Here is a 114960-nt window from a genome sequence, read left to right as displayed (position 1 = left end):
TTCCAGCGACTTGCCCAATTCACCATTGGTAAAGAATGAGACCGTTTTGCCCATCAGGTAGCGGTTGTAGTCCCATTTCATGGCTAGCGAGTAGAAGTTGTCTTTCTTGCCGTCAGAGTATTCGTAGTCGGTGCGATTGAGCAGTGAGCCGAGCGAGAACGCGCCCAGTTCGTCATCCCAAAACTGATAGCCAGGGCCAGTACCGACCGTGCGCTGGCGGGAGATGTCTTCGACCCGATCGCGGTTGTAGGTCAGGCGACCTTGCCAGTACCACTTTTCATCGATGAAGTAGTCGAGCGCGTACTCGGCAGTCCAGTTGTCCGTGGTGACCACATCGTTCTGAAACTCGCGGTTGTATTCACCCTCTGCGTGATGACGCCAGGCGCCGTGGCGGGCAGTGGTCTTGAAATCGAGATCGTAGTCGTCGGTATCCTTGTCCGCCCGCTTGTAGTCCATCGCCACGTCAACATTGCCTTTCCAGACCATGTCTTCAACCAGCGGCTTGGGCTTGATGATTTGCTGGATACTGGCCAGTGCTACGGTTTTTGGTGCTTCGCCGTTGGCCAGGGTGACGCTGCCGTCTTCGGCCGCCTGCAACGACTTGGCCTTTTCACCGGTCCAGGCATCCTGCTTGACCAGCAGCTCCTGATCGCTTTCCAGGGTCTTGACCTGTTTCCAGTCAATCGGCACGGCACCGGCATAGTCGGTCTGGATCAGCAGCTTGCCGCCATCAAAGACTTTGATCTTGCCGCTCAGGCGGTCGCCGTTTTTCAACCACACCGTATCGGCAAACACAGGTGTGGCAAGGCACATGGCAACAAGGCATAGCAGGGTTCTGGACAACATAAGCAGGTGCGAGACTCAGAAAAGCGAAAGAATGCCGGCATTATCCCGATGGACACGCCCTTGAGGAAGAAAGACCGGCTCATTGTGCCGGAGTTCATTCTATAGTTCTGTAACCCCCCTCTTACCCAGAAGTGCACCTTGAATACACCGCCAGACATCCTTCAAACCCCTGCCGAGATTCGGCGCACGGCGCTGTACTCAACCTTGATGATGGTGCCCGCAGGTCATGTGGTTACTTACGGTCAACTTGCCGAAGCGGCCGGCCTGGGGCGCGCAGCGCGTTGGGTCGGGCGCACCCTGAGCCAGCTCCCGGAAGGTACGCGCCTGCCCTGGCACCGGGTTCTCGCTGCTGGCGGGCGTATCAGTTTGCCAGCAGGTAGCCCCTCGGGTGATGAACAACGGGCGCGTTTGCGCGCAGAAGGGGTGAGCATCATGAATAATCGCGTGGATATGCACCGTCATGGCTGGCGCCAGATAGAGCACTGCGGTTAGAGTGCGCCCTTTGTTTCCGCAACCAGAGGCAGACTCCAGTCCATGCCCCGTAAAACCTGGCGCGAAGCGCTAGCTGCGTATTCCAGCCCCTCGACCCTCGTGCTGTTGCTGCTCGGTTTTGCCGCCGGTTTGCCGTACATGCTGGTGTTTTCAACGCTCTCCGTATGGTTGCGCGAAGCCGGTGTGGCCCGCGAAACCATTGGTTATGCCAGCCTGATCGGGCTGGCCTATGCCTTCAAGTGGGTGTGGTCGCCGCTGCTGGACCAGTGGCGCCTGCCATTGCTCGGCAAACTGGGCCGGCGTCGCTCATGGCTGGTGCTGTCGCAATCGCTGGTCATTCTGGGCCTGATCGGCATGGGCTTTTGTGACCCGCAAAAACACTTGTCCTGGCTGATTGCCATTGCGGTTGTGGTGTCCTTCGCTTCGGCCACCCAGGACATTGCCGTCGATGCCTATCGCCTGGAAATCGCCGAAGACAACCGTCAGGCCGCGCTCGCCGCCAGTTACATGTCCGGCTATCGCGTGGCCGCCCTGCTGGCCACGGCGGGCGCCCTGTTCTTTGCCGAGGGCTTTGGTTCGACGGGCTTCAACTACAAGCACTCGGCCTGGACCGGCACCTACGTGCTGTTCGGCCTGTTGATGGTGCCCGCGCTGCTCACCACCCTGTTTATGCGCGAACCACCCGTGCCGTTGCGTACCCAGCTGTCAGCCGGGCGCTACAGTTTCGGCCACCAGCTGGCGTCGGTTTTCGTCCTGATCGTATTGCTGGTATCCGTGCCGGCCATGTTCACCCAGCTCTACAACACCGATTTTGCCGGCGTGTTATTCGAAGGCGTCAGCCCGATCACCCTGGTGCTGGAAGACCGGGCCTTTCTGCGTGCCATCCTGTACACCCTGCTGACGGTGTTGTGCCTGTCATCCATTGGCCGACGCGGCCTGGCGCCGGTGCTAACGCCGGTAAACGACTTTATTGTGCGCTATCGCTGGCAAGCCCTGCTGCTGCTGGGGTTGATTGCCACCTACCGGATGTCGGACACGGTCATGGGCGTCATGGCCAACGTGTTTTATATCGACCAGGGCTTTACCAAGGACCAGATTGCCGGGGTCAGCAAGATTTTCGGCCTGATCATGACCCTTGTCGGCGCGGGCATGGGCGGCTTGCTGATTGTGCGCTTCGGCATTCTGCCGATCCTGCTTATCGGCGGCGCAGCATCGGCAGGCACCAACCTGCTGTTCATGTTGCTCGCCGATATGGGGCCGAATCTGCAGATGCTGATTGTCACCATTTCCCTCGACAACTTCAGCTCCGGCCTCGCCACTTCGGCGTTCGTGGCCTACCTGTCCAGCCTGACCAACCTCAAGTTTTCCGCCACCCAGTACGCCCTGCTCAGTTCGATCATGCTACTGCTGCCGCGTTTGATGGGCGGATACTCGGGGGTCATGGTGGAGAAGTTCGGTTATCACAACTTCTTTATCATCACCGCCGTGATGGGCATCCCCACACTGCTGCTGATCAGCCTGCACTGGTATCAGGAGAGCCGCCGGGCCCGCCACAAGCCAGCGGTAGACCTGGAAAAACACCCGTAAACACGGGGGGGAGCCCCTCTCCCCCGCCCACCCTGTACGCAGGCACGTCTCGCCCGTACAATGCTCAGTCATATCTAGTCACCAGCACGGCAACGGCTAACCATGCGCACCAGTCAATATTTGCTCGCCACACAGAAAGAAACGCCTTCCGATGCGGTCGTTATCAGCCATCAGCTGATGCTGCGCGCCGGCATGATTCGCAAACTTGCTTCGGGCCTGTACACCTGGCTGCCCATGGGCCTGCGGATCATGCGCAAGGCCGAAGCCATTGTTCGTGAAGAAATGAACGCTGCAGGCGCTCTGGAAGTGCTGATGCCGAGCATCCAGCCAGCCGAACTGTGGCAGGAATCGGGGCGCTGGGAAGAATACGGCCCGGAGCTGCTGCGCCTTAAAGACCGCCACGGTCGTGAGTTCTGCGTGGGCCCGACCCACGAAGAAGTGATCACCGACCTGTGCCGCAATGAGTTGAACAGCTACAAACAGCTGCCAATCAACCTGTACCAGATCCAGACCAAATTCCGTGACGAGATCCGCCCGCGCTTCGGCTTGATGCGCGGCCGCGAATTCATCATGAAGGACGCCTATTCGTTCCACGCCGACAACGCTTCGCTGCAGGTCACTTATGACCGCATGCACCAGGCCTACTGCAACGTATTCACCCGCCTGGGCCTGAACTTCCGCCCGGTTGAAGCCGACAACGGCTCCATCGGCGGTGCCGGCTCCCACGAGTTCCATGTGCTGGCTGAATCCGGTGAAGACGATATCGTGTTCAGCAATGGTTCCGACTACGCGGCCAACATCGAAAAAGCCGAAGCCGTGCCCGCTGAAACCTCGCGCCCAGCGGCCACCCAGGAACTGCGCCTGATCGATACGCCGGACGCCAAGACCATCGCGCAACTGGTCGACGGCTATGACCTGCCGATCGAAAAGACCGTCAAGACCCTGATCGTTCACGCTGCCGAAGCCGGCAAGCTGATCGCCCTGGTGATCCGTGGCGATCACGAACTCAACGAAATCAAGGCTGCCAACCATCCGTTGGTACACAGCCCGCTGGTCATGGCATCCGACGCAGAACTGCGTGACGCCATCGGCGCCGGTGCTGGCTCCCTGGGCCCGCTGAACCTGCCTCTGCCCTGCATCATCGATCGCTCGGTCGAGCTGATGAGCGACTTCGGCGTGGGCGCCAATATCGACGACAAACACTACTTCGGCGTGAACTGGGAGCGCGATCTGCCAGTACCGACCGTTGCCGACCTGCGTAACGTGGTTGCCGGCGACCCTAGCCCGGACGGCAAGGGCACCCTGGAAATCAAGCGCGGCATCGAAGTGGGTCACATCTTCCAGCTGGGCACCAAGTACAGCGAAGCCATGAAGTGCCAGGTGCTGGGCGAAAACGGCAAGCCGGTCACCCTGGCAATGGGCTGCTACGGTATTGGTGTTTCCCGCGTGGTGGCTGCAGCCATCGAGCAGAACAACGACGAGCGCGGAATTATCTGGAGCGATGCCCTGGCACCGTTCCAGATTGCCCTGGTACCGCTGCGCTACGAAACCGAAGCCGTGCGCGAAGCCACCGACAAACTGTATGCCGAACTGACGGCAGCAGGTTTTGAAGTGCTGCTGGACGATCGCGACAAGAAAACCAGCCCCGGCATCAAGTTCGCTGACATGGAACTGATCGGCATCCCGCACCGGATCGTGGTCAGCGACCGCGGCCTGGCTGAAGGCAATCTGGAATACAAGAGCCGCACCGAAGCAGAGCCGCAAGCCCTGCCCGTTGCTGATGTGCTTGCCTTCCTTCAGGCCCGTATCGCTCGCTGAACCCAGATAGAGACGCCATGTTCACTCGAAACACCTTGACCCTCGGGGGCGCCGCCATGTGCGGCGCCCTGCTGCTGAGCGGCTGTGCCAATCACATGTCGCAACGCAGCGAGCACGAGGAACGCATCGAGCGCAAACTGCTCGCCCACAGCCTGCAGATCGATGTGGGCTCGCCAGCCGTGCTTGAGTTGCCGCAGCGGCGTGTGCGCATCAATGAACAAAAGACCTTCGAGGTCACCGAGTTCGATGTCACCCGCCATTACGACCGCTATACCCCCTACCAGCCCTGGCGCGAAGTCTATGAGATTCCGCTGGGCGCGGTGGCTATCGTCGCGGGGGTGGGCGCCAATGTGCTGAACGTGTTCATGTTCGGGCAACTACCGGACAGCGTGACCAAGGACTGGATCAACTACGGCTTTGCCGGCATTAACCCGGCAATGAACGTGCAGTCCCACGGCCGCGCCGAGCAGAACCTGGCGGGCATTGATGACGTTCAGCGCGACAAGCGCCTGGAATATTCAAGCCTGCCCTGGGCTGAGCGGCCGGTGGTGGTCAAGGCGGGCAAGCAGGCCCACGAGCTGACCACAGACCGTAATGGCGTGTTGCGCCTCAACCTGCTGGACAGCCCGTTTGCCGAGCAGGACCTCAATCACATCGGCAAGCTGACCATCATGGTGGAAGACGCCCAGGACGAAACCCATTCGGACTCGACCCTGTCGATCAGCAGCAACCTGCGCGGCAAGTTGCTTGAAGCACACAACCTGATCTACGACGACCTGGAAGGTGACGACGTGAACCAGTGGGTGCATCGGGTCAAGCGCTTGTCGGAGCTGGGGCTGGAAGAAGAAGCCAGCGAACTGGAACAAAGCCTGATCGAACTCACGCGCAACGACCCGGAGCTACAACGTGAATTCGTGCAGTCCTTGACCAAAAATGCCGGGCGACTGGTGGCGGACCCGGGCGTCAGCTGACGTGTGGGAGCGGGCTTGCCCGCGATGATATCGCTGTGGTTTTCCTGACAGACCGCAGTGCCTGCATCGCGAGCAAGCCCGCTCCCACAACAAGCAAACCGACCTACCCCTTGAACAGCTCCAGCTGCTCGAACCCATTGTTCAAATCATGCAAACGCACGCCAAGCCCGAGCAATCGCACGGGCCTGGCGCCTCGTGCAAACGCCTGGCTCAACAACCCCTGATAACTCTCAAGATCGCGCCCTGCACCGGACTGCTCCAGCGTAGTCTGGGTAAAGTCGTGGAATTTCACTTTAACGAACGGCTTGCCGGGACGATAACTGCTGTCGATACGGTCAATACGCCGGTTCAGGGTCTCGAGCAGCTCCGGGAGCTTCTCCAGGCAACTGGCCAGATCAGGCAAATCCGTATCGTAAGTGTTTTCCACACTGACTGACTGACGCCGACTGTCACTTTGCACCAGCCGCTCATCAATCCCCCGCGCCAACCCCCATAACCGCTCACCAAAACTGCCAAATTCGCGCACCAGCGCCAGTTTGTTCCAGTCCCGCAGCTGCAGGCAGGTCTCGATGCCCAGGCGCCCAAGCTTGTCGGCCGTGACCTTGCCCACGCCATGCAGTTTATTGACCGGCAACGCCGAGACAAAATCATCGACCTGGTCCGGGGTAATCACGAACAAACCGTTGGGCTTGCGCCAGTCACTTGCGATCTTGGCCAGAAACTTGTTGGGTGCCACCCCGGCCGACACGGTGATATGCAACTGATTGGACACGCGCCGGCGGATATCCTGGGCGATGCGCGTGGCACTGCCGGCAAAGTGCGGGCTGTCGGACACGTCCAGGTAAGCCTCATCCAGGGACAGCGGCTCGATCAGCTCGGTGTAATCACGCAGGATGCCGTGGATTTCTCTGGACGCTTCTTTATAGGCATCCATCCTGCCGCTGACGATGACCAGGTCCGGACACAGCTTGAGGGCATGCCGGGATGACATTGCCGAGCGCACACCATAGGCGCGCGCTTCGTAATTGCAGGTGGCGATCACCCCACGTCGATCAGAAGAGCCCCCGACCGCCATCGGCTTGTTTGCCAGGCTCGGGTCATCGCGCATCTCAATAGCGGCGTAGAAACAGTCACAGTCGACGTGGATGATTTTGCGCTGCGTCATGTAGGGCGGTGTTCTTCAATGGAGTAGGCAATACACCGCGCAAGTATGTCACCGCGAACTGTATATAGCACCAGTAGTCTTGATTCTCCCCGACAGACGCGGGAAAAACGCCGCTGAATTGTTTTTTTCAATCGAATCTCTAGCCTCAATAGAGCCACACCCCATACAGAACAGGGCCTGCAGGGCTTTTTATAGCTGTATTCTCTAGCTAAGCAATTGACGCATAACGAATTTTTCTAAATTAACGTTTGACAGCCCAGCGTATCGCTGTAGAATCCACCCCACAGACGCGGGATGGAGCAGTCTGGTAGCTCGTCGGGCTCATAACCCGAAGGTCGTCGGTTCAAATCCGGCTCCCGCAACCAAACATCGAAAAAGGCTACTCGAAAGAGTGGCCTTTTTTGTGCACGCGTGTTTTGTGCTGCCACCCAACCTGTAGCCGCTGCCGAGGAACGAAGGCTGCGATCGGCGACGCAGTCGTCGCCAAGCCCGGGCACTCAACAAACCTGACACTCCATAGCGCCTGACTTACGACGGCTTCGCCGCCGAACGCAGCCTCGTACCTCGGCAGCGGCTACAGACCCAACTGCCATATCCAAAAATCATGCCTGTTTTGATCTTATTTAGCTCATTTACGCATTAAAGGTTGACACCCCCGCTCATCACTGTAGAGTGCGCCCCACAGACGCGGGATGGAGCAGTCTGGTAGCTCGTCGGGCTCATAACCCGAAGGTCGTCGGTTCAAATCCGGCTCCCGCAACCAAACATTAAAAGGCTACTCGAAAGAGTGGCCTTTTTTGTGCCCGAGTGTTTTTGCCCTCCTCCTGGCAATTGCAGGAAATGGATTAAAACCGGGTATTTCAAGCGCTTACGTGATTTAAAGGTTGACACCTGCACGATCCGCTGTAGAATCCACCACACAGACGCGGGATGGAGCAGTCTGGTAGCTCGTCGGGCTCATAACCCGAAGGTCGTCGGTTCAAATCCGGCTCCCGCAACCAAACATCAAAAAAGGCTACTCGAAAGAGTGGCCTTTTTTGTGCGTGCTCGAAAAGTCTCTATCAGGCGTTTATTGACATTAAACGTCATATTTCTGAAAGTCCCCTCGTCTATGCTGTCCCCCAGCAATTACCCTTTTTTCTCAGACCAATCCTGAACCTCAGGCAAACGGCTGAACACATTTAGAAATATTTTGACCAAAAGGATTGGTAACTTGAGCCTATGCCTCCATCCTATCGCGCACGATCCACGAGGTGATTGATGCCCGATAACTCGCCAGAACCCAAAGAAGCCGTTACAGCAGCCCACCCCATTGCCGCGACCCGTTTGCGCTGGCTGGATTTGCTGAGCAAGTACCGCCAACCGATTGGCCTCGCACTGACGCTGCTGCTGTTTGCCATAGCGTTGATTGCCTGTCGCCATCTGTTAAGCGAGCTTGACCTCTACGCCCTGCACGACTCGATCCTGGAAGTCCCCAAGCCCGCCCTCTTCGGTGCAGTGGCAGCTACAGCCGTGGGCTTTGTGATTCTGCTCGGTTACGAGTGGTCTGCCAGCCGCTATGCGGGGGTAAAACTGCCACCCAAAACCCTGGCACTGGGCGGCTTCACCGCCTTTGCCATTGGCAATGCCATCGGCCTGTCGCTGCTGTCTGGCGGCTCCGTGCGCTATCGCTTGTACGCACGATACGGCGCGGGGGCTTCCGAAGTCGCCCATATGACGCTGTTTGCCAGCCTGTCGCTGGGCTGCGCCTTGCCACCCCTGGCGGCACTGGCCACTCTAAGCAACCTGCCAGCAGCTTCCGCCGCCCTGCATATGCCGGCCTGGATATTAGGTGCTATTGCTTTCGCGGTGCTGGCGCTGTTTGCCTTGCTGGCGCTGGGCATCTACCGCCGGCGCCTGCCCGAGCAACCGATCCCCGACAACCTGCTGGTCAAAGCCGGACGCCGAACCCTGCGCCTGCCCAGCCCGCGCCTGACCTTGCTGCAACTGGTCATTACCGCGCTGGACGTCGCAGCCGCCGCCACCGTGCTGTATCTGCTGCTGCCTGAAGCACCGCCCTTTGGCGCATTTATGCTGGTTTACCTGCTGGCCCTGGCGGCCGGCGTGCTCAGCCATGTACCCGGCGGTGTCGGGGTGTTCGAGGCAATATTGCTGGCCGCCTTCGCCGACAAGCTCGGGGCCGCGCCACTGGCCGCCGCCCTGCTGCTGTATCGCATGATCTATGTGATTCTGCCGCTGCTGATTGCCTGCCTGATGCTGCTGATGAACGAAGCCCAGCGCCTGATCCAGACCCGGCAAAGCCTGCGGGTAGCCTCCGGTCTGGCCGCTCCGGTGCTGGCCGTGCTGGTATTCATGTCTGGCGTGGTCCTGCTGTTTTCCGGCGCCACACCCGAGATTGACACGCGCCTTGAACACATCGGCTTCCTGATCCCCCACCGCCTGGTCGACGCCTCGCACTTTGGCGCCAGCCTGATCGGCGTGCTCTGCCTGCTGCTGGCCCAGGGCTTGCGCCGGCGCCTGTCTGCCGCCTGGATGCTGACCACGATCCTGCTGCTGGTCGGCGCCGTGCTGTCCCTGCTTAAAGGCTTCGACTGGGAAGAGGCAACCGTCCTGGTCCTGACCGCCAGCCTGCTGGGCTTGTTCCGCCGTTCTTTCTACCGCCCGAGCCGCTTGACCGAGCTGCCATTTTCGCCGTTGTATCTGGTCGCCAGCATCTGCGTACTGGGTGCCTCGATCTGGCTGCTGCTGCTCGCCTATCAGGATGTTCCTTACAGCCATCAACTGTGGTGGCAGTTCACCCTCGACTCGGACGCGCCACGGGGCCTGCGCTCGCTGCTGGGTGCGGCCGTGCTGCTGGTGGTCGTGTCCCTGACCTGGCTGCTGCGCACCGCCCGCCCGGTGATCCACCTGCCAGATGCCGCTGAACTGGAAAAGGCCAGCAAGATCATCCTCGCCTCCGACCAGCCCGACGGCGGCCTCGCACTCACCGGCGACAAGGCCCTGCTGTTCCACCCCGACGACAATGCCTTCCTGATGTACGCCCGTCGCGGGCGCAGCCTGGTGGCGCTGTACGACCCGATCGGTCCGCCCCAGCAACGTGCCGAATTGATCTGGCAATTTCGCGACCTGTGCGACACCGTCCATGCCCGCCCTGTGTTCTACCAGGTACGCGCCGAGAACCTGCCGTTCTACATGGACATCGGCCTCACCGCGATCAAGCTGGGCGAAGAAGCCCGCGTCGATTTGCACCGCTTTGATCTCGAAGCCAAGGGCAAAGAGATGAAAGACCTGCGCTACACCTGGAACCGTGGCACCCGTGACGGCCTGTCACTGGAAATCCACGAGCCGGGCGAAGCGCCGATGGATGAGCTCAAGGTCATTTCCGACGCCTGGCTCACCGGCAAGAACGTGCGCGAAAAAGGCTTCTCCCTGGGACGTTTCAGCGAGGACTACATCAAGCACTTTCGCGTGGCCATTATTCGCTTTGAAGGCAAACCGGTGGCCTTTGCCAACCTGCTTGAGACCCACAGCCATGAGCTGTCGAGCCTGGACTTGATGCGTGCCCACCCGGACGCGCCGAAACTGACCATGGAATTTATGATGGTCGGCCTGATTCAGCATTATAAAAAGCATGGATACGCCCGTTTCAGCCTGGGGATGGTACCTCTGTCCGGCCTGCAACCGCGTCGCGGCGCACCCTTGACCCAACGTTTGGGCTCGATGTTGTTCCAGCGCGGCGAGCACCTGTACAACTTCCAGGGTTTGCGCCGCTTTAAAGACAAATTCCAGCCCGACTGGGAACCTCGTTACATGGCCGTGCCCGCCGGACTTGATCCGCTGGTGGCACTGGCTGATACCGCCGCCCTGATTGCAGGCGGCTTGACTGGATTGGTGAAACGTTAATGAAACATCGTTCCTGGCGGTTTTTGTTGCTTGCCTTGATAGTTCTGGTCGCGCTTGCTGCAGGCGGCTATTGGTGGTGGAATCGCCCCGCACCGCAGCCAACGGTTGAACACCTGAGCCAAACTGATGGCTCGACCCTGACCAATGTCATTCCCGGCCAGAAAGCCCAGGCCCGGGTGGTTATTGCCACCCCGGCCGAAGAAGCCCTCAACGACAAGCAACTGATGGCCCTGAGCCGTGGCGGCAAGGCGCAGGTCGTCCAGGTGATCCTGCCCAAGGACGACTGCACCCTGCAACAGCAAGCCCTGCAAACTGCGCTGCAACAACTCAAGGGCCCGGCTACCCTGGTCAGCGGTATCGGCCCCGGGGCGACCCTGGCCTGGCGCTGGCTGGCCGAGCAAACCAATGACAAGGCCCAGGCCGTGTCGGTCGGTTTCAAGCTGGAAGAACCCGGCTGCGCCCTGCCCGTTCCGAAAACCGCGACTCACGGTAACTGGCTGGTGGCCTGGAACGACAACCCTGACGACCCGAGCGCCGCTTTCGTTCGCGATCAGCCGAACGCGCAGACCAGCATCAGCGACTACGACATTCACTACCCACAAGTGCTGAGCAACGAGTTGCGCAAGATCCTGGTGGGCGATGAGAACGGCGGGCTGAGCATGCCGGTGGTCGAAGTGCCTGCCGGCCAGCAAAACAGCACCGTGACCCTGTTCCTCTCCGGTGATGGCGGCTGGCGCGACCTGGACCGCGACGTGGCGGGCGAAATGGCCAAGATCGGCTACCCGGTGGTGGGCATCGACATGCTGCGCTACTACTGGCAGCACAAGTCACCCGAGCAAAGCGCCACCGACCTCACTGAGCTGATGCAGCACTACCGGCAGAAATGGGGCACCCAGCGCTTTGTGCTGGTGGGTTATTCGTTTGGCGCCGATGTGTTGCCAGCCACCTATAACCGCCTGCCTGAGGCCGAGCAAAAGCGCGTCGACTCGATCATGTTGCTGGCCTTTGCCCGCAGTGGCAGTTTTGAGATCCATGTTGATGGCTGGCTGGGCAAGGCCGGCGCAGAAGCGGATACCGGCGAAGAAATGTCCAAACTGCCGGCCAGCAAAGTGGTGTGCATCTATGGTGCAGAAGAGGTCGATGAAAGTGGCTGTACTGCCAAGACAGCAGTCGGCGAAAGCCTCAAGCTGCCTGGCGGCCATCACTTCGACGAGAACTACCCGGCCCTGGCCCAGCGCCTGGTGGACCTGATCAAGAAGCATCAGGTGACTGCCCAATAAGCCAGCCTTTGTGGGAGCGGGCTTGCTCGCGATAGCCTCTACTCGGTGTGTCAGATGCACCGAGCCGCCTGCATCGCGAGCAAGCCCGCTCCCACAGTCATACGCCCCGCTATCAGCAAAAAAGCCCCGACTCTCGCGAGCCGGGGCTTTTTCATGGTACCTGGATGGGGCTACATCTCGACCTGCGTCCCCAGTTCAATCACCCGGTTCAGCGGCAGCTTGAAGAAGCGCAGATTGCTGTTGGCATTCTTGAGCATAAAGGCGAACAACCCCTCACGCCAACGGGCCATACCCACAAGCTTGGAGGCAATCACGGTCTCCCGGCTCAGGAAGTAAGTGGTGCGCATCGGGCTGAAATCCAGCTCATCGAGATGGCACAGCTTCAGCGCCTCAGGCACATCCGGCTCGTCCATAAAGCCGAAGTGCAGGATCACCCGGAAAAACCCGTCACCATAGGCATCCACCTCAAAGCGCCGTGAAGCCGGTACCCGTGGCGAATCTTCGTTGACCACCGTCAGCAATACCACCTGCTCGTGCAGCACCTGGTTATGCAGCAGGTTGTGCAACAGCGCATGGGGCACGGCATCCGGGCGTGCGGTCAGAAACACGGCGGTACCCTTGACGCGATGGGGCGGCTGCACCCGGATGCTGCTGATAAACAGTGGCAGTGGCAGCGCGCTTTCATCCAGACGGTCCACCAGCAGTTGCTTGCCGCGCCGCCAGGTGGTCATCAGGGCAAACAGCACAATCCCCGCCAGTACTGGGAATGCCCCGCCCTGGAAGATTTTCGGCACGTTGGCGATAAAGAACAGGCCATCCACCAGCAGAAAGCCGATCAACACTGGCACGGCCAGAACAGGTGGCCACTTCCACAGCAGCAGCATCACTGCCGACACCAGAATACTGGTAATCAGCATGGTCCCGGTCACCGCCACCCCGTAGGCCGAAGCCAGGGCGCCAGAAGACTCAAAGCCCAGCACCAGCAAGATCACCCCGACCATCAGCGACCAGTTCACCGCGCCAATGTAAATCTGTCCCTGCTCGGCGCTGGACGTGTGCTGGATATGCATACGCGGGATATAGCCCAGTTGAATGGCCTGGTGGGTCAGGGAGAAAGCCCCGGAAATCACTGCCTGGGAGGCAATCACCGTCGCCAGCGTGGCCAGCCCCACCAAGGGAATCAGCGCCCAGGCCGGTGCCAGCAGGTAGAACGGGTTGCGCGCCGCCTCCGGGTTTTCCAGCAGCAAGGCACCCTGGCCGAAATAGTTCAGCACCAGCGCCGGCAACACCAAAATGAACCAGGCCCGAGCAATCGGCTTGCGGCCAAAGTGGCCCATGTCGGCATACAGCGCCTCGGCACCGGTCAGCGCCAGCACCACGGCGCCCAAAATGGCCACGCCCATGCCCGGGTGAGACACAAAGAAGCGCACACCCCATATCGGGTTCAGCGCATTGAGCACTTCAGGGTGCTGCACGATGCCGTGGATCCCCAGCCCGCCCAACACCACAAACCACACCACCATCACCGGCCCGAACAGCTTGCCGATACTGGCCGTGCCATGGCGTTGAATCAGAAACAGCAGCACCAGCACAATCAAGGCCAGCGGCACGACCCAATGCTCCAGGCCGTCAAATGCCAGCTCAAGCCCTTCTACGGCGGAAAGCACCGAGATCGCCGGGGTAATCATGCTGTCGCCGTAAAACAGCGCCGCGCCGATCAACCCCAGGATCACCAGCACCGAACGCAACCGCGGATAAGGCGACGCCGCCCGCCTGGCCAGTGCGGTGAGGGCCATGATGCCGCCCTCGCCTTCGTTGTCGGCCCGCAGAATAAACAGCACATACTTGATCGAAACCACCCAGATCAGCGACCACAGGATCAGCGCCAATATCCCGAACACACCGTCGTGATTGACCTGAACACCATACCCGCCGGAAAACACCTCTTTAAGGGTGTACAACGGGCTGGTACCGATATCGCCGTACACCACACCCACTGCTGCAACCAGCATCCCAATGGGCTTTGCCTTGGAGTGACCGTCTTCTGCCGCCTGACTGCTTGCCTGCCCCATCAACCACTCCTACGACCATTGACCGCGTTTCTTAATGGCTTGCGCTACATTTGATCAGCAGCATGCGCTGATTTCCCGAGTGTTAGCTACGGCTCCTGCCTACAAAATCACGTTAGTTAAAAACCCTGCTTTCGCAACGGCGCGCAGCATAGCGCAGCACTCGTCGCAAATCCCCGTATAACGCTGGTCAAGTGCGTTGACCATAGCTAAAATTGCGCACTTTTTTTGATCAGAGGCGCAATAAGCGCCCGTTCGTCGTGCAGCCTTTACGGGCATGTAACGTCACTACATACCGAGGTTCGCCATGTCCACCGTTACCACCAAGCCAGCCAACCCAAAGGTTGGCTTTGTTTCCCTGGGTTGCCCGAAAGCACTGGTCGACTCCGAGCGCATCCTTACCCAACTGCGCATGGAAGGCTATGACGTCGTCTCGACCTATCAGGACGCTGACGTCGTAGTGGTCAACACCTGCGGTTTCATCGACAGCGCCAAGGCAGAATCCCTGGAAGTGATCGGCGAAGCCATCAAGGAAAACGGCAAGGTCATCGTGACCGGCTGCATGGGCGTCGAAGAAGGCAATATCCGCGACGTCCACCCGAGCGTACTGGCCGTGACCGGCCCGCAGCAGTACGAGCAGGTGGTCAACGCCGTGCACCAGGTGGTGCCGCCGCGCCAGGATCACAACCCGCTGATCGACCTGGTACCGCCACAAGGTGTCAAGCTGACACCACGCCACTACGCCTACCTGAAGATTTCCGAAGGCTGCAACCATAGCTGCAGCTTCTGCATCATCCCGTCGATGCGCGGCAAGCTGGTCAGCCGCCCGGTGGGTGACGTGCTCGACGAAGCCCAGCGCCTGGTCAAGGCCGGCGTAAAAGAGCTGCTGGTGATTTCCCAGGACACCAGCGCCTATGGCGTTGACGTCAAATACCGTACCGGTTTCTGGAACGGCGCGCCGGTCAAGACGCGCATGACCGAACTGTGCGAAGCCTTGAGCTCGCTGGGCGTATGGGTGCGCCTGCACTACGTCTACCCGTACCCGCACGTTGACGAGCTGATCCCGCTGATGGCCGCCGGCAAGATCCTGCCGTACCTGGACATCCCGTTCCAGCACGCCAGCCCGAAAGTGCTCAAGGCCATGAAACGCCCTGCGTTTGAAGACAAGACCCTGGCCCGGATCAAGAACTGGCGCGAAATCTGCCCGGAACTGATCATCCGTTCGACCTTTATCGTCGGCTTCCCGGGTGAAACCGAAGAAGACTTCCAGTACCTGCTCGACTGGCTGACCGAAGCCCAACTGGACCGCGTAGGCTGCTTCCAGTACTCGCCGGTAGAAGGCGCACCGGCCAACCTGCTGGATGCGGCCATCGTGCCGGACGACGTCAAGCAGGATCGCTGGGACCGCTTCATGGCCCACCAGCAGGCCATCAGCGCTGCCCGCCTGCAGATGAAAATCGGCAAGGAAATCGAAGTGCTGATCGACGAAGTCGACGAGCAAGGCGCAGTAGGCCGTTGCTTCTTCGACGCCCCGGAAATCGACGGCAATGTATTTATCGCCACCGAGAAAGACATCAAGCCGGGCGACAAGATCATGTGCCGCGTCACCGACGCCGACGAGTATGACCTGTGGGCTGAAGTGATCTAAATCGCGACTGCTGCGCAAAAAGCCCTGCCGCTCTGGCGTCAGGGCTTTTTTTACGGCTATCGTTATGGCATTGCTTCCATCATCAGTGTCAGGAGACACGCACGATGCAACACACATGGGCCATCCATACGCCACGCCTCACGGACTTTGCAGAACTGACCAACGTATGGGAAGCATCGGTGCGTGCCACCCATGACTTTTTGCCGGACAGCTATATCGAGCTGTTGCGCGGCCTGGTCCTGGAGCAGTACCTGGATACCGTGATGCTGATCTGCTGCAAGGACCCGACCAGCAAGCGCATTACCGGTTTTGCCGGGGTCGCGGCCGGCAAGGTCGAGATGCTGTTTATTCACCCCGATTACCGCGGGCTGGGCATCGGCAAGTGCCTGTTGATGTTCGCCATCAATGAGCTGAATGCCGAGCGCCTCGACGTCAATGAGCAAAACCTGCAAGCCGTCGGTTTTTACCTCAAGCAGGGCTTTGTGGCTGTGGGACGCTGCGAAAAGGACGGCATGGGCCAGCCTTACCCGCTGCTGCACCTGCGGTATAAACGCCCAGCACGCGCATAAGGCAAATGTAGCCGGGCTTAACCGGCGCCAGGCGGGTACAATGTTCGCCCAATTCCTTTACGGCCCCTGTCATGTCTGAACCGATACGTCTCTCCAAACGCCTCATCGAACTCGTCGGCTGCTCCCGCCGTGAGGCCGAACTGTTCATTGAAGGTGGCTGGGTCACGGTAGATGGCGAAGTCATCGACGAGCCACAGTTCAAGGTCGACAACCAGAAAGTCGAGCTGGACCCGCAAGCCAAGGCTACTGCACCCGAGCCCGTGACCATTCTGCTCAATGCCCCGGCGGGCCTGGACACCGACAGCGCCCTGGCGTTGATCGGCCCGGACACCCTGAGCGAAGAGCACCGCTTTGGCAAACGCCCGCTCAAGGGCCATTTCCTGCGCCTGAGCGTTGGCAACGAGCTGCAGGCCAACGCCAGCGGCCTGCTGGTGTTTACCCAGGACTGGAAGATCGTGCGCAAGCTGACGGCCGACGCCAGCAAGATCGAACAGGAATACGTGGTTGAAGTCTCTGGCGAGATGGCACCCCACGGTTTGAACCGGCTCAACCACGGCATGACCTACAAGGGTCGCGAGCTGCCTGCGGTCAAGGCCAGCTGGCAGAGTGAAAACCGTCTGCGCTTTGCGATGAAAAACCCGCAACCGGGTGTAATCGCCCTGTTCTGCCAGGCAGTAGGCCTGACCGTGATTTCCATGCGCCGGATTCGTATTGGCGGCGTGTCGATGGGCAAGTTGCCTGTTGGCCAGTGGCGCTACATGAGCGCCAAAGAAAAGTTCTAACTGCAGCCCTGCCCCGAACATTTCGACACCGCAGCAATGCCTGCGGTGCTCACTGCTGAATATCAGGATTACCCATATGATTCATAACGACGTACTGCGCAGCGTGCGCTACATGCTCGACATCAGCGACAACAAGGTTGTCGAAATCATCAAGCTTGGCGGCCTCGACGTCACCAAGGAAGACGTACTGACCTACCTGAAAAAGGACGAGGAAGAAGGATTTGTACGTTGCCCGGACGAAGTGATGGCGCATTTCCTCGATGGCCTGGTGATCTTCAAGCGCGGCAAGGACGAAAGCCGTGCGCCGATGCCTGTCGAGCTGCCGGTGACCAACAACATCATCCTGAAAAAACTGCGCGTAGCCTTCGAACTGAAGGAAGACGACATGCACGCCATCCTCAAGGCGGCCGGCTTCCCGGTGTCCAAGCCTGAGCTGAGCGCCCTGTTCCGCAAGTTTGGCCACACCAACTACCGCACCTGTGGCGACCAGTTGCTGCGCAACTTCCTCAAGGGCCTGACCCTGCGCGTTCGCGACTGAAAAAACACCTCCTGTGGGAGCGGGCTTGCTCGCGATTCAGACGACTCGGTCAATCTGAATCACCGCGGCGCTGCTATCGCGAGCAAGCCCGCTCCCACAAGAGTCTGATCGGCCCCACCAGTACGATACTCCCATGACCTACACCGTCTCGCCCATCGGCTTTGTCCGCTCCTGCTTCAAGGAGAAATTCGCCATCCCCCGCCAGCCGCAACTGGCACCGGCCGCCCGTGGCGTGCTGGAGCTGGTCGCGCCGTTCGATCAGGGCGATGCGGTGCAAGGCCTGGAGCAGGTTAGCCATGTGTGGCTGCTGTTTGTGTTCCATCAGGCACTGGAAGACAAGCCCCGCCTCAAGGTGCGTCCGCCACGCCTGGGCGGCAACAAGTCGATGGGCGTGTTTGCCACCCGCGCCACCCATCGCCCGAACGGCATCGGCCAGTCAGTGGTCAAGCTGGACAAGGTCGAGGGCAATCGCCTGTGGATTTCCGGTATCGACCTGCTCGATGGCACGCCGATTCTCGATATCAAGCCCTATGTGCCCTACGCCGATATCATCAGCGATGCCAGCAATGGCATGGCCAGCGCCGCACCGGTATTGATCCCTGTGCAATGGGCCGACAGTGCCCTGCAACAGGCGCACAGGGAAGCCCTGCGCCTTCAGGAACCGCTGGTGGAGCTGATTGAGCAATGCCTGGCGCAAGATCCACGCCCTGCTTACCAGACGCCCACCGCCGAACGAGAATACGGCGCGCAGTTCTGGGATCTGGACGTACGCTGGCACTACCCCGAGCCTGGTTTGATCCGTGTGCTTGAGGTGATTCCCAAGCAGTGACTTGAAACGCAATGTGGGAGCGGGCTTGCTCGCGATTACAGCGTGTCAGTCACCCATACGGTGGCTGACACTCCTCAATCGCGGGCAAGCCCGCTCCCACATTTTTTGATCGGTGCGGTTTACTTCTCGACGAAGGCACGCTCGATCAGGTAATCACCCGGCTCACGCATACGCGGCGAAACTGTCAGGCCGAAGCTGTTCAGCACTTCGCTGGTCTCGTCGAGCATGCTCGGGCTGCCGCACAACATGGCACGGTCGTCCTGCGGGTTGATCGGTGGCAGGCCGATGTCGCTGAACAGCTTGCCGCTGCGCATCAGGTCGGTCAGGCGGCCTTCGTTCTCGAACGGCTCGCGGGTCACGGTTGGGTAGTAGATCAGCTTTTCACGCAGCGCTTCGCCGAAGAACTCGTTCTGCGGCAGGTGCTCGGTGATGAATTCGCGGTAGGCGACTTCATTGACGTAACGCACGCCGTGGCACAGGATCACTTTTTCGAAACGCTCGTAGGTTTCCGGATCCTGGATGATGCTCATAAAGGGCGCCAGACCGGTACCGGTGCTGAGCAAGTACAGATGCTTGCCCGGCTTCAAGTCGTCCAGCACCAGCGTACCCGTAGGTTTTTTGCTGATGATGATCTCGTCGCCTTCCTTCAAGTGCTGCAACTGGGAGGTCAGCGGGCCGTCTGGCACCTTGATGCTGAAGAACTCCAGATGCTCTTCCCAGTTCGGGCTGGCAATCGAGTAGGCACGCATAAGCGGACGGCCATTGGGCTGTTGCAGGCCGATCATCACGAACTGACCGTTCTCGAAGCGCAGACCCGGGTCACGGGTGCACTTGAAGCTGAACAGGGTGTCATTCCAGTGATGAACACTGAGGACACGTTCGTGGTTCATGTTGCTCATGTACGGGGCTCCTAAATTCGCCTGCGCTGACTATGGGCGCGATTGCACAGCATTCTAATGGCGGCGACAATATCTGTTAACTGAATTATCAAGATAAGGGTTATCGGTTATATCGATATGCGATTTACTCTCAGACAACTCCAGGTTTTCGTCGCCGTCGCCCAACAAGAGAGCGTGTCTCGCGCTGCCGGCTTGTTGGCCCTTTCACAATCTGCGGCCAGTACCTCGATCACCGAGCTGGAGCGCCAGACCAGTTGCCAGCTGTTCGACCGTGCCGGCAAGCGCCTGAGCCTCAACGCCCTGGGCCGGCAACTGTTGCCCCAGGCTGTCGCGCTGCTGGACCAGGCCAAGGAGATCGAAGACCTGCTCAACGGCAAGTCCGGCTTCGGCTCATTGACCGTAGGCGCGACGCTGACCATCGGCAACTACCTGGCGACCCTGCTGATCGGCAGCTTTATGCAGCAGCACCCGGAAAGTCAGGTCAAGCTGGTGGTTCAGAACACGGCTCATATCGTGCAACAAGTCGCCCACTACGAAATTGATCTGGGTCTGATCGAAGGCGATTGCGCTCACCCCGATATCGAGGTGCAGAGCTGGGTCGAGGATGAACTGGTGGTGTTTTGCGCCCCACAACATCCACTGGCAGCCCGTGGTCACGCCACACTGGAAGAGCTCACCCGTGAAGCCTGGATCCTGCGTGAACAGGGCTCGGGAACGCGCCTGACCTTTGATCAGGCCATGCGCCATCATCAAACGTCGCTCAATATCCGCCTGGAGCTGGAACATACCGAGGCGATCAAGCGCGCCGTGGAATCGGGCTTGGGCATTGGCTGCATCTCACGCCTGGCGTTGCGCGACGCCTTTCGGCGCGGCAGCCTGGTAGCGGTAGAGACCCCCGAGCTGGATCTGGCCCGGCAGTTCTTCTTTATCTGGCACAAAAAGAAGTATCAGACATCCGCCATGCGCGAATTTCTGGAGCTGTGCCGCGCCTTCACCGCCGGGGTGCAGCGCAGCGACGAGATCGTACTGCCGACAATCGCTTAAAGCAGGATTACCGCCCACACCACGGCAATCATGGTCAGCACCACAAACTGGGCGGCGCTGCCCATGTCCTTGGCGTTTTTCGATAAGGGGTGCAGGTCGAGGGAAATACGGTCAACCACCGCTTCAATCGCCGAGTTCAGCAACTCGACAATCAAGGCCAGCAGGCACACGGCGATCAGCAAGGCGCGCTCGACCCGGCTCACATTGAGCAGGAAGCTCAGCGGGATCAGGATCACGTTAAGCAGCACCAGCTGCCGAAAAGCCGCCTCGCCCGTAAAGGCTGCGCGCAAACCGTCCAGCGAGTAACCGCCAGCATTCAAAATCCGTTTAAAACCGGTTTTACCCTTGAAAGGCGACATAGATAGGCAACTGCGCAAAAAATGAGAGGGGAACGCTAGTTCACGCTTCGTCAAAAAAGCGTGAAGGTTCGCAGATTAATGACTCGAAATTGATTCAAGTTGCTGCAAGAGTAGCGCGGCCTGGGTGCGCGTGCGAACCCCCAGCTTGCGGAAAATCGCCGTCACATGGGCCTTGATGGTCGCTTCCGAAACACTCAGCTCGTAGGCGATCTGTTTGTTCAGCAAGCCTTCGCAGACCATGGTCAACACCCGGAACTGCTGGGGTGTGAGGCTGGCCAGGCCTTCGCTGGCGGCCTTGGCCTCGGCCGACACCTGAACATCCTCAAACGCCTGGGGCGGCCAGGAGACATCGCCATCCAGTACGGCACGCACGGCCTTCTGAATCTCTTCCAGCGAGCTGGATTTGGGGATAAAGCCGCTGGCACCGAACTCGCGGGAGCGCACCATGATCGAGGCTTCTTCCTGGGCCGATACCATCACCACCGGGATTTGCGGGTATTGACCACGCAGCAACACCAGCCCGGAGAAACCGTAAGCACCCGGCATGTTCAAATCGAGCAGCACCAGATCCCAATCAGCCTTTACTGCCAGCTGTGTTTCAAGCTCGGCAATACTGGCGACCTCTACCAGGCGAACATCAGACCCCAGGCCAAGGCTTACGGCCTGGTGCAGGGCACTGCGAAACAGTGGATGGTCGTCGGCAATCAGGATTTCGTATGTGGCCATTGTTTAAATGATCCCGTTTTTCAGGCGAGCACTGATCAATTCCAGCACTCGCTAAGGCAACTCGAGCAAAAGCTCAAAGACTGTGCGTCAAAGGGCGCGATTTACGCGAAACGTCGGCAAATATAAGTGTTTTGACAGCTGCATAGCCGAATCGGCGCCAAGCATGCCCAGCGAAGCAAGGGTGGTCAAGTCGAAAACCTGACGCCCGGGTCCATGTGCTAGCCATTACAGCGCCATCATCGAAAAAACGGCAATGCTGCGCACTTGCATCTGTTCGAAAATTGTAGCGCTACTTCTTTAGTCTATTGAGCCCGATTCTGGGGAAGGTCTTTTACAAAAACGCCCAGTTCCTGGTGCGCCACACTGGATTCGTTCATGGGCAGCTGATTTTTCGCATCCAGATAATGCTGGCTGAAGACATCGAAATAGGCATCCAGCGCACTGGAGGCCTGGGAGTCACCAGCCAGCTCAAGGCACAGGCTGGCCACTTCAGCGGTACACAGATGCTCACTGCGGGTGGAACGGCGCAAGCGGTAGCGCGAAAGCCTTTCAGGCAGCAGGCTCAAAATGGGCAGGGAATCGAAGTACGGGCTTTTGCGAAAAATCTTGCGCGCCTCGGTCCAGGTGGCGTCCAGCAGGATAAACAGCGGGCGCTTGCTGCTGTCCAGATCCACCGTGTGCGTTACCCGCTCCGGCGCCACGTATTCGCCAGGAAATACCAGATACGGCTGCCACTGCGGGTCGGCCAGCAACGCCAGCAGTGCATCGTCGGTTTCGGTACGCGACCAGATAAAGGCAAAGTTGTCACTCACCACATCAGCGATCAACCAGCCGGTGTTGCTGGGCTTGAACACTTCCTTTTTGGTCATGACCAGGCACACACCCGAACGCGTCGTCACCCTGGGCCGCCAGTTGCACAGGCAGTGACTCTCGATCACGCGGCAAGTATGGCAACGCGGAGCACGGGAACCGCGGGCCAGGTAGGGCTTGGTGCTCTCCTCCTCACGCTCGTCTCGTAAACGGGCTACAGCATTCGGGGAAAAGGTCGTCAGGGTCATGATTTTTTACTTAAAAGGCGCCAAGCGTCCATTCGCCAGAATTGGCGCATAAACGGATTCACAATAGAAAGGCGGCCAGTTTACCAGAGGCGCGAAACCATAGCCTTTGGCATTTCCTGTGCGGTCATGCTGACCTATACTCCCGCGCCACTGAACGCACAGATAGCCGGCTTGTCCAAGGCTGCATCACTGAACGCACACATATGTGGCCGGTCCAGGCCTGGGTCACTGAAATCAGGAGAGATTCATGCTGCGCCATATCATTCCGACCGTCGCTCTAATGCTTGCACTGCCACTGGCGGCACAAGCGGCTTCTCTCAAAGATTTTGAGTTGAACAAAACCCTGCTCAAGGTTGCCGAAAAAAGCAACGAAGGCAAACCGCGCGCAATCAATGCGGACCTTTTGGATAAAGGTTTCACCGTAGACGGCACTGTCCTGATCAACAACCTGGAGGCCAGCCCGACACTGGCGGCCCAAATACGCTCCAACCCGGAACTAACCGTGCCGCAACTGGGGCGCAGCGTGTGCAGCAACGCAGGTTTCCGCACCCTGATGGCTCAAGGCGCGACGTTGCGCTACAGCTTTCGCGAGTACAAAACCAACAGCCCGGTCCTGACCCAGGATTTCCGTGCCGAAAACTGCCAGCGTAAACAGTAACACCCCTGCCGCGCCGTACCCGGTACGGCGCAGATCATGCCTGCAACTTGCGCCACCCTCGCCAAACTTCATGTACGTCAGGCAATTAGCTGTTGCCAGCCACGACATCCCGGGACCATCATCAAGGCATCGTGTTGGACACTCTGTGTCTCGGCGCCAGCCCAGGTTGCGGCGCCTTCAAGGATGTTGTGCAGAAGGAGAAGTACATGCCTGACCAATCCAATGATTCCCTGGCGCTGCATTTGCAGGAGCAGGGGCTGGATCTTGCTCATGAGGTCGACGAACAACTGCAACGGGTAGCCCCCGACAGCCCGAACCGCGCACTCTATCGCGAGATGTTGCTGACCGTGCTGCGCATGGCCCATGACGACCTTGATCGCTGGAATGCCAAGATCACCCTGCAGGCCATTCGCGAACTGGAAAAGACCTTTCGCACGCTGGAGCAGTTCAAGGGCCGACGCAAAGTCACGGTCTTCGGCTCGGCAAGAACCCCGATTGAGCACCCGCTGTATGCCCTAGCCCGGGAAATGGGGGCCGTGCTGGCAAAAGACGACATGATGGTCATCACCGGCGGCGGCGCAGGCATCATGGCCGCGGCCCATGAAGGCGCGGGCCTGGCCCACAGCCTGGGGTTCAATATCACCCTGCCATTTGAGCAACGGGCCAACCCCACCATCAATGGCACGCCCAATGTGCTGGCGTTTCACTTTTTCTTTACCCGCAAACTGTTCTTCACCAAGGAAGCCGATGCATTGGTGATGTGCCCGGGCGGGTTTGGCACGCTGGATGAAGTGCTGGAAGTGCTGACATTGATGCAGACCGGTAAAACCCCGCTGGTACCGGTGGTTTTGCTCGATGTGCCCGGCGGATCGTTTTGGCAAGGCGCACTGGACTTTATCCATAACCAACTGGAAGCCAACCACTACATTCTGCCCAACGACTTGAAGCTGATGCGCCTGGTTCACAGCGCCGAAGAGGCACTGGCTGAAATCAACCAGTTCTACAGCAACTTCCATTCAAGCCGCTGGCTGAACAAAACTTTTGTGATCCGCATGAAGAAACCCGTCAGTGCGCTGGCTCTCAAGCAGATACAACAGGATTTTGCGGACATTTGCCTTAACGATGGCTTCCACCAACAGGCTTATTGCAGCTTTGAGCATGACGACCCGAAGCTCAACCACCTCACCTGCCTGGGCTTTGCATTCAGCGGGCGTAATCAGGGACGGCTGCGCGAACTGGTCGACTTTATCAACCTGCCGCACAACTGGGCGACAGCTGACAGCGTGTCCAATGCGCAGGTGCGCGAGTCTTTGCCGGAATAAAGGCAGCAGCATTTCGTAGCAGTTGCCGAAGGGACGAGGCTACGTTCGATTGCGAAGCGATCGTAAATACGGAGTACGCGGTTTTTCTGTAAAAATGCGCGGCCTGACCTTACGACGGCTCTGCCGTCGGACGCAGCCTCGTCCCTTCGGCAGCTGCTACAAAGGCTGCCAACTCGAAGATTGAACAGTCACCGCCAACCGTTTCAGTCGTCAAACTCTCGGCCGCTTAACAGGCGGCCGATCATTTCAAGCGGATAGCCGCGATAGCTCAAGAAGCGCCCCTGGCGGGCACGCTCCTTGGCATCCACAGGCACCTGCCCGGAAAACTTGCGACGCCAGGTTTCCTCCAACCGTTCTTGCCAGTTGAAGTCACATTCGCGTAACGCCTCTTCAATATCGCCGCGCGCAAGGCCTCGCTGGCTAAGCTCTTCGCGAATACGCAAAGGGCCATAACCGGAACCGGCACGGTAGTTGATATAGCTTTCGAGATAACGGGACTCGGACAACAGCCCCTCTTCCGTGAGACGGTCAAGGGCAGCGTCGATCATGTCGGGGCAAGCGCCGCGCTGACGCAACTTGCGCGTCAGCTCGACCCGACCGTGCTCGCGTCGCGCGAGCAGGTCCATTGCAGTCCGTCGCACCGCGACGGGAGTATCCAGGACGGCAATCATGATGGCTATCAGTTATCGCCGTCGGTAGCGTTTTCCATTTCTTCGGCTTCAGCCAGTGCTGCAGCTTCTTTGGCAGCCTTGCTCATTTTTGGCATGACTTTGAGTTCTGCCAGTTCAGCGTCAGTTTTTGGCCCCAGCAGTTTTTCACGCAGCTGCTTTTCCAGCGCGTCCTTGATGTCCGGGTTATCGTCCAGGAACTTGGCGGAGTTGGCCTTGCCCTGACCGATCTTGCTGCCGTTGTAGCTGTACCAGGCGCCTGCTTTTTCAACAAAGCCATGCAACACACCCAGGTCGATCATCTCGCCATTCAGGTAGATGCCCTTGCCGTACAGGATCTGGAATTCAGCCTGACGGAACGGCGGTGCCACCTTGTTCTTGACCACTTTGACGCGGGTTTCGCTACCTACCACCACATCGCCTTCTTTCACGGCGCCAGTGCGGCGGATATCCAGACGTACCGACGCGTAGAACTTCAGGGCGTTACCACCGGTGGTGGTTTCCGGGCTGCCGAACATCACGCCGATCTTCATGCGGATCTGGTTGATGAAGATAACCAGGCAGTTGGCGTTCTTGATGTTACCGGTGATTTTACGCAGTGCTTGCGACATCAGACGGGCTTGCAGGCCAACGTGGGTATCACCCATGTCGCCTTCGATTTCAGCCTTTGGCGTCAGGGCGGCCACGGAGTCGATGATGATCACGTCAACCGCGTTGGAGCGCACCAGCATGTCGGTGATTTCCAGGGCCTGTTCGCCGGTGTCCGGCTGGGAAACCAGCAGGTCATCGACGTTTACGCCCAGCTTGGCGGCGTATTCAGGGTCAAGGGCGTGCTCGGCATCGACGAAGGCGCAGGTAGCACCGGCCTTTTGTGCCTGGGCAATCACGGACAGGGTCAGGGTGGTTTTACCCGACGACTCAGGACCGTAGATTTCAACAATACGGCCTTTTGGCAGGCCGCCAATGCCCAGCGCGATGTCCAGACCCAGCGAACCGGTGGAGATTGCCGGTACGGCCTGGCGCTCCTGGTCGCCCATCAGCATCACGGCACCCTTGCCGAATTGACGTTCGATCTGACCCAGGGCCGCAGCCAAGGCTTTCTTCTTGTTGTCGTCCATTAAAGTCCTCTCGTAATCAATAAGGCCCGACGGCCGATAACTGTATAAGTAGCCAGTATTATTCCACAGGGTTAGAAGATCGCCTACCCCTGATTTTTTATTTCTCGTACCGTTCGGCGTATTAAGCCTTCCAGGGCCGCAATCACGGTTTGCTGGCGGACTTCATCGCGGTTGCCCGCAAAGTGCCTGCGCTCGCTGGACACCTCATCGCCAGCGCCCCAGGCCAGCCACACGGTACCGACCGGCTTCTCGGGCGAACCACCACCCGGCCCGGCCACACCGCTCACCGCCACGGCAAACTGCGCCCCGCTTTGCGCCTGCGCACCGCGCACCATCGCTTCGACCACCTCGCGACTGACGGCCCCCACTTGTATGAACAAGGCCTCGGGAACCTGCAGTTGGCGGGTCTTTTGCTGGTTGGAGTAGGTCACAAACCCCGCCTCGAACCAGGCGGAGCTGCCGGCAATACGGGTGATGGCTTCGGCAATGCCGCCACCGGTACAGGACTCGGCGGTCGTCACCTGGGCATTAAGAGCCTTTAACAGCAGCCCGAGTTCAGCTGCACGTTGAGAAATCTGATCCACTGTCCTCTCCTGATCGCGGGTCCGGGTCATAACCTACACCAAAAAGCCGGGTTCTACGGCTCGATCCGCGAGTCGCCGGGCGAACCGTCGACCCCCAGCCGCTTCGCAGCCCAGCGCTGGTACAGGCTGATGGCTGCATCCGCACCTGCCAGGGCGGTCAGGCAACCCAGGGCACCGGCCGCCAAAACCGACATCCCGGCCGAGTACAGCAACATAAAGGTCGATACGCCGCACACCATGCAGGCTCCCGACCGCAACGCCAGGCGCCGCATCAGCGGCCAGCCGCTGGCGCCATCCTTGTCTGCCCGCCACATCTCGCCAAAAACGCCGCCCACCAACGCAAGGAGGATGACCAGTAAAACCGGCATTTCCAGCAAGACTTGCGGTTCATTCATCATGTGATCACTCCTGTGTCCTTATTGATAAGCGCCAATTTCCGGCCTGACTGAAACGTCATACCCCTGCCCGAGATCCATCGTTGGCGGCAATGGAACAAAGACTATGCATGTATGGATATACAGTCAATGCACCAGTGCATATATTTATTCGCACAATTTCAACAAGCCGGCCAGGACCTGCAAATACGGTGGGAATTGTCTGCTTGATGGCGTAGCCAATACTGCTGCGGGAGCGAGCCTGCTCACGAAGGATTGTTCGCGAGCAGGCTGGCTCCCGCAGGATTTTCAGAATCTTGTGGCTAGCGGGCGTACATGCCCCACCAGAAGACATGACCGAGAATGACCAGCTGTTCATCCTCCAGATCGTTGTAGGCGTAATCCTCATCCGGGAACTCGTCGCGGTTGAAGCTGCGCAAACGAATGCCGCCCGCCAGGCGATACAACTGTTTGACCCGTAGCTGGCCGTTATGATTGACCGCATACAGGTCGCCATCAATGACTTCGTCCAGCGTGCGCTTGCCCGCATTGACCCCCACCGTTGCGCCATCGCGCAGCACTGGCAGCATACTGTCGCCGCGTACGGTCACGCACTTGGCATGATCGAACTCCACACCGTTATGGCGCAGGCTGCGCTTGCCGAAACGCAACTTGGCGCGTTCGCTCTCTTCAATGGCAAAGCGCCCTGAGCCGGCGGCCAGTTCAACCTGACGCAGAAACGGAATGGACACTTCATCGTCCGCCACTGGGGTGTCGTCATCCCACAGGCAAATATCACGCAGCTCTGGGTGACATAGCTCGATTTCTGACACACGCACATCGTCCCGCCCGCGCAGGCGATCGGTACTGATGTGGAAGTACTCGGCGATTTTGGAGATATGCCTGTCGGAAGGATCGGCAATCTTGCCGCTCAAAATCCGCGACAACGTAGGTTGCGGCACCCCGGTGCTGCGGTGCAGCGTCATCGCACTGATGCCGTGCCGGGCCAGCAGCTCTTTAAGGACGGTTGAAACAGTTCGTTTGGACATGGCGGCAATAGTGCTGGCCGTGTTTATTGATGGCAAATGCTATTTCTTCTATTTATAGCAACGTGTCAGTGCGCCCGGTGCGCACCTGTAGATGCAGGGGGCTGGCATGTTAACCTTGCGCCCATTGCGAAAACCTCAGGCCACGCGCCTGCCTTTCCCCCACTTCTGAACGAATCCGCCCAAGCCCTGATGAGTAAAAATACCTCCGACCTGTCCAGCCACACGCCGATGATGCAGCAGTACTGGCGCCTGAAGAACCAGCACCCTGACCAGCTGATGTTCTATCGCATGGGCGATTTCTACGAGATCTTCTACGAAGACGCGAAGAAAGCCGCCAAGTTGCTGGATATCACCCTCACGGCACGCGGCCAGTCTGCCGGCCAGGCGATTCCGATGTGCGGGATCCCTTATCATGCGGCCGAAGGCTATCTGGCCAAGCTGGTCAAGCTGGGCGAGTCGGTGGTGATCTGCGAGCAGGTCGGCGACCCGGCCACCAGTAAAGGCCCGGTTGAGCGTCAGGTAGTTCGTATCATCACCCCGGGCACCGTGAGTGACGAGGCGCTGATGGATGAGCGTCGCGACAACCTGATTGCCGCCGTACTGGGCGATGAGCGCCTGTTTGGCCTCGCCGTGCTGGATATCACCAGCGGCAATTTCTCGGTGCTGGAGATCAAGGGCTGGGAAAACCTGCTGGCCGAGCTTGAGCGCATCAACCCGGTCGAGCTGATGATCCCGGATGACTGGCCGCAAGGCTTGCCTGCGGAAAAACGTCGTGGCGTTCGTCGCCGTGCGCCGTGGGACTTTGAGCGCGACTCTGCGCTCAAAAGCCTGTGCCAGCAATTCTCGACCCAGGACCTCAAGGGCTTTGGCTGCGAAAACCTGACCCTGGCCATTGGCGCGGCCGGTTGCCTGCTCAGCTACGCCAAGGAAACCCAGCGCACTGCTCTGCCCCATTTGCGCAGCCTGCGCCATGAGCGCCTGGACGACACCGTGGTGCTCGACGGTGCCAGCCGCCGCAATCTGGAACTGGACACCAACCTGGCCGGTGGCCGCGACAACACCCTGCAATCGGTGGTCGACCGCTGCCAGACCTCGATGGGCAGCCGCTTGCTGACCCGCTGGTTGAACCGCCCGCTGCGCGATTTGAGCGTGCTGCTGGCACGCCAGTCGTCGATCACTTGCCTGCTCGATGGCTATCGCTTTGAAAAGCTGCAGCCTCAGCTCAAGGAAATCGGCGATCTGGAGCGGATTCTCGCCCGTATCGGCCTGCGCAATGCCCGCCCGCGCGACCTGGCACGGCTGCGCGATGCCCTGAACGCATTGCCGGAACTGCAAGACGCCATGCTCGGCCTGGAAGCGCCGCATTTGCAGCAACTGGCTATCATCACCAGCACTTATCCCGAGCTGGGCGCCCTGCTGGAAAAAGCCATCAATGACAACCCGCCAGCGGTGATCCGTGATGGCGGTGTACTGAAAACCGGCTATGACGCCGAGCTGGATGAGCTGCAAGCCCTGAGCGAAAACGCCGGCCAGTTCCTGATTGACCTCGAGGCTCGGGAAAAGGCCCGCACCGGGTTGTCCAACCTCAAGGTCGGTTACAACCGCGTCCACGGTTACTTTATCGAGCTGCCAAGCAAACAGGCCGAGCAGGCACCGGCCGATTACATCCGGCGCCAGACGCTCAAGGGCGCCGAGCGCTTTATCACCCCGGAACTCAAAGCCTTCGAAGACAAAGCCCTTTCAGCGAAAAGCCGTGCCCTGGCCCGCGAGAAGATGCTGTATGAGGCCCTGCTCGAAGAAATGATCGGCCACCTTGCCCCGCTGCAAGACACCGCTGCCGCACTGGCCGAGCTGGATGTGTTGAGCAACCTGGCCGAGCGGGCGCTGAACCTGGACCTGAACTGCCCGCGCTTTGTTGAAGAGCCGTGCATGCGTATCAGCCAGGGTCGCCACCCGGTGGTCGAGCAGGTACTGACCACGCCGTTTGTGGCCAACGACCTGGGGCTGGACGACAACACCCGCATGCTGGTGATCACCGGTCCTAACATGGGCGGTAAATCGACCTACATGCGCCAAACCGCATTGATCGTGCTGCTGGCCCATATCGGCAGTTTTGTACCGGCGGCCAGCTGTGAACTGTCGCTGGTGGACCGCATCTTCACCCGGATCGGCTCCAGCGATGACCTGGCTGGTGGCCGTTCGACCTTTATGGTCGAGATGAGCGAAACCGCCAATATCTTGCACAATGCCACCGAACGCAGCCTGGTGCTGATGGACGAAGTGGGCCGCGGCACCAGCACATTCGACGGTTTGTCGCTGGCCTGGGCTGCGGCAGAACGTCTCGCCCAATTGCGCGCCTACACCCTGTTTGCCACGCACTACTTCGAGCTGACGGTACTGCCCGAGAACGAGCCGCTGGTCGCCAACGTGCATTTGAGCGCGACCGAGCACAACGAACGCATCGTGTTCCTGCACCATGTGCTGCCAGGCCCGGCCAGCCAGAGCTATGGCCTGGCCGTGGCGCAACTGGCGGGCGTACCGAGTGAAGTTATCCGCCGCGCCCGCGAGCATTTGAGCCGCCTGGAGACCACCAGCCTGCCCCATGAAATGCCACCTGCCAAGCCCGGCAAAAAGCCTGCGCCGCAGCAAAGCGACCTGTTTGCCAGCCTGCCGCACCCGGTGCTGGACGACCTTTCCAGGCTGGATCTGGACAACATGACGCCACGTAAAGCGCTTGATTTGCTCTACACATTAAAGACACGCCTTTAAAAGCTGCTAGAATCGCGCGCGGTTCGGGATGCTACTGACCTTTTAGCCTGGTCTTTAGATATCACTCCCGAACCCGGCGAACCCGTTCTGGAAGGGCTTCGCTGCCGCCGCCTGAGGAGAGAATTAGAAATGACCTTCGTCGTCACCGACAACTGCATCAAGTGCAAGTACACCGACTGCGTAGAAGTCTGTCCGGTGGACTGCTTTTACGAAGGCCCGAACTTCCTGGTGATTCACCCGGATGAGTGCATTGATTGCGCGCTTTGTGAGCCTGAATGCCCTGCACAGGCGATCTTCTCTGAAGATGAAGTACCTGCCGGCATGGAGAACTTCATTCAGTTGAACGTCGAGCTGGCTGAAATCTGGCCAAACATCACTGAACGCAAAGACCCTCTGCCGGACGCGGCCGAGTGGGATGGCAAACCAGGCAAGATCGTCGACCTGGAACGCTGATTCACGTTTAAGCAAAAAGCCCCGTCTCCTGCGAGCCGGGGCTTTTTGCGTTTTAAAGCGCCACAAAACCTGTGGGAGCTGGCTTGCCTGCGATGCAGGCGCTTCGGTCTGCCAGACCAACCGCGGCGATGCCGTCGCGAGCAAGCCCGCTCCCACCAAAGGCCCAGTTAATATTCAGTCGTTGATTGCGCAGCCTGTAGCCTCTTGAAGCTGCTCGCGGGTTACGCCCGCCGCCAGTTCAACCAGCTTGAGCCCCTGCCCGGTGACATCCAGCACCGCCAGGTCGGTAATGATGCGGTCAACCACGCCCACGCCGGTCAGCGGCAAGTCGCACTGCCTGAGCAGTTTATGAACGCCGCCCTTGGCCGTGTGCTCCATCAGCACCACCACGCGCTTGACCCCGGCCACCAGGTCCATCGCCCCGCCCATGCCCTTGACCATCTTGCCGGGGATCATCCAGTTGGCCAGGTCGCCCTTCTCGGACACCTGCATCGCCCCCAGAATCGACAAGTTGATATGACCGCCGCGAATCATCGCGAACGAGTCGGCACTATTGAAAAAACTACTGCCCGGCAAGGTGGTGATGGTTTGCTTACCGGCGTTGATCAGGTCGGCATCCACCTCATCCTCTGTGGGAAACGGGCCAATACCCAACAGGCCATTTTCACTTTGCAGCCACACATCCATGCCTTCAGGAATGTAGTTGGCCACCAGGGTAGGTAAACCGATACCGAGGTTGACGTAGAAACCGTCCTGCAGTTCTTGAGCGGCGCGCTGCGCCATTTCTTCACGAGTCCAGGCCATGGTCAGGCGCTCCGCACAGTGCGATGTTCGATACGTTTTTGCGGCGTGGCGTTGAGCACCAGCCGTTGCACGTAGATCCCGGGCAAATGCACCTGATCAGGCTCGATCTGGCCGATTTCAACAATCTCTTCCACTTCCACCACACAGACCCTGGCCGCCATCGCCGCCAGCGGGTTGAAGTTGCGCGCGGTCTTGTTGAACAGCAGGTTGCCGGACTTGTCGGCTTTCCAGGCCTTGACCAGGGCCACGTCGGCGCGCAGCGAGCGCTCCATGACATACCACTCGCCATCGAACTCACGGGTTTCCTTGCCTTCGGCCACCAGGGTGCCGTAGCCGGTCTTGGTGAAGAATGCCGGGATACCCGCCCCGCCTGCCCGCAGCTTCTCGGCGAGGGTACCCTGGGGGGTGAACTCCAGTTCAAGTTCGCCGGCCAGGTACTGACGCTCGAACTCTTTGTTCTCGCCTACATAGGAAGAAATCATTTTGCGGATCTGGCGCGTTTCCAGCAGTTGCCCCAGGCCAAAACCGTCGACCCCGGCGTTGTTGCTGATCACCGTCAATTCACGCTTGCCGGTGTCGCGCAAGGCACCGATCAGCGCCTCCGGAATACCGCACAAGCCAAAGCCACCCACAGCCAGGGTCATGCCATCCTCAACCAGCCCCTGCAACGCGGATTCAGCACTCGAGTAAATCTTGTTCACCTGTTATTCCTCGAATTGCCCACGACACACCACACCATCGCGGTCGGTTTGCTTCAGTCGGAAGGAGGCTTACACCTTGGCAGCCACCCTCTACCCGACTCTGGCAGCTCTGGCGAGTGGCCAAAGCACTGCTCAAGTGTAGGGGATGACGACGCAGGAAGGAGGAATTGGGAAGTGAGTTACAGGGAAAGATGTAGAAGCCTTGCGGCCTTTCAACCGCTGTGCCAATAGCTTATTTACCGCGGTCTGCAGGGCCATTCACTAAACGATCACAATTTAGCTACAAAATACTTAGCTCGCTAACTTTAAACCCGCGGGCCAGACGTATATAAATGCCGAGTGCCATTAATTGGCCCAGAAGGCAAAATCTTCACTCGCCTTATTGCTTGAGCCTACTAGACTCCCTCTCGGATATTGCCGCAGATTCGCAAGGACGGGCTTAAACGCAGCATATCCAGGGCAGTATCGACCCAGGACTCAGCCCCCTGGTAGAGATCGAAACTGTCGGGAACCAGGAGCCATTGTCCGAGAATTCCGTCGATATAGGCATGCAGACTGATAGCAGCGCGGCGCACATCCAGCGTTTCAGGGAGTTGTTGACGGTGAATGGCATTGCTCAGGGCCAACTCGATCCTGCTGTTGCAATCGACCATCGCGACCTGGCGCTGAGCCCGAAAATCACACATTTCGTCTGTGAATTCGCACTTATGAAACAGAATTTCATTGATACGCCGGGTTTTTGGATCGATGGCAACCTGGCGAAACAAATGGATCAGCAATTGGCGCGTGCAGCCGAGCGGATCAATCTCGTTCTGATTTTCACTGGCCTTGGCCAGCTCATCCAGGGGTTCATGCAGGCTGTCGAGCATGGCCTGCACCAGTTCGGCCTTGTTGCTGAAGTGCCAGTAAATCGCACCACGGGTGACACCTGCCAACGTGGCGATATCGGCCAGCGTCGTGCGCGCAACCCCTCGCTCGTAAAAGGCCTGCTCGGCCGCGGCGAGGATTTTGCTCCGGGTCTCAAGAGCTTCTTCTTTGGTACGACGCACCATGGCAATAAAAACCTCAATCAGGAGGATTCGGGCGGTTTCAATCACACGTCCGAACCAACATCGGGTGGCGTTTGTTGTGCCTTATCCCGGTCTGCTACACGCTTGAAAAATGGCGCTGAAGTCACTGGCGAGAGTCGCTCCCGCTATTTACAAACAGCCATGAATGTAAGTATATTCCTTAGCAAGCTATTTATCCACCCGGAACAGCTTTCTATACCTTTCCACTATTCTTGTGCGCTTTCGCGTGCCTGACCCGAGGATCTTCATGCAATTCAAGCCAGCTGTTACCGCTCTGGTTGCTGCCATCGCCCTTGCTTCGCTGCTCAGCGGATGCAAAAAGGAAGAGGCAGCACCTGCCCCGCAAATCCCTCAGGTCGGCGTTGTCACGCTGAAAACCCAACCCTTTACCTTGACCACTGATCTGCCAGGTCGTACCGCGTCCTATCGTTCGGCAGAAGTGCGCCCGCAGGTAAACGGCATCATCCTCAAGCGCTTCTTTAAAGAAGGCAGTGACGTCAAGATCGGCCAGCAGCTGTATCAAATCGATCCGGCCATCTATGAAAGCGCCGTACTCAGCGCCCGCGCAACCTTACAATCGGCCAAATCCCTGGCTGAGCGCTACAAGCAATTGGTCGCAGAGCAAGCCGTAAGCCGCCAGGAATACGACAACGCTCAAGCCGCCCGCCTTGAAGCTGAAGCTGCACTGAACACCGCCCAGGTCAACCTGCGCTACACCAAGGTGCTGGCACCGCTGACCGGTCGTATCGGTCGCTCGCTGTACACCGAAGGTGCACTGGTCACCAGTGGCCAGGCCAACGCATTGGCCGTGATCACCCAACTGGACCCGATCTACGTTGACGTGACCCAGTCCTCGGTAGAAATGCTCGAACTGCGCCGCGATCTGGCCAGTGGCCGCTTGAAGAAGGCCGGAGAAAATGCCGCCAAGGTCAAGCTGACCCTGCCGGACGGCAGCGAGTACGGCCAGGAAGGTCGCCTTGAGTTCGCCGAAGTCTCGGTTGACGAGACCACCGGCTCCGTAACCCTGCGTGCCGTGTTCCCGAACCCGGATGAAACCCTGTTGCCGGGCATGTTTGTCCACGCACAGCTGGAAGCGGGCATCGACAGCAATGCGATCCTGGCACCGCAAATCGGCGTGACCCACAACCTCAAGGGCCAACCGACCGCGATGATCGTCGGGCCGGACAACAAGGTTGAACTGCGTGTGCTGCAAGCCTCGCGCACCGTTGGCAGCAACTGGCTGGTTGAGAAAGGCCTGAACCCTGGCGACCGCCTGATTACTGATGGCCTGCAATTCATCAAGCCTGGCATTGAAGTCAAGATCATGGACAAGCCACAAGGCGAAACCCCGGCATCTGCCCCGGCAACAGAAAAAGCTGCAGGCAGTAAAGGGGAGTAAACCATGTCGAAATTTTTTATCGACCGTCCGATTTTCGCCTGGGTTATAGCCCTGGTGATCATGCTGGTCGGGGCTCTATCGATCCTCAAGTTGCCGATCAACCAGTACCCGAGCATCGCACCGCCGGCCATCTCGATCTCCGTGACCTACCCGGGCGCTTCGGCGCAAACCGTGCAGGACACCGTGGTCCAGGTGATCGAGCAACAGCTCAACGGTATCGACCACCTGCGTTATGTGTCATCGGAAAGTAACTCCGACGGCAGCATGAGCATCACCGCCACATTCGAGCAAGGCACTGACCCTGACACCGCACAGGTCCAGGTACAGAACAAGCTCAACCTGGCGACCCCCCTGCTACCGCAAGAGGTACAGCAGCAAGGTATCCGTGTAACCAAGGCAGTGAAAAACTTCCTGATGGTTATTGGCGTGGTGTCTGAAAACGGCAGCATGAACAAGGACGACCTGTCCAACTACATCGTTTCCAACATGCAGGACCCGATCTCCCGTACCGAAGGTGTGGGCGACTTCCAGGTGTTCGGCGCCCAGTACGCCATGCGTATCTGGCTCGATCCGGTCAAGCTGAACAAGTACAACCTGACGCCGGTGGACGTTAAGTCGGCCATCAGCGCACAGAACGTGCAGGTGTCCTCCGGGCAGCTGGGCGGCCTGCCTGCCGTCAAGGGTCAGGAGCTGAACGCGACCATCATCGGCAAAACCCGTCTGCAAACGGCTGAAGAGTTCAAGAAGATCCTGCTCAAGGTCAACACCGACGGCTCCCAGGTACGCCTGAGCGATGTCGCAGATGTTGCCCTGGGTGGTGAAAACTACAGCGTCAGCGCGCAATTCAACGGTAAACCGGCATCGGGTATCGCGATCAAGCTGGCCCCGGGCTCGAACGCCCTGGACACGGCAAAGGCATTGCGTGAAACCATCAACGGCCTGGAGCCCTTCTTCCCGGAAGGCATGAAAGTCGTTTACCCGTACGACACCACGCCTGTGGTTTCGGCCTCGATCGAAGGTGTGGTGCACACCCTGGTCGAAGCTGTTGTCCTGGTGTTCCTGGTGATGTTCCTGTTCCTGCAAAACTTCCGCGCCACCATCATCACCACGATGACAGTTCCGGTTGTACTGCTGGGTACCTTCGGGATCCTGGCCGCTGCAGGCTTCAGCATCAACACCCTGACCATGTTCGGTATGGTACTGGCCATCGGCTTGCTGGTGGACGATGCGATCGTGGTGGTTGAAAACGTTGAGCGGGTCATGTCCGAAGAGGGACTGCCGCCCAAGGAAGCCACCAAGAAATCCATGGAGCAGATCCAGGGTGCCCTGGTGGGTATTGCCCTGGTACTGTCGGCGGTATTGCTGCCGATGGCCTTCTTCAGCGGCTCCACGGGTGTGATCTATCGCCAGTTCTCGATCACTATCGTTTCGGCGATGGGCCTGTCGGTACTGGTTGCCCTGATCTTCACCCCGGCCCTGTGCGCCACCATGCTCAAGCCGATCCAGAAGGGTGATCACGGCGAGAACAAGCGCGGTTTCTTCGGCTGGTTCAACCGCACCTTCGACAATGGCGTAAAGCGCTATGAAAAAGGTGTCGGCAGCATTCTGCGTCACAAGGCTCCGTACCTGCTGGCTTATGTGCTGATTGTGGTTGGCATGGTGTTCCTGTTCACCCGTATCCCTACCTCCTTCCTCCCGGAAGAAGACCAGGGCGTACTGTTTGCACAGGTTCAAACACCTGCGGGCACCACTGCAGAACGCACACAGCAAGTGATCGACCGGATGCGTGAATACCTGCTGGCCGATGAGTCGGGCGCTGTGTCTTCGGTGTTTACCGTGAACGGCTTCAACTTCGCCGGCCGTGGCCAGAGCTCTGGCCTGGCGTTCATCATGCTCAAGCCGTGGGGCGAGCGCGATTCGGACAACAGTGTATTTGCACTGGCTGCACGGGCGCAGAAGGTGTTCTCCAGCTACCGCGATGCAATGGTGTTCGCCTTTGCCCCGCCTGCTGTAATGGAACTGGGTAACGCCACCGGTTTCGACGTATACCTGCAAGACCGCTCCGGCATTGGCCACGAGAAACTGATGGCTGCGCGCAATCAGTTCCTGGGGATGGCGGCTCAGAGCAAGATCCTGGCGGGCGTACGTCCGAACGGTCTGAACGATGAACCGCAATACAAGCTGCTGATCGACGATGAGGCTGCTCGCGCCCTGGGCCTGAGCATTTCGGACATCAACAACACCCTGTCCATTGGTCTGGGTGCCAGTTATGTCAACGACTTCATCGACCACGGCCGGGTCAAAAAGGTTTTCCTGCAAGGCGAAGCTGACTCGCGGATGAACCCCGAAGACCTGAAGAAGTGGTATGTGCGCAACGATCAGGGAACCATGGTGCCGTTCTCGGCCTTCGCCAAGGGCGAGTGGATCTACGGCCCACCCAAGCTGTCGCGCTACAACGGCGTAGAAGCGATGGAAATTCTCGGCGCTCCGGCACCGGGCTATACCAGCGGTCAAGCCATGGCTGAAGTCGAAGCCCTGGCCAAGAAGCTGCCAGCAGGTGTCGGTATTTCCTGGACGGGGTTGTCTTACGAGGAACGTCTGTCAGGTTCGCAAGCGCCTGCCCTGTACGCTATTTCCTTGCTGATGGTGTTCCTGTGCCTTGCAGCACTGTACGAAAGCTGGTCGATCCCGATTGCGGTAATGCTGGTCGTACCACTGGGGATCATCGGTGCGCTTATGGCCACCAGCCTGCGCGGGTTGTCCAACGACGTGTACTTCCAGGTGGGCTTGCTTACGACCATCGGTCTGGCCTCGAAAAACGCCATTCTGATCGTCGAATTTGCCAAGGAACTGCATGAGCAGGGACGAAGCCTGGTGGATGCTGCGATCGAGGCGTGCCGCATGCGTCTGCGTCCGATCATCATGACCTCCCTGGCGTTCGTACTGGGTGTGGTTCCACTGGCCATCTCCACGGGCGCAGGTTCGGGCAGCCAGCACGCTATTGGTACCGGTGTTATCGGTGGCATGATCACCGCCACCGTACTGGCCGTGTTCTGGGTACCGCTGTTCTTTGTGGCCGTATCGTCCATTGGCGGCGGCAAGAATAAAGACACGGAAAAGAAAGTGGATCTGACTAAAACTCCAAACCAAGAGGCTGGCCAATGAGCAAGTCGCTTCTCGCAGTAGCTGTTGCGGCGTTTACGCTCGGCGGCTGCTCGCTGATCCCCGACTACCAGCGCCCTGAAGCGCCGGTAGCGGCGCAGTACCCGCAAGGCCCGGCCTACTCGCCAACCGAGGCGGCCAGCAAGGCCGCCGCGGAACAGGGCTGGCGCCAGTTTTTCCATGATCCGGCACTGCAACAGCTGATCCAGACCGCGCTGGTCAACAACCGCGACCTGCGGGTCGCGGCGCTGAACATTGACGCCTATGCCGCGCAGTACCGTATCCAGCGCGCTGATCTGTTCCCGGCGGTTTCGGCCTCTGGCAGCGGTAGCCGTCAACGTACGCCAGCCAACATGTCGCAAACCGGCGAGTCGAGCATCACCAGCTCTTATTCGGCGACCCTTGGGGTCAGCGCGTATGAACTGGACCTGTTTGGCCGGGTTCGCAGCCTGAGCGATCAGGCGTTGCAGAACTACTTTGCAACCGAAGAAGCCCGACGCAGCACCCAGATCAGTCTGGTGGCCAGTGTCGCCAATGCCTACCTGACCTGGCAGGCTGACAAGGAACTGCTCAAGCTCACCGAAGACACCCTCAAGGCGTTTGACGAGAGCTACAAGCTCACCCTGCGCAGCAATGAAGTGGGTGTGGCTTCGGCCCTGGAAGTCAGCCAGTCGCGTACCTCGGTGGAAAACGCCAAGGTCCAGCTGGCCCGCTACACACGTCAGGTGGCGCAAGACCAGAACAGCCTCGCGCTGCTACTGGGCAGCACCATCCCGGACAACCTGCCGGCGGCTCAACCGCTGGCAGCCGACCTGTTGAGCGAAGTACCGGCGGGCTTGCCATCGGACTTGCTGCAACGTCGCCCGGACATTCTCGAAGCCGAGCACAAGTTGCTGGCCGCCAACGCCAACATTGGCGCGGCGCGGGCAGCGTTCTTCCCGAGCATCAGCCTCACGGCCAATGCCGGGACCTTGAGCCCCGACCTGTCGGGCCTGTTCAAGGGTGGCTCGGGCACCTGGCTGTTCTCGCCGCAAATCAACCTGCCGATTTTCAACGCAGGGGCTTTGCGCGCCAGCCTGGACTACGCGAAGATCCAGAAAGAAATCACCGTTTCTCAGTATGAGAAAACGATCCAGACCGCCTTCCAGGAAGTTTCTGACGGCCTGGCAGCACGTCAAACCTACAACCAGCAGTTGCAGGCCCAGACCGACTTCGTCAACGCCAACCAGGATTACTACCGGTTGGCCGAGCGTCGCTATCGGATTGGCATCGACAGCAACCTGACCTTCCTCGATGCCCAGCGCTCGTTGTTCAGCGCGCAGCAATCGTTGATCACCGACCGTCTCTCGCAGTTGACCAGTGAAGTCACGCTGTACAAGGCGTTGGGTGGTGGCTGGTATGAGCAGACCGGGCAAAACCGCCCGGTTTCGGATCAGCCGCCGAAGGCCTGATGCGTATCGGTTAAACAACAAACCCGCCTTATGGCGGGTTTGTTGTTTCAGGCCAGGGATGCAGATTGATCTGTAGCCGCTGCCGAGGTACGAGGCTGCGATCGATTGCGAAGCGATCGCAGATCCTGTGTCAGGTTGTTAGCTGGCACACCGCACAACCTGACTTTACGACGACTTCGTCGCCGATCGCAGCCTCGTGCCTCGGCAGCGGCTACAGGGTTGCGGCTGTTACTCCCGCGACTCAACCCCCAACTCATCCCACACCGATTCAGCCAGGTGAAAAGTGGCATTGGCCGCCGGAATCCCGCAATAGATAGCACTTTGCATGATCACTTCCTTGATCTCGGCCCGGCTCACGCCATTGTTGGCCGCGGCGCGCAAATGCAGCTTGAGTTCTTCATTGCGGTTCATGCCAATCAGCATCGCGATGGTAATCAGGCTGCGGGTATGGCGCGGCAAACCTGGGCGGGTCCAGATATCACCCCAGGCGTGGCGGGTGATCATTTCCTGGAACTCACTGTTGAACTCGGTCAGGGCATTGAGGCTGCGGTCGACATGGGCATCACCCAGTACCGCACGGCGTACCTGCATGCCTTCGTCATAACGTTGTTTCTCGTCCACAAAAAATCCTCAGGCCGTTAACAGGAATTGCACTACGCGCTGGCTGAAGGCATCGCCTGCCTGCACGTTGGACAGGTGCGCGGCGTAAAACTCGGCGTACTGCGCGCCACGCACATGTTCCTGGATAAAGTGGCTGCCCGCAGGCGGCGTGACGGCATCTTCAGTACCCGCAATCACCAGCGTGGGCACCTCTATGGAACCCAACTGGTCGCGAAAATCCGCATCACGCACGGCAGCACAGTTGGCGGCGTACCCTTGCGGCGAAGTCGCGGCAAGCATGTCGGTAATCCGCTTGGCCTGGTCAGGATTGGCCTGGGCAAAATCAGGGGTAAACCAGCGGGCAATGGAGGCGTCGCGCAACCCGGCCATCGCCGCAGCACCGTCACGCAGGACCATCTCGATGCGCGGGTTCCACACCGCAGGCTCGCCAATTTTGGCGGCGGTGTTGCACACCACCAGCTTGTGCAGCCGCGAACCGGCATGGATACCCAGCCACTGGCCAATCAGCCCACCCATCGACAGCCCGCAAAAATGCGCCCGTTCTATATGCAGTGCATCGAGCAGCGCCAGTACGTCGCCACCTAGCTGTTCAATGCTGTAAGGCCCCTCGGTGACCAGCGACTGGCCATGCCCGCGGGTGTCATAACGCAGCACCTGAAAATGCTCGGCGAACGCCGCCACCTGGGTGTCCCACATTCCCAGATCGGTGCCCAGCGAGTTGGACAGCACCAGTACCGGCGCGCCTTGCGGGCCATCCAGGCGGTAGTTGAGTTCACCTTCAGCAAGTTGTACACGTCCCACGAGCTTCTCCTTTAGAGGACCAACGCAAAATGTTCGGCCCGCGCACGCTCGACCCACGTCGTCGCCTGACCAAGGTAATGGGCCGGATCAAGCAGACGATCCAGCTCGTGCGCACTCAAGTGCGCGGTGATCTGCGGCTCATCGCCCAGCACGGCACGCAAATGGCGCTGTTCGGCTACCGCGCGTTTGCAGCACTGCTCCAGCAAATGGTGCGCAGTCTCACGCCCTACCCGCTGCGCCAGCACAATGCTCACCGCTTCAGCCAGCACCAGGCCGTGGGTCAGGTCGAGGTTGCGCGCCATGCGTGCGGAATCCACTTCCAGGCCGCGGGCAATGCTCAATGCCTGAGCCAGCGCACCGGACACCACACAGCAAATCTCGGGCAGGGTTTCCCATTCGGCATGCCACAAGCCCAGGCTGCGTTCGTGCTCCTGAGGCATGGCACTGAACAGAATGCTCAGCAACCCCGGTACTCGCGTCGCGGCGCTGATCAAGACCGCCGAACCCACCGGATTGCGCTTGTGCGGCATGGTCGAGGAGCCGCCCTTGCCCGGCGCCGACGGCTCGAATACTTCCGCCACCTCGGTCTGCATCAGCAGGCTGATATCCCGGCCAATCTTGCCCAGGCCACCGGCGATCAGGCCCAGAACTGCGGCAAATTCCACCAGACGATCACGCTGGGTATGCCAGGGCTGCTCAGGCAGACTCAGGCCCAGTTCATCAGCCAGTGCCTGTGCCACCGGCATGGCCTGATCGCCAAGGGCGGCCAGGGTGCCGGAAGCACCGCCAAACTGCAGGCACAGTAAACGCGGTTTGAGCTCGTGCAGACGCTGGCGGCTACGGGTCACGGCCCCCAGCCAGCTGGCGATTTTCATGCCCAAGGTCAATGGAGTAGCCTGCTGCAGCCAGGTGCGCCCGGCCAAAGGCGTCGTGGCATAGCGCTGGGCCTGCGCGGCGAGCACATCCGCCAGCTGCGTCATGTCACGCTCGATCAACCCCAGGGCGGCGCGCAATTGCAGGACCAGACCGCTGTCCATCACATCCTGGCTGGTGGCACCCAAATGCACATAGCGCTCAGCTTCGGGGGCGCTGCTGGCAATCTGCTTGCCCAGCGCCTTGACCAACGGGATCGCAGAGTTGCCGGCACTGGCGATCGCCATGCCCAGCGCTTCGAAATCGTAGAGTTCTGCGCGACACGCCGCTGCAATCGGGGCAAGCGCAGAGAGAGGAATCACCCCGACCCGGGCTTGCGCCCGGGCCAGTGCCGCTTCGACGTCGAGCATGGCCTGTACCCGGCCATGATCGCAAAACACTTGCCCCATGGCCTCGGCCGTAAAGTACGCATCGAACAGCTGATCACTCATAAAACTTCCTTGGAAGGCACGCGCCACTGGCGCGCGCGGCAACATCACAAATCGTGGTGCAGGTACTTGGGCTGCTTGGGCAGACGGAAGCTGAACAGGAACGCGATGGCCATCATCACCGTCACATACCAGTAGAAGCTGTTTTCCATGCCCATCGATTTAAGCCCCAGCGCCACGTACTCAGCCGAACCACCAAAGATCGCGTTGGCCACGGCATAGGCCAGGCCCACACCCAGCGCACGCACCTGGGGCGGGAACATCTCGGCTTTGACCAGGCCGCTGATCGAGGTGTAGAAGCTGACAATCGCCAGCGCCAGGGTAATCAGGACAAAGGCCAGGAACGGACTGCTGATGGTTTTCAGGGTCAGCAGGATCGGCACCGTACACAGCGTACCCAGCGCGCCAAACCAGAGCATGTTGTTACGCCGGCCGATCTTGTCCGCCAGCATGCCGAACAACGGCTGCATGCACATATAAAGGAACAGCGCGCCGGTCATGATGTAACTGGCCGTCTTGGCGTGCATACCGGCGGTGTTCACCAGGTATTTCTGCATATAGGTGGTAAAGGTGTAGAAAATCAGCGAGCCGCCTGCGGTGTAACCCAGCACGGTAATAAACGCCGCTTTATGGTCACGAAACAACGCCCTCACACTGCCGGCGTCCTTGTCCTGACGGGTTTCGGCGCTGGTGGTTTCTTTCAGGGTGCGACGCAGCAACAACGAAATCAGCGCCGCAATGGCACCGATCACAAAGGGGATGCGCCAGCCCCAGGCCCGCAGTTCATCTTCTGACAGGAACTGTTGAAGGATCACCACCACCAGCACCGCCAGCAGTTGCCCGCCGATCAGCGTCACATACTGGAAGGAGGCAAAGAAGCCGCGCTGGCCCTTGAGTGCCACTTCACTCATATAGGTCGCAGTGGTGCCGTATTCGCCACCCACTGACAGGCCCTGAAACAGCCGCGCCATCAACAGCAAGGCCGGAGCCCAGGCGCCGATCGAGGCGTAGGTCGGCAAAAAGGCAATCACCAGTGAGCCGGCGCACATCATCAGCACCGAGATCATCATGGAATTCTTTCGCCCATGCTTGTCGGCCACCCGGCCAAACAGCCAGCCACCGATGGGGCGCATTAAAAAGCCGGCAGCAAAGACCCCGGCAGTGTTCAGCAACTGCACAGTCGGGTCATCGGAAGGGAAAAACGCCGGTGCAAAGTAGATTGCACAGAAGGCGTAAACGTAGAAGTCGAACCATTCGACCAGGTTGCCGGAGGACGCACCGACAATCGCAAAAATCCTTTTTTTGCGTTCCTCTCCCGTGTAGTGAGTTGCTGTTGTCATCTTTATTTACTCATCAGGTTTTAGTTGCAATCAGACACACCTTGCAACATGTAACGCCGCAACCGCAATAAGCCGAACGACTGAGGCAGCAGTCGTTCAGCTTTAACTGTAGCTCTATCAGACCCGTTCGATAGCCAATGCCAGACCTTGCCCAACGCCCACGCACATGGTTGCCAGACCTTTCTTGCCGCCGGTTTTTTCCAGCTGATGCAAAGCCGTCATGACGATACGTGCGCCGCTCATGCCCAGTGGATGGCCCAAGGCTATTGCCCCGCCATTGGGGTTCACCTGCGGCGCGTCATCTGCCAGCCCCAGCTCGCGCATAACCGCCAGACCCTGGCTGGCGAAGGCTTCGTTGAGTTCGATCACATCAAAATCGCTCACGGCCAAACCCAAGCGCTCCACCAGCTTGCGCACCGCCGGCACCGGGCCGATACCCATCACTCGCGGTGCCACACCGGCGCTGGCCATGCCCAGTACACGGCCGCGGGCAGTCAGGCCATGACGTTTGACCGCCTCGGCCGAGGCCAGGATCATCGCCGCGGCGCCGTCATTCACCCCTGACGCATTGCCGGCAGTGACGGTCTTGTCCGGGCCGTTGACCGGCTTGAGCTTGCCCAGGGTTTCCAGGCTGGTGTCGGCACGCGGGTGTTCATCCTGTTCAACCACGGTCTCGCCTTTCTTATGGGCGATACGCACCGGCACGATTTCTTCGGCAAAGTAGCCTGCGGCCTGGGCAGCAGCAGTCCGTTGCTGGCTGCGCAAGGCGAAAGCGTCCTGATCGGCGCGGGAAATGTTGTAATCGTCCGCCACGTTGTCTGCCGTTTGCGGCATCGGGTCGACACCGTATTGGGCTTTCATCAGCGGGTTGATAAAGCGCCAGCCAATGGTGGTGTCTTCCAGCTTCATATTGCGCGAGAACGCCGCATCGGCCTTGCCCATCACAAACGGCGCACGGGACATAGACTCGACGCCACCGGCAATCGCCAGTTCCATTTCACCGCTGGCAATGGCGCGGAACGCCGTGCCGATGGCGTCCATGCCCGAGGCACACAGGCGGTTTAGGGTCACGCCGGGAATGGTGTCCGGCAGCCCCGCCAGCAGCGCGGCCATGCGTGCCACGTTGCGGTTGTCTTCACCGGCCTGGTTGGCGCAGCCGAAAAACACTTCGTCGACTTCGTTCCAGTTCACTCCCGGGTTGCGTTCGATCAGCGCCTTGATTGGCGCGGCAGCCAGATCGTCAGCACGAACGGCGGCCAGGCCACCGCCAAAACGGCCGATGGGGGTACGAATCGCGTCGCAGATATAGACGTCACGCATCATGCTTCTCCCGGAGCCTGACCGTGGGCCAGCGCAGTGCGCGCTTCGAGGTCACGCAAGGCGCCGAGTTCGACGTCAGTCGGGGCAGCGTTTTCCAGCACGTTATCGGCGAAGCGAATGGCCCAGCCGGTGGCAGCAATGACCTGCTCACGGGTCACGCCCGGGTGCAGTGCGGTGACTACAAATTCGTTGGTCTGTTCTTCAGGTTCCATCGTACACAGGTCGGTAATGATGCCCACCGGCCCCGCACCCGGCAGCCCCAGACGTTTGCGTGAGTCGCCGCCCTCGCCGTGGCCCACCGAGGTAATGAAGTCCAGCTTGTCGACAAATGAACGGGCCGACTGCTTGAGGATAATCAGCACGCTTTTTGCGGAACCGGCGATCTCCGGCGCCCCACCCGCCCCTGGCAGACGCACTTTGGGCTGGTGATAATCACCCACGACCGTGGTGTTGATATTGCCGAAGCGGTCGACCTGGGCGGCGCCCAGAAAGCCGACATCGACCCGGCCGCCCTGCAGCCAGTAACGGAAGATTTCACTGGTGGAGACCACGGTGTCAGCCGTTTCGGCCAGTTCACCGTCGCCAATCGACAGCGGCAATACATCAGGCTTGGCCCCAATCGGGCCGGACTCGTAGATCAGCACCACATCCGGAGACGAGGTCAGACGCGCCAGGTTGGCCGCCTTGGAAGGCAAGCCAATGCCGACAAAACACACCGAACCGTTTTTCAAACGGCGGGCCGCCGCAACGGTCATCATTTCATTGGTGGTGTAGGTCATTATTTAGCCTCCGAAGCGCGGGCCAGCTTGGCCTGGAACTCACTGAAATTCGCAGTGCCGTGGATGTATTCATTGATCCAGGCAGTAAAGGTCTCACGGTCGCGGGCAATCGGGTCCCACGCTTGATAGAAGCGGTTATCGCGCTCGGTATAACCATGAGCGTAGGAAGGATGCGCCCCACCCGGCACATGACACACTGCGCTCAAGGCCCAGGTTGGCAGCACGCAGGCATTCATGGGCGCTTGCAGGTCGTCGACGATTTCTTCAACGGTGACGATGCAGCGCTTGGCCGCCAGGGCCGCTTCTTTCTGCACCCCCAGGATGCCCCACAGCAGCACGTTGCCCTTGCGGTCGGCCTTTTGCGCGTGAATCACCGTGACATCCGGGCGCACCGCCGGTACTGCGGCCAGTACTTCGCCAGTAAACGGGCAAGTGACGGTCTTGATCAGCGGGTTGACCTTGGGCAAATCAGACCCTGCGTAGGCACGCAGTACGGCAAACGGCAGGCCCGAAGCTCCCGCAACGTAGGCATTAGCCAGGTCGGCGTGGCTGTGTTCTTCAATTTCCAGCGCTTGCGGCCACTGTTTTTCCACGGCATCGCGAAGACGGTGCAGGGAACCCACGCCCGGATTGCCGCCCCAGGAGAAAATCAATTTGCGCGCACAACCGGCACCGATCAACTGGTCATAAACCAGGTCAGGCGTCATCCGCACCAGGGTCAGGTCTTTCTTGCCCTGGCGGATGATTTCATGACCCGCTGCAGTCGGAATCAGGTGAGTGAAACCTTCAAGAGCAACGGTGTCACCATCGCTCACAAATTGTTTCACCGCGTCGTGTAACGAAATGATGTCTGCCATCTGGGGTAGCTCCCGTTTCTTGTAGGCCACTGCGGTTGAAGAAGGTGTGCCAGAGCGGCACCGGATGTTCAGCAGATTAAGCCGCAGCCTTGGCCCAAACAATCCGATAATCGACTATGTGTTCGCTAATCGAACACATAGTTAGCCTGCTGCCTATCAGGTTGCATCGGCATGGCTGACCATGCCTTTGATCAACACAGCAGCAGTCGCCAGGGCGGCCGGAATCACCAGCGCGGTCAGCACTTGCTCGAAGTTCCAGCCTAGGCCGAGCAGGGTTGCGCCCATCCAGGCCCCCAGAATGGCGCCGAAGCGGCCGATGCCGAGCATCCACGACACACCGGTGGCACGCCCCTGAGTGGGGTAAAAGCGTGCCGCCAGTGACGGCATGGCCGATTGCGCCCCGTTGACACACATACCCGCCACCAGCACCAGGGTGGCTAGCACGGTGATATTGCCCAGGCTCTGGCCCACTGCGTAGGCAAACACCCCGGCCAGCAGGTAGAAAATGCCGATCACCTTGTGCGGGTTGAACCGGTCCATTGCCCAGCCCACCCCTACCGCACTCAATACCCCGCCGAACTGGAACAAGGCACCGATAAACGCCGCCTGCTCCATGCTCGCGCCGCTGTCACGCATCAGCGTCGGCAGCCAGCTGGTCAACAGGTAAACAATCACCAGCCCCATAAAATAGGTAAGCCAGAGCAACAGGGTGCCGGTGCTGTAGGTACCGGAAAAAATCACCGCAAACACGTTGCGCGCCTTCACGGTTTTCTGCTCCGGCACGCTGAAGCTCGACGCCCGGGCCACCTGTGCAGGGTCGATCGGGGCCAGGGTCTTGCGGATACGTTCGACGCTGCGGTTGCGCACTACCAGGTAGCGCGCCGACTCCGGCAACCAGAACAGCAACACCACGGCAAGTATCAGCGGCAGTACCCCGCCAATCAGCAGCAGGCTGTGCCAGCCGAACATCGGGATCAACTTGGCCGAGACAAACCCGCCGCCCGCCATGCCAAGGTTGAAGCCGCAAAACATGCTGGTCACCAGCAACGACTTGTGGCGCTCGGGGGTGTATTCCGAGAGCAAGGTGGTGGCATTGGGCATGCCGGCGCCCAGCCCCAACCCGGTCAAAAAGCGCAGTACCAGCAACTGATCGACGTTGCTGGCGTAGGCCGAGGCCAGGCTGAAGCCGCCAAACACCACCACAGCCGACACCAGCACCACTTTGCGACCAAAGCGATCCGCCAATGGCCCGGAGCCCAGGGCGCCAAACACCATGCCGATCAGCGCGGCGCTCATCACCGGGCCCAGGCTGGCGCGGTCAATCCCCCAGTCCTGGGACAGGGCAGGCGCGATAAAGCCCATTGCCGCTGTGTCCAGACCATCGAGGAAGACAATCAGAAAACACAGGATCACCACCCGCCATTGGTAACGCGACAGGGGTTGGGCATTGATAAAGGCCTGCACATCGAGGCAGTTGCCGACAGAAGACTGGGGTGAATTCATTATTTTTATACCGGGTAAAAAACCAGGGCGAACGAAAACCGGCCGGGGGCCAGCGGCTCACATTAATAGCTATCGGGGGATCAGAAAGTCGGTGGGCGACTGCGCAATGGCAGCGTCAGGGGAACAGTCATGGCATGTTGCCTCTTCTCATTATTATTTGGCCTGCCCGGCAAGGACGCTTGAGCGGACTTGCAAGGCGGCGCTGAGGCGACATTAATCAGCCCACTGCCGCCATGCAATTCGATAAACGCTTAACTGTGCGTTTATCGAACGCTTAGTTTTCCCTCATCAACTAAACAGCTGGGTGCTCAGCTCGCGGCTGGCGTTAAGCATGATCGGCAAAAAACGCTGCTCCAGCTCCGTGCGCGTAACCCGCCCGGCGTGGGTGCTGACGTTAAGGGCGGCCAGCACTTGCCCCGAAGCGTCGTAGACCGGCACGGCAATAGAGCGCAGGCCTTGTTCCAGCTCCTGATCGACCACACACCAGCCTTGCTCGCGAACCTGCTGCAAACACTCAAGCAACGCTTCGGGAGCGTGCAAGGTGCGGCTGGTCTTGGCCTGGAATTCGCCGTGGGCCAGATACTCGTGCAGGGTCACATCGTCCAGCGCCGCCAGCAGGATGCGGCCCATTGACGTGCAATACGCCGGCAAGCGGCCGCCGACCGACAGATCAACCGAAATCAGGCGCTGGGTGGTGGCCGAGCGGGCGATATAAAGAATGTCATCGCCTTCGAGGGTGGCCATGTTGCACGCCTCGTGCAATTGCTCGCTCATGCGGTCCAGATAGGGCTGGGCCGAGACCGCCAGCGGCGTGGATGAGAGGTAGGCATGGCCCAGGGTCAGTACTTTGGGCAGCAGCGAATAGGTACGCCCGTCAGTGGTCGCATAACCCAATTTGATCAGGGTGTACAAACAGCGTCGAACGGCTGCCCGGGGGATTTCGGTGCGATGGCTGATCTGTGCGATGGTCAGATGCCGCTTGCGCTCCTGAAACGCCTGCACCACCGCCAGGCCACGGGCCAGTGATGACATGAAGTCAGGATCACCGGTAAACGCCTGAATGCGCTTGGCCGGCGACGCCACAATCGGTGGCGCGATACTGGCAACGGCATTGTGCAATCGATCATTCATTCCCAACCCCCAGCTTCAGCTATTTATAGTTATGCCTTGTCGGCCGATTATCGAACTGCTGGCCGATAATCGCAATGCGTCGCGCACCGGGCGATGTGCACATGCTTTTGTACGATCTTGAATCATTCTAGTTGGGTGACAATTCTTTCACTTGGGGTTTATTACAATCAGACGCCTGCGATAAATGATAGAAAACGTCTGTTTTATATGTATTCAGGCCAAGTTCAGCTTCAGCCTTAAATAACTTGAGGATCAATAACCGAAGGGGCAGCACTAATAGACTCAGTGGGTGCAATTGCCCGGGGCAAGGCGCAGGCTAATTCACCATTATTCATAACAGATCACACATCAGGAAGTTGACGCGTGTGAAGTTATTCGGCGATAGTAGCTGCACTTCTCGACTATTGAGAATGCCCAAGTTATTGAGAGCACAAGGTCAAGCCTGTGCAGCAGATTGGATCCAACCATGGTGTTGCGTTCAATGAGCACTCGCAGCTTGCCCGGCAAGTGCATCGCGTGTTGTTTACCCCGGGGGTGGACACTTGAAACGGCGACGTCCATGTTTGTATCCATGACGTGGCCGAGTGCATTGTGTGGTGTATGTAAGCATGACGTTAGTTGTAGGCCTTTGTCTTATTGCCTGTCATTCGTCAAATGAATCAACCTCCACGCACGGTGATTCACCCGGTTCAAACTCAACTCAATTAGGTAAGACAGTGACAAAAGACGAACTGCGCGCAGAACTTGAGCGACAGGAACAACGATTCAAGGATGTTTACGGTGGTGAAGTGACCACCTACGCTGCCAAACCCGAACCCGGGCGCAAACCCTGGCGCAAACGGGCCAGTTTGCTCGACCAGGCGTTCACTCAAGAAATCCAGAAGATCGAAAAAGAGCTCAAGGCCGAAGAGCCCTGACCTGCACCTGAAAATCTGCCAGCACTGCCCCTGCGGCCCCTTGCGTGCTCGCCATTTGCATGAGCCGATATGGCTGTTTGCTATGCCTGAACCTGAAGCTGCACCGTTGCGCCCTCTGATTTAAGAAATTTCATCTATCTAAATCAGACCTGCGCCACGGCCTGCGTGCGCCTCTGAAAAAGCCCTATAGCCTTTGCTATCAGTGGCTTGAAGGGGATTCCCTACGCTAGCTAGCGGAGGATTCTTACAGGTTTTTTCATTTATAGATGTTACCAACGGGCAGCTAGTGCATTGATTAGCGGGGTTTTCTGGCATAATCCGCCCCCCTTTATGACCGTGTCAGAAAACCTTCATGATCGATCTATTAAGCGGATTGGACGCCTGGGTTCTTATCAGCCTCTTCTTCGCCCTAGCCTTTGTTCTCGCGTTTGAGTTCATCAACGGCTTTCATGACACCGCAAACGCGGTAGCGACTGTCATCTACACCAAAGCCATGCCGCCTCACCTGGCGGTGTTCTTTTCCGGTGTGTTCAACTTCCTCGGCGTTCTGCTGGGCGGGGTCGGCGTGGCTTATGCCATCGTTCACCTGCTGCCGGTAGAGCTGCTGGTCAATGTCAACACCGGACATGGCCTGGCCATGGTGTTCTCGTTGCTTGCAGCCGCCATCACCTGGAACCTCGGCACCTGGTACTTCGGCATTCCGGCGTCAAGCTCGCACACCCTGATCGGTTCGATCCTGGGCGTGGGCCTGGCCAATGCCCTGATCAGCGGCATCCCGGTCAGTGACGGGGTGAACTGGCAGAAGGCTATCGATATCGGTGCCTCGCTGGTGTTCTCGCCAATCGCCGGTTTCGTGGTTGCGGGCCTGGTGCTGGTCGGCCTGAAGTGGTGGCGCCCGGGGTCCAAGATGCACAAGACCCCCGAGCAGCGCCGCAAGCTGGATGACAAGAAGCACCCGCCGTTCTGGAACCGTCTGGTTCTGGTGATCTCGGCCATGGCGGTCAGCTTTGTGCACGGTTCCAACGATGGCCAGAAAGGCATTGGCCTGATCATGCTGGTCTTGATCGGCATCGTGCCAAGCGCGTTCGTTCTGGATCTGAACAGCACCACTTATCAGATCGAGCGTACCCGTGACGCTACCCTGCACCTGAGCCAGTTCTACGAGCGCAACAACGCCTCGCTGACCGAGTTCCTGGCCCTGGGCAAAAGTGTCAAAGGCGACCTGCCGGATCAGTTCAGCTGCAACCCGCAGCAGACCGAACCGACCATCGCCGCCCTGCTGAGCTCGCTCAAGGGCGTGGCGGACTACCACTCGATCCCGGCTGAAAAGCGTATCGAGATCCGTCGCTACCTGCTGTGCCTGGACGACACTGCAAAGAAAGTCAGCAAATTGCCAGTGCTTGATTCCCGCGAAAAAGCGGACCTCGAAAAACTGCGCAAAGACCTGACTGCCACCACCGAATACGCCCCGTTCTGGGTAATTCTGGCGGTTGCCCTGGCCCTGGGCCTGGGCACCATGGTGGGCTGGAAGCGGGTGGTTAAAACCATCGGCGAGAAGATCGGCAAGCAGGGCATGACTTATGCCCAGGGCATGGCCGCACAGATCACCACAGCCTTTGCCATCGGCATGGCCAACGTGTTCTCCCTGCCGGTATCGACGACGCACATTCTGTCGTCGGGCGTGGCGGGCACCATGGTCGCCAACAAGAGCGGCCTGCAGGGCGGTACGATCAAGACCATCCTGATGGCGTGGGTGCTGACCTTGCCGGCCACCATCGCACTGTCTGCGACGCTGTTCTGGCTGGCTTCCAAAGTGCTTGCCTGATAGCTGCGCTGCACAAAAAAGGTACGACCCTCACGGGTCGTACCTTTTTTTATGCCCGCAGCTTATATGCAAAAAATTGTGGGAGCGGGCTTGCCCGCGATGGCATCGACTCAAAGTACCTGACAGATCGCGCCGCCTGCATCGCGAGCAAGCCCGCTCCCACAGCATTTGCGTAACACTCGTTTTTCACAGGCAAAAAAATAGGCGACCGAAGTCGCCCAAAATGCCTTGCGTGCTCATGCCATAAAAAGACCTAGCGCTATTTGCGCTTCTGCGAGTCTTTCCAGATAAAAATGCCCAGACCAGCGAAGAACAACACCATAAGGCCGACCGTTAGTACTCCGGCGATAACCACATTATCGAGAAACATGACGGCCTCCTGCGCTCTGTTTGTTTGTCTGTTGAAGCTAGATTAACCACTGGCGCAGGCGCACAACTTGACCGGGATCAATAGTGATCCACGGCCAGTTCGCAGTTGAGGGAATTAGTTGACGCAGATCATCGAAAACGCGGCAGTTCAGCGCTTTTTCGGTTTTTTCTTCGGCTTTTTCGCCGCTTTTGCCAACGGCATTGCCTGTTCGAATGCCTTGCGCACTTCGTTCAGGCGTTTTTCATTGAGATCATGTACCCGTTTGGCGCGCTCGGCACCCAGGTCAACCAGCTTGGTGTCTTGGCTCATAAGCAAATCAGACCACTGTCAGTATGTTTCAGTACGCCAATAATGCGACGCACATCCGGCCCTGACCAGAAAAAACCACCTAGACCTTGATATCGACCCACACACCCTGGCGCTGCGTGCCATCAACCTGGGGCTTGTCTGGCGCAATGTCATCACTGCCCGACGCTGCCTCATCGCCCTGCTCCAGAGCCTCACGACGGCGCTTATCGTGCTGGCGCTGCTGCTCTTCGCGCAATAACAACGTGGCCTGATCGGCATCGCTGTGTTTGAGGTCAATCGCACTCTCGCTGGAAGTGGCCTGTGTAGACGCAACAGGAGGGATGTCCGGTCGCGGGCGAACCGGGTCCTGCCCTGAGGTCACAGGGACAACGCCAAGCGGCAAAATGGACGGCAGCATCGTTATTGTTCTCCTGTCGGCAGACTGTCGGTGCCAGCCAGTGGTCACTGGCCACTGGTCGATAACTGCGCTGGCATCCTGGCAAACCGCACAGCTTTTTGTGAGAGTCCTTTGGACTGGGGCCTTTGATCCGTTAATATACTCGGCTTTTTCAAAGCGGGAGTCAGGCAGCATGGCGCAGCAGTATCAACCGGGGCAACGCTGGATTAGTGACAGCGAAGCAGAGCTAGGTTTGGGCACCGTTCTGGCACAGGACGGTCGCTTGCTGACCGTGCTCTATCCGGCCACTGGCGAAACCCGCCAATATTCGCTGCGCAACGCACCGCTCACGCGTGTACGGTTCTCGCCGGGTGACACCATCATCCACTTCGAAGGCTGGAAGATGACCGTGCGCGAAGTCGAGGACGTCGACGGTCTGATGGTCTACCACGGCCTCAACGAGCGAAACGAAGCCGTTACCCTGCCAGAAACCCAACTGTCGAACTTTATCCAGTTCCGTCTGGCCAGTGACCGCCTGTTTGCCGGGCAAATCGACCCGCTGTCCTGGTTCTCGCTGCGCTACCACACCCTCGAACACACCAGCCGTCAGCTGCAATCGCCGCTGTGGGGCCTGGGTGGCGTGCGTGCGCAGCCTATCGCGCACCAACTGCATATCGCCCGTGAAGTCGCCGACCGTATCGCCCCGCGCGTTCTGCTGGCCGACGAAGTGGGCCTGGGCAAAACCATCGAAGCCGGCCTGGTGATCCATCGCCAGTTGCTCAGTGGCCGTGCCAACCGTGTACTGATCGTAGTCCCGGAAAACCTGCAGCACCAATGGCTGGTCGAGATGCGTCGCCGCTTCAACCTGGAAGTGGCGCTGTTCGACGAAGAGCGCTTTATCGAAAGCGACGCCAGCAACCCGTTCGAAGACTGCCAGCTGGCCCTGGTTGCCCTGGAATGGCTGGTGGACGATCCCAAGGCCCAGGCCGCGCTGTTTGATGCCGACTGGGACCTGCTGGTGGTCGACGAAGCGCACCACCTGGTGTGGCACGAAGACAACGTCAGCCCCGAGTACGGCTTGGTAGAACAACTGGCTGGCGTAATCCCCGGCGTGTTGCTGCTCACTGCCACCCCGGAACAACTGGGCCAGGACAGCCACTTTGCGCGCCTGCGCCTGCTGGACCCGAACCGTTTCCACGACCTGGCCGCCTTCCGCGCCGAAAGCGAAAACTATCGCCCGGTGGCCCAGGCCGTACAGGAGCTGCTGGATAAAGGCAGCCTGTCCCCTGAAGCCCACAAAACCATCCACGGTTTCCTCGGTGCCGAAGGCGATGCCCTGCTGGCCGCCGTCAATGATGGCGATGCCGAGGCCAGCGCCCGCCTGGTGCGTGAGCTGCTGGACCGCCACGGCACCGGCCGCGTGCTGTTCCGTAACACCCGCGCCGCGATCCAGGGCTTCCCGGAACGCAAGCTGCACGCCTACCCACTGCCGTGCCCGGCCGAATATCTTGAGCTGCCGCTGGGCGAACACGCCGAGCTGTACCCTGAAGTCAGCTTCCAGGCCCAGCCGGACGCCAGCGATGAAGAACGCTGGTGGAACTTCGACCCGCGCGTCGAATGGCTGATCGACACCCTGAAAATGCTCAAGCGCACCAAAGTGCTGGTGATCTGCGCCCACGCTGAAACCGCGATGGACCTGGAAGACGCCCTGCGCGTGCGTTCCGGTATTCCTGCGACGGTGTTCCACGAAGGCATGAACATTCTTGAGCGCGACCGTGCTGCGGCCTACTTCGCAGACGAAGAATTCGGCGCCCAGGTACTGATCTGTTCTGAAATCGGCAGTGAAGGTCGCAACTTCCAGTTTGCCCATCACCTGGTGCTGTTCGACCTGCCGGCCCACCCGGACTTGCTGGAACAGCGTATCGGCCGTCTGGACCGGATCGGCCAGAAGCACGTGATCGAACTGCATGTGCCGTACCTTGAGACCAGCCCGCAACAGCGCCTGTTCCAGTGGTACCACGAAGCGCTGAACGCGTTCCTCAACACCTGCCCGACCGGCAACGCCCTGCAACATCAGTTCGGCCCACGCCTGCTGCCGTTGCTTGAAGCGGCGGACGATCAAGAGTGGCAAGCACTGATCGACGAAGCCCGGGTTGAGCGCGAGCGTCTGGAGCAAGAGCTGCACACTGGCCGCGACCGTCTGCTGGAGCTTAACTCCGGTGGTTCGGGTGAAGGTGAAGCGCTGGTTGAGGCGATTCTTGAGCAAGACGATCAGTTCACCCTGCCGATCTATATGGAAACCCTGTTCAACGCCTTTGGCATCGACAGCGAAGACCATTCGGAGAACGCGCTGATCCTCAAACCGAGCGAAAAAATGCTCGACGCCAGCTTCCCCCTGGGCGACGACGAAGGTGTAACCATCACCTACGATCGCGACCAGGCGCTGTCGCGCGAAGACATGCAGTTCATCACCTGGGAACACCCGATGGTGCAAGGCGGCATGGACCTCGTGCTGTCGGGTTCGATGGGCAATACTGCCGTCGCCCTGATCAAGAACAAGGCCCTCAAGCCGGGTACCGTCCTGCTTGAGCTGATTTACGTCAGTGAAGTGGTTGCCCCGCGCTCCCTGCAACTGGGCCGCTACCTGCCGCCTGCCGCCCTGCGCTGCCTGCTCGATGCCAATGGCAACGACTTGTCGTCGCGCGTGGCCTTCGACACCTTGAACGAACAGCTGGAAAGCGTACCCCGCGCCAGCGCCAACAAGTTCGTCCAGGCCCAGCGCGACCAGCTGACGCCGAAGATCAACGCCGGTGAAGCCAAGATTGCGCCACGTCACGCCGAGCGTGTGGCCGAAGCCCAGCGCCGTCTGGCAGCCGACACCGAAGAAGAACTGGCACGTCTGACCGCCCTGCAGGCCGTCAACCCGAGCGTGCGTGACAGCGAACTGATTGCCTTGCGCAAGCAGCGCGAACAGAGCCTGGCCATGCTTGAAAAAGCTGCCCTGCGCCTGGAAGCCATTCGGGTGCTGGTAGCGGGTTAACGCAATCGCAGTTGCTATGGAGCGACCAAAAGCTCCGTAGCAGCTGACGAGCGGAGCGAGGCTGCGTCCGGCGACGCAGTCGTCGTAAATTCAGGCCTGCGGTATGTCAGGTAAAACTGTGCTTTCAGGCTTTACGACGGCTTTGCCGTCGGACGCAGCCTCGCTCCGCTCGTCAGCTGCTACGGATTGTTTTTAGACTATAAACCCCCGCCCTAATAACAAAATGATAACCATCATTTTGCCATCACCCCTGTCACTGCCAATCCAGCTTCTATACTCGACCCCAAGCTAGCACCCTACGACTAGCGCATCTGGATCGCCGAGGCGTGCAATGGACAGTTCGGGGTTGCAACTTTTGGCTGAACCCGCAGACAACCAACTGCTGTTGATCGGCGGCTATAACCCCTATTTGCTGTTTCTGGCCTGGCTGGTTGCCTGCACCGCCTGCGTGGCCACGCTGAATCTGCTCGACCGCGCTGCCAATGCAGAAAAAGCAGCGGCCAAAACCGTTTGGCGATGGATAGGTGTCTGTTGCCTGACCATCGGTATCTGGACCATGCACAGCATCTGCATGCTGGCTTTTTACTCCCCGCTCGATGCGCGCTACAACGCTGTTATCGCGTTGGGCTCATTACTGATTGCCCTGATCATTGTGCAAACGCTCAACAGCACCACCGCCTGGCGCTCCACCGGCGGCCTGCTCCATCAATTTTATAAATATGCCCTGTGCATGCTTGCTGCAGGCGGCCTGCTCGGCACTCACTTCATCATTGGCGACACACTGGCGGGCAGTCCGGATGCAGCCAGCAACAACTGGCAACTGGCCCTTGTGGTAGGCGTCATCGCCCTGCTGCTGATTGGCAGTTGCATCAGCGCCACGATTGTCGACAAGAAGCTGCAACTCAAGGAGCACGATCTGAGGCGCGTCAACGCCTTGCTCAGTCAGCTCGACCAGGCTCGCGCGTCCTTGCAGCAAGTGGCGCATTTCGACCCGCTGACCAACCTGATCAACCGTCGTGGTTTCAATCAGCTGTTTGCTGAAAAACTCATCGACTGCGCCGCCAGGAACACCAGGCTCGCCGTGATGTTCCTCGACATTGACCACTTCAAACGCATCAATGACAGCCTGGGGCATGACGCCGGGGATGAACTGCTCAAGACCATAGCCACGCGCATCAAGCACGCCATCCGCAGCCACGATGACGTGGTTGCACGGTTCGGCGGTGACGAGTTCTGCATTCTGATCAACCTCAGCCAGCGCGATGAAGCGCAAAGCATGGCCCAGCGCATCATGCTCAAACTCAAAGAGCCCATCGAGCTGTCAGGACGCCAGATGGTAATGACCACCAGCATCGGCATCAGCGTATTCCCTGAAGACGGCACAAGCAGTGCAGAACTGCTCAAGCACGCCGATCTGGCGCTGTATCAGTCCAAGGGCAGCGGGCGTAACACCCTGAATTTTTTCAGCTCCAACCTGAAAACCCGGGCTTACCTGGAGCTGCAAATTGAAGAGGAGCTGCGCAATGCGCTGAATGAGGACAAGGGGCTGCTCCTGCATTACCAGCCCATCTTCGACCTCAAGAGTGGCCGGGTCGCCAAGCTGGAGGCCCTGGTGCGCTGGCAGCACCCTGAACACGGTTTGCTGGGCCCGGAGCGTTTTATCAGCATCGCCGAGGCCAACGGGCTGATCGCCAGGCTCGACCATTGGGTGTTGCGCAGAGCCTGCCATGATCTCGCCGCCCTCTCCCGCCTGGGCTGGCAGCACCTGGGCATTGCCGTTAATTGCTCGGCGCTGAGCCTGGCACGCATTGAGTTGGCCGACGAAATCGAAAACGCCCTGCGCACATCCGGCATTAGTGCCCAACGACTGGAGCTGGAAGTCACGGAAAATGCCCTGATGTGCAATTTGAACAGCACCTCGCAGTTGCTGCGCCAGATCCGCGCGCTGGGCGTGTCACTGTCCATCGACGATTTCGGCACCGGCTATTCGTCCCTGGCTTACCTCAAGCGCCTGCCGCTCAATACCCTGAAAATCGACCGTTCTTTTATTCAGGACATCCCGGCATCCAGCCAGGACATGGAAATCGTCCAGGCCATTATCCTCATGGCCCATACCCTGCACCTGCAGGTGGTCACCGAAGGCGTCGAAACCACCCGCCAGTTCGAGTTTCTCAACCAACTGGGCTGCGACTTCATCCAGGGCTACCTGCTCAGCCGCCCCGTACCTTGCGAGGCGCTGCCAGAGATTCTTCTACAGCTCGACAAACGCCCGATACCCGCACCCGACCACGCCACCTTTGTGCTGACCAGCCAATAGCGATACCGCCGGAACACAGGCACAAAAAAACGCCACAGGGGTAACTGTGGCGTTTCTCTACGGCATATTGCCACTACGCGAAGGCGGGTTACTGAGCTACACACTCCGGGCTCTTCACAGCAGTGCAAACAAATGCGCCGGTTTGGTGCGCAGGGTTATTTTTGCGCCCTTTCCTGGACCATCACCCAAGGCGAAACCACCACAGCCCACAGCTGCGGGTCACGTTCAAGAACGTCTAGCGCCTGAGCTTCAGTCATCTTGCCAAGCAAGCCGGACGCCATCCAGGCCGAGACTTTCTCTGCATCATCCTGAGTCACGGCCTGCGCCGCCTCGATCAAGTCCAGCCCGGGTTCGACCCACAGCAAATCACCTTTGGCAAAGAAGGGCTGCAGGGCTTTCCATTCAATAGTTGAGGTCTCGCCAAGCAGCTTGGCATAGAGGGTGCTAGGTTCTTGATTCATGGGTTTCACCGGGTAAAAAAATCGGCGTCATGATAACGCTGCACACCCGGTTGAAAAACCCGGCTTTTCAGGTAAGTCGCGAGGAAAGAGCAGAGGGCCCGAGGCTGCAGTGTTGATGTGGCAACATTCTGATAACTATCAACCGCCAAACGCGCCGCTTTTATGTCTTTTTCTTTCGTTATAGCGACATTTCCTGTTTTTTCCCCCGCCAGCCAGCTATTCAAGCGCTGAATCGGCGCTCTACACTGTACCGGTACAGTTGCAGGGGGGATTGACCGGGAATTTCGCAACAAGAAGACCCGGTCCGGCTGCCTTGGCTTCCAGGACTATAAAAATTACAACAGAAGAGTGGAGCACCAATAAAGATGGCTACGAAGCAGATTACTAAACTGTTTGCCGCTATGGTTTTGGCCGGGTTTGCCAGCCATTCATTTGCCGCAGACACCATCAAGATCGGTATTGCCGGCCCTAAAACCGGGCCTCTGACTCAGTACGGCGACATGCAGTTCGCAGGCGCAAAAATGGCCATCGAACAAATCAACGCCAAGGGCGGCGTTGATGGCAAAAAACTTGAAGCCGTTGACTACGATGACGCCTGCGACCCGAAACAAGCGGTTGCCGTGGCCAACAAAGTGGTCAATGACGGTATCAAGTATGTTGTCGGGCACCTGTGCTCCAGCTCCACTCAGCCTGCTTCGGACATTTACGAAGACGAAGGCATCATCATGATTACCCCGGCCGCCACCGGCCCGGAAATCACCGCTCGTGGCTACAAGATGATCTTCCGCACCATCGGTCTGGACAGCGCCCAGGGCCCTGCCGCTGGCAACTACATCGCGGATCACATCAAGCCTAAAGTCGTTGCGGTATTGCACGACAAACAGCAATACGGTGAAGGCATCGCCAGCGCCGTTAAAAAGACCCTCGAAGACAAAGGCATCAAGGTTGCTGTCTTTGAAGGCGTCAACGCGGGTGAAAAAGACTATTCCTCGGTCATCGCCAAGCTCAAGCAAGCCAACGTCGACTTCGTCTACTACGGCGGCTACCACCCTGAGCTGGGTCTGATCCTGCGTCAAGCCAAAGAGAAAGGCCTGAACGCCAAGTTCATGGGCCCTGAAGGTGTGGGCAACGAGTCCATCTCGCAAATCGCCCAGGGCGCTTCCGAAGGCCTGCTGGTTACCCTGCCAAAAGCCTTCGACGCCGATCCGGAAAACAAGGCACTGGTTGACGCCTTCGCCGCCAAAAAGCAGGACCCTACCGGTCCATTCGTGTTCCCGGCCTACGCCGCAGTTGAAGTGATTGCCGGCGGTATCGAGCAGGCGAAAAGCGAAGACCCGGCCAAAGTCGCTGAAGCCATCCACAAAGGTACGTTCAAGACGCCTACCGGTAACCTGAAGTTTGACGCCAAAGGTGACGTGGAAGACTTCAAGTTCGTGGTCTACGAATGGCACTTCGGCAAGCCGAAAACTGAAGTAAGCCCTCAGTAAGGGTCGGTTCCTGACCTGAAAACAAGCCCACTGCTCAAGCGGTGGGTTTTGTTTTACAGGCCTGCGGTTCATGGAAATGGGGCCGCGCTTTCGTGATCCGAAAGCCTGCCCACCTGAAAATCTTTAAAACCGTCACCAGCGGTTCGCTGGCAGAAGACCTGTGCTCCAAGTGGGTGAAAACCCATACGGCCCGGGCCGGAAAATGACTCCACCAGTGAAATGCGTCTCAGGTTTTTAGGAGCTTTGTAATGCCTGACATCTATCACTTCTTCCAAATGCTGGTTAACGGCCTCAACGTTGGCAGCACCTATGCCCTGATCGCCATCGGCTATACGATGGTTTACGGCATTATTGGAATGATCAACTTCGCCCACGGCGAGGTGTACATGATTGGTTCCTATATTGCGTTTATCGCCATCGCCGGCCTGACCATGATGGGTCTGGACAGCGTGCCACTGCTGCTGACTGCCGCGTTTATCGCCAGCATCGTGGTCACCAGTGCCTACGGCTACAGCATCGAACGGGTTGCCTACCGTCCCCTGCGCGGCAGTAATCGCCTGATCCCGCTGATCTCCGCGATCGGCATGTCGATCTTCCTGCAAAACACCGTGCTACTGGCACAAGACTCCAAAGACAAATCGATCCCCAACCTGATCCCCGGCGGCTTCACCTTTGGTCCTGGAGGCGCCAGCGAAGTTATCGTTTCCTACATGCAAATCGTGGTCTTCGTCGTCACGTTCCTGGCCATGCTCGGCCTCACCCTGTTCATCTCTCGCTCGCGCATGGGTCGCGCCTGCCGCGCCTGCGCTGAAGACATGAAGATGGCCAACCTGCTGGGCATCAACACCAACAACGTGATTGCGCTGACCTTCGTGATCGGTGCGGCCCTGGCAGCTGTTGCCGCGGTACTGATCAGCGTGCAATACGGCGTGATCAACCCCAACGCGGGGTTCCTGGTAGGCCTCAAAGCCTTTACCGCTGCGGTACTGGGCGGCATTGGCAGTATTCCCGGGGCGATGCTCGGTGGCCTGGTACTGGGTGTAGCGGAAGCCTTTGGTGCCGATATTTTCGGCGACCAGTACAAAGACGTTGTGGCTTTTGGCTTGCTGGTGCTGGTGTTGCTGTTCCGTCCGACCGGCATTCTGGGGCGTCCGGAGATTGAAAAAGTATGACTAGGAATCTTAAGTCGGCGCTCTTCAGCGCCCTGTTGGTCTGGGCCGTCGCCTACCCGGTACTCGGTCTGAAACTGACGATTGTCGGGATCAACATCGAAGTTCACAACACCAGCCCGTTGATCCTGAGCGTGATCGCGATCTGCTCCCTGCTGATGTTTGTGCGCGTGTTCTTCAACCAGCAACTGAGCACGGCCTGGAAAAACTCCCCCAGCCTGCCAAAAGTGCCTGCCAAGGCCACCAACTTCCTGACCCTGCCCAGCACCCAGCGCTGGATCATTCTCGGCCTGGTCGTGGTGGCACTGGTCTGGCCGTTCTACGGCTCGCGCGGCGCGGTGGACATCGCCACGCTGATCCTGATCTATGTGATGCTCGGCCTGGGCCTGAACATCGTGGTCGGCCTGGCGGGCCTGCTCGACCTGGGTTATGTGGGCTTCTATGCCGTGGGTGCCTACACCTACGCGCTGCTCTCGCATTACTTCGGCTGGAGCTTCTGGGTCTGCCTGCCGTTGGCCGGGATGATGACCGCCACCTTCGGCCTGCTGCTGGGCTTTCCGGTGCTGCGTCTGCGCGGTGACTACCTGGCCATCGTGACCCTGGGCTTCGGTGAAATCATCCGCCTGTTCCTGCGTAACCTGACCGATATCACCGGCGGGCCAAACGGCATCAGCAACATTCCCAAACCCACCCTGTTCGGCCTGAGCTTCGACAGGACCGCCGCCGAGGGCATGCAAACGTTCCACGAATACTTTGGCATCGCCTACAACTCGATCAACAAGGTCATCTTCCTGTACCTGATCGCGCTGGTGCTGGTGTTGCTGGTGCTGTTCGTGATCAACCGCCTGCTGCGCATGCCTATCGGCCGCGCCTGGGAAGCGCTGCGTGAAGACGAAATTGCCTGCCGTGCCCTGGGCCTGAACCCGACCGTGATCAAACTCTCGGCCTTCACCCTGGGCGCGACCTTCGCAGGTTTCGCCGGTAGCTTCTTTGCTGCACGCCAGGGCCTGGTGACACCGGAATCGTTCACCTTCCTTGAGTCGGCGATCATTCTGGCCATCGTGGTACTGGGCGGCATGGGCTCGCAACTGGGGGTCATCCTGGCCGCCGTGGTGATGATCCTGCTGCCGGAAATGATGCGTGAATTCAGCGAATACCGGATGCTGCTGTTCGGAGCCCTGATGGTGCTGATGATGATCTGGCGTCCACAAGGTTTGCTGCCTATGCAACGTCCTCACCTGGAGCTGCGAAAATGAGCCGCGAGTTACTCAAAGTCAGCGGCCTGAGCATGCGCTTTGGCGGCTTGTTGGCGGTGAACGGCGTAGCCCTGACCGTCAAGGAAAAACAGGTGGTGTCGATGATCGGCCCTAACGGCGCCGGCAAGACCACCGTATTCAACTGCCTGACCGGCTTCTACAAGCCGTCAGCCGGCAGCATAGTGCTCGCTGGCGAGTCCATCGAAGGCTTGCCGGGCCATGAAATTGCGCGCAAGGGCGTGGTGCGTACCTTCCAGAACGTACGCCTGTTCAAGGACATGACGGCGGTGGAAAACCTGCTGATTGCCCAGCATCGCCACCTCAACACCAACTTCCTGTCGGGCCTGTTCAAGACCCCGTCATTTCGCAAAAGCGAACGTGACGCCCTGGACTACGCCGCGTACTGGCTGGACAAGGTCAACCTGACCGAATTCGCCAACCGCCCGGCGGGCACCCTGGCCTACGGCCAGCAACGCCGCCTGGAAATCGCCCGTTGCATGATGACCCGCCCACGGATCCTGATGCTCGATGAACCGGCGGCAGGTCTGAACCCCAAGGAAACCGAAGACCTCAAGGCCCTGATCAGCGTCTTGCGCAACGAACACAACGCCACCGTGCTGCTGATTGAGCACGACATGAAACTGGTCATGAGCATTTCCGACCATATCGTGGTGATCAACCAGGGCACGCCTTTGGCAGACGGGACGCCGGAACAGATCCGCGACAACCCTGAAGTGATCAAAGCCTATTTGGGGGAAGCGTAAATGCTGCAATTTGAAAACGTTTCGACCTTTTACGGCAAGATCCAGGCCCTGCACAGTGTCAATGTGGAAGTACGTCAGGGCGAAATCGTCACCCTGATCGGCGCCAACGGTGCGGGCAAATCGACCCTGATGATGACCCTGTGCGGCTCGCCACAAGCCCATAGCGGCAGCATCCGTTACCTGGGCGAAGAGCTGGTGGGGTTGAGTTCGGCGCAGATCATGCGCAAAAGCATCGCCGTTGTACCCGAAGGGCGTCGGGTGTTTGCTCGTTTGACCGTGGAAGAGAACCTCGCCATGGGCGGGTTCTTTACCGAAAAACGGGAATATGAGGAGCAAATGGACAAGGTCCTGCACTTGTTCCCACGCCTGAAGGAGCGCTTTACCCAGCGCGGCGGCACCATGTCCGGTGGCGAGCAGCAAATGCTCGCCATTGGCCGGGCGCTGATGAGCAAGCCCAAGCTGCTGTTGCTTGATGAGCCATCCCTGGGGTTGGCACCGATCATCATCCAGCAGATCTTCGACATCATCGAGCAACTGCGTAAAGAGGGTGTAACGGTGTTCCTGGTGGAGCAAAACGCCAACCAGGCACTGAAAATTGCCGACCGCGCCTATGTGCTGGAAAACGGCCGGGTGGTGATGCAAGGCACCGGTGAGCAATTGCTCAACGACCCGAAAGTGCGTGACGCTTACCTAGGCGGCTAAAGCTGCCTGTATAACAAAACGGCCCTTAGGGGCCGTTTTTTTGTGCCGGGAGTTCGGGTTAAAGCTGGTCGATGGCCTCACCACTGCGCTGGAACCAGCCTACCAGGTAATCTGCCAAAACCTGCGTGCGCTTGGGCAACCCACCCTGATAGGGATGCACCAGGTACATGGGGTTGCTGCGGGTTTGATAGTCACGCAGTAACCCGCGCAAGCGCCCATCGGCCAATTCACTGCTGAGCATATACGACGGCAAGCGGGCGATACCGGCACCGATCACTGCGGCCTTTTTCAGCAGGCTGTAATGGTTGCTGGCAAACGGCCCCGAGACCCGTACCCGGTGCAGCTCATGCTGACGGTGGTACTGTCATTCTTCGCGGCCGCTGTAGTGGCTGTTGAGCAGGCAACGGTGCTCGGCCAGTTGTTGCGGTGCAGTCGGCTCGCCGTATTGCAGCAGATACTCAGGGCTGGCACAGGTGATTTCGTGCCAGTTGAGCACCTGTTTGGCCACCAGCCGCTCGTGGTTGGCCACCTGCGAACGGATCGCCAGATCAAAACCTTCCCGCGCCATATCACGATAGCTGTTGTTGAGTTCCAGCTCGATCTGCACCTGCGGGTATTCACTGGAGAACTCCATCAGCAGCGAATCAAAGAAGGTTTCGCCCAAGGATACCGGCACCGTCATGCGCACCGGGCCGACCATATCTTCTTTCAACCGGGCCAATGCCTGACGTGCCCTCTCCACTTGCACCACCAGCGCCCGGGCTTGCGGCAATAACGCCGCGCCTGCGGCAGTCAGGCTCAAACGCCGGGTGGTGCGGTGCAACAACACCACTGAAAACTGCGCTTCCAACAGGCTGATGCGCTTGGACAGCTGCCCTTTGCTACACCCCAGTTGCTGGGCGGCCAGGGTAAAGCTGCCGGCGTCAATCAGCACCGCAAACGCCGCCAGGTCATCCATTTCGCTCATGGATTGTTTCCATATGAAAACCAAAGGTTGCCTATTAGTGCGCTTATCGCAGCAAAAAACCACTACTAGACTGAGTGCTTCTCTTATCCAAATAGGCACGCACCATGAAAATCCTGTTGATCGGCGCTCACGGCACCATCGGTTCAGCCATTCACCGCGAATTGTCGCCACGCCATGAGATCGTCGAAATTGGGCGAAAAAGCGGCGATTATCAGGTCGATATCAGCGACAGTGCCTCCATACGCCAGCTCTTTGAACAAACCGGGAGCTTCGATGCGTTGATCTGTGCTGCGGGCAACGTCAAGTTCGCTGCCCTGGCTGAAATGAGCGAGAACGACTTTGCCCTGGGCCTGCAGGACAAGTTGATGGGCCAGGTCAACTTGCTGTTGATCGGCCGCGAATATGCCAACGATGGCGCCTCGTTCACCTTCACCAGTGGCGTGATCAACCGCGAACCGATTCGCACCGGCAGTTCGGCGGCACTGGTCAACGCGGCACTGGACGGTTTTGTCAAAGCGGCGGCCATTGAGTTGCCACGCGGGTTGCGGGTCAACTCGGTGAGCCCGACGGTGCTGGAAGAGGCGATGGACAAATACGCGCCCTACTTCCGTGGGTTCAAACCTGTGGCCGGTGCCGATGTAGCCCTGGCCTACGCCAAAAGTGTCGAAGGCCTGCAAACCGGGCAAACCTATATCGTGGGCTGAGCAAAACCTGTGGGAGCGGGCTTGCTCGCGATAGTCTCGATGCGGTCCGGCTGACAAACTGCGCCGCCTGCATCGCGAGCAAGCCCGCTCCCACATCAATCGGGCCAGCCCCCTTGTGATGCATCGCCAGGCTGAGTAACGTGGCGGCACCCTTCAGGAGTGCCCATGATGCGTGTTGCCCGTCCCTTAGTTTTGTTCGCCTTGCTGCCCGTGTTTGCCGGTTGCCAGATGTTCAGCAGCAAACCCGTCGACACCACCGCCGGCCAAACCCGCCTGCAGGGCGAGCTGGTAACGGCCAATGACCAGTTGGTGTTCCAGCCGTGTGTCGGCCAACAGCGTTATGTGGTGCGTGACAGCGCCAACACCACCCTGGTGCAGGACGCGTCTTACATGCCCAATAAACCGGGCAAATTGTTCGCCGATCTGCGCGGCAACTTTGTGGCCAGCAAAACAACTGGCGCCGAGGGCGAAGTGCTGGTGCAACAGCTCTACCGCCTGGAGCGCAACAGCAGCGGCTGCCAGGACCCCAATTTCAAGCAACTGACCGTACACGCCAACGGCAATGGCCCGGCCTGGGAAGTGCAAGCCGGCGGCAAGGGCATGGTGCTCAAGCGCGAAGGCCAGCCGGACCTGGCCCTGCCCTACGTTGAAGAACAGGTTGGAGATGGCCGCTTCTCCCTGTCCACCGAAGCCAACAACCAGCGAATCGAGCTATGGGTGGCGCCGCAACGTTGTACCGACAGTGCCAATGGCAGCGTGCAGCACCTGGGCGCCGAGCTACGGATCAACGGGCAAGTACAGCGCGGCTGCGGTTATTTTGGTGGCGCGCGTAACGACTGATCGATAACTGTTACCGCAAATTTCCCCAAAGCAGCTTACAATTGCCGGTTCTGCCAGGGTTTACCTGGCCCCCCGATACTGGACACTGTCAATGTTACGAATCACCGAACTCAAGCTGCCGATCGACCATCCCGATGAAGACCTGCGCCCTGCCATCCTGCAGCGCCTGGGCATCGAAAGTGATGACCTGGTCGATTTCACCTTGTTCAAGCGCAGCTACGATGCGCGTAAAAAATCGTCGGAACTGTGCTTTATCTACACCATTGACCTGAGCGTGCGCGATGAAGCGCCGTTGCTGCTCAAGTTCGCCGACGATCGTAACGTCAATCCAGCACCGGACGTCAGCTACAAAGTGGTAGGCCAGGCGCCGCAGGATCTGAGCGAACGCCCGATTGTGGTCGGTTTTGGCCCTTGCGGTATTTTCGCCGGGCTGTTGCTGGCCCAGATGGGCTTCAAACCGATCATTCTTGAGCGCGGCACCGAAGTGCGCCAGCGCACCAAGGACACCTGGGGCCTGTGGCGTAAAAACGTGCTCAACCCCGAGTCCAACGTGCAATTCGGCGAAGGTGGCGCGGGCACGTTCTCCGACGGCAAGCTCTACAGCCAGATCAAGGACCCCAAGCACCACGGTCGCAAGGTGCTGCACGAGTTCGTCAAGGCCGGTGCGCCGGACGAAATCCTCTACGTCAGCAAGCCGCATATTGGCACCTTCCGCCTGACCGGCGTCGTGGAAAACATGCGCCAGCAAATCATCGCCCTGGGCGGCGAAGTGCGCTTCCAGCAACGGGTCACCGATGTGCTGATCGATAACGGTCAACTGACCGGCGTGGTGCTGGCCGACGGTGAGCAACTGAACTCTCGCCACGTCATCATGGCGCTGGGCCATAGCGCTCGCGACACGTTCCGCATGCTCCACGATCGCGGCGTTTATATGGAAGCCAAGCCGTTCTCGGTAGGTTTCCGTATCGAACACCCGCAGTCGTTGATCGACAGCGCACGCCTGGGCAAGTACGCCGGCCACCCGAAACTGGGCGCTGCCGATTACAAGCTGGTGCACCACGCCAAAAACGGCCGCTCGGTCTACAGCTTCTGCATGTGCCCGGGTGGCACCGTGGTTGCGGCCACCAGCGAGCCAGGCCGTGTTGTGACCAACGGCATGAGCCAGTATTCGCGTAACGAGCGCAATGCCAACTCGGGCATCGTGGTCGGCATTACGCCGGAAGACTACCCGGGCGGGCCATTGGCCGGCATCGAGCTGCAAGAGCGCCTCGAATCCCACGCCTATGTGCTGGGTGGCAGCAACTACGAAGCACCGGCGCAACTGGTGGGTGACTTTATTGCGGGCAAGCCGTCCACGGCCCTGGGCAGCGTCGAGCCGTCCTACAAGCCGGGCGTGTCCTTGGGTGATTTGGCCCTGGCTTTGCCGGACTTCGCCATTGAAGCCATCCGTGAAGCCTTGCCGGCCTTCGAGAAGCAGATCAAGGGCTTCTCGATGCACGACGCCATTCTCACCGGCATCGAAACCCGTACCTCGTCGCCGCTGCGCATGACCCGTGATGCGTCGATGCAGAGCCTCAACGTCAAGGGCCTGTTCCCGGCGGGTGAAGGTGCTGGCTACGCTGGCGGGATTCTCTCGGCTGGTGTTGACGGCATCCGCATTGCCGAAGCCGTGGCTCGCGACATTCTGGGTATCGAAGCCTAGGCTTTGACCCGGCAGGGGCTGTACCCCTGAGATGTGGGAGCGGGCTTGCTCGCGATGCATACCTACGGTTTGCCTGACAGACCGCAGCGCTTGTATCGCGAGCAAGCCCGCTCCCACACTGTCACCGACTTGTCCTTCTTCAGACTGGATCCTTGCTCAAAAACCGGCAAAAACCAGCCTATTCCCGATAGCCTTATCAGGCACAAAACAGACTCAATTTGACACACAACTGCTAGGCTCTTGAGCGGTGTGTGAGCACGCCCGTGCTTATAACAAAAAAGAATATAGTTTTTGTTTTAACCACTAACCCCACGGGTTAGGGTGTCGCACCTTTTACCTAATTGATGGAGAGCGACCTTGCCTCTGCGTAGCACTTTCACTCGTTTCTTTCAGTTGGAAGCTGCCAGCGGTCTGCTGTTGATTGCCGCGGCCGCTCTGGCTCTGATCGTCAATAACTCACCGCTTTCCCATTACTACACGGCCTTTCTGGACGTGCCGGTAGCGGTGCAAATCGGTGCCCTGCAAATTGCCAAGCCTTCGCTGCTGTGGATCAACGATGGCCTGATGGCCTTGTTCTTTCTGCTGATCGGCCTGGAGGTCAAGCGCGAACTGCTCGAAGGCCAGCTGTCCAAGCCCTCGCAGGTGGTGCTGCCCGGCGCGGCAGCCATTGGCGGCATGGTGGTACCGGCACTAATCTACTGGTTTATCAACAAGGATTACCCGGACGCACTCGGCGGCTGGGCCATCCCGATGGCCACGGATATTGCTTTCGCTCTCGGCGTGCTGGCTCTGCTGGGCAAGCGTGTGCCGGTGTCGCTCAAGCTGTTTCTGATGACCCTGGCGATTATCGACGACCTGGGGGCGATCATCGTGATTGCGGTGTTCTACTCCAGCGAGCTGTCGGGCGTGTCCCTGCTGCTGGCGGCAGCCTGCCTGATCGTGCTGATTGCCATGAACCGCATGGGGGTGATCAAGGTCGCGCCTTACATGATCGTCGGCCTGATCCTCTGGGTGTGTGTGCTCAAAAGTGGTGTGCATGCCACGCTGGCAGGGGTGACGCTGGCATTCTGCATCCCGCTGCGCACCAAAAACTCCGAAACTTCACCGTTGATGAGCATTGAGCACGCCCTGCATCCCTGGGTGGCTTACGCGATCCTGCCGTTGTTTGCCTTCGCCAATGCCGGCGTATCACTGGCAGGGGTCAGCATGCACAGTTTTGTCAGCCACGTGCCGATGGGCATTGCGGCAGGCTTGCTGATCGGCAAAACCCTTGGCGTGTTCGGCCTGACCTGGATCGCCATCAAGACCGGCATGGCCGCCCTGCCCGCAGGCGCCAATTGGGGCCAGGTATTTGGCGTCGCCATCTTGTGCGGTATCGGCTTCACCATGAGCCTGTTTGTCGGCTCACTGGCGTTCGTCGCAGGGAGCGATTATGTGGGCATGGACCGCATGGGCATCCTCACCGGCTCTATCCTCGCAGCACTGATCGGCTATGGCGTTACGCTGTTCTTCAGCCGTAAACAGCCGCTCGCGTGATCCTGCCTTAGTCACTGGCACCGAGGGCAACGGCGTTGCTCCCGGTGCGTGCAAGGCGCCAGAAGAGATAAACGTGGTCGATAAAATGCAGATTGTGCAATACGCCGGCATCACGGTGATGTTCCCGGCAGCGCTGGTGATTGCGGCCTGGCTGTGGCTGGGTGCCTCACGAAAAATCGCCTTGTTGTGGATGGGCGTGCTGGTAACGGCCTACCTGGTGGTGGGGGCCAGCAAGATCCTGTTCAAGGGCTGGGGCATTGGCCTGCATGAACTGGGTATTGCCGTGTTCAGCGGTCACGCCATGAACGCTAGCCTGGTCTTCACCGTGCTGCTCAACCTGCTGTGCCAGCAGCTGGATCCGCGCTTGCGCTGGCCTGCGCTCGGGGTCGGGTTGCTGGCGACCTGGTGGTTCGCCATCCACTACGTCGCCCACACCATCCACCCGTTGCCGGAAGCCATCGCCGGCGCCCTGATAGGCTCGGTCGCCGCTTGCGTGTTTGTGTTGTGCCTCAAGCCATACAACGTCAGCCAGGTGCCGAGGCCCGCTCTGACACTGGGGCTGGCCGTGGTCATTGCGTTCAGTTGCATGCCCAAGTACACGGCAGAGCGCTTGCTGGACCATATCGCCATCACCCTGTCAGGGGCACCACAGGCCTTCAGGCACTCGTCCTGAGCTGTTTTGCAGGCATAAAAAACCCCGGCCAGTTCGCACTGGCCGGGGTTTTGTTTGTGCGCTGTCCCGGTTTTACTGGGTAACGCGGCTGGTGCCGTCAACGGTCATGATGCGCACGCGCTCACCGGTACGGAACACCTGGTTCGGCTCAACCTGCTGCACATAGGCGCGGGTGCTGCCGTCGTCTTCACGCACGGTGATTTCTACACCCTGGGTCTTGGTCAGGCCCGACTCGGCTGCCGAACCCAGCAGGCCACCCGCCACTGCGCCGATAACGGCGGTAACGATGCTGCCACGGCCGCCACCGATGGCGCTGCCACCCACGCCGCCGATGACCGCACCGGTTGCCGCGCCGATTGGGGTCTTGGTGCCTTCGATCTGTACAGGGCGCAGGGCAACGATGGTGCCCATACGAACGGTCTGCACACGTCGGGCTTCATCACGCGAATAGCTGTCGCCGGTCAAGTTGGAGGTGCAGCCGCCCAACAAGACGGTCATGGTAGAAAAAGCAGCAACCAACAGTACGGACTTACGCATAGGATCAACTCCAAAATATCAGGGATTCATTAAACTCCGCCGCCGCAAACCTGTCACGGTACAGCGCGGATAAAAGGCCTTTATTCAGCATCTGTACAGTAAAAACAACGCTGCAGGCCATTTCAAAACTTAGCAAAGCGTAGCGCGTAATAGCCATTTTGCATGACGCGCCCTGGTGCCGAGAGAGCGCTCAGGGTGCCAGGCGCTCACGCACCCAGTCAGCACCTTGGCGCCGATAATTGAGGCGGTCGTGCAAACGGCTGGGTCGCCCCTGCCAAAACTCGATACGTTCCGGCAACAAACGGTAGCCACCCCAGTGTTCGGGGCAATGGGGCTGGCTGTCACTGAAGCGCGCTTCGGTGGCCTTGAGCAGCTCGACCAGCTCATCACGATCAGCAATCACCTGGCTTTGCGGCGAAGCCCAGGCCCCGATCCGGCTGCCCAGGGGGCGCACCTGATAGTAGGCATCGGACTCTTGCGCCGTGACCTTGACCACCTGCCCTTCAATGCGTACCTGACGCTCCAGGGTAGGCCAGAAAAAGGTCATGGCCGCAAACGGGCGCTCGCTTAATTGCTGGCCCTTGGCGCTGGTGTAATTGGTGAAAAAGGTAAAACCCTGTTCATCCAGCCCCTTGAGCAGCAGCACCCGGCAATGCGGGCGCCCTTGGGCATCCACCGTGGCCAGGGTCATGGCATTGGCCTCGACCGGAGGTTGCTCGGTCTTGACCGCGTCGCCGAACCACTGATGAAACAACGCGAAAGGCTCGGCCGGGGCCTGAGCCTCGGCCAGCCCGTCACGGGTGTAGTCACGCCGCATATCCGCCAGTGCTTGAGTCATGCCCCAATCCTTCCTTGCGTCTGTCAGTTCTTGGCCTGATCGTTGGCGGCAACTTTCTTGTCTGCAGCGGCCTTGGCTTTAGCCACTACCGGCTTTTTGGCAGGCGCAGGCTTGGCGGCTTTTTTGGCTGGTGCAGCTTTTTTGGCCACAACGCCTTTCTTGGCGGGTGCTGCTGCGTTCTTTTTGGCAACGGAAGGGGCAACGGCAGGTTGCACCGCAACCAGTTCGGCCGGGGTCAGGGCTGGCTGGCTGTATTTGCTGACCAGGGCCACCATGGTGGCTTGCGGGGTCATCAGAATTTCAACCCGACGGTTCAAGGCACGACCTTCGTTGCTGTCGTTGGCTGCGCGCGGCATCACCGAGCCCATGCCACGCAGGGTCAGGCGGTTACCTTGCAAACCGCTCATGCGGAAGATCGCCGCCACCGATTTGGCACGGTCCAGACTCAGGCGGGTATTGGCTGCCATTGCGCCCGACGAGTCAGCATGGCCCAGTACCAGCACGGCGGTTTTTGGATCGCCTTCCACCACCTTGGCCACCCGGGTGAACGGGCCCAGCATGGACGGCATCAGCAAGTCCGGGCGGGTTGCCTTGAACGAACTGTCAGCCGCAGCCACGATAATCAGCAGGTTCTCGCGACGCTCCAGTTGCAGGTTGGTGTCTTTGATCGCAACGCGCAGGCGTGGCTCGTATTCGTCCAGCCAAGCCTGGGTGATTTTTGGGTCCGGCATCGGGATCACACCGACCGGCACGGCCTTGGAGTCCTTGGCATCGCCGCCAAATGGCCACCACCAGTTTTTGCCCGAAGAAGCAGCGGCTGGCGCGGCAACAACGGCCACTTTTTCTTTCTCGACCGGGGTGTCTTTTTTCGCAGTATCAGAGCCAAAAGGCCACCAGCTGGAGCCGCTGTCTTTGGCTGCTGCGCCAGCAGGGGCTGGAGCCGCGGCAGTTTTGGCAACCGGCGGCGTGGCCTTGGCATCTGCAGGCTTGGCCGCAGCAGTGACGTTTTTATCCGCCGGAGTCGATGCTTGATCAGACGAGCCCAACTGCCACCATTTGTGGCCACCTTCGGCGTCATTCTGTGGAGTTTGTGCGCAACCGGTAATAGCCAGGCACAGAGCCAGGGCGAGGGTCTTATTAGATGACATTGAATATCCACACAATGAATTAAGAATAAAGAGGCACTAAGCCCATAAAAAAACGTATTGGATACAGAAAAGCTACAGAGTTCCGACCTACGGCCTACAAATCCCCTTTTATAAGCACTCAGCCAGCGCTGCGACCAGCTTTTGCGCCCGCGGATCCATCAGAATATAAGGCCCCAGGGAGTTGGTGACAAAACCAAAGGCCACCTCACGATCCGGGTCGGCAAAGCCAATCGAACCACCTGCCCCCGGATGACCGAAGGCTTTTGGCCCCAGGCCGAATGTCGCGTTGGCCACGGTCGGCTGATCCAGCATGCAGCCCAGTCCAAACCGGGTTTGCGTGAGCAAGGTTTTATCCTCGCCAACGCTGTGCTCGCGGGTCAACTGCTCGAGCATTTCAGCCTCCAGCAGGTGGCCGTCGAGCAAACCGCTGTAGAACCCGGCAAGGCTGCGGGCATTGCCGTGCCCATTGGCTGCAGGCTGCTCCATACGACGCCACTCAGGTTTATTGGTACTGGTCATGATAGACGGCGGATTGGTGAATGCCCGAGTACTCATGGAGGAGGGCTCGTTCATCATGGTTTTCAACAACCGCTGGGCCGACTCATCGCCCATCGTGCCCTTGGTGCGAGCGATATGGGCCACCCGGTAAAACTCTTCATCAGCCAGGCCGACATGAAAGTCCAGCCCCAGCGGCCTGGCGGTGCGCGCCATGATCGACTGGCCCGCACTGCGACCGTCGGCGCGGCGAATCAACTCGCCCACCAGCCAGCCATAGGTGATCGCGGCATAGCCATGACCTTCGCCCGGCGTCCACCAGGGAGCTTCGGCGGCCAGGGCATTGACCATGGTCTGCCATTCATACAAGGCTTCGGCCGGCATCAGCTCACGCAGTGCCGGCAAGCCTGCGCGATGGCTCAGCAACTGGCGCAGGGTCACAGTTTCCTTGCCCGCAGCAGCAAACTCGGGCCAGTAGCGAGCCACGGGGGCATCGAGTTCCAGCTTGCCCTCTTCCACCAGTTGCAGCGCGGTGACGGCGGTAAAGGGTTTGGTGCATGAAAACAGATTGACAATGGTGTCTGTATGCCACGGCTGTTCGCCGTCCTTGTCTGCCGTACCCGCCCACAGGTCGAGTACGGTTTCGCCACCGATCTGGATGCACAGCGCCGCGCCGCGCTCTTGCGGATCATTGAAAAGATCGGCAAATGCCTCGCGCACTGTTTCGAACTTGAGGTCGTGAAAACCCTGAATCTGCACCCGCACCTCCTGGTTAAAGCATGGCTCTACAAGGCGTGCATTGTTCCAGCACCAGTAGGATTTTGAAACAGAGCAACGCGCTCTGGGCGCACAATTTTTGTGCGCTGCGGAGTCGGCGGGCAAAGTATCAGTACGGGAGTGGTTTTTTTGTGAAAAAAGGCAAAAAAGCATCGCAACAATCTCGTAGCAGCTGACTCGCGAAGCGAGGCTGCGTTCGGCGGCGAAGCCGTCGTAAAACCTGACTTGCGGGTATAACTGACATACCACAGGGTCTGATTTCGCGACGGCTTCGCCGCCGAACGCAGCCTCGTTCCTTCGCCAGCGGCTACAAAGATAGTACCTACAGCGCCGCGTAGACCAAAGGCGCCAGTTTCTGCACCCGTGGGTCCATCAGCACATGACTGCCCATGGTGGTGGTGACGAAGCCAAAGCTCACGTCACGCTCAGGGTCGGCAAAGGAAATCGGCCCGCCCAGCCCTACATGGCCAAATGCTTTTGGCCCCATGCGATGGGATGCTCCCGGGTCCGCCGGTTGCTCCATCATGCAGCCCAGGCCATAGCGCATGGGCCGCAGCAGCGTGCGGTCCATATCGTTACTGTGCTCGCGGGTGAATTCCGCGAGCAGCTCAGGCCCCACCAGGCGCCCGCCCATCAGCGCGCTGTAGAACCCGGCCAGACCATGGGCGGTGCCGTGGCCATTTACCCCTGGCTGGCGATATGCCCACCAGCGCGGGACGGCGGTTAGTCGTGAAGAAATAGAAGGGTTGGTAAAGGCAAGGGTCGCCACATGCTCGGGCTCGTCGACCATTACAGTGCGCAAGTCCTGGGCGTACTGGTCGCCTACCCGCCCGTCTGCACGCTCGAAACAGGCAATACGGTGGAAGTGCTCGGCATCAACGCCCATATGCACCTCAAGGTTGTTGGGCTCGGAAATGCGCTGGCGAATAAAGGTGCAGGGGTCGCGGCCGTCGGCCCGGCGAATCAGCTCGCCAATAATCCAGCCATAGGTCGTAGCGCCGTAACCGACGTCGGTACCCGGTTCCCACCACAAGGGCTCGGCCGCTACGACGTCGGCCATTGCATCCCAGTCGTACATGATGGGCGTGCGACTGGGCAATCGCAGCGCCGGGATACCAGAGGTATGGCACAGCACCTGGCGCAAGGTGATGTGCTGCTTGCCGCCCTGGGCAAATTCCGGCCAATAATGGGCAACGGTCTGGTCCAGCTCCAGCTTGCCCTCTTCCACCAGCATCAGCGCCGCGATGGCGGTGAAGGGTTTGATGCAGCAATAGGTGTTAACCAGCGTGTCATGATGCCAGGGCTTGTTGCCCTCAAGATCCGCCACGCCCGCCCATAAATCGACAACCGTTTCGCCGCCGACCTGCACACATACCCCGGCTCCACGCTCCTGAGGATCATCAAAGATCGCCTCAAAGGCTTGCTGAACGGCTTCGAACCCACTTGCACACTTTCCTTTCGCTTCCATCTCGAAGACTCCCTTCAGTAGGAATGGAAGACCTTAGTTTTAAAGTGGGAATTGAACAGGAAGAACGCCCCGATGGGCGACGAAATACACCGCCGCCTATCGGGTCGGAAAATCAGTGCCCCTTACCGGAGTGACCGCCTGCATGCCCTGCGCCAGAGCGCCCGCCGCTGCCGTCGTCGGTTGCATGCACAGGGGCTTTAACCGACTTCTCGGCTTCGGCCTGGGCCTTGGCGGCCTCCTGGCCCAGTTGGTCGAGGGCCTGCAGGTTGGCCTTGCGCACGCTGTCGACAAAACCGGTAAACGGTAAATCGGTGATGCCGATCATGCCGAAATGGCCATTTTCACCATCGAGCAAGCGCCCGGTGACCGGCTGGTCCAGGTACTGGAACCAGTGCACGCCGACAATCGACGGTTCTGCCACTGCCTGCTTGAGGAACTTGCTGTAGGCCGGACCACGCGCCTCTTCATTGGCCACCTCAGTAACACCGCCCCAGAACGGGCCACGGTCACGGGAGCCGAAGTTGAACTCGGTAATCATCACCGGTTTGTCCAGCTCGCGCAGTTTGGCGAAGTCATAACCGTCCTGCGGTTGCAGGGTGTAGAAGTTGAAGCTCAGTACATCGCAGTATTTGGCACAGGAGGCCACGGCCTCCGGGGTACTGACGGCAAAGCGCCCGCCCAGCAACAAGTGGTTGGGCGCATGCCACTTCAGCGAGTCGGCAATGGTCTTGAAGTAGGTATCGGCGAAGACTTTCTGGAAGTACTGGTAATCCGCTTCGATTTCAGGGTGCTCGGCGTTGGGCAAAGGCCCTTCGAAACCAGGGTCTTCCATCAGTTCCCACGCCGGGATTTCAACACCCCAGGCCTTGGACAGGCCCTGCTGGTTGCGATACTTGTCGCGCAGTTGCTTGAGAAAGGCACGCTTGGCAGGTACATCGGTGGTCATGCGCAAAGTGCCCAGGGCCAACGCATAGCGCGATTTTGCATCATTACCGGGGCCGGCCCAGGCCAGTTCGTTGTCGGCAAAGTAACCAATCAGCCAGGGATCATCGCGGTGGTCGCGGGCGGCAATGGCCACGGCACGCTCGGTAGCCATGGCAAAGCGCGGATCAAACGGGTCGGGCATGCCACCCCACCAGTCGGTGCCGGTGCTGATGCTGGTGTAGTCACCGACAATCGACAGCGGCAGGGTGTAAGGCACGCGGTCATTGAGGCCCAGTTCGGGGTCGCTCCAGTTGCCGATGGTATTGAAGCCCCAGGCCTGTAGACGGTCCAGGGTACGGGTTTGCCAACGCTTGGCATCAAAGGCTTGCGCCGCACACGGGCTGGCAGGTTGAGTGGCCGCCCCGGCTGGCGCATCGGCACAGGGTTCGCCGTAAATCCGTTGCAGGTTGGCGCCATAGAAGTCATACCAGCGCCCGGCATCAAAGCCACGCCCCTGGGTCGAGGCATTGCCGCTGTTGTTGTTCGCCTTGCCGTAATAACTGGCCAGCGGGGCGCCGTCATGGGGCAAATCGGTGAACATCCATTCGCGGCCAGCCACATAGGTCTGGCTGTCATTGGCCGTCACGGCATTCAGGCCCAGGGAGTAGAACGGGTGGCCTTCGGGGGTAATCAGGTTCCAGCGGCCATTACGCTTTTCCGTGCGGAAAAACCCGGTCGCCTCGAACCCGGCACCCTTGAGCCAGCCGCCGTACTTGTCCTGGTCCGCACGCCCGGCCAGCCAGCCCTTGAGTTGCTGCTGTTCTTTGGCGGCCGCGGCCTTGAGCTGTTCGTCATTGGCAACACGCTCCGGCCACCTGGCGCGGGTCGATTGGCCATAGCCGTCGACGATCGCACCGTACACAGCCTTGATGACACCTTCACCGTCCTGCACGCCAAAGCGCTCCAGCAGAATGCTCTGCGCAGCATTCGGTTGCGGTATCGACAGGCTCACCGAGACCACCTGGCTCAGGTCGATTTCACCCTGGCTGCTGGCCAGCAGGATGCGCTGGCCATCAAGCGTCATCGGCATCGGTGGCCCGGCGCGCATGCCCTGGCTGTGGGGCGAGTTGGCTTTCAATGGCAACAACAGGGTTTGCGCCGGGCCGGCAGGCAGGTCGACCCGGCTGGTCAGGGTTTTGCCGTTGCTGCTTTGCACGGTCACATCGAGCGTCAGCGCCCAGTTCATGGCGTTCTGAATACGCAGGGTCATCATCCCCGACTGCGACCAGTCCCACACCCCGGTTTGCGGCGTCAGGCGCAGGCTGGGCGCAGCCGCCGGGTTGAAGGTGACGCGACGCAGCACTTCGCCTTCGGCCGTTTGCTCCGCATTGTATTGCGGCAGGCTCGCATCCGTGGTCGCCACTTGCACCACATCGGCGGGGCGAACGAAATTGAACAGGGTTTGTTGGCCAGCCGGCGCCGCCAACAGCGGAGTCGTGACCAGCAACGCAAAAACAGCAGACAGCGAACGGCGAATCATATGGATCTGGTTCTCCCAAACGGCCGAAAAACGGCCTGTGAGGTGGTGAAAGTCAAAGCATAGACAGCAAAGCCGGCGATAACGCCGACTCGCACTTAAGAAATTTCGCGCCGAAACGGCGGCAGTGCATTCAGGATCGCCTTGCCATAGCGCTGGGTGACCAGGCGCCGGTCCAGCAAGGTAATGGTGCCGCGATCCTGTTCGGTACGCAGCAGACGCCCGCATGCCTGTACCAGCTTGAGCGAGGCATCGGGCACCGAGATCTCCATGAAAGGGTTGCCGCCCCGGGCTTCGATCCACTCGGCCAGTGCCGCTTCAACCGGATCATCGGGCACCGAGAACGGGATCTTGGCTATCACCACATGCTCGCAGTAGGCACCGGGCAAATCCACGCCTTCGGCAAAACTGGCCAGGCCAAACAACACACTGGACTCCCCGCCATCGACCCGCGCCTTGTGTTTGTTGAGGGTTTCCTGCTTGGACAGGTTGCCCTGGATAAACACTTGCTTGCGCCAGTCGCGCTCCAGGCCGTCGAACACATCCTGCATTTGCTTGCGCGATGAAAACAGCACCAGCGTGCCCCGCGAGCCTTCGACCAGGGCGGGCAACTCACGAATGATCGCCGCCGTGTGGGCGGTGGCGTCACGGGGGTCGGCCTTGAGGTCCGGCACCCGCAGCACACCTGCATCAGCGTGATGGAACGGGCTTGGCACCACGGCCGTCACGGCGGCCTTGGGCAGGCCCGCGCGCATGCGGAAGCGGTCAAAGGTGCCCAGTGCCGTCAGGGTGGCCGAGGTGACAAGCACGCCGTAGGCTACGTTCCACAAATTGCGACGCAGCATCTCGGCGGCCAGGATAGGGCTGGCGTTGACCTCGATATCGAACAACGAACCGCTTTCAGCCAGGGTCAGCCAGCGCGCCATGGGCGGGTTATCTTCCGGGTCTTCAACGGTAAAGGCGGTCCATAACTCCCAGTTGCCCTGGGCACGGGACAGCAAACTGCCAAACAGCGGATACCACTCCTCAGCCTGGTTGCTGGTGATGCCGATATTCACCTCACCGTCCATGCCGTCCTTGAGAATTTCGGTCAGGCGGGTGAACAGGTCGGTCAGGCGCGAAAAGCCTTTTTTCAGCTCGATGCCCATTTCACGCAAGTGATCGGGAATCAAGCCACCAATAAAGCGGTGGCGCGGACGCTCGCGGCCTTCGGGCTCCTCACCGACTTTGAAGTCGGCAATTTGCTCGCAGGCACTGAACATGAACTGTTGCTGGGCCTTGATCTCCTTGGCCAACTCCGGTACTTGCTCCAGCAAACGCCCCAGGTCGCCCGGCAACGGGTGCTGGGCCAGCAGTTTGGTGAGGTTCTTGGCGGTTTGCTCCAGCCAGTCGGCGGTGGAGCGCAAGCGGGTGTAATGGGCAAAATGGCCAATGGCCTTGTCTGGCAGGTGATGGCCTTCGTCGAACACATAGACCGTGTCACGCGGATCGGGCAATACCGCTCCGCCGCCCAAGGCAAGGTCAGCCAGGACCATGTCGTGGTTGGTGACGATCACATCGACCTTGCTCATGCCTTCGCGGGCCTTGTAGAAGGCGCACTGGCCAAAGTTGGGGCAATGGCGGTTGGTGCACTGGCTGTGATCGGTGGTCAGGCGCGCCCAGTCCTGATCCTCAAGGGCCTGGGGCCAACTGTCGCGGTCGCCGTCCCACTTATTGCCGGCCAGCTTTTCGATCATGCTGGTAAACAGCTTCTGGCTGGCTTCATCGACTTCGATCTTGAAGCCTTCTTCCTCGAACAGCTGCGCCGTCGCGGTTTGCGCGTGGCCCTCTTGCAGCAGCATGTCGAGCTTGGACAGGCACATGTAGCGCCCGCGCCCCTTGGCCAGGGCAAAGCTGAAGTTCAGCCCGCTGTTGCGCATCAGGTCGGGCAGGTCCTTGTAGACGATCTGCTCCTGCAGGGCGACTGTCGCGGTGGCTACCACCAACCGCTTGCCTGCGGCCTTGGCCACCGGAATGGCGGCCAGGCAGTAAGCCACGGTCTTGCCGGTGCCAGTGCCCGCTTCTACAGCGACCACAGCCGGGTCGCCACTGCGGTGGTTTTCTTCGTCGGTGTCGATATCGCCCAGCACCTTGGCCACTTCAGCGATCATCAAACGCTGACCGTAACGGGGCTTGAGGCTCTTGGATTCGAGAAAACGCGAGTATGCGCCCTGGATCTGGGTTTTGAGTTCGGTACTAATCATGGTTCTTCGGGCGCAAGAAACGCTGGATAAATTTTCAGTGGTTCGAATGACCGCTATCATACCCCGCTAATTCATCCCGCGCCGAACGGAGTACCTCAATGACCGCCTTTGCCCTTGCCTACAGTCTGCATGTATTGGCTGCCCTGATTTGGGTAGGCGGCATGTTTTTCGCCTGGATGATCCTGCGCCCGGCGGCTGTCACGGCCCTTGAAGGCCCGGCACGGTTAAAACTGTGGGTAGAAGTGTTTCAGCGTTTTTTTGTGTGGGTGTGGATCGCGGTAGCGGTTTTACCGATCAGCGGTGTGGGTCTTCTGCAAATGCGCTTCAACGGTTTTGAAACGGCGCCACGCTATGTGCAGATCATGATGGGCTTGTACATCGTGATGGTGGCGCTGTTTATCCGCATTCAATCGCTGCAGTTGCCTGAGTTGCGCAAGGCCGTCGATGCCCAGGAATGGGCGGCGGGTGCAGCGGTGATGGGGCGGATTCGCCGGCTGGTGGGGTGCAACCTTATTGTGGGGCTGGCGCTGGTGGCAATTGCGGCGGCACGGCCGAGTTTTTAAATAACGAATAGTCGTAGCAGCTGCCGAAGGAACGAGGCTGCGTTCGAGCGCGAAGCGGTCGTAAGCCCTGAGAACCGGCTTTAACTGAAATACCTTAATACCTGATTTAGCGACTGCTTCGCAGCCGGACGCAGCCTCGTTCCTTCGGCAGCTGCTACGGATGTCGTGTGTTCTGCACAGGTTACAACCGCTGGATAGTCACCGCGCCCGCTGTACCCACGTCACCGGCCTGCCCGGCCAGGCCCGGCTTGCCGGACTTGCCACCATCGGTGCGATACACCACACAGCCCTTGGCCTTGCCGCCTGCACCTGCGCGTCCGGCCTCGCCCGGTTTACCACCGGCACCGCCGTCAACCCGCACACTGACCTGCTCGGCCGGGTAGTCGCGAGGCAGTTCAACCCGCACCTGCCCGCCCGCAGCACCGGGTTGTCCGTTGCCACCATTGTCGCCATTGGCTCCGGAGCCCGCCGCGCCCCAGGTGCAGCCTGGCTCTTCGCCATTGCCGCCATCAAGCCCGGCAAACCCCGGCGCGCCCGTACCGCCACGCGCATCGATGGACAATTGCGGCGCTTGCAGTGACTCGATGCGCAGGTTCAGATCCCGCGCTGGCCGCGCAGGCTTCTCGAAGGTTCCGCTGGCGCCGCGCGCATTGATCTGGCTGCCTTCGCCCAGATCGGCACGCGCCACCCGCAGCTCGATGCCGCGCTCGGCAGGAACAATGGTGATACGGGCTTCACGGCCCAGATGCAACTGGTCGATCTCGACCCGGGTAATGCCGGCCGGAATCAATAACGTGCCGTAGTCGGCCACATCGAGTTTTTCCAGGCGCAATGCACTGGCGTTCGCGGGCAGGCGCATCATCGAGTTGGCTTCAACCGAGACCACCTCGGCGTGAGCAAAAGGGCTGCACAAGGCAGCCAACAAACATAACTTACGCATGGCTGGCATCTCGTTCGTGGGAGGCAGAAAGGCTGTGAGCGTGAAAAAAACCAAACACAAGAATCAACAGACGGTCACGCCAGGGATGGCGACGGCCTTGCAGGCGGGTCGTGTAGAACAGCACCTCAAGCACATGGGTCAGCAGCAACAGGCTGGCAACCAGGTTGACCAACACATCGAACGGGTTGATCAACGGCTGGTACAGATTGCTCAGCACTACAGCCCAAAAAATCAGGGTCAATGCCTTACCCAGCCCCCAGAGCACCTTCATATATCCGCCTTTAGCCTGTTCTTTGAGCGCACATTAACGGCTTGTACAAGCAAGGCGCCATAGACCGTTATAAAAAGATTCGCCGCGATTTCGCCATGCCAGGACAAAACCGCGGCGCGCCAGGCTCAACGAATGATCAGAATCTCGGTACGCCGGTTCTGGGCGCGGCCCTCAGGGGTCTGGTTGCTGGCCACAGGGTTCGACTCACCGCCACCCTCTACGGCAATAAACTGGCTGCGCGGCACACCGCTGTCGATCAGGTACTCGACCACTGAGTGAGCGCGTTCTTTGGACAGCTTCAGGTTGTAGGCTTCGTTGCCCACGCTGTCGGTGTAGCCGGTGACCTTGAGGCGGGCATTGGCAGCGTCCTTTTTCAGGCGGGCGGCCAGGGCATTGAGTTTGTCCTTGTCGGCAGCCGTCAAGCGAGCGGAGTTGAACTCGAAATTCACATCACGCACGACGATGAGTTCTTCCTTGATCACTACCTTTTCAACCACGACCACCGCCACTATCGGACAACCCGTCGCGTCGACTGCCACGCCTTTAGGGGTGTCGGGGCATTTGTCGCGACTGTCCATGACGCCATCGCCATCCGCATCGCCATCACCGTGAACCCAGCAGTACGCCGCCGCCATGCCTGCACCAAACAAGGCCCCGCCCCCGGCCCAGGCCGAGCTGTTTATCGCGCCCAACGCCGCCCCGCCCACGCCGCCGACTGCGGCACAGGTGGGCCAGTCGGTTTTTTGCAACCCGGCACAGCCCGTTAATACACTGGTGAGAACAACCAGAGGTACTGCTGTTCTGATGATGCTCATAAAGGGGTCTCTCCTGAGGGTCGGCGTTTGGCCGATGCAACGCAAAGTAAAGACTGCGCTCAGGGTATGCGCCAGCAAAGTGACCGTAGCGGCAACTGCCCACTAGGCCGCGCGGCTTGCGCAGGCTAGTCTTGGACGCTCCAAGTGAGGACCTTCAATGACCCCCGGTATTTCTACACGCACGCCCCAGCAAGCACTGGCGGCATTGCTTGACCGTTATGCGCCACAGCGCCTGCTCGTGGTCGGCGCCGGCAGCTTTCCGGCCCTGGCCGCCTTTGAGGCAGCACACCCCGAGGCGAAGGTGGCCCGCGCCGCGCCCGGCCCGTTGCCCGCCGATCTTGCAGCACAGCGCTTTGACCTGGCACTGGTGATCGACTGCCTGGAACACTTGCCCAAAAACAGCGGGCTGCAATTGCTGGGCGGCATTCGCAACCTGAATGCCAGCCGCCTTGCCGTGCTGGCGGATCTCACAGCCTGCAATTGGAAAGAAACCGACTTTTTCGCCCTAGCCCTACAAAGTAATGAGCGTTTTCAGCGTGACGACCAAGTACTGACACTCTTTACTTATGACTTGCGCGAGTACAAACAAGTACCCGACTGGCTCAATGCCAGGTTTTGGGCCAACCCGGAAAACTTTGGCAAGTATTGGTGGTAACCCGATGAGCACATCCATTTGCCCCTGCGCCAGCGGTAATCTGCTGGACGCCTGTTGCGGCCACTACCATGCAGGGCACCCGGCCCCCAGCGCAGAAACCCTCATGCGCTCACGCTACAGCGCCTATGTACTGGGGCTTGTCGACTACCTGGTGACCACCACCCTGCCTGTGCAGCAAGCCGGGCTGGATCGCCAGGCTATGGCTGACTGGAGTGCGCAAAGCACCTGGCTGGGCTTGACTGTTGAAAGCAGCGAAGTGTTCGGCGGCCAGCCGGAACACGCCTTTGTGACCTTTACTGCACGCTGGCACGACGCCAATGGCGAGCACAGCCACCGCGAGCGCTCATCCTTTGTGCAAAGCGCCGGGCGCTGGTACTTCATCGACCCCACCGTGCCGCTCAAGGTCGGACGCAACGATGCTTGCCCATGCGCCAGCGGGCTGAAATTCAAAAAATGCTGTGCCGGCTTTTTCGGCCAATAGGCTGGACTCTGAGGGTTAAACAATGGACGTGCGGGCTCGAACAATAAAAACCATCGCCCTGGCCATGCTGCTGACGGTGTCGGGATGCACCTCCTGGTTCGACTCGGCCGACAAGGACCCGGACGTACACCTGGTCAAGGTCGAGCTGGTGCAGGCCAAACTGCTGGAGCAGCGCTTCAAGCTGCACATGCGGGTCGACAACCCCAATGACTCGACACTCACCGTGCGCGGCCTGAGCTATACCCTGTATCTGGGTAGCATCAAGCTGACTGAAGGCGAGAATGAGCACTGGTTCAGCGTGCAACCCAAAAGCAGCGCCGACTATGTGATCCCGGTGCGCACCAACCTCTGGCCGCAGGTGCGCCCGCTGGTCAAATTGCTTGAAACACCCGACCAGCCCATCCCCTACCGGCTCGAAGGCACACTGCAAACCGGCCTGTTCTACGGTTACGACGTGCACCTGACGCGCAAAGGCGAGATAATCCCCGGCGATTTTATTCCAGAGTGATTAAGCAATGACCCAACAACCCCACGTCCATGGCCCCGACTGCAACCACGATCATGATCATGGCCACACCCATGACCACGATCACGGTCATGTACATGGCCCGCATTGCGGCCATGCGCCTCAGGAGCCAGTGCGCAACGAGCTGAAAGACGTTGGCCGCAACGATCCTTGCCCGTGCGGCAGCAGCAAGAAATTCAAGAAGTGCCACGGCGCCTGATCCCTCGGGACGCTGTGCAAACGCCGCACTTGCCTTGAGCCAGTGCGGCGTTTGTGTTTTTGCTTTATGAAAAATCCGCTTCACAGGCCATGAGCGGCTTTCATCCGACGCGCTTTTGGGAGTAAAACTGACAGCCCACAGTCGACAAGCGCCACTGTTGGCCGTCAGTCGCTGGGTGAACATTCCCTTCTGGAGCCCTTCATGATCGATCTTTATTACTGGACCACGCCCAACGGCCACAAAGTCTCATTGTTTCTTGAAGAAGCTGGCCTGCCCTACAAGGTTCATCCGATCAATATCGGCAAGAACGAACAGTTTGCTCCGGACTTTTTGAAAATAGCCCCCAACAACCGCATCCCGGCCATTGTCGACCAGGCCCCTGCCGACGGCGGCGAGCCGCTGTCCTTGTTCGAATCCGGGGCGATCTTGCTCTACCTCGCGGAAAAAACCGGGCAATTCCTGCCCAAGGACCTGCGCGGTCGGCAAATGGCCCTGCAATGGCTGTTCTGGCAGATGGGCGGCCTGGGGCCAATGGCCGGGCAGAACCATCACTTCAACCGCTTCGCGCCGGAAAAAATCCCGTATGCGATCAAGCGCTACACCGAAGAAACAGCCCGTTTGTATCGCGTGTTGAACAAACAGCTGGAAGGCCGCGAGTTTGTTGCAGGCGCCGAATACAGCATCGCCGACATGGCAATATACCCGTGGATCGTGCCCCATGAATGGCAGGGTCAGAACCTGGATGACTTCCCGGCGCTCAAGGCGTGGTTCCAGCGGGTCAAGGCACGCCCGGCTACACAACGTGCCTACGCACTGGTGGATAAAATCAACCCTATGTAGCCGCTGCCGCAGGCTGCGATGGGTCGCGCAGCGGCCCCGGGATTTTAAAGCCCCCGCAGACCTTGTCGCAGCCCGCGACAACGCCTACAGATAGCGCTTGCACGGTGTCATCGGCCTCACTAACGTAGCGGCTTTCGATGACACCACCCCCGCAGGAGCTTTGCCATGGCCTCGCCAGCCCTTATTCACTATCTACCCCGGTTCGGCGTTGCCGCGGCAGTGGTCAGCCTGCTGGGCCTGACCGGTTGCCAGATAAACAACCCTGCTTCTGAAAGCCTGGTGCCAGCCTCCGGCGTGCAACCGCTCAAGGGCCTGGCGCAAAATGTATCGGTACGCCGCAATAGCCAGGGCATGCCGCTGATCGAAAGCAGCAGCTTCCATGACGCCCTGTTCACCCTGGGTTATGTGCATGCCGGTGACCGTATCAGCCAGATGGTGCGCTTGCGCTTGCTGGCCCAGGGCCGCCTGGCCGAACTCAACGGCGTCGACGCCCTGGAAAGCGACCGGTTGATGCGCACCATCAATCTGAAAAAGAGCGCTGATGAGCTTTATAAAAGCGCATCACCGCGCCTGAAAAAGTTTTTCGAAGTCTACGCCCGCGGGGTCAACGCCTACCTGTTCCGCTACCGCGACAAACTGCCGGCCGATCTGGCGCAGGCCAGCTACAAGGTCGAGTACTGGAAACCCGAGGATTCGGCGCTGATTTTCAGCCTGTTGAACTTCGGCATGTCAGCCAACCTGCAAGAAGAGCTCAACGCCCTGGCGCTGGCGCAAAAAGTCGGCACCGACAAACTGCCCTGGCTGATGCCCACCTACCCCAACGAAGCCTTGCCCGCCAGCGAAGCCGACAAGCTCAAGGGCCTGGCCCTGGGCAGCCAGCTGCAAGGCTTGAGCGGCGTGACCCAGGCCCTTGAGCAGGTCAAACAACTGAGCCTGCCAGGCGTTACGGCATCCAGCGACTGGGCCATTGGCCCACAGCGCAGCCGCAGCGGCAAGAGCCTGCTGACCAACGATATCCATCAGCCCATAGGCGTGCCTTCGGCATGGAGCTATGTGCAGATTCGCGCCCCTAAATACCAGGCTGCCGGGGCAACCATTGCGGGCTTGCCGACGCTGTTTGCCGGCTTTAACGGCAAGGTGGCATGGGGCATGAGCCTGGCGATGGGCGATAACCAGGATGTGTTCCTGGAGAAGCTCAAACGCCAGGGCAGCAGCCTGTACTACATGGCGAACGGCAAGTGGCTGCCAGCGACAGTGCGCAACGAAACCTTTTTCGTCAAAGGCCAGCGGCCGATTCGCGAAGTCGTATACGAAACCCGCCACGGGCCATTGCTCAACAGCGCCCTGGGCAGCCCCAATGCCCTGAACAGCAGCCTGGGGCTTGCCCTGCAAACCCCGGACCTGCAAGGCGACAAAACCCTCGACGCGTTTTTTGACCTGTCCCGTGCGCAGAACAGCGAAAAAGCCTCGGATGCCAGCCGCGAAATCCGCGCCGTGGCACTGAACCTGCTGTACGCCGACGCCAACCATATCGGCTGGCAAGTGACCGGACTGTACCCCAACCGCCGCGAAGGCCTTGGTCTGTTCCCGTCACCGGGCTGGGAGGGCCGCTACGATTGGGAAGGTTACGCCGACCCGATGCTGCATCCCTACGACCAGGACCCGGTCCAGGGCTGGCTGGGTGCCGCCAACCAACGTACAGCCGCTTATGGCTACGGTATGCAACTGTCCAACTCGTGGCTGTCCCCTGAGCGCAGCGAACGCCTTGCGCAACTGGCAGGCAGCGGCAAGCAGGACGCCCGCAGCATGATTGCCATGCAGTACGACCAGACCACCCTGTTCGCGGCCAAGCTGAAAACCATGTTCACCGCCCCCGGCATGGCCCAGCCGCTCAAGCAGGCCATCGCTGCCTTGCCCGCAGCAGACCAGGCCAAGGCCCGCGAAGCCCTCGGCCGACTGCTGGGCTTTGATGGCAAGCTCAGCCCCGGCTCAGCGGATGCTGCGCTCTATGAACTGTTTTTGCAGGAAAGCACCCGGCAGATTTTCCTTGATGAACTCGGCCCTGAGAACAGCGCCAGCTGGCAGGCCTTTGTGGCCAACAGCAACCTGTCTTACCCGGCCGTGGCCGATCATTTGCTGGGCCGCGAAGACAGCCCTTTCTGGGACGACACCCGCACCGCCCCCAAAGAAGACAAGCCAGCGATTCTCGCTCGCACCCTCGCCGCTGCCATCAGTACCGGTGACAGCCTGATGGGTAGCGATCACAAGGCCTGGCAGTGGGGCAAGCTGCATCAGTACCTGTGGCGCAACGCCAGTGGCCAACCCGTGCGAGGCCCGGTCATGGCCGGCGGCGATCACACCACCCTCAACACGGCGGCCTACAACCTCGCCGGCACAAACTTCGCCGTCACGCAGATCCCGGCCATGCGCATGATCATCGACTTTGGCCAGGTCGAACCGATGATCGGGCAAAACAGCACCGGCCAATCAAGCAACCCGGCCAGCCCGCACTACACCGACGGCATTGACCCGTGGCTTAAAGGGCAGTACATCAGCTTCCCGATGCAGCCACAAAACTTCGACAAAACCTACGGCAAAACCCGCCTGACCCTGGTTCCAGGCAAGTAACCGCCAACCACTGGCAGCCCTCTCCTGCACAAAATCGGGAGAGGGATTATGCTTGCTGATACGGCGTAATTCTTTAGTTGCATGACACCCATCATGTGCCTGGATTGGGGCGATGGGCTCGCGCACCACTGCCTGGCCAGCCCCCTGGCTCACAAGGACGTTCCCATGCAGCGACATCAAATTCATCCCTTGCTGGCACCGGTTCCAGGCACTGAGCGGCTGATTCACAGCTTTCATTACGGGCCAGCCCGGCCACGCGGCAAGATCTATATCCAGGCCTCACTGCATGCGGACGAGTTGCCCGGAATGCTGGTTGCCTGGCACCTCAAGCAGCGCCTTTCAGAACTGGAGGCGGCCGGGCGCTTGCTCAGTGAGATCGTCGTCGTGCCAGTGGCCAACCCGGCTGGCCTCGAGCAGATAGTGATGGATATCCCGCTGGGTCGCTACGAACTGCAAAGCGGGCAGAACTTCAACCGCAACTTCCTGGACCTGAGCACGCAGATTGGTGACGCCCTTGAAAGCCAGCTCAGCGACGATCCCGCACAAAACCTGCAGTTGATTCGCCGCCAGTTGCGAGAATTGCTCAGCGCACAAGTGCCGGGCACACAGCTGCACTCGCAACGCCTGACCCTGCAAACACTGGCCTGCGATGCCGATATGGTGCTGGACCTGCATTGCGACTACGAAGCCGTCGTCCACCTGTACACCACGCCGCAAGCCTGGTTGCAGGTCGAACCGTTGGCGCGCCACCTGGGCGCCCAGGCCAGCCTGCTGGCCACGGATTCCGGCGGGCTGTCGTTTGATGAGTGTTTCACCCTGCTGTGGTGGCAATTACAGCAACGTTTCGGCCATTGTTACCCTATTCCCCAGGGCAGTTTTTCCGTCACCGTCGAGTTGCGCGGCCTGGCAGACGTCAACCACAGCCATGCGCACCACGATTGTGAGGCGCTGATCGATTACCTGATTGATTTTGGCGCGATTGACGCAGAGTCCAGGCCATTGCCGCCCCTCCTCTACCCTGCGACGCCCCTGGCCGGTGTAGAACCGGTGGCCACGCCTGTGGGCGGACTGCTGGTATTCAATGCCAAGCCCGGGGAATATCTCTGCGCAGGTCAGCTCATAGCCGAAATCATTGACCCGATCAGCGACAAGCTCACGCCGGTTTATTGCTCCAGCGCAGGGTTGCTATACGCCCGTTCTCAAAGGCGAATGGCCACCGCCGGCATGGTGATTGCCCATGTGGCAGGCCGTGAGGCCTACCGTAGCGGCTATCTGCTATCGCCTTGATGCCATGACAGGCTCAGGCCACCGGGGCAGGTGGCGGCTCATCAGGCAGCGTCGGCACGCCCGGTTCGGGTTCGATCGGTTGTGGGGTATCGGGGTCAGGCTGGCCGGGGATGCCACCTGCATGCAACTGGGGAAAGGCCAGCAGAGACCACGCCAGCAGCCCTACCTGATTGGGCTCAAGGTTTGCCAGTTGGGCGCGGATACTCGGATCAATCTTCATGAGGCACTCCTGAGCGATGATCCGGCTCGCTGGATGCGTAACCGGAAATACACTCCATAGAGTGCATTTTCGCTCAAGAATTCCCGCTGTTCGTCAGGTGCGAGGCAAGGTCACGCCGCGCTGGCCCTGATACTTGCCGCCACGGTCCTTGTACGACACTTCACACTCTTCGTCAGATTCGAAGAACAGCATTTGTGCCACACCTTCATTGGCGTAGATCTTGGCCGGCAATGTAGTGGTGTTGGAAAACTCCAGGGTCACATGACCTTCCCACTCAGGCTCAAGCGGCGTCACGTTAACGATGATGCCGCAACGTGCGTAGGTGCTTTTACCCAGGCAGATGGTCAGCACGTTACGAGGAATACGGAAGTATTCAACGGTACGCGCCAGGGCGAAGGAGTTGGGCGGAATGATGCATACGTCGCTGGTGACATCGACAAAGCTGCCCGCATCGAAATTCTTCGGATCAACGGTCGCCGAGTTGATATTGGTGAAGACCTTGAACTCGTTTGCGCAACGAACGTCATAGCCGTAGCTCGATACGCCGTAGGAAATCAGACGGTTCTCGCCTTCTTCACGCACCTGACGCTCGACGAAAGGTTCGATCATGCCGTGCTCTTGCGCCATGCGGCGAATCCACTTGTCTGGTTTGATGCTCATGGCGGGTGTCCTGAATAGCGAGGTAGAAAATTCTGTTGGGCATCTTACCGCCCCCCAAGGCCCGGTTCAAAAATCTGCGGAAAAAATATCGAAAATAGCGTTGGATCCCCTGAATACAGGGTGTGAGGGTAACCGTCAGTCACGTTTTTAGAGAAACCTTCGCAAAGACCCTTTGCACGTTCTGAAAAAAGCGTTAAGGTGGCGCCACTGTGTTGCTTGTGTCACTGAGAATCTCTACACGATATGTTGAATTTCGATCCAACCATCTCCAAGAATTTTTCCTGCTCTTTGCACTCAGTCTCGGCCAGGGCTTTTCCTGCGTCGCAGTTATCTTTGTTCAAGGAGTTACACCATGTCTAATCGCCAAACTGGTACCGTTAAGTGGTTCAACGATGAAAAAGGCTTCGGCTTCATCACTCCACAATCCGGTGACGACCTGTTTGTTCACTTCAAAGCAATCCAATCCGACGGCTTCAAAAGCCTGAAAGAAGGCCAACAGGTTTCTTTCATCGCTACTCGCGGTCAGAAAGGCATGCAAGCTGAGGAAGTTCAAGTTATCTAACTTGTACTGATCCAGTAAAAAACCCCGCCCTCAAAAGCGGGGTTTTTTTATGCCTGCACATTTGTAGCAGTTGACGAGCAGTGCGAGGCTACGTCCGAGTGCGAAGCGCTCGCAAAACCATTCAGCCTCGGTGTTTCAGCCATATCCCATGCATCGGATTAACGACTGCTGCGCAGCCGAACGCAGCCTCGCAGAGCTCGTCAGCTGCTACGAGGCCTTGCGCCCTGTTAAATATCAATCATCGCTGGTCGTAATGGTTGGCATCGCCTGCGAAGCAGCCTCCTGCAGGACAATACGCGCCCCCACCTGACGGGCCAGCTCCTGATAGATCAAGGCAATCGGGCTGTTCGGATCGGCAACCGCCGTCGGCTTGCCATTATCGGCCTGCTCGCGGATTTCCATCGACAGCGGCAACGAGGCCAATACCTCAACGCCATACTGCGTCGCCAGCTTCTCGCCACCGCCCTCGCCAAACAGATGCTCGGCATGACCGCAGTTCGAACAAATATGTACTGCCATGTTCTCCACCACGCCCAGCACCGGAATGTTCACCTTGCGGAACATCTCGACACCCTTGCGCGCATCCAGCAAGGCCAGGTCCTGCGGCGTGGTGACAATCACCGAACCGGTCACCGGGACTTTTTGCGCCAGGGTCAGCTGGATATCGCCTGTGCCCGGCGGCATGTCGATGACCAGGTAATCGAGATCATTCCAGGCCGTCTGCGTAACCAGCTGCAACAATGCACCCGAGACCATCGGGCCGCGCCAGACCATCGGCGTGTTGTCGTCAGTCAAAAAGGCCATCGACATCACTTCAACACCGTGGGCCTCAATCGGCACAAACCACTTCTGATCACGGATCTTCGGCCGCGTACCTTCGGCAATACCGAACATCACCCCCTGGCTTGGCCCGTAGATGTCCGCATCCAGGATCCCCACCCGCGCGCCTTCACGCGCCAGTGCCAGCGCAAGGTTGGCGGCAGTGGTGGATTTACCGACCCCACCCTTGCCAGAGGCAACGGCGACGATGTTTTTCACATTGGCCAGGCCCGGAATTTGCGCCTGCGCCTTGTGCGCGGCAATCACGCAGCTGATCTCGACCTTTGCCGAGGTCACGCCATCCATGTTTTCAATGGCCATTTGCAACACTTGCGCCCAACCGCTCTTGAACAAACCGGCGGCATAACCCAGCTCAAGCTGAACACTGACGCGCTCGCCCTGAACCTCAATGGCGCGCACGCACCCGGCACTGACCGGATCCTGGTTCATGTAAGGGTCGGTGTATTGGCGAAGGACGGCCTCCACCGCTGCGCGATTGACTGCGCTCATGAGCAACTCCCGTAAAGACTGAGTAAAACAGGCCGCTATCGTACCTGTAATAAACCACCCGCAGCAGGCTTTTGAGTCGGTCAAAAACAGCACAAACAATCAGATACACCGCCACGGGGTGAAATATATTGCCCGGCGCTTTATAGTGGCCGACCACCGTCTCATCAAGTAGCCGAGCCCCATGTCCGAGCCACGCAATATCTTAGTCACCAGCGCCCTGCCCTATGCCAATGGTTCCATTCACCTTGGCCATATGCTTGAGTACATCCAGACTGATATGTGGGTGCGCTTCCAGAAACTTCGCGGCAATCAGTGCACCTATGTCTGCGCAGACGACGCCCACGGCTCGGCCATCATGCTGCGCGCCGAGAAAGAAGGCATCACCCCTGAACAGCTGATCGCCAACGTCAAGGCTGAACACAGTGCCGACTTTGCCGATTTCCTGGTCGACTTCGACAACTTCCATTCGACCCACGCCGAAGAAAACCGTGAGCTGTCGAGTGCGATCTACATCAAGTTGCGCGAAGCCGGACACATTGCCACCCGTTCGATCACCCAGTATTTCGACCCGGAAAAGAAAATGTTCCTGGCCGACCGCTTCATCAAGGGCACCTGCCCGAAATGCGGCACTGAGGATCAGTACGGCGACAACTGCGAAAAATGCGGCGCCACCTACGCGCCAACCGACCTGAAGAACCCGAAGTCGGCGATTTCCGGCGCCACCCCGGTGCTCAAGGATTCCGAACACTTCTTCTTCAAGCTGCCCGACTTCGACGCCATGCTCAAAAGCTGGACGCGCAGCGGTGCCCTGCAAGATGCCGTCGCCAACAAGATCGCCGAATGGCTGGATACCGGCCTGCAACAGTGGGACATCTCCCGTGATGCGCCGTACTTCGGCTTCGAGATTCCGGACGCACCCGGCAAATACTTCTACGTATGGCTGGACGCGCCAATCGGCTACATGGCCAGCTTCAAGAACCTTTGCGCACGCCGTCCTGAACTGGACTTTGACGCGTACTGGGCCAAGGACTCCACCGCCGAGCTGTACCACTTTATCGGCAAGGACATCGTCAACTTCCACGCCCTGTTCTGGCCAGCCATGCTCGAAGGCGCGGGCTATCGCAAGCCGACCGCCATCAACGTTCACGGCTACCTGACCGTTAACGGCCAGAAAATGTCCAAGTCCCGCGGCACGTTCATCAAGGCCCGCACCTACCTGGACCATTTGGCCCCGGAATACCTGCGCTACTACTACGCCTCCAAACTGGGTCGTGGCGTCGATGACCTGGACCTGAACCTGGAAGACTTCGTTCAGAAGGTCAACTCGGACCTGGTGGGCAAAGTGGTTAACATTGCCAGCCGTTGCGCAGGCTTTATCCACAAGGGCAACGCCGGGGTCATGGTCGAGGGCAATGCGGCTCCCGAACTGACCGAAGCCTTCCTGGCCGCTGCACCCAGCATTGCCGAAGCGTATGAAGCCCGTGACTTTGCCCGTGCCATGCGCGAAATCATGGCCCTGGCCGACCGCGCCAACGCCTGGATCGCCGACAAGGCGCCGTGGGCAATGGCCAAGGTCGAAGGCAAGCAAGCGGAAGTCCAGGCGGTATGCGCCCTGGGCATCAACCTGTTCCGCCAGTTGATCATCTTCCTCAAGCCGGTCCTGCCCGTACTGGCAACCGATGCAGAAGCGTTCCTGAATGTTGAACCACTGATTTGGGACGACCACAAGACGCTGCTGGCCAATCACTCGCTGAACGCCTTCAAGCCGCTGCTGACCCGTATCGACCCGGTCAAGGTCCAGGCCATGACCGACGCTTCCAAAGAAGACCTGGTCGCCAGCCAAACCGACACCGGCAGCGCTGCGCCACAAGGTAATGGCGAGCTGGTCAAGGAGCCGCTGGCCGCAGAGATCGAGTTTGATACCTTTGCTGCCGTGGATTTGCGCGTAGCGCTGATCCTCAAGGCTGAAGCGGTTGAAGGCGCCGACAAGCTGCTGCGCCTGACCCTGGATATTGGCGACGAGCAACGCAACGTGTTTTCGGGAATCAAGAGTGCCTACCCGAACCCGGCCGAGCTCGAAGGTCGCCTGACCATGATGATCGCCAACCTGAAGCCGCGTAAAATGCGCTTCGGCATGTCTGAAGGCATGGTGATGGCTGCCGGCCCTGGCGGTGAAGAAATTTACCTGCTCAGCCCGGACAGCGGCGCCAAGCCTGGTCAACGCATCAAGTAACACCGCCCCTTTGCACCGTCTGGTGGCCTGCAGGCCACCAGACGCTGTTGATCAGTAGCCGCCCTTCCCGTCATGCCGGATAATCAGCAGCATTTGCCAAGCTGAACGATCCTGCACGCATGCTTGACCGTAACGCCCCCTATTTATCTCTGCGCATGTTGAGCGTCGCCCGGTTGCGACCCGCTGTAACTGGACTGATCACACCATGAGCCTGATTCAACGTATTGATGCATTATTGCCGCAAACTCAATGCGGAAAATGCGGCCACCCTGGCTGCAAACCCTATGCGCAAGGCATTGCCCAAGGCGAAGCCATCAACAAGTGCCCGCCTGGCGGGGCCGAGACCATCGCTGCACTGGCCAGATTGCTCAGGGTTCCCGTGCTGCAACTGGACACTGAGCGCGGCCAGGCCCCGGCGCAAGTGGCCTATATTCGCGAGGCCGAATGCATCGGCTGCACCAAATGCATTCAGGCCTGCCCGGTCGATGCCATTCTTGGCGCCGCCAAGCTGATGCACACCGTGATTGTCGATGAATGCACCGGCTGCGACCTCTGCGTAGCGCCCTGCCCGGTGGACTGCATTGAAATGCGCCCGCTGCCTGCCAATGTCATCCCGATTGTCGGTGGCCTCGCTCAAACTGCAGAGCAGTTCAGCGCCCGCAACCAGAAACGCGAGCATGCCCGCAAGCGCTATGAGCGGCGCGACGAACGCCTGCGCCGCGAAGAGCAACACCGGCAAGCCGAACGCCTTGCCCGTGCCCAGCGCCCACCTGCAGAGGCCATCAGCGGCATGCAAGCCGAAGTCGGCGGGGCAGCCAGTGATCCCCCCCATGACGCCGCGCTAAAAAAGGCCAAGGTCACCCTGGCTATGGCCCGCGCGCAACTGAACAAATCGCTCAAGGCATTCGGGCATCCCCCGACCGCCCAGCAGCAATCCCAACTGGTGATACTGCAACAGCAGTTTGAGTCTGCGCAGCAGGCACTGGCGCAACTGGAGTCAACCCCGCCAGCCTTGGCACCCGCGCCGCTCGTCAATACAGCTGAACTCAAGCGCGCCAAAATCCAGCTGGCCATGCGCCGCGCCGAACTCAAAAAAGCCATTAACCAAGCGCTTTCCAGCACCGAGCTGAGCCTTTTGACTGACGCTGTTACTCAGGCAGAGTCCAGGCTCAATGCGCTGGATCCTGGCAAGGCTTGAAAAATTCATATAAGCGCCCCACCGTTTAACAGACAGCTCTTCAGGAACGTTTTTAACCATGAACGCCGCAAAGCGCCTTGAAATATTTCGCCGGTTTCACGAAGACAATCCTGAACCTAAAACCGAACTGGCCTACACATCGCCTTTTGAACTGCTTATCGCCGTGATCCTGTCGGCACAGGCCACTGACGTCAGCGTCAACAAGGCAATGGCCAAACTGTTTCCGGTCGCCAATACCCCAGAAGCCATCTACGCTCTGGGAGTAGATGGGCTGTCGCAGTACATCAAGACCATCGGCCTGTATAACAGCAAGGCCAGGAACGTCATTGAAACCTGTCGCTTATTGATTGAGCGCCATCACAGCCAGGTCCCACAGACCCGTGAAGAGCTTGAAGCCTTACCCGGAGTAGGGCGTAAAACAGCAAACGTTGTGCTCAATACCGCGTTCCGGCAACTGGCAATGGCCGTAGACACCCATATTTTCAGGGTCAGTAACAGAACCGGTATTGCCCCCGGTAAAAACGTAGTGGAGGTCGAAAAAAACCTCATGAAATTCGTTCCAAAACCTTACCTGCTGGACGCCCATCACTGGCTCATCCTGCACGGGCGTTATGTGTGCCAGGCGCGCAAGCCACGCTGCGGCAGCTGCCGCATAGAGGACTTGTGCGATTTCAAAGAAAAAACCTCTGATGATTGAGCGATAGAGATTTTATGGACTGATCGATTGAGAAAATCTTTTTTACCCGCGTCGCGATTATCGCTATAAGGGGCGCCATTGACTGTCTTAGCCTGGAGTGAACTGAATGAGCACTGGCAAAGAAGAACTGGAAGTAGAGGAAGATTTTGCAGTCGTCGATTCGGACGAAGTCGTAGAACCTGTTGTCGAGGTTGCCAAAACCAATTTGGCCAAACGCCGCACCATTGACGCACTGCTGGAAGAAAAACGGCTCAGAAAAGAGCTGGAAGATTATGGCTACGACCTGTAACCCGCAGACACGACTATAAAAGCCTCCTGTAGCGGAGGCTTTTTATTCTGGGGGCTTTGGGTATCACATCTTCATGCCCCTCTCTTCACACCAGCCCATTGCGCTGTGCCAGCTCAATCAAATCCACAAGTGAACGGGCATTGAGTTTCAGTAAAAGTCGCGTTTTGTAGGTGCTTACCGTTTTATTGCTCAGAAACATGCCATCCGCAATTTCCTTGTTACTCTTGCCTCGCGCCAACTGCTGCAACACCATCATTTCTCGCCCAGAAAGGCGATTGACCATATCGGCTTCACTGGCATTCCCCAAGCTTGAACGCACCGAGTGCAAGGCTTGATTGGGGAAATAACTGTAACCAGACAGCACTGCCTTGATTGCACTCAACAGCTCGGTCAGGTCCTGCTGCTTGCAGACATAACCAGCTGCACCCGCCTGCATGCACCGCATGGAAAAATGACCGGGTGCTTGCGAGGTCAATACCAGCACCTTGATAGGCACTGCCGGCGTAGACAACCGTGCTATAACTTCAAGCCCGTCAAGCTTTGGTATCCCTATATCCAGAATTACAATATCAGGCGCATATTCACGCGCTAGTTGCAAAGCATCCACTCCATTATCCGTCTCGGCAATGACCTCGTAGCCATGTCGTTCCATGAGCATACGTACAGCAAGACGAATTACAGGATGATCATCCACGATCAGCACTTTATTCATGGGCCATTCCAATTTATAGCTATTCGAATTATCTGAACCAGCACCATAGCCTAGTCGTAACAGACTGGGCATAGCACCCCCCCCAAGCATTAATAACCAAAGACAATTCCTACAAATATTGAAGATTCAACCTACAGAAATCACCCATATAAATTAAAGATTCATACTTGCTCCGCAGTTGAGCCGCTGCATTCAAGGCTGCTTCTGGACCACAAAAACAAACCCCGGCATACACTAGCACTGTGTTCACCCGACCTGTAAAAAGCGCGCAAAAACAAAACCAAAGTAAAGATATAACGCGAACCCATAACTCGCCGAAAACAGACTGACCCAACTACACCACTCACCTCCAATTAGCAAAAAATACTACAAAGATCTATCAACCATCATAAAACACATAAAACCACGGAGTCACACACCAATAGTTGCCCAAACTGAAATCTACTATTTTTCGACGGGAAAATATTACAATTTCATACTTACAGAATAGGACTACAAATCATTAGGAAAATCCCCAAACATAAAATCATATCCAAACAAAACCCGGTATTCTCCAGCCAAGTGCAATACACACCAGCCAAAATAATAAGTCGACAGGGGCAGCCACAACCCGCAACTCGCCACACTCGAGCGCTTTATTGACTCACCCGACTAAAAAACTTACATATACCTACAGAAAAAACTTAACCCTTCATAAAACCCTCTGAAATGGCGACATCTTTCCTACACACAAAGCATTATTAACCAAGCAATCGTCAACGCTGTTCATCGGGCAACCTTCAAGCGCCTGCCATTGATTTGCGAGTTCAAAAAAACAGGGCTAATTTGAAAAATATTACCCGACACTCACCACACTACCGGTTCAATCGCCAGGCTTGCGTATTGCCAGCAGTGGATTCCTCGATTGCCCTATACCACCACCCACGTCTTTTTCCTGCCCACGTCACCTTTCACTTGCAGGTACGCCCATGATCAAAAACAGCATAAAAGCCAATAACCCACTCACCGTTATCGCGATTTTCTCAATGTTAACGGAGGCTTCTGCGGCAGTATCGTTGCCCTATATCGACAGTGAACATCAAAAAATATATGTCTGGTTTCTTATAGTTTTTCCAACATTGCTTATCATCTTGTTTTTCCTGACGCTGAACTTCAACAACAAAACGCTTTACACCCCTGCTGACCTGTCCAAGGCCGACCACACTCATGGGGGAGCGACACGCTCTTGCAGTCCCCCTGCGGAACAAACCCGCTTGCCTGGGGGCACAGCAATAGCCGCACAATTTTCTCCCCCCCTCCACTTTTCAGGCATCCCGTATAACGCATATAGCCCGCCAAACTTGTTATTTCTCCCCCAAGGCCACAGAGTTTATGACAGCGACCCACCCACACTCCCTGGCCCCGAGAAACCCGGTGCAACGCTCGCTGCAAAAAGTCATGCGGTCATGGAAGGAACAGAGTTTAAGAAACTTCATCTTATTGACCTGAATCATCCCCACTTGCGCGCCCCTCAGCAAAGCACCCCCGAACAGGTGCTGCACATTTATTACAAAGCCACCCGCAAGGACAAACACAACCACAAGCATGACGTACTGCTACTGCTCACCAACCAGCACTCCCACATCGCACCACAGGCCTTTAAACTGGCCATCGACAACTTCAAATATACGTCAGTCATTGCCCATACAACCATTATCAGCTACAACACCGACGCCCACAGGCTGGCCATACTCAACCCTGCCTGAGACGCTCCTCAGTGCCGCAATTCCAGGCAAAAAAAACCCCGGCCAATTGGCCGGGGTTTTTCTGTACGGGCGCGAATCAGAACAACTTGCGGCCTTTGTTTGCAGCAATGCGCATGCGCAATGCATTCAACTTGATAAAGCCGGCTGCGTCAGCCTGGTTGTAAGCGCCGCCGTCCTCTTCAAAGGTTGCGATGTTGGCATCAAACAACGACTCATCAGACTTGCGACCGGTAACAATCACATTACCTTTGTACAACTTGAGGCGAACAACACCGTTAACGTGAACCTGGGAAGCATCAATCATCTGCTGCAGCATGATGCGCTCAGGGCTCCACCAGTAGCCGGTGTAGATCAGGCTGGCGTACTTGGGCATCAACTCGTCTTTCAAGTGAGCCACTTCACGGTCCAGAGTAATCGACTCAATGGCGCGGTGAGCACGCAGCATGATGGTGCCGCCCGGGGTTTCGTAGCAACCACGGGACTTCATGCCGACATAACGGTTCTCAACGATGTCGAGGCGGCCGATGCCGTGTTCGCCACCAATGCGGTTCAACGTTGCCAAAACAGTCGCAGGTGTCATCTCAACACCGTCCAGCGCAACGATGTCGCCGTTACGGTAGGTCAGTTCCAGGTACTGCGGCTTGTCAGGAGCGTTCTCTGGAGAGACGGTCCACTTCCACATGTCTTCTTCGTGCTCGGTCCAGGTGTCTTCCAGCACACCGCCCTCGTAGGAGATGTGCAGCAAGTTGGCATCCATCGAGTACGGGGATTTTTTCTTGCCGTGACGCTCGATCGGGATTGCATGCTTTTCAGCGTAATCCATCAGCTTTTCACGCGAGAGCAAGTCCCACTCACGCCAAGGAGCAATCACCTTCACCCCTGGTTTCAATGCATAAGCGCCCAGTTCGAAACGAACCTGGTCATTACCTTTACCCGTTGCACCGTGGGAAATGGCATCTGCGCCTGTTTCGTTGGCGATTTCAATCAGGCGCTTGGCAATCAGCGGACGTGCAATGGAAGTACCCAGCAGGTACTCGCCTTCGTAAACGGTGTTGGCGCGGAACATCGGGAAAACGAAGTCACGAACAAACTCTTCGCGCAGGTCATCAATGTAGATTTCCTTGACGCCCATGGCTTGCGCCTTGGCGCGTGCAGGTTCGACCTCTTCACCCTGACCCAGGTCAGCAGTAAAGGTTACGACTTCACAGTTATAAGTATCCTGCAGCCACTTCAGGATCACCGAAGTGTCCAGGCCGCCCGAATAAGCCAGAACGACCTTGTTTACGTCCGCCATGCCATCACTCCACGGGTTGTTCGAAAAGCCGAACAGTCTACCGCCCATATCCATGAATTTACAGAGGCGCGACAGCTTAAGACGACAAAGCGACAGTTTATATCAAAGACGCGACGAGGCCGCTGCCTCAGGAAATGGCCGCAGGGTTACTGACGCCTACAGAAGGCGCAGCTTTTTCAGGCACTGGTAACCGCTCCAGCCGGACGCTAACCCGGCGATTTTTCGCACGGTTTGCCCGGCTGGTATTCGCCGCCAAGGGGTATTGCTCACCGTGGAAGCGCACCGTGATCTGCGATTCCTGCAGGCCGTTCTGCCTGAAATACTCCATAACCGCCAATGCCCGGCGTCGTGACAGTTCACGATTGGTCAGGCGATTGCCCTGGTTATCGGAATACCCGTCGAGAATGACATGGTTGACGCCAGGGTCTGCCTTCAAATAGTCGACCATGACCTGCAAGTTGGCCCGGGCCTGCGCGTCCAGTTCGGTCCCGCCTCCGGGGAAACCGATCTGGCTTTGTCTGACCTGCTCAAAGTTTTTTGGTAACAGTTTGGCGGTACAGGCCTCGTAATCGCCGTAAGCCTGGCGAAACCTGGCAGGCAGCAGGCGTACTTCCGAGACATTACCCTCACGGGAGTAATGCCTGACCAAAGGGCTGCGCCCCTCAATCAAACCGCGAAACAAATTGGCGGCCTGGGCCTGTGAACTGTTGAAAAGCACTTGCCCACGACCAATGCGCACCGAGCCCAGGTCAATATCGCCACGGCCCGGCTGCCACGGCGCGGCGGCGGCCAAGAGCTTGGCAGAGCCCTCGCCCAACATGCCGTTGTAGGTATTAAGACGAAACACAGCCTGCTCGCCTGCACGTCTTACAAAAGCGCCAGAACCAAAATCGGTGATGGGCTGAATCAGACGGCACTCGAACTTGTCACCTTCCACTTTCCATTCGATATTCTCCAACCGCGTCTGAAAAGTCAGGGCCGTGGCCGGCAGGCTGGCAAACATACTGAGCAGGATGAGATAACACTGGCGCACGGGAGGCTCCACAGGCTTGTACTGCAAAAAAACAGGCCACAGATTTACGGCATACTCATCAGCTATCGGTCAGCAATCACAAAACTTGATAGCGAGTGCCTGACAGAGTCTTTTCCGGTAGCATTCACTTCAGTTCGACCCGCCTGGAATCCCCAATGTCTGACCGCCTGACCCTGCTGCGTCCCGACGACTGGCATATACATCTTCGCGATGGTGCCGTGTTGCCTCACACTGTCGCGGATGTAGCGCGCACTTTTGGCCGCGCCATCATCATGCCAAACCTGGTACCTCCGGTGCGTAATGCTGCCGAGGCCGACGCTTATCGCCAGCGCATCCTCGCTGCTCGCCCCGCCGGCAGCAGCTTCGAGCCGCTGATGGTGCTGTACCTCACCGACCGTACCCAGCCAGAAGACATTCGCACGGCCAAGGCCAGCGGATTCGTCCATGCTGCCAAGCTGTATCCGGCAGGGGCAACGACCAACTCCGACTCCGGTGTAACCAGCATCGATGCGATCTTCCCGGTTCTGGAGGTCATGGCTGAAGTCGGCATGCCTTTGCTGATCCACGGTGAAGTCACCCGCGCCGGCGTAGACGTCTTTGACCGCGAAAAGATCTTCATCGACGAGCATATGCGCCGCGTTGTAGAGCGTTTCCCAACACTGAAAGTCGTGTTTGAGCACATCACCACCGCGGACGCGGTGCAGTTCGTCAACGAGGCTTCGGCCAACGTCGGCGCAACCATTACCGCTCATCACCTGCTGTACAACCGCAATCACATGCTGGTTGGCGGCATTCGTCCGCACTTCTACTGCCTGCCGATCCTCAAGCGCAACACCCATCAGGAAGCCCTGCTGGATGCGGCCACCAGCGGCAGCGCGAAGTTCTTCCTGGGCACCGACTCGGCACCTCACGCCCAGCATGCCAAGGAAGCCGCGTGCGGTTGCGCCGGTTGCTATACCGCCTACGCCGCCATCGAGATGTATGCCGAAGCTTTCGAACAGCGCAATGCGCTGGACAAACTGGAAGCCTTTGCCAGCTTGAATGGCCCGCGCTTCTACGGTCTGCCCGTCAGCACCGAACACATCACCCTGGTTCGCCAGGAGTGGACTGCCCCAACCAGCCTGCCTTTCGGCGCGCTGACCGTAATTCCGCTGCGCGCCGGTGAAACACTGCGCTGGCGCCTGCTGGAGGAACAGCTGTGAGTGACGACCATTATGATGACGAACACGAAGGCGGCCACGGCGGCGGACCACGCCACCCGATGGCAGAGCGCTTTCGCGGTTATCTGCCGGTCGTAATCGATGTTGAAACCGGCGGTTTCAACAGCGCTACCGATGCCTTGCTGGAAATTGCTGCCGTCACGATCGGCATGGACGAAAGAGGCTTCGTGTTCCCCGAGCACACCTACTTCCACCGTGTAGAGCCGTTTGAAGGCGCCAATATCGAAGCCGCCGCCCTGGAGTTCACCGGGATCAAGCTCGATCACCCGCTGCGCATGGCCGTCAGTGAAGAGACCGCCCTGACCGATATCTTCCGCGGTGTACGCAAGGCCCTGAAAGCCAATGGCTGCAAACGCGCCATCCTGGTGGGCCATAACAGCAGCTTCGACCTGGGCTTCCTGAATGCCGCTGTCGCGCGCCTGGACATGAAGCGCAACCCGTTCCACCCGTTCTCCAGCTTCGACACCGCGACCCTGGCTGGCCTGGCCTATGGCCAGACCGTCCTGGCAAAAGCCTGCCAGGCCGCCGACATCGATTTTGATGGACGTGAGGCACACTCGGCACGTTACGACACCGAGAAAACCGCCGAGCTGTTCTGTGGCATCGTCAACAGCTGGAAACAAATGGGCGGCTGGAAAGACTTCAACGACTGATCCTGTCGTAAAGGCTTACAGCGCAGCATAAAAAAACCGGACACTGGGTCCGGTTTTTTTATGCCTGAAACTGACGATTACAGCTGGTCAGCATTCTCGGTCAGGTAAGCAGCAACGCCTGCAGTCGAAGCAGTCATGCCCTTGTCACCTTTTTTCCAGTTGGCCGGGCAAACTTCGCCGTGCTCTTCGTGGAATTGCAGGGCATCAACCAGACGCAGCAGTTCGTCCATGTTGCGGCCCAGTGGCAGGTCATTGACGATCTGTGAGCGTACAACGCCCTTGTCGTCGATCAGGAACGCGCCGCGCAGTGCAACGCCGCCTTCGGTTTCAACGTCGTAAGCCTTGCAGATGGCGTGGTTGATGTCGGCAGCCATGGTGTATTTCACCTGGCCGATGCCGCCATTGTTCACCGGGGTGTTGCGCCATGCGTTGTGAGTGAAATGGGAGTCGATCGACACGGCAACCACTTCAACGTTACGCGCCTGGAAATCAGGGATGCGGTGATCCAGAGCGATCAGCTCGGACGGGCAAACGAAAGTGAAGTCCAGCGGGTAGAAGAACACCAGGCCATATTTGCCTTTGATGGCGGTGGACAGCGTGAAGCCGTCAACGATTTCGCCATTGCCAAGTACGGCGGCGACGGTGAAGTCTGGGGCTTGTTTGCCTACGAGTACGCTCATTGGATATCTCCTGGTGTGCTGCATGAAAATGACCGGCCATCATACACCGCTCGTCGGATCGGGCCTTAACCCTTTTTCAGGGTCCAAAAACCCGACACTCCAGACCGTTCGTCAGCACAGTGCGCAAGACCTTCAATTGAGACTCAAGGTACTTTGACAATCATTCTCGTTAACATTAAGATCTGCTCATTGAATCCCAACCAGCGATGGTTCTTATTTATGTACGTTTGCCTTTGCACTGGCGTCACCGATGGAAAAATCCGCGACGCAATCTACGACGGTTGCTGCAGCTACCGGGAAGTGCGCGAAGCGACAGGTGTTGCCAGCCAATGCGGCAAATGTGCCTGCCTGGCCAAGCAAGTGGTTCGTGAAACCCTCTCCTCGCTGCAAGCCAGCCAGGCCGTGATGAGTTTCCCGGCAGAATTTTCAGTCGCCTGATTAACGAATTCCAAAGAACCGGACATAGCGTCCGGTTTTTTTATGCCCAAAATTCAAGTGCTTAGCTTCAAGACGCGGAACACAAACATTCTTATTCCGATTAATTTTCATTTATTATTCAAATACTTAGGTTTGACAGTCTGCCAGGTGCGGATCAAACTCTGCCCTATATACAGTTAATTAAGGCAGGCCCCAGCCATGAAAGGCGACATTTCAGTTATTCAGCACCTCAACAAAATTCTCGGCAACGAACTGGTGGCAATCAACCAATACTTCCTGCATGCCCGCATGTATCAGGATTGGGGCCTGGAGAAGTTGGGCGCGCATGAGTACCACGAGTCCATCGACGAGATGAAACACGCGGACAAGCTGATCAAACGCATCCTGTTCCTGGAAGGCCTGCCAAACGTACAGGACCTGGGCAAGCTGCATATCGGCGAGCACACCAAGGAAATGCTGGAGTGTGACCTGCGCATCGAGAAGACCGGCCATGCCGACCTCAAGGCCGCCATTGCCCATTGTGAAGTTGTCGGTGACTTTGGCAGCCGCGAAATGCTCGAAGATATTCTTGAGTCGGAAGAAGAACATATCGACTGGCTGGAAACCCAGTTGGGCCTGATCGACAAAGTGGGTATTGAGAATTACCTGCAATCGCAAATGGGTGAGTAACTAATCCCCATTAAAAAGCCCCGCCCTGTTTATCACAGAGGCGGGGCTTTTTTATGCGTGTTACATAAAGACTGTAACTACGCGACTGATATCAAGCTTCAGTCTTGTTTGCAGCGGCTTTCTCGACAGCTTCTTTGATCAGAGCCTGCAAAGAACCATCGGCGGCCATTTCAGCCATGATGTCGCTACCGCCAACCAACTCACCACCTACCCACAGTTGCGGGAACGTCGGCCAGTTGGCGTACTTTGGCAGGTTGGCGCGGATTTCCGGGTTCTGCAGGATGTCCACGTAAGCGAACTTCTCGCCACAGCCCATCACTGCCTGAGCAGCCTTGGCCGAAAAGCCGCACTGCGGGGCATTCGGGGAGCCTTTCATGTAGAGCAGAATGGTGTTGTTGGCAATCTGGTCTTTAATAGTTTCGATGATATCCATGGAGCACCTCGGCTGAACTTTCCGACGCAGATGTCGGCACGGTGGCGCATTGTAACGGAAAGCCGAGCGTCACGCTCGGTCTCCCCGACAGACAATAGTCTGCCCCTCATCACTCTACAAATCCCCCCTCGCAATTGCCAAGCAGCGCTGCGGCAGTGTACAAATGGGCAGCTGAGGTAAGGCAAACTGCCTGATGTGGCTGATGCAGCGCAAGACCCGCTCACACCTCTCAACACATGACCCTTGTTGGCAAGACGCGACATTTCCTTATAAGATCGCGCCTTCCCCTATTTCGTCGCCGCGTGCGGCTTTCGCCGCAGATCTCGCCCGTTTTTCCGAAAACTCCGGCTTTGAGCATCTGCGATCGTTGCAATAAAAGGTAGTTAATGATGAGCGCAAGGCACTTTCTCTCCCTGATGGATTGCACTCCCGAAGAGCTAGTCAGCGTGATTCGTCGCGGTATCGAGCTGAAGGACCTGCGCCAGCGCAGCGTGCTGTTCGAACCTCTGAAAGGTCGCGTACTGGGCATGATTTTCGAAAAGTCATCAACCCGTACCCGCCTGTCATTTGAAGCCGGCATGATCCAGCTCGGTGGCCAGGCCATTTTCCTCTCGCCTCGCGATACCCAGCTTGGCCGCGGCGAGCCGATCGGCGATTGCGCCATCGTGATGTCGCGCATGCTCGACGCCGTCATGATCCGCACCTTCGCCCACAGCACCCTGACCGAGTTTGCGGCCAATTCCCGCGTACCGGTTATCAATGGTCTGTCGGATGATCTGCACCCATGCCAGTTACTGGCCGACATGCAAACCTTCCTTGAGCACCGCGGATCGATCAAAGGCAAAACCGTTGCCTGGATCGGCGACGGCAACAACATGTGCAACAGCTATATAGAGGCCGCCATCCAGTTTGACTTCAACCTGCGTGTGGCCTGCCCCGAAGGCTATGAGCCCAACCCCGAATTCGTGGCCCTGGCAGGCGAGCGCGTAACCATTGTGCGCGACCCGCGTGATGCCGTGATTGGCGCTCATCTGGTCAGCACTGACGTGTGGACATCGATGGGCCAGGAAGAAGAAACCGCCAAGCGCCTTGAGTTGTTCGCTCCCTACCAGGTCAACCGCGCCCTGCTCGACCTGGCGGCCGACGATGTGCTGTTCATGCACTGCCTGCCGGCGCACCGTGGCGAAGAGATCAGCCTCGACCTGCTGGACGACCCACGCTCCGTGGCTTGGGACCAGGCCGAAAACCGCCTGCATGCGCAGAAAGCGCTGCTCGAATTCCTTGTCCAACCGGCGTACCAACCCGCATGAGTCAGCCGCTATTGCTTAACCTTCGTGATCTGGCCTGTGGTTATCAGGGCCAGAGCGTGGTGCAGAACCTCAACCTGCACCTCAATGCCGGCGATATTGGCTGTCTGCTGGGCTCGTCGGGCTGTGGCAAAACCACTACCTTGCGCGCTATTGCCGGTTTTGAACCCGTACACCAGGGCGAAATCAGCCTGGCAGGCGAAGTGATCTCCAGCGCCGGCTTCACCTTGGCACCCGAGAAGCGCCGTATCGGTATGGTGTTTCAGGACTACGCCCTGTTCCCGCACCTGAGCGTGGCTGACAACATTGCCTTCGGCATTCGCAAGCATCCGAACAAAGACCGGGTGACCGAAGAGCTGCTTGAGCTGGTCAACCTCAAAAACCTCGGCAAGCGCTTCCCCCACGAGTTATCCGGTGGCCAGCAACAACGCGTTGCCCTCGCCCGCGCCCTGGCGCCCGAGCCGCAACTGTTGTTGCTGGATGAGCCGTTCTCCAACCTGGATGGCGAGCTGCGCCGCAAGCTCAGCCACGAAGTGCGCGATATCCTGAAAGCCCGTGGCACCAGTGCCATTTTGGTGACCCACGATCAGGAAGAAGCCTTCGCTGTCAGCGACCATGTTGGCGTGTTCAAGGAAGGCCGTCTTGAGCAGTGGGATACGCCCTACAACCTCTACCATGAACCTCAGACGCCCTTTGTGGCGAGCTTTATCGGCCAAGGCTACTTTATTCGCGGTCAGTTGCTCACACCCGAGTCGGTACAAACTGAACTGGGGGTCTTGCGTGGCAACCGTGCCTACACCTGGCCAACGGGCGGTGCAGTGGATGTATTGCTGCGCCCGGACGATATCGTCTACGCACCCGACAGCGATTTGAAAGCGCGGATCATCGGCAAGACCTTCCTCGGCGCGTCGACCCTGTATCGCCTGCAACTGCCCACAGGCAGCCAGCTGGAGTCGATTTTCCCGAGCCATGCCGACCACTTGCCGGGAACGGACGTAGGCATTCGCGTGGCCGCCGAGCACCTGGTCATGTTTCAAACCAGCGGCAGCATCGCGGCGCAAATTCCTCAATCCGAATCAGGTGTAAGGCGTTTCAGCGCAGCGCATTAAAAACCAGTGGTAGCGCTTACGCCCTGCCTACTTCTGCGAACGTTGCCTGCGTGTGCTCTGCCAGCACCGCAGGCGCCAGTTCCACCTCAAGCCCGCGTCGTCCGGCGCTGACATAAATAGTCGAAAAGCCCTCGGCACTTTTATCAATAAAAGTACGCAGGCGCTTCTTTTGCCCCAGCGGGCTGATCCCGCCCAGCAGATACCCGGTTGCTCGCTGAGCAGCCGCAGGGTCGGCCATTTCGACTTTCTTCACCCCGGCAGCATGGGCCAGCGCTTTCAGATCAAGACTTCCGACGACCGGTACAACAGCCACCAGCAACTCGCCCTTTTCACTGCTGGCCAACAGCGTCTTGAACACGTGTGCCGGCTCCAGCCCGAGCTTCTCTGCAGCCTCAAGGCCATAGGAAGCCGCCTTGGGGTCATGTTCATAGCTATGTACCCGATGTTCGGCGCGAACTTTTTTCAGCAGATCCAGCGCAGGCGTCATGGCAGCTCCAGTCTTGAATGAGTGTAGGAAAACCGATGGTCAATTTTAGGCTATTAACCGGTAAAAAGGCGCTGGCACGGGGCTTTGCGGCGTATTTTTAGCTGAAACGTTGCAAGCACGCCTACCAATTTGTAGTGTTTTCTTACATAAAAACCAATACCAAATCACGCTTCTGTAGTCAGAATATGAATGCCCGTTCACTTTCGACCTTTGACAGCAGTGTTTCTTGTCTATATTTTTTCGAATCTGAATATACTCACACGACTTTGCCTGACCGCATAAAATGCCAAAACGCAACGTACGGTCCTGGCTCAGACGCACTGCCACCCTGATTGATGACGTCAAAAAACAACAATAACGAGGTTTTACATGTCGACTGCATCGCAGCACCCCACACTTTCAGGCCAGTGCCTGGCCGAGTTTCTCGGCACCGCACTTTTGATCTTCTTCGGTACCGGTTGCGTTGCAGCCCTCAAGGTCGCGGGCGCAAGTTTTGGCTTATGGGAAATCAGCATCATCTGGGGCATTGGCGTCAGCATGGCGATTTACCTGACGGCAGGCGTTTCCGGGGCACACCTGAACCCGGCAGTCAGCATCGCGCTGTGCCTGTTCACCGACTTTGAAAAACGCAAACTGCCTTTCTACATCCTTGCCCAGGTCGCGGGAGCCTTCTGCGCTGCGGCGTTGGTTTACACGCTCTACAGCAACCTGTTCTTCGATTACGAACAAGCCCACCAAATGGTTCGCGGCAGTCAGGAAAGCCTAGAATTGGCGTCGGTATTCTCCACCTACCCTCACCCATCGCTGACAACCCTGCAGGCCTTCCTCGTCGAGGTCGTGATTACCGCTATCCTTATGGGCGTCATCATGGCCCTGACCGATGACAAGAACGGCTTGCCGCGCGGTGCCCTGGCGCCGTTGCTGATCGGCTTGCTGATCGCGGTCATCGGCAGCTCGATGGGGCCACTGACCGGTTTTGCGATGAACCCTGCGCGTGATTTCGGACCAAAGCTGATGACTTTCTTCGCTGGCTGGGGTCAAGTTTCGTTCACCGGCGGGCGCGATATTCCTTATTTCCTGATTCCGATTTTTGCACCGATTGTTGGCGCCTGCCTGGGCGCAGCGATCTATCGCGGGCTGATTGCCCGCCACTTGCCTGATGTAGCCCCTGCGGCTGCAGCCACCGAGACTGCAGCACAGGTGAAAACCCAGGCATCCTGACACCCGATCATGAAACGGGGCGCCCAAGACCTACTGCCCGTTACTTGTCGGGCGCCCGCAACCTCCCTCATTCTGCAAGGCACTTCCAAATGACCGATATTCAGAATAAGAACTACATTATTGCGCTGGACCAAGGCACCACCAGTTCGCGAGCGATCATCTTTGATCGTGACGCCAACGTGGTGTGTACGGCGCAACGCGAATTCCAGCAGCACTACCCGCAACCGGGCTGGGTCGAACACGACCCGATGGAAATCTTCGCCACCCAAAGCGCGGTCATGGTCGAGGCCCTGGCCCAGGCCGGCCTGCATCACGACCAGGTTGCCGCCATCGGCATTACCAACCAGCGTGAGACCACTGTGGTCTGGGACAAGGAAAGCGGTCGCCCGATCTACAACGCCATCGTCTGGCAGTGCCGTCGCAGTACCGAAATTTGCGAACAGCTCAAGCGCGACGGCCACGAGCAATACATCAGCGACACCACTGGCCTGGTAACCGACCCGTACTTCTCCGGCACCAAACTGAAGTGGATCCTCGACAACGTCGAAGGCAGCCGCGAGCGCGCACGCAAGGGCGAATTGCTGTTCGGCACCGTCGACAGCTGGCTGATCTGGAAATTTACCGGCGGCAAAACCCACGTTACCGACTACACCAACGCCTCACGCACCATGCTCTTCAACATCCATACCCTGGAGTGGGATGCCAAGATGCTGGAGGTGCTGGATATCCCGCGCGAAATGCTGCCGGAAGTGAAGTCGTCTTCCGAAATCTACGGCCGCACCAAAAGCGGTATCGCCATTGGCGGTATTGCCGGCGACCAGCAGGCTGCACTGTTTGGCCAGATGTGCGTCGAGCCGGGCCAGGCCAAAAATACCTACGGCACTGGCTGCTTCCTGCTGATGAACACCGGCGCCAATGCTGTCAAATCGACCCACGGCATGCTGACCACCATCGCCTGCGGCCCACGCGGCGAAGTTGCCTACGCCCTGGAAGGCGCCGTGTTCAACGGCGGTTCCACCGTGCAATGGCTGCGTGACGAACTGAAGATCATCAACGACGCCCACGACACCGAGTACTTCGCCAACAAAGTCAAAGACAGTAACGGCGTGTATCTGGTACCTGCCTTCACCGGCCTCGGCGCTCCCTACTGGGACCCGTATGCCCGTGGCGCGCTGTTCGGCCTGACTCGCGGCGTACGCGTTGATCACATTATTCGTGCAGCACTGGAGTCGATTGCCTACCAGACCCGCGACGTTCTGGACGCCATGCAACAGGATTCCGGTGAACGCCTCAAAGCCCTGCGTGTGGACGGTGGCGCCGTGGCCAACAACTTCCTGATGCAATTCCAGGCCGACATCCTCGGCACTCAGGTTGAGCGCCCACAAATGCGTGAAACCACAGCATTGGGTGCTGCGTACCTGGCCGGTCTGGCCTGCGGTTTCTGGGGCAGCCTGGATGAATTGCGCGGCAAGGCGGTTGTTGAGCGCGAATTCGAACCTGCACTCGACGAAGCCAGCAAAGAGAAGCTCTATGCCGGCTGGAAAAAGGCCGTGAGCCGTACCCGCGACTGGGAACCCCACGAAGAAAGCAACTAAGTACGTGCAATGACAACTGCGGGCGCCCTGGGCGCCCGCAGTTGCTTGAGGCACCTGCGAGTAGCAGGCGGCGCATTCCTGCGGCATCATGGGTGAATTTGCTTCGCCGCCCAAAGGAAACTCCATGAATCTGCCTCCACGCCAACAGCAGATCCTCGAACTCGTTCGCGAGCGCGGTTATGTCAGCATCGAGGAAATGGCCCAGTTGTTCGTTGTCACGCCGCAGACCATTCGCCGAGACATCAACCAACTGGCAGAAGCCGACCTGTTGCGCCGTTACCACGGCGGGGCGGCCTATGACTCCAGCGTTGAAAACACTGCCTACGCCATGCGCGCCGACCAGATGCGCGATGAAAAACGTCGCATCGGCGAAGCCATCGCCGCCCAGATTCCTGACCACGCCTCGATCTTCATCAATATCGGCACCACCACCGAGTCGATTGCCCGGGCGCTGCTCAACCACAGCCACCTGAAAATCATCACCAACAACCTGCATGTTGCGTCGATCCTGAGCGCAAAAGACGATTTCGAAGTGCTGATCGCCGGCGGCAATGTACGCCGCGATGGCGGTATCGTGGGTCAGGCCAGCGTCGACTTTATCAACCAGTTCAAGTTCGATTTCGCCCTGGTGGGTATTAGCGGTATCGATTCCGACGGCAGCCTGCTGGACTTTGACTACCAGGAAGTACGGGTTTCCCAGGCGATTATCGCCAATGCCCGACAAACCATCCTGGCAGCGGACTCCAGCAAGTTTGGCCGCAATGCGATGGTTCGCCTTGGCCCGATCACCCTGATCGATTGCCTGGTCACTGACCAGCCGCCCGTGCCGGAACTAGTGCAACTGCTGGCCCAAAACAAGATCCGCCTGGAAGTGGTGTAAGCCTCCCGCGCCTGCCCCTGTGGGAGCGGGCTTGCTCGAGATGGCATCAGCGCAATCTGACAGGTGAATCGCAGCGCCTGCATCGCGAGCAAGCCCGCTCCCACACAATCAATGCTTTCGCACTAAAATGTTCGAAATTCTTCCTTTAACCCCCCTTCGATGAGTTTTTTCAATCGAAGGGTGCTGGCTGTGCGCGCCTTAATCCGCTAATATTTTCGAAAATGAACATTAATGTTCACATTCAAATATGCGTAAAGAACGCGAGGCCACTCCATGCCCCTGACCACCTTGCCTGCCACTCCCCTCGCTGAGGTCTACGACGTTGCCGTTATTGGCGGCGGAATCAATGGCGTCGGGATTGCGGCAGACGCAGCCGGTCGCGGCCTGTCTGTGTTCCTTTGCGAAAAGGACGACCTGGCCAGCCACACTTCCTCGGCCAGCAGCAAGCTGATCCACGGTGGCCTGCGTTACCTTGAGCATTACGAATTTCGCCTGGTGCGCGAAGCCCTGGCCGAACGCGAAGTGCTGCTGGCCAAGGCCCCGCATATCGTCAAGCCGATGCGTTTTGTCCTGCCGCACCGCCCGCACCTGCGCCCGGCGTGGATGATCCGTGCCGGGTTGTTCCTTTATGACCACCTGGGCAAGCGCGAAAAACTCGCAGGTTCCACCAGCCTCAAGTTCGGCGCCGACAGCCCGTTGAAAGCAGAAATCACCAAAGGCTTTGAATACTCCGATTGCTGGGTAGATGACGCACGCCTGGTAGTACTCAACGCAATGGCTGCGCGAGAAAAAGGCGCCCATGTTCACACCCAGACGCGCTGCGTCGGTGCGCGTCGTAACAAAGGGCTGTGGGAATTGAATCTGGAGCGCGCTGATGGCAGCCTGTTTTCCATTCGCAGCAAAGCCCTGGTCAATGCTGCCGGCCCTTGGGTCGCCAAGTTCATCAAGGACGACCTGAAGCTGGATTCACCGTACGGTATCCGCCTGATCCAGGGCAGCCACCTGATCGTGCCCAAACTGTATGACGCACCCAATGCCTTTATCCTGCAGAACGAAGACCAGCGGATTGTGTTCACCATTCCGTATATGGATCAGTTCACCATCATCGGCACGACCGACCGCGAGTACACCGGCGACCCAGCCAAGGTCAGCATCACCGAGGAAGAAACCGACTACCTGCTCAATGTGGTCAATGCCCACTTCAAGCAGCAAGTGAGTCGCAGCGACATTTTGCGCACCTACTCCGGTGTGCGCCCGCTGTGCAATGACGAGTCCGACAACCCTTCGGCCGTGACCCGCGACTACACCCTCGCATTGTCTGGCGCACAGGGCGAAGCCCCGCTGCTGTCGGTGTTTGGTGGCAAGCTGACCACCTACCGCAAGCTGGCCGAGTCGGCCATGGCCCAACTGACGCCGTACTTTACCCAGATCAAGCCAAGCTGGACCGCCAGCGCCACCCTGCCGGGCGGCGAGAACATGACCACGCCAAAAGCCCTGGGCGAGGCCCTTGTCAGCAAGTACAGCTGGCTGGATGCCGCGATTGCCAAACGCTGGGCAATCACCTATGGCAATCGCTCCTGGAGCTTGCTGGAGGGCGCGCAAAGCCTGAGCGATCTGGGTGAGCACATCGGCAGTGGTCTCTACAGCCGTGAAGTCGACTACCTGTGCAACCAGGAATGGGCGCTGGATGCACAGGACATCCTGTGGCGCCGCACCAAGCTGGGCCTGTTCACCACCGCAGAAGAGCAGGCGCATTTGAGCCAGTACATGGCCACCCTTGACCTGAAACACCGCAAGGTACAGGCCGCTTAAGCCGCGTTTACATGGCCTG

The 114960-nt window shown here is 58.8% G+C and carries 105 protein-coding genes, 3 tRNA genes and 1 pseudogene (1 of these 109 running past the window's edge); 60 read left to right on the top strand and 49 right to left on the bottom strand.

The window, feature by feature from the left end:
- Positions 1–846: the 5' portion of a DUF481 domain-containing protein gene (locus AB3G35_RS08485; protein WP_029611280.1), read on the bottom strand. Its footprint begins 168 nt before the window's first position; 846 of the gene's 1014 nt are visible here — the first part of the coding sequence; the start codon lies at positions 844–846; its stop codon lies off the left edge, out of view.
- Positions 847–984: 138 nt separating this feature from the next.
- On the opposite strand from AB3G35_RS08485, the gene AB3G35_RS08480 reads away from it, so the two are divergent.
- From AB3G35_RS08480 to AB3G35_RS08465, 4 genes are all read left to right on the top strand, one after another.
- Positions 985–1338: an MGMT family protein gene (locus tag AB3G35_RS08480; protein ID WP_095040909.1), complete on the top strand. Its 354-nt coding sequence runs from the start codon at positions 985–987 to the stop codon at positions 1336–1338.
- 42 nt (positions 1339–1380) lie between these two features.
- Entirely contained in the window at positions 1381–2925 is a 1545-nt protein-coding gene (locus AB3G35_RS08475) for an AmpG family muropeptide MFS transporter (RefSeq protein ID WP_083369809.1), read from the top strand.
- 102 nt (positions 2926–3027) lie between these two features.
- Positions 3028–4743 carry a proline--tRNA ligase gene (locus AB3G35_RS08470; RefSeq protein WP_083369808.1) on the top strand — a complete coding sequence of 572 codons (1716 nt, stop codon included), beginning with the start codon at positions 3028–3030 and terminating at the stop codon, positions 4741–4743.
- Between the two features lie 17 nt (positions 4744–4760).
- Complete coding sequence (locus AB3G35_RS08465; protein WP_016779786.1) at positions 4761–5714, top strand: hypothetical protein; 954 nt, start codon at positions 4761–4763, stop codon at positions 5712–5714.
- A gap of 103 nt (positions 5715–5817) precedes the next feature.
- Here the strand turns inward: AB3G35_RS08465 and dinB are convergent, their stop codons facing one another.
- On the bottom strand, positions 5818–6879 hold the full coding sequence (gene dinB / locus AB3G35_RS08460; protein ID WP_016779785.1) for a DNA polymerase IV: 1062 nt from the start codon (positions 6877–6879) through the stop codon (positions 5818–5820).
- A 288-nt stretch (positions 6880–7167) separates the two neighbouring features.
- On the opposite strand from dinB, the gene AB3G35_RS08455 reads away from it, so the two are divergent.
- The 5 genes from AB3G35_RS08455 (at position 7168) to AB3G35_RS08435 (ending at position 12062) form a co-directional block, all read left to right on the top strand.
- Positions 7168–7244: transfer RNA gene (locus AB3G35_RS08455), tRNA-Met, on the top strand.
- Positions 7245–7565: 321 nt separating this feature from the next.
- Positions 7566–7642: transfer RNA gene (locus AB3G35_RS08450), tRNA-Met, on the top strand.
- A 161-nt stretch (positions 7643–7803) separates the two neighbouring features.
- A tRNA-Met gene (locus AB3G35_RS08445) sits at positions 7804–7880 on the top strand.
- A 259-nt stretch (positions 7881–8139) separates the two neighbouring features.
- On the top strand, positions 8140–10782 hold the full coding sequence (mprF, locus tag AB3G35_RS08440) for a bifunctional lysylphosphatidylglycerol flippase/synthetase MprF (RefSeq protein ID WP_369782500.1): 2643 nt from the start codon (positions 8140–8142) through the stop codon (positions 10780–10782).
- A complete protein-coding gene (locus AB3G35_RS08435) occupies positions 10782–12062 on the top strand; it encodes a virulence factor family protein (RefSeq protein WP_016779783.1) in 1281 nt (426 codons plus the stop codon). The genes mprF and AB3G35_RS08435 overlap by 1 nt, the downstream gene beginning before the upstream one ends.
- A gap of 170 nt (positions 12063–12232) precedes the next feature.
- On the opposite strand, the gene AB3G35_RS08430 is transcribed toward AB3G35_RS08435, so the two are convergent.
- The gene (locus AB3G35_RS08430; RefSeq protein ID WP_016779782.1) at positions 12233–14134 is read right to left on the bottom strand and encodes a potassium transporter Kup; all 1902 of its coding nucleotides are present in this window, start codon (positions 14132–14134) and stop codon (positions 12233–12235) included.
- Between the two features lie 304 nt (positions 14135–14438).
- Here AB3G35_RS08430 and rimO point away from each other — a divergent pair, with 304 nt between their 5' ends.
- The 5 genes from rimO (at position 14439) to tsaA (ending at position 18497) form a co-directional block, all read left to right on the top strand.
- Entirely contained in the window at positions 14439–15779 is a 1341-nt protein-coding gene (gene rimO, locus AB3G35_RS08425) for a 30S ribosomal protein S12 methylthiotransferase RimO (RefSeq protein ID WP_016779781.1), read from the top strand.
- A 104-nt stretch (positions 15780–15883) separates the two neighbouring features.
- Positions 15884–16348 (top strand): GNAT family N-acetyltransferase, encoded by a 465-nt coding sequence (locus tag AB3G35_RS08420; RefSeq protein ID WP_086795995.1) that lies wholly within the window; start codon positions 15884–15886, stop codon positions 16346–16348.
- A gap of 71 nt (positions 16349–16419) precedes the next feature.
- Positions 16420–17130: an rRNA pseudouridine synthase gene (locus tag AB3G35_RS08415; RefSeq protein ID WP_016779779.1), complete on the top strand. Its 711-nt coding sequence runs from the start codon at positions 16420–16422 to the stop codon at positions 17128–17130.
- A 76-nt stretch (positions 17131–17206) separates the two neighbouring features.
- Positions 17207–17668 (top strand): DUF1456 family protein, encoded by a 462-nt coding sequence (locus AB3G35_RS08410; RefSeq protein WP_016779778.1) that lies wholly within the window; start codon positions 17207–17209, stop codon positions 17666–17668.
- Positions 17669–17801: 133 nt separating this feature from the next.
- Entirely contained in the window at positions 17802–18497 is a 696-nt protein-coding gene (tsaA, locus tag AB3G35_RS08405; protein ID WP_106116194.1) for a tRNA (N6-threonylcarbamoyladenosine(37)-N6)-methyltransferase TrmO, read from the top strand.
- Positions 18498–18616: 119 nt separating this feature from the next.
- On the opposite strand, the gene fpr is transcribed toward tsaA, so the two are convergent.
- Positions 18617–19396, bottom strand: a complete 780-nt coding sequence (gene fpr, locus AB3G35_RS08400) for a ferredoxin-NADP reductase (RefSeq protein WP_106116195.1) — start codon at positions 19394–19396, stop codon at positions 18617–18619.
- 117 nt (positions 19397–19513) lie between these two features.
- Between fpr and AB3G35_RS08395 the strand changes: the two genes are divergently transcribed.
- Complete coding sequence (locus AB3G35_RS08395) at positions 19514–20440, top strand: LysR family transcriptional regulator (RefSeq protein WP_029611279.1); 927 nt, start codon at positions 19514–19516, stop codon at positions 20438–20440.
- On the opposite strand, the gene AB3G35_RS08390 is transcribed toward AB3G35_RS08395, so the two are convergent.
- From AB3G35_RS08390 to AB3G35_RS08380, 3 genes are all read right to left on the bottom strand, one after another.
- Complete coding sequence (locus tag AB3G35_RS08390; RefSeq protein WP_016779774.1) at positions 20437–20799, bottom strand: diacylglycerol kinase; 363 nt, start codon at positions 20797–20799, stop codon at positions 20437–20439. The two genes, AB3G35_RS08395 and AB3G35_RS08390, sit on opposite strands and share 4 nt — an antisense overlap.
- A 75-nt stretch (positions 20800–20874) precedes the next feature.
- On the bottom strand, positions 20875–21525 hold the full coding sequence (gene erdR, locus AB3G35_RS08385; protein ID WP_016779772.1) for a response regulator transcription factor ErdR: 651 nt from the start codon (positions 21523–21525) through the stop codon (positions 20875–20877).
- Between the two features lie 302 nt (positions 21526–21827).
- Positions 21828–22583: a tRNA-uridine aminocarboxypropyltransferase gene (locus AB3G35_RS08380; protein ID WP_095040798.1), complete on the bottom strand. Its 756-nt coding sequence runs from the start codon at positions 22581–22583 to the stop codon at positions 21828–21830.
- 247 nt (positions 22584–22830) lie between these two features.
- Between AB3G35_RS08380 and AB3G35_RS08375 the strand changes: the two genes are divergently transcribed.
- Together AB3G35_RS08375 and AB3G35_RS08370 are read left to right on the top strand one after the other, a co-directional pair.
- On the top strand, positions 22831–23241 hold the full coding sequence (locus tag AB3G35_RS08375; protein ID WP_016779770.1) for a PA3611 family quorum-sensing-regulated virulence factor: 411 nt from the start codon (positions 22831–22833) through the stop codon (positions 23239–23241).
- A gap of 206 nt (positions 23242–23447) precedes the next feature.
- The gene (locus tag AB3G35_RS08370) at positions 23448–24563 is read left to right on the top strand and encodes a TIGR00730 family Rossman fold protein (protein ID WP_369782496.1); all 1116 of its coding nucleotides are present in this window, start codon (positions 23448–23450) and stop codon (positions 24561–24563) included.
- 203 nt (positions 24564–24766) lie between these two features.
- On the opposite strand, the gene recX is transcribed toward AB3G35_RS08370, so the two are convergent.
- The 5 genes from recX to AB3G35_RS08345 form a co-directional block, all read right to left on the bottom strand.
- Positions 24767–25234 (bottom strand): recombination regulator RecX, encoded by a 468-nt coding sequence (recX, locus tag AB3G35_RS08365; RefSeq protein ID WP_029611278.1) that lies wholly within the window; start codon positions 25232–25234, stop codon positions 24767–24769.
- Between the two features lie 8 nt (positions 25235–25242).
- Positions 25243–26349 carry a recombinase RecA gene (recA, locus tag AB3G35_RS08360; RefSeq protein ID WP_016779767.1) on the bottom strand — a complete coding sequence of 369 codons (1107 nt, stop codon included), beginning with the start codon at positions 26347–26349 and terminating at the stop codon, positions 25243–25245.
- 83 nt (positions 26350–26432) lie between these two features.
- A complete protein-coding gene (locus tag AB3G35_RS08355) occupies positions 26433–26963 on the bottom strand; it encodes a CinA family protein (RefSeq protein WP_187699649.1) in 531 nt (176 codons plus the stop codon).
- A 23-nt stretch (positions 26964–26986) separates the two neighbouring features.
- Entirely contained in the window at positions 26987–27331 is a 345-nt protein-coding gene (locus AB3G35_RS08350) for a phage holin family protein (protein WP_016779765.1), read from the bottom strand.
- A gap of 299 nt (positions 27332–27630) precedes the next feature.
- Positions 27631–28356 carry an XRE family transcriptional regulator gene (locus AB3G35_RS08345; RefSeq protein ID WP_081481022.1) on the bottom strand — a complete coding sequence of 242 codons (726 nt, stop codon included), beginning with the start codon at positions 28354–28356 and terminating at the stop codon, positions 27631–27633.
- Between the two features lie 189 nt (positions 28357–28545).
- On the opposite strand from AB3G35_RS08345, the gene mutS reads away from it, so the two are divergent.
- Positions 28546–31125, top strand: coding sequence for a DNA mismatch repair protein MutS (gene mutS, locus AB3G35_RS08340; protein ID WP_169882424.1), 2580 nt, complete (start codon positions 28546–28548; stop codon positions 31123–31125).
- A gap of 129 nt (positions 31126–31254) precedes the next feature.
- Positions 31255–31578 (top strand): ferredoxin FdxA, encoded by a 324-nt coding sequence (gene fdxA, locus AB3G35_RS08335; protein ID WP_016779762.1) that lies wholly within the window; start codon positions 31255–31257, stop codon positions 31576–31578.
- A 174-nt stretch (positions 31579–31752) separates the two neighbouring features.
- On the opposite strand, the gene AB3G35_RS08330 is transcribed toward fdxA, so the two are convergent.
- The 3 genes from AB3G35_RS08330 to AB3G35_RS08320 form a co-directional block, all read right to left on the bottom strand.
- On the bottom strand, positions 31753–32382 hold the full coding sequence (locus tag AB3G35_RS08330; RefSeq protein ID WP_086795991.1) for a CoA transferase subunit B: 630 nt from the start codon (positions 32380–32382) through the stop codon (positions 31753–31755).
- Between the two features lie 2 nt (positions 32383–32384).
- Positions 32385–33083 carry a CoA transferase subunit A gene (locus AB3G35_RS08325; RefSeq protein ID WP_016779760.1) on the bottom strand — a complete coding sequence of 233 codons (699 nt, stop codon included), beginning with the start codon at positions 33081–33083 and terminating at the stop codon, positions 32385–32387.
- A gap of 395 nt (positions 33084–33478) precedes the next feature.
- On the bottom strand, positions 33479–34135 hold the full coding sequence (locus AB3G35_RS08320) for a TetR family transcriptional regulator (RefSeq protein WP_029611277.1): 657 nt from the start codon (positions 34133–34135) through the stop codon (positions 33479–33481).
- A 265-nt stretch (positions 34136–34400) separates the two neighbouring features.
- Between AB3G35_RS08320 and AB3G35_RS08315 the strand changes: the two genes are divergently transcribed.
- Genes AB3G35_RS08315 through AB3G35_RS08305 form a run of 3 tightly spaced genes read left to right on the top strand, consistent with a single transcriptional unit; the run spans position 34401 to position 40165 of the window.
- Positions 34401–35552: an efflux RND transporter periplasmic adaptor subunit gene (locus tag AB3G35_RS08315; protein WP_016779758.1), complete on the top strand. Its 1152-nt coding sequence runs from the start codon at positions 34401–34403 to the stop codon at positions 35550–35552.
- A gap of 3 nt (positions 35553–35555) precedes the next feature.
- Entirely contained in the window at positions 35556–38717 is a 3162-nt protein-coding gene (locus AB3G35_RS08310) for an efflux RND transporter permease subunit (protein ID WP_016779757.1), read from the top strand.
- On the top strand, positions 38714–40165 hold the full coding sequence (locus AB3G35_RS08305) for an AdeC/AdeK/OprM family multidrug efflux complex outer membrane factor (protein WP_016779756.1): 1452 nt from the start codon (positions 38714–38716) through the stop codon (positions 40163–40165). Before AB3G35_RS08310 ends, AB3G35_RS08305 begins: the two co-directional genes overlap by 4 nt.
- Before the next feature lie 228 nt (positions 40166–40393).
- On the opposite strand, the gene pcaC is transcribed toward AB3G35_RS08305, so the two are convergent.
- The 9 genes from pcaC to pcaR all read right to left on the bottom strand — a co-directional run bounded on the left by pcaC (position 40394) and on the right by pcaR (position 49878).
- A complete protein-coding gene (gene pcaC, locus AB3G35_RS08300; RefSeq protein ID WP_016779755.1) occupies positions 40394–40786 on the bottom strand; it encodes a 4-carboxymuconolactone decarboxylase in 393 nt (130 codons plus the stop codon).
- Between the two features lie 9 nt (positions 40787–40795).
- Positions 40796–41587, bottom strand: a complete 792-nt coding sequence (pcaD, locus tag AB3G35_RS08295; RefSeq protein ID WP_095040791.1) for a 3-oxoadipate enol-lactonase — start codon at positions 41585–41587, stop codon at positions 40796–40798.
- An 11-nt stretch (positions 41588–41598) separates the two neighbouring features.
- Positions 41599–42951 carry a 3-carboxy-cis,cis-muconate cycloisomerase gene (locus AB3G35_RS08290; RefSeq protein ID WP_369782492.1) on the bottom strand — a complete coding sequence of 451 codons (1353 nt, stop codon included), beginning with the start codon at positions 42949–42951 and terminating at the stop codon, positions 41599–41601.
- Positions 42952–42995: 44 nt separating this feature from the next.
- Entirely contained in the window at positions 42996–44288 is a 1293-nt protein-coding gene (locus AB3G35_RS08285; protein WP_016779752.1) for an MFS family transporter, read from the bottom strand.
- Between the two features lie 117 nt (positions 44289–44405).
- Positions 44406–45611 carry a 3-oxoadipyl-CoA thiolase gene (gene pcaF / locus AB3G35_RS08280; protein ID WP_203304669.1) on the bottom strand — a complete coding sequence of 402 codons (1206 nt, stop codon included), beginning with the start codon at positions 45609–45611 and terminating at the stop codon, positions 44406–44408.
- Positions 45608–46390 (bottom strand): CoA-transferase subunit beta, encoded by a 783-nt coding sequence (locus tag AB3G35_RS08275; protein ID WP_169844882.1) that lies wholly within the window; start codon positions 46388–46390, stop codon positions 45608–45610. The genes pcaF and AB3G35_RS08275 overlap by 4 nt, the downstream gene beginning before the upstream one ends.
- On the bottom strand, positions 46387–47244 hold the full coding sequence (locus AB3G35_RS08270) for a CoA transferase subunit A (protein ID WP_016779749.1): 858 nt from the start codon (positions 47242–47244) through the stop codon (positions 46387–46389). The genes AB3G35_RS08275 and AB3G35_RS08270 overlap by 4 nt, the downstream gene beginning before the upstream one ends.
- Positions 47245–47400: 156 nt before the next feature.
- Positions 47401–48747 carry an MFS transporter gene (locus tag AB3G35_RS08265; RefSeq protein WP_016779748.1) on the bottom strand — a complete coding sequence of 449 codons (1347 nt, stop codon included), beginning with the start codon at positions 48745–48747 and terminating at the stop codon, positions 47401–47403.
- Between the two features lie 288 nt (positions 48748–49035).
- Positions 49036–49878, bottom strand: a complete 843-nt coding sequence (gene pcaR / locus AB3G35_RS08260; protein ID WP_369782490.1) for a pca regulon transcriptional regulator PcaR — start codon at positions 49876–49878, stop codon at positions 49036–49038.
- A 716-nt stretch (positions 49879–50594) separates the two neighbouring features.
- Between pcaR and AB3G35_RS08255 the strand changes: the two genes are divergently transcribed.
- Together AB3G35_RS08255 and AB3G35_RS08250 are read left to right on the top strand one after the other, a co-directional pair.
- Positions 50595–50795 (top strand): hypothetical protein, encoded by a 201-nt coding sequence (locus tag AB3G35_RS08255; RefSeq protein WP_016779746.1) that lies wholly within the window; start codon positions 50595–50597, stop codon positions 50793–50795.
- A 352-nt stretch (positions 50796–51147) separates the two neighbouring features.
- Complete coding sequence (locus AB3G35_RS08250; protein WP_083369805.1) at positions 51148–52620, top strand: inorganic phosphate transporter; 1473 nt, start codon at positions 51148–51150, stop codon at positions 52618–52620.
- Positions 52621–52879: 259 nt separating this feature from the next.
- Here the strand turns inward: AB3G35_RS08250 and ccoM are convergent, their stop codons facing one another.
- From ccoM to AB3G35_RS08235, 3 genes are all read right to left on the bottom strand, one after another.
- Positions 52880–52990, bottom strand: a complete 111-nt coding sequence (gene ccoM, locus AB3G35_RS08245) for a cytochrome c oxidase subunit CcoM (RefSeq protein WP_016779744.1) — start codon at positions 52988–52990, stop codon at positions 52880–52882.
- Positions 52991–53137: 147 nt separating this feature from the next.
- Complete coding sequence (locus AB3G35_RS08240) at positions 53138–53299, bottom strand: hypothetical protein (protein WP_016779743.1); 162 nt, start codon at positions 53297–53299, stop codon at positions 53138–53140.
- A gap of 79 nt (positions 53300–53378) precedes the next feature.
- Positions 53379–53696 (bottom strand): aspartate-semialdehyde dehydrogenase, encoded by a 318-nt coding sequence (locus AB3G35_RS08235; RefSeq protein ID WP_086795984.1) that lies wholly within the window; start codon positions 53694–53696, stop codon positions 53379–53381.
- Positions 53697–53868: 172 nt separating this feature from the next.
- Between AB3G35_RS08235 and rapA the strand changes: the two genes are divergently transcribed.
- The gene (gene rapA, locus AB3G35_RS08230; protein ID WP_083369804.1) at positions 53869–56715 is read left to right on the top strand and encodes an RNA polymerase-associated protein RapA; all 2847 of its coding nucleotides are present in this window, start codon (positions 53869–53871) and stop codon (positions 56713–56715) included.
- Between the two features lie 331 nt (positions 56716–57046).
- The gene (locus tag AB3G35_RS08225; RefSeq protein ID WP_369782489.1) at positions 57047–59032 is read left to right on the top strand and encodes a putative bifunctional diguanylate cyclase/phosphodiesterase; all 1986 of its coding nucleotides are present in this window, start codon (positions 57047–57049) and stop codon (positions 59030–59032) included.
- Between the two features lie 155 nt (positions 59033–59187).
- Here the strand turns inward: AB3G35_RS08225 and AB3G35_RS08220 are convergent, their stop codons facing one another.
- Together AB3G35_RS08220 and AB3G35_RS08215 are read right to left on the bottom strand one after the other, a co-directional pair.
- Positions 59188–59493: a DUF2288 domain-containing protein gene (locus AB3G35_RS08220; protein ID WP_016779739.1), complete on the bottom strand. Its 306-nt coding sequence runs from the start codon at positions 59491–59493 to the stop codon at positions 59188–59190.
- A 5-nt stretch (positions 59494–59498) separates the two neighbouring features.
- The gene (locus AB3G35_RS08215) at positions 59499–59717 is read right to left on the bottom strand and encodes a hypothetical protein (protein ID WP_369782488.1); all 219 of its coding nucleotides are present in this window, start codon (positions 59715–59717) and stop codon (positions 59499–59501) included.
- A 135-nt stretch (positions 59718–59852) separates the two neighbouring features.
- Here AB3G35_RS08215 and AB3G35_RS08210 point away from each other — a divergent pair, with 135 nt between their 5' ends.
- The 5 genes from AB3G35_RS08210 (at position 59853) to AB3G35_RS08190 (ending at position 64871) form a co-directional block, all read left to right on the top strand.
- Positions 59853–60980, top strand: coding sequence for a branched-chain amino acid ABC transporter substrate-binding protein (locus AB3G35_RS08210; RefSeq protein WP_369782732.1), 1128 nt, complete (start codon positions 59853–59855; stop codon positions 60978–60980).
- Positions 60981–61228: 248 nt separating this feature from the next.
- On the top strand, positions 61229–62152 hold the full coding sequence (livH, locus tag AB3G35_RS08205; protein WP_016779736.1) for a high-affinity branched-chain amino acid ABC transporter permease LivH: 924 nt from the start codon (positions 61229–61231) through the stop codon (positions 62150–62152).
- Entirely contained in the window at positions 62149–63405 is a 1257-nt protein-coding gene (locus tag AB3G35_RS08200) for a high-affinity branched-chain amino acid ABC transporter permease LivM (RefSeq protein WP_016779735.1), read from the top strand. The genes livH and AB3G35_RS08200 overlap by 4 nt, the downstream gene beginning before the upstream one ends.
- Positions 63402–64169: a high-affinity branched-chain amino acid ABC transporter ATP-binding protein LivG gene (livG, locus tag AB3G35_RS08195; protein ID WP_369782487.1), complete on the top strand. Its 768-nt coding sequence runs from the start codon at positions 63402–63404 to the stop codon at positions 64167–64169. Before AB3G35_RS08200 ends, livG begins: the two co-directional genes overlap by 4 nt.
- Positions 64170–64871 carry an ABC transporter ATP-binding protein gene (locus AB3G35_RS08190; RefSeq protein WP_016779733.1) on the top strand — a complete coding sequence of 234 codons (702 nt, stop codon included), beginning with the start codon at positions 64170–64172 and terminating at the stop codon, positions 64869–64871.
- A 58-nt stretch (positions 64872–64929) separates the two neighbouring features.
- Here the strand turns inward: AB3G35_RS08190 and AB3G35_RS08185 are convergent.
- Positions 64930–65838: pseudogene (locus tag AB3G35_RS08185) on the bottom strand (LysR family transcriptional regulator).
- A 104-nt stretch (positions 65839–65942) separates the two neighbouring features.
- On the opposite strand from AB3G35_RS08185, the gene AB3G35_RS08180 reads away from it, so the two are divergent.
- From AB3G35_RS08180 to AB3G35_RS08160, 5 genes are all read left to right on the top strand, one after another.
- On the top strand, positions 65943–66542 hold the full coding sequence (locus AB3G35_RS08180; RefSeq protein WP_095040785.1) for a short chain dehydrogenase: 600 nt from the start codon (positions 65943–65945) through the stop codon (positions 66540–66542).
- Positions 66543–66710: 168 nt separating this feature from the next.
- Positions 66711–67382: a COG3650 family protein gene (locus AB3G35_RS08175; RefSeq protein WP_203304676.1), complete on the top strand. Its 672-nt coding sequence runs from the start codon at positions 66711–66713 to the stop codon at positions 67380–67382.
- A 91-nt stretch (positions 67383–67473) separates the two neighbouring features.
- On the top strand, positions 67474–69084 hold the full coding sequence (locus AB3G35_RS08170) for an NAD(P)/FAD-dependent oxidoreductase (RefSeq protein ID WP_095040783.1): 1611 nt from the start codon (positions 67474–67476) through the stop codon (positions 69082–69084).
- 357 nt (positions 69085–69441) lie between these two features.
- Complete coding sequence (gene nhaA, locus AB3G35_RS08165) at positions 69442–70620, top strand: Na+/H+ antiporter NhaA (protein WP_106116209.1); 1179 nt, start codon at positions 69442–69444, stop codon at positions 70618–70620.
- A 73-nt stretch (positions 70621–70693) separates the two neighbouring features.
- Entirely contained in the window at positions 70694–71293 is a 600-nt protein-coding gene (locus AB3G35_RS08160; protein ID WP_369782486.1) for a hypothetical protein, read from the top strand.
- A 72-nt stretch (positions 71294–71365) separates the two neighbouring features.
- Here AB3G35_RS08160 and AB3G35_RS08155 read toward each other — a convergent pair whose 3' ends face one another.
- The 7 genes from AB3G35_RS08155 to dinG form a co-directional block, all read right to left on the bottom strand.
- Complete coding sequence (locus tag AB3G35_RS08155; protein ID WP_083369803.1) at positions 71366–71830, bottom strand: glycine zipper 2TM domain-containing protein; 465 nt, start codon at positions 71828–71830, stop codon at positions 71366–71368.
- A 190-nt stretch (positions 71831–72020) separates the two neighbouring features.
- Positions 72021–72668 (bottom strand): pyridoxamine 5'-phosphate oxidase, encoded by a 648-nt coding sequence (gene pdxH / locus AB3G35_RS08150; RefSeq protein ID WP_016779725.1) that lies wholly within the window; start codon positions 72666–72668, stop codon positions 72021–72023.
- A 23-nt stretch (positions 72669–72691) separates the two neighbouring features.
- Positions 72692–73816, bottom strand: a complete 1125-nt coding sequence (locus tag AB3G35_RS08145) for an OmpA family protein (protein WP_106116210.1) — start codon at positions 73814–73816, stop codon at positions 72692–72694.
- A gap of 108 nt (positions 73817–73924) precedes the next feature.
- Positions 73925–75070 carry an EstA family serine hydrolase gene (locus tag AB3G35_RS08140; RefSeq protein WP_016779723.1) on the bottom strand — a complete coding sequence of 382 codons (1146 nt, stop codon included), beginning with the start codon at positions 75068–75070 and terminating at the stop codon, positions 73925–73927.
- 340 nt (positions 75071–75410) lie between these two features.
- Positions 75411–76556 (bottom strand): serine hydrolase domain-containing protein, encoded by a 1146-nt coding sequence (locus tag AB3G35_RS08135; protein WP_134049433.1) that lies wholly within the window; start codon positions 76554–76556, stop codon positions 75411–75413.
- A 112-nt stretch (positions 76557–76668) separates the two neighbouring features.
- Positions 76669–79020 carry a beta-galactosidase gene (locus AB3G35_RS08130; protein ID WP_016779721.1) on the bottom strand — a complete coding sequence of 784 codons (2352 nt, stop codon included), beginning with the start codon at positions 79018–79020 and terminating at the stop codon, positions 76669–76671.
- A 95-nt stretch (positions 79021–79115) separates the two neighbouring features.
- Entirely contained in the window at positions 79116–81260 is a 2145-nt protein-coding gene (gene dinG / locus AB3G35_RS08125; RefSeq protein ID WP_016779720.1) for an ATP-dependent DNA helicase DinG, read from the bottom strand.
- 98 nt (positions 81261–81358) lie between these two features.
- On the opposite strand from dinG, the gene AB3G35_RS08120 reads away from it, so the two are divergent.
- The gene (locus tag AB3G35_RS08120; protein WP_134049430.1) at positions 81359–81823 is read left to right on the top strand and encodes a CopD family protein; all 465 of its coding nucleotides are present in this window, start codon (positions 81359–81361) and stop codon (positions 81821–81823) included.
- A 181-nt stretch (positions 81824–82004) separates the two neighbouring features.
- On the opposite strand, the gene AB3G35_RS08115 is transcribed toward AB3G35_RS08120, so the two are convergent.
- The 3 genes from AB3G35_RS08115 to AB3G35_RS08105 all read right to left on the bottom strand — a co-directional run bounded on the left by AB3G35_RS08115 (position 82005) and on the right by AB3G35_RS08105 (position 83849).
- Positions 82005–82763: a collagen pro alpha-chain precursor gene (locus tag AB3G35_RS08115; RefSeq protein WP_086795969.1), complete on the bottom strand. Its 759-nt coding sequence runs from the start codon at positions 82761–82763 to the stop codon at positions 82005–82007.
- Positions 82756–83034, bottom strand: a complete 279-nt coding sequence (locus AB3G35_RS08110) for a DUF1145 domain-containing protein (protein ID WP_016779717.1) — start codon at positions 83032–83034, stop codon at positions 82756–82758. The genes AB3G35_RS08115 and AB3G35_RS08110 overlap by 8 nt, the downstream gene beginning before the upstream one ends.
- Positions 83035–83159: 125 nt before the next feature.
- A complete protein-coding gene (locus tag AB3G35_RS08105) occupies positions 83160–83849 on the bottom strand; it encodes an OmpA family protein (protein ID WP_016779716.1) in 690 nt (229 codons plus the stop codon).
- Positions 83850–84006: 157 nt separating this feature from the next.
- Here AB3G35_RS08105 and AB3G35_RS08100 point away from each other — a divergent pair, with 157 nt between their 5' ends.
- From AB3G35_RS08100 to AB3G35_RS08070, 7 genes are all read left to right on the top strand, one after another.
- Complete coding sequence (locus AB3G35_RS08100; RefSeq protein WP_016779715.1) at positions 84007–84504, top strand: DUF6231 family protein; 498 nt, start codon at positions 84007–84009, stop codon at positions 84502–84504.
- A gap of 4 nt (positions 84505–84508) precedes the next feature.
- Positions 84509–84985, top strand: coding sequence for a YchJ family protein (locus AB3G35_RS08095; protein ID WP_086795967.1), 477 nt, complete (start codon positions 84509–84511; stop codon positions 84983–84985).
- Between the two features lie 22 nt (positions 84986–85007).
- Positions 85008–85493, top strand: a complete 486-nt coding sequence (locus AB3G35_RS08090) for an LEA type 2 family protein (protein ID WP_016779713.1) — start codon at positions 85008–85010, stop codon at positions 85491–85493.
- Positions 85494–85500: 7 nt separating this feature from the next.
- Positions 85501–85710, top strand: a complete 210-nt coding sequence (locus AB3G35_RS08085; protein WP_086795965.1) for an SEC-C metal-binding domain-containing protein — start codon at positions 85501–85503, stop codon at positions 85708–85710.
- A 201-nt stretch (positions 85711–85911) separates the two neighbouring features.
- On the top strand, positions 85912–86550 hold the full coding sequence (locus AB3G35_RS08080) for a glutathione binding-like protein (protein ID WP_016779711.1): 639 nt from the start codon (positions 85912–85914) through the stop codon (positions 86548–86550).
- A 165-nt stretch (positions 86551–86715) separates the two neighbouring features.
- Positions 86716–89178 (top strand): penicillin acylase family protein, encoded by a 2463-nt coding sequence (locus AB3G35_RS08075; RefSeq protein ID WP_369782485.1) that lies wholly within the window; start codon positions 86716–86718, stop codon positions 89176–89178.
- Between the two features lie 165 nt (positions 89179–89343).
- On the top strand, positions 89344–90465 hold the full coding sequence (locus tag AB3G35_RS08070; RefSeq protein ID WP_369782484.1) for a succinylglutamate desuccinylase/aspartoacylase family protein: 1122 nt from the start codon (positions 89344–89346) through the stop codon (positions 90463–90465).
- Positions 90466–90478: 13 nt separating this feature from the next.
- Here the strand turns inward: AB3G35_RS08070 and AB3G35_RS08065 are convergent, their stop codons facing one another.
- Both AB3G35_RS08065 and dcd read right to left on the bottom strand, forming a co-directional pair.
- Positions 90479–90685: a hypothetical protein gene (locus AB3G35_RS08065; RefSeq protein WP_016779708.1), complete on the bottom strand. Its 207-nt coding sequence runs from the start codon at positions 90683–90685 to the stop codon at positions 90479–90481.
- 93 nt (positions 90686–90778) lie between these two features.
- Positions 90779–91345, bottom strand: coding sequence for a dCTP deaminase (dcd, locus tag AB3G35_RS08060; protein WP_016779707.1), 567 nt, complete (start codon positions 91343–91345; stop codon positions 90779–90781).
- Positions 91346–91697: 352 nt separating this feature from the next.
- On the opposite strand from dcd, the gene AB3G35_RS08055 reads away from it, so the two are divergent.
- Positions 91698–91907 carry a cold-shock protein gene (locus AB3G35_RS08055; RefSeq protein WP_002554837.1) on the top strand — a complete coding sequence of 70 codons (210 nt, stop codon included), beginning with the start codon at positions 91698–91700 and terminating at the stop codon, positions 91905–91907.
- 234 nt (positions 91908–92141) lie between these two features.
- Here AB3G35_RS08055 and apbC read toward each other — a convergent pair whose 3' ends face one another.
- The gene (apbC, locus tag AB3G35_RS08050) at positions 92142–93236 is read right to left on the bottom strand and encodes an iron-sulfur cluster carrier protein ApbC (RefSeq protein WP_016779706.1); all 1095 of its coding nucleotides are present in this window, start codon (positions 93234–93236) and stop codon (positions 92142–92144) included.
- Between the two features lie 181 nt (positions 93237–93417).
- On the opposite strand from apbC, the gene metG reads away from it, so the two are divergent.
- The 4 genes from metG to AB3G35_RS08030 all read left to right on the top strand — a co-directional run bounded on the left by metG (position 93418) and on the right by AB3G35_RS08030 (position 97653).
- Positions 93418–95469 (top strand): methionine--tRNA ligase, encoded by a 2052-nt coding sequence (metG, locus tag AB3G35_RS08045; protein ID WP_369782476.1) that lies wholly within the window; start codon positions 93418–93420, stop codon positions 95467–95469.
- Between the two features lie 205 nt (positions 95470–95674).
- Positions 95675–96667: an electron transport complex subunit RsxB gene (rsxB, locus tag AB3G35_RS08040; RefSeq protein ID WP_369782475.1), complete on the top strand. Its 993-nt coding sequence runs from the start codon at positions 95675–95677 to the stop codon at positions 96665–96667.
- Between the two features lie 58 nt (positions 96668–96725).
- A complete protein-coding gene (gene nth / locus AB3G35_RS08035; protein WP_016779703.1) occupies positions 96726–97364 on the top strand; it encodes an endonuclease III in 639 nt (212 codons plus the stop codon).
- Positions 97365–97470: 106 nt separating this feature from the next.
- Positions 97471–97653, top strand: a complete 183-nt coding sequence (locus AB3G35_RS08030) for a PA3496 family putative envelope integrity protein (protein WP_016779702.1) — start codon at positions 97471–97473, stop codon at positions 97651–97653.
- 85 nt (positions 97654–97738) lie between these two features.
- Here AB3G35_RS08030 and AB3G35_RS08025 read toward each other — a convergent pair whose 3' ends face one another.
- A complete protein-coding gene (locus tag AB3G35_RS08025) occupies positions 97739–98365 on the bottom strand; it encodes a response regulator transcription factor (RefSeq protein WP_029611271.1) in 627 nt (208 codons plus the stop codon).
- Between the two features lie 968 nt (positions 98366–99333).
- Between AB3G35_RS08025 and AB3G35_RS08020 the strand changes: the two genes are divergently transcribed.
- The gene (locus tag AB3G35_RS08020) at positions 99334–100110 is read left to right on the top strand and encodes a hypothetical protein (protein WP_369782472.1); all 777 of its coding nucleotides are present in this window, start codon (positions 99334–99336) and stop codon (positions 100108–100110) included.
- 76 nt (positions 100111–100186) lie between these two features.
- Here the strand turns inward: AB3G35_RS08020 and AB3G35_RS08015 are convergent, their stop codons facing one another.
- Both AB3G35_RS08015 and AB3G35_RS08010 read right to left on the bottom strand, forming a co-directional pair.
- Positions 100187–101404 carry an argininosuccinate synthase gene (locus AB3G35_RS08015; RefSeq protein WP_016779698.1) on the bottom strand — a complete coding sequence of 406 codons (1218 nt, stop codon included), beginning with the start codon at positions 101402–101404 and terminating at the stop codon, positions 100187–100189.
- 127 nt (positions 101405–101531) lie between these two features.
- The gene (locus AB3G35_RS08010) at positions 101532–102437 is read right to left on the bottom strand and encodes an OmpA family protein (RefSeq protein WP_369782471.1); all 906 of its coding nucleotides are present in this window, start codon (positions 102435–102437) and stop codon (positions 101532–101534) included.
- Positions 102438–102592: 155 nt separating this feature from the next.
- Between AB3G35_RS08010 and pyrC the strand changes: the two genes are divergently transcribed.
- Positions 102593–103639: a dihydroorotase gene (gene pyrC, locus AB3G35_RS08005; RefSeq protein ID WP_106116219.1), complete on the top strand. Its 1047-nt coding sequence runs from the start codon at positions 102593–102595 to the stop codon at positions 103637–103639.
- Positions 103636–104310, top strand: a complete 675-nt coding sequence (rnt, locus tag AB3G35_RS08000) for a ribonuclease T (RefSeq protein ID WP_016779695.1) — start codon at positions 103636–103638, stop codon at positions 104308–104310. The genes pyrC and rnt overlap by 4 nt, the downstream gene beginning before the upstream one ends.
- A gap of 77 nt (positions 104311–104387) precedes the next feature.
- Here the strand turns inward: rnt and AB3G35_RS07995 are convergent, their stop codons facing one another.
- The gene (locus AB3G35_RS07995; protein WP_016779694.1) at positions 104388–104990 is read right to left on the bottom strand and encodes a peroxiredoxin; all 603 of its coding nucleotides are present in this window, start codon (positions 104988–104990) and stop codon (positions 104388–104390) included.
- A 219-nt stretch (positions 104991–105209) separates the two neighbouring features.
- Between AB3G35_RS07995 and AB3G35_RS07990 the strand changes: the two genes are divergently transcribed.
- Both AB3G35_RS07990 and bfr read left to right on the top strand, forming a co-directional pair.
- Positions 105210–105428 carry a bacterioferritin-associated ferredoxin gene (locus tag AB3G35_RS07990; RefSeq protein ID WP_016779693.1) on the top strand — a complete coding sequence of 73 codons (219 nt, stop codon included), beginning with the start codon at positions 105210–105212 and terminating at the stop codon, positions 105426–105428.
- A 198-nt stretch (positions 105429–105626) separates the two neighbouring features.
- Complete coding sequence (gene bfr, locus AB3G35_RS07985) at positions 105627–106097, top strand: bacterioferritin (protein ID WP_016779692.1); 471 nt, start codon at positions 105627–105629, stop codon at positions 106095–106097.
- A 91-nt stretch (positions 106098–106188) separates the two neighbouring features.
- Here bfr and grxD read toward each other — a convergent pair whose 3' ends face one another.
- Positions 106189–106530 carry a Grx4 family monothiol glutaredoxin gene (gene grxD, locus AB3G35_RS07980; RefSeq protein WP_016779691.1) on the bottom strand — a complete coding sequence of 114 codons (342 nt, stop codon included), beginning with the start codon at positions 106528–106530 and terminating at the stop codon, positions 106189–106191.
- A 389-nt stretch (positions 106531–106919) separates the two neighbouring features.
- On the opposite strand from grxD, the gene argF reads away from it, so the two are divergent.
- Positions 106920–107840, top strand: coding sequence for an ornithine carbamoyltransferase (gene argF, locus AB3G35_RS07975; RefSeq protein ID WP_029611270.1), 921 nt, complete (start codon positions 106920–106922; stop codon positions 107838–107840).
- Entirely contained in the window at positions 107837–108946 is a 1110-nt protein-coding gene (locus AB3G35_RS07970; protein WP_083369802.1) for an ABC transporter ATP-binding protein, read from the top strand. The genes argF and AB3G35_RS07970 overlap by 4 nt, the downstream gene beginning before the upstream one ends.
- Before the next feature lie 16 nt (positions 108947–108962).
- On the opposite strand, the gene ybaK is transcribed toward AB3G35_RS07970, so the two are convergent.
- Positions 108963–109433: a Cys-tRNA(Pro) deacylase gene (gene ybaK / locus AB3G35_RS07965; protein WP_106116221.1), complete on the bottom strand. Its 471-nt coding sequence runs from the start codon at positions 109431–109433 to the stop codon at positions 108963–108965.
- A gap of 369 nt (positions 109434–109802) precedes the next feature.
- Here ybaK and AB3G35_RS07960 point away from each other — a divergent pair, with 369 nt between their 5' ends.
- The 4 genes from AB3G35_RS07960 to glpD all read left to right on the top strand — a co-directional run bounded on the left by AB3G35_RS07960 (position 109803) and on the right by glpD (position 114941).
- On the top strand, positions 109803–110654 hold the full coding sequence (locus AB3G35_RS07960) for an MIP/aquaporin family protein (protein ID WP_016779688.1): 852 nt from the start codon (positions 109803–109805) through the stop codon (positions 110652–110654).
- A gap of 89 nt (positions 110655–110743) precedes the next feature.
- Positions 110744–112249: a glycerol kinase GlpK gene (gene glpK, locus AB3G35_RS07955; RefSeq protein ID WP_016779687.1), complete on the top strand. Its 1506-nt coding sequence runs from the start codon at positions 110744–110746 to the stop codon at positions 112247–112249.
- Between the two features lie 124 nt (positions 112250–112373).
- Positions 112374–113129: a DeoR family transcriptional regulator gene (locus AB3G35_RS07950; RefSeq protein ID WP_016779686.1), complete on the top strand. Its 756-nt coding sequence runs from the start codon at positions 112374–112376 to the stop codon at positions 113127–113129.
- A gap of 273 nt (positions 113130–113402) precedes the next feature.
- On the top strand, positions 113403–114941 hold the full coding sequence (gene glpD / locus AB3G35_RS07945; protein ID WP_106116222.1) for a glycerol-3-phosphate dehydrogenase: 1539 nt from the start codon (positions 113403–113405) through the stop codon (positions 114939–114941).
- Positions 114942–114960: the final 19 nt, after the last annotated feature.

Source organism: Pseudomonas sp. WC2401, assembly GCF_041200115.1.
Lineage (GTDB): Bacteria > Pseudomonadota > Gammaproteobacteria > Pseudomonadales > Pseudomonadaceae > Aquipseudomonas > Aquipseudomonas fragi.
This window is presented reverse-complemented; position numbering and strand designations above follow the sequence as displayed.

Bases quoted from the DNA above. Each gene is read 5' to 3' on its own strand.
- AB3G35_RS08475 (WP_083369809.1), top strand. From the start codon at position 1,381: ATGCCCCGTAAAACCTGGCGCGAAGCGCTAGCTGCGTATTCCAGCCCC.
- AB3G35_RS08470 (WP_083369808.1), top strand. From the start codon at position 3,028: ATGCGCACCAGTCAATATTTGCTCGCCACACAGAAAGAAACGCCTTCC.
- AB3G35_RS08465 (WP_016779786.1), top strand. From the start codon at position 4,761: ATGTTCACTCGAAACACCTTGACCCTCGGGGGCGCCGCCATGTGCGGC.
- dinB (WP_016779785.1), bottom strand. From the start codon at position 6,879: ATGACGCAGCGCAAAATCATCCACGTCGACTGTGACTGTTTCTACGCC.
- mprF (WP_369782500.1), top strand. From the start codon at position 8,140: ATGCCCGATAACTCGCCAGAACCCAAAGAAGCCGTTACAGCAGCCCAC.
- AB3G35_RS08435 (WP_016779783.1), top strand. From the start codon at position 10,782: ATGAAACATCGTTCCTGGCGGTTTTTGTTGCTTGCCTTGATAGTTCTG.
- AB3G35_RS08430 (WP_016779782.1), bottom strand. From the start codon at position 14,134: ATGGGGCAGGCAAGCAGTCAGGCGGCAGAAGACGGTCACTCCAAGGCA.
- rimO (WP_016779781.1), top strand. From the start codon at position 14,439: ATGTCCACCGTTACCACCAAGCCAGCCAACCCAAAGGTTGGCTTTGTT.
- AB3G35_RS08420 (WP_086795995.1), top strand. From the start codon at position 15,884: ATGCAACACACATGGGCCATCCATACGCCACGCCTCACGGACTTTGCA.
- AB3G35_RS08415 (WP_016779779.1), top strand. From the start codon at position 16,420: ATGTCTGAACCGATACGTCTCTCCAAACGCCTCATCGAACTCGTCGGC.
- AB3G35_RS08410 (WP_016779778.1), top strand. From the start codon at position 17,207: ATGATTCATAACGACGTACTGCGCAGCGTGCGCTACATGCTCGACATC.
- tsaA (WP_106116194.1), top strand. From the start codon at position 17,802: ATGACCTACACCGTCTCGCCCATCGGCTTTGTCCGCTCCTGCTTCAAG.
- fpr (WP_106116195.1), bottom strand. From the start codon at position 19,396: ATGAGCAACATGAACCACGAACGTGTCCTCAGTGTTCATCACTGGAAT.
- AB3G35_RS08395 (WP_029611279.1), top strand. From the start codon at position 19,514: ATGCGATTTACTCTCAGACAACTCCAGGTTTTCGTCGCCGTCGCCCAA.
- AB3G35_RS08390 (WP_016779774.1), bottom strand. From the start codon at position 20,799: ATGTCGCCTTTCAAGGGTAAAACCGGTTTTAAACGGATTTTGAATGCT.
- erdR (WP_016779772.1), bottom strand. From the start codon at position 21,525: ATGGCCACATACGAAATCCTGATTGCCGACGACCATCCACTGTTTCGC.
- AB3G35_RS08380 (WP_095040798.1), bottom strand. From the start codon at position 22,583: ATGACCCTGACGACCTTTTCCCCGAATGCTGTAGCCCGTTTACGAGAC.
- AB3G35_RS08375 (WP_016779770.1), top strand. From the start codon at position 22,831: ATGCTGCGCCATATCATTCCGACCGTCGCTCTAATGCTTGCACTGCCA.
- AB3G35_RS08370 (WP_369782496.1), top strand. From the start codon at position 23,448: ATGCCTGACCAATCCAATGATTCCCTGGCGCTGCATTTGCAGGAGCAG.
- recX (WP_029611278.1), bottom strand. From the start codon at position 25,234: ATGATTGCCGTCCTGGATACTCCCGTCGCGGTGCGACGGACTGCAATG.
- recA (WP_016779767.1), bottom strand. From the start codon at position 26,349: ATGGACGACAACAAGAAGAAAGCCTTGGCTGCGGCCCTGGGTCAGATC.
- AB3G35_RS08355 (WP_187699649.1), bottom strand. From the start codon at position 26,963: ATGACCCGGACCCGCGATCAGGAGAGGACAGTGGATCAGATTTCTCAA.
- AB3G35_RS08350 (WP_016779765.1), bottom strand. From the start codon at position 27,331: ATGATGAATGAACCGCAAGTCTTGCTGGAAATGCCGGTTTTACTGGTC.
- AB3G35_RS08345 (WP_081481022.1), bottom strand. From the start codon at position 28,356: ATGTCCAAACGAACTGTTTCAACCGTCCTTAAAGAGCTGCTGGCCCGG.
- mutS (WP_169882424.1), top strand. From the start codon at position 28,546: ATGAGTAAAAATACCTCCGACCTGTCCAGCCACACGCCGATGATGCAG.
- fdxA (WP_016779762.1), top strand. From the start codon at position 31,255: ATGACCTTCGTCGTCACCGACAACTGCATCAAGTGCAAGTACACCGAC.
- AB3G35_RS08330 (WP_086795991.1), bottom strand. From the start codon at position 32,382: ATGGCCTGGACTCGTGAAGAAATGGCGCAGCGCGCCGCTCAAGAACTG.
- AB3G35_RS08320 (WP_029611277.1), bottom strand. From the start codon at position 34,135: ATGGTGCGTCGTACCAAAGAAGAAGCTCTTGAGACCCGGAGCAAAATC.
- AB3G35_RS08315 (WP_016779758.1), top strand. From the start codon at position 34,401: ATGCAATTCAAGCCAGCTGTTACCGCTCTGGTTGCTGCCATCGCCCTT.
- AB3G35_RS08310 (WP_016779757.1), top strand. From the start codon at position 35,556: ATGTCGAAATTTTTTATCGACCGTCCGATTTTCGCCTGGGTTATAGCC.
- AB3G35_RS08305 (WP_016779756.1), top strand. From the start codon at position 38,714: ATGAGCAAGTCGCTTCTCGCAGTAGCTGTTGCGGCGTTTACGCTCGGC.
- AB3G35_RS08290 (WP_369782492.1), bottom strand. From the start codon at position 42,951: ATGAGTGATCAGCTGTTCGATGCGTACTTTACGGCCGAGGCCATGGGG.
- AB3G35_RS08285 (WP_016779752.1), bottom strand. From the start codon at position 44,288: ATGACAACAGCAACTCACTACACGGGAGAGGAACGCAAAAAAAGGATT.
- pcaF (WP_203304669.1), bottom strand. From the start codon at position 45,611: ATGATGCGTGACGTCTATATCTGCGACGCGATTCGTACCCCCATCGGC.
- AB3G35_RS08270 (WP_016779749.1), bottom strand. From the start codon at position 47,244: ATGGCAGACATCATTTCGTTACACGACGCGGTGAAACAATTTGTGAGC.
- AB3G35_RS08265 (WP_016779748.1), bottom strand. From the start codon at position 48,747: ATGAATTCACCCCAGTCTTCTGTCGGCAACTGCCTCGATGTGCAGGCC.
- pcaR (WP_369782490.1), bottom strand. From the start codon at position 49,878: ATGAATGATCGATTGCACAATGCCGTTGCCAGTATCGCGCCACCGATT.
- AB3G35_RS08250 (WP_083369805.1), top strand. From the start codon at position 51,148: ATGATCGATCTATTAAGCGGATTGGACGCCTGGGTTCTTATCAGCCTC.
- ccoM (WP_016779744.1), bottom strand. From the start codon at position 52,990: ATGTTTCTCGATAATGTGGTTATCGCCGGAGTACTAACGGTCGGCCTT.
- AB3G35_RS08240 (WP_016779743.1), bottom strand. From the start codon at position 53,299: ATGAGCCAAGACACCAAGCTGGTTGACCTGGGTGCCGAGCGCGCCAAA.
- AB3G35_RS08235 (WP_086795984.1), bottom strand. From the start codon at position 53,696: ATGCTGCCGTCCATTTTGCCGCTTGGCGTTGTCCCTGTGACCTCAGGG.
- rapA (WP_083369804.1), top strand. From the start codon at position 53,869: ATGGCGCAGCAGTATCAACCGGGGCAACGCTGGATTAGTGACAGCGAA.
- AB3G35_RS08225 (WP_369782489.1), top strand. From the start codon at position 57,047: ATGGACAGTTCGGGGTTGCAACTTTTGGCTGAACCCGCAGACAACCAA.
- AB3G35_RS08220 (WP_016779739.1), bottom strand. From the start codon at position 59,493: ATGAATCAAGAACCTAGCACCCTCTATGCCAAGCTGCTTGGCGAGACC.
- livH (WP_016779736.1), top strand. From the start codon at position 61,229: ATGCCTGACATCTATCACTTCTTCCAAATGCTGGTTAACGGCCTCAAC.
- AB3G35_RS08200 (WP_016779735.1), top strand. From the start codon at position 62,149: ATGACTAGGAATCTTAAGTCGGCGCTCTTCAGCGCCCTGTTGGTCTGG.
- livG (WP_369782487.1), top strand. From the start codon at position 63,402: ATGAGCCGCGAGTTACTCAAAGTCAGCGGCCTGAGCATGCGCTTTGGC.
- AB3G35_RS08190 (WP_016779733.1), top strand. From the start codon at position 64,170: ATGCTGCAATTTGAAAACGTTTCGACCTTTTACGGCAAGATCCAGGCC.
- AB3G35_RS08180 (WP_095040785.1), top strand. From the start codon at position 65,943: ATGAAAATCCTGTTGATCGGCGCTCACGGCACCATCGGTTCAGCCATT.
- AB3G35_RS08175 (WP_203304676.1), top strand. From the start codon at position 66,711: ATGCGTGTTGCCCGTCCCTTAGTTTTGTTCGCCTTGCTGCCCGTGTTT.
- AB3G35_RS08170 (WP_095040783.1), top strand. From the start codon at position 67,474: ATGTTACGAATCACCGAACTCAAGCTGCCGATCGACCATCCCGATGAA.
- AB3G35_RS08155 (WP_083369803.1), bottom strand. From the start codon at position 71,830: ATGCGTAAGTCCGTACTGTTGGTTGCTGCTTTTTCTACCATGACCGTC.
- pdxH (WP_016779725.1), bottom strand. From the start codon at position 72,668: ATGACTCAAGCACTGGCGGATATGCGGCGTGACTACACCCGTGACGGG.
- AB3G35_RS08145 (WP_106116210.1), bottom strand. From the start codon at position 73,816: ATGTCATCTAATAAGACCCTCGCCCTGGCTCTGTGCCTGGCTATTACC.
- AB3G35_RS08135 (WP_134049433.1), bottom strand. From the start codon at position 76,556: ATGGAAGCGAAAGGAAAGTGTGCAAGTGGGTTCGAAGCCGTTCAGCAA.
- AB3G35_RS08130 (WP_016779721.1), bottom strand. From the start codon at position 79,020: ATGATTCGCCGTTCGCTGTCTGCTGTTTTTGCGTTGCTGGTCACGACT.
- dinG (WP_016779720.1), bottom strand. From the start codon at position 81,260: ATGATTAGTACCGAACTCAAAACCCAGATCCAGGGCGCATACTCGCGT.
- AB3G35_RS08120 (WP_134049430.1), top strand. From the start codon at position 81,359: ATGACCGCCTTTGCCCTTGCCTACAGTCTGCATGTATTGGCTGCCCTG.
- AB3G35_RS08115 (WP_086795969.1), bottom strand. From the start codon at position 82,763: ATGCGTAAGTTATGTTTGTTGGCTGCCTTGTGCAGCCCTTTTGCTCAC.
- AB3G35_RS08110 (WP_016779717.1), bottom strand. From the start codon at position 83,034: ATGAAGGTGCTCTGGGGGCTGGGTAAGGCATTGACCCTGATTTTTTGG.
- AB3G35_RS08105 (WP_016779716.1), bottom strand. From the start codon at position 83,849: ATGAGCATCATCAGAACAGCAGTACCTCTGGTTGTTCTCACCAGTGTA.
- AB3G35_RS08100 (WP_016779715.1), top strand. From the start codon at position 84,007: ATGACCCCCGGTATTTCTACACGCACGCCCCAGCAAGCACTGGCGGCA.
- AB3G35_RS08095 (WP_086795967.1), top strand. From the start codon at position 84,509: ATGAGCACATCCATTTGCCCCTGCGCCAGCGGTAATCTGCTGGACGCC.
- AB3G35_RS08090 (WP_016779713.1), top strand. From the start codon at position 85,008: ATGGACGTGCGGGCTCGAACAATAAAAACCATCGCCCTGGCCATGCTG.
- AB3G35_RS08085 (WP_086795965.1), top strand. From the start codon at position 85,501: ATGACCCAACAACCCCACGTCCATGGCCCCGACTGCAACCACGATCAT.
- AB3G35_RS08080 (WP_016779711.1), top strand. From the start codon at position 85,912: ATGATCGATCTTTATTACTGGACCACGCCCAACGGCCACAAAGTCTCA.
- AB3G35_RS08075 (WP_369782485.1), top strand. From the start codon at position 86,716: ATGGCCTCGCCAGCCCTTATTCACTATCTACCCCGGTTCGGCGTTGCC.
- AB3G35_RS08070 (WP_369782484.1), top strand. From the start codon at position 89,344: ATGCAGCGACATCAAATTCATCCCTTGCTGGCACCGGTTCCAGGCACT.
- AB3G35_RS08065 (WP_016779708.1), bottom strand. From the start codon at position 90,685: ATGAAGATTGATCCGAGTATCCGCGCCCAACTGGCAAACCTTGAGCCC.
- dcd (WP_016779707.1), bottom strand. From the start codon at position 91,345: ATGAGCATCAAACCAGACAAGTGGATTCGCCGCATGGCGCAAGAGCAC.
- AB3G35_RS08055 (WP_002554837.1), top strand. From the start codon at position 91,698: ATGTCTAATCGCCAAACTGGTACCGTTAAGTGGTTCAACGATGAAAAA.
- apbC (WP_016779706.1), bottom strand. From the start codon at position 93,236: ATGAGCGCAGTCAATCGCGCAGCGGTGGAGGCCGTCCTTCGCCAATAC.
- metG (WP_369782476.1), top strand. From the start codon at position 93,418: ATGTCCGAGCCACGCAATATCTTAGTCACCAGCGCCCTGCCCTATGCC.
- rsxB (WP_369782475.1), top strand. From the start codon at position 95,675: ATGAGCCTGATTCAACGTATTGATGCATTATTGCCGCAAACTCAATGC.
- nth (WP_016779703.1), top strand. From the start codon at position 96,726: ATGAACGCCGCAAAGCGCCTTGAAATATTTCGCCGGTTTCACGAAGAC.
- AB3G35_RS08030 (WP_016779702.1), top strand. From the start codon at position 97,471: ATGAGCACTGGCAAAGAAGAACTGGAAGTAGAGGAAGATTTTGCAGTC.
- AB3G35_RS08025 (WP_029611271.1), bottom strand. From the start codon at position 98,365: ATGAATAAAGTGCTGATCGTGGATGATCATCCTGTAATTCGTCTTGCT.
- AB3G35_RS08020 (WP_369782472.1), top strand. From the start codon at position 99,334: ATGATCAAAAACAGCATAAAAGCCAATAACCCACTCACCGTTATCGCG.
- AB3G35_RS08015 (WP_016779698.1), bottom strand. From the start codon at position 101,404: ATGGCGGACGTAAACAAGGTCGTTCTGGCTTATTCGGGCGGCCTGGAC.
- pyrC (WP_106116219.1), top strand. From the start codon at position 102,593: ATGTCTGACCGCCTGACCCTGCTGCGTCCCGACGACTGGCATATACAT.
- AB3G35_RS07995 (WP_016779694.1), bottom strand. From the start codon at position 104,990: ATGAGCGTACTCGTAGGCAAACAAGCCCCAGACTTCACCGTCGCCGCC.
- AB3G35_RS07990 (WP_016779693.1), top strand. From the start codon at position 105,210: ATGTACGTTTGCCTTTGCACTGGCGTCACCGATGGAAAAATCCGCGAC.
- bfr (WP_016779692.1), top strand. From the start codon at position 105,627: ATGAAAGGCGACATTTCAGTTATTCAGCACCTCAACAAAATTCTCGGC.
- grxD (WP_016779691.1), bottom strand. From the start codon at position 106,530: ATGGATATCATCGAAACTATTAAAGACCAGATTGCCAACAACACCATT.
- argF (WP_029611270.1), top strand. From the start codon at position 106,920: ATGAGCGCAAGGCACTTTCTCTCCCTGATGGATTGCACTCCCGAAGAG.
- AB3G35_RS07970 (WP_083369802.1), top strand. From the start codon at position 107,837: ATGAGTCAGCCGCTATTGCTTAACCTTCGTGATCTGGCCTGTGGTTAT.
- ybaK (WP_106116221.1), bottom strand. From the start codon at position 109,433: ATGACGCCTGCGCTGGATCTGCTGAAAAAAGTTCGCGCCGAACATCGG.
- AB3G35_RS07960 (WP_016779688.1), top strand. From the start codon at position 109,803: ATGTCGACTGCATCGCAGCACCCCACACTTTCAGGCCAGTGCCTGGCC.
- glpK (WP_016779687.1), top strand. From the start codon at position 110,744: ATGACCGATATTCAGAATAAGAACTACATTATTGCGCTGGACCAAGGC.
- AB3G35_RS07950 (WP_016779686.1), top strand. From the start codon at position 112,374: ATGAATCTGCCTCCACGCCAACAGCAGATCCTCGAACTCGTTCGCGAG.
- glpD (WP_106116222.1), top strand. From the start codon at position 113,403: ATGCCCCTGACCACCTTGCCTGCCACTCCCCTCGCTGAGGTCTACGAC.